This is a genomic window from Enterobacter sp. H2G27 (assembly GCF_054403075.1).
Genome location: NZ_JBSVSI010000001.1, coordinates 455,800 through 571,142 on the forward strand (window position 1 = coordinate 455,800; position 115,343 = coordinate 571,142).

Sequence of the window (115,343 nt, forward strand, 5' to 3'; positions counted from 1 at the left end):
ACGCATAAAGCCTCAAGCCGAATGACGTTCGCCAACGGCGCCGTACGTTCCGCTTTGTGGCTTAAAAGTAAGAAAAGCGGTCTTTTTGATATGCGAGATGTGCTCGATCTCAACAATTTGTAAGTATTATTACCCATCGTGATGTGGTTATTGCAGTCGTAATTGTTTGATTGCATAGGGCAATATTTTATTGCCCTTTTATTTTATCTGTTTCATGTGTTATTTTTAATTAAGCCTCTAAATTTATATATCTTGTAGCGTTTTAACGTTACTGAAATGTAAATTTTGACCATCCGGTCCACTTTTTCATGCTCCAACACGACATTTTTTATTAAACCAGGCGCGCAAGCGTTTTCCGCGGTGATTTACCTGATCTTTTTGTCACTTAAGCCGCATTACTCTCACCAGGGCTGCAAAACACTAAACAAAATATCCGTTTTAAGTTGACTTTTACCCACCAAATCTCCAGAATGCCGCCGTTTGCCAAAAATCCGCTGGCAACACATTTGCATTGATTCATGATACGGTTATGAATTAATATGCAAATAAAGTGAGTGAATATTCTCTGGAGGGTGTTTTGATTAAGTCAGCGCTATTGGTTCTGGAAGACGGAACCCAGTTTATCGGTCGGGCCATAGGGGCAACAGGTTCGGCGGTTGGGGAAGTCGTTTTCAATACTTCAATGACCGGTTATCAAGAAATCCTCACTGATCCTTCCTATTCTCGCCAAATCGTTACTCTTACTTATCCTCATATCGGCAATGTCGGCACCAATGCGGCTGACGAAGAATCCTCTCAGGTACATGCGCAAGGCCTGGTCATCCGCGACCTGCCGCTGATAGCCAGCAACTTCCGCAATACCGAAGATCTTTCTTCTTACCTGAAGCGCCATAACATCGTGGCGATTGCCGATATCGATACTCGTAAGCTAACGCGTTTGCTGCGCGAGAAGGGTGCACAGAACGGCTGCATCATCGCGGGTGATAACCTCGATGCGACGCTGGCGCTGGAAAAAGCGAAAGCCTTCCCTGGCCTGAACGGCATGGACCTGGCGAAAGAAGTGACTACTGCTGAAGCCTACAGCTGGACTCAGGGTAGCTGGACGCTGGAAGGCGACCTGCCGGAAGCGAAAAAAGAGAGCGAGCTGCCGTTCCACGTGGTGGCCTACGATTTCGGCGCCAAGCGCAACATCCTGCGCATGCTGGTTGACCGCGGCTGCCGCCTGACGGTGGTTCCGGCACAAACGTCTGCCGAAGACGTGCTGAAGATGAATCCGGACGGTATTTTCCTGTCCAACGGTCCTGGCGACCCGGCGCCGTGTGATTACGCCATCGCCGCCATCAAGTCCTTCCTGGAAACCGACATCCCGGTATTCGGCATCTGCCTCGGCCATCAGCTGCTGGCGCTGGCTAGCGGTGCGAACACCGTTAAGATGAAGTTCGGCCACCACGGTGGTAACCACCCGGTGAAAGACATCGATAACAACACGGTGATGATCACCGCGCAGAACCACGGCTTTGCCGTCGATGAAGCCTTAATGCCGGCTAACCTGCGCGTGACCCATAAGTCGCTGTTCGATGGCACCCTGCAGGGTATCCACCGTACCGATAAGCCAGCATTCAGCTTCCAGGGCCACCCTGAAGCCAGCCCGGGGCCACACGACGCCGCGCCGCTGTTCGATCACTTCATCGAACTTATCGAGCAATACCGTAAGACAGCTAAATAATCAGGAGCCGAGAAGACAATGCCAAAACGTACAGACATAAAAAGCATCCTGATCCTTGGCGCTGGCCCGATCGTGATCGGCCAGGCCTGCGAATTCGACTACTCCGGCGCGCAGGCGTGTAAAGCCCTGCGCGAAGAGGGTTACCGCGTTATCCTGGTGAACTCCAACCCGGCAACCATCATGACCGACCCCGAAATGGCAGATGCAACCTACATCGAGCCGATTCACTGGGAAGTGGTGCGTAAAATCATCGAGAAAGAGCGTCCGGACGCGGTGCTGCCAACCATGGGCGGCCAGACGGCGCTGAACTGTGCGCTGGAGCTGGAGCGTCAGGGCGTGCTGGAAGAGTTCGGCGTGACCATGATCGGTGCGACCGCCGACGCCATTGATAAAGCAGAAGACCGTCGCCGCTTCGACGTGGCAATGAAGAAAATCGGCCTCGACACCGCGCGCTCCGGTATCGCACACAATATGGAAGAAGCGCTGGCCGTTGCCGCTGAAGTGGGTTATCCGTGCATCATCCGTCCATCGTTCACCATGGGCGGCACCGGCGGCGGTATCGCCTACAACCGTGAAGAGTTCGAAGAGATTTGTGAGCGCGGTCTGGATCTCTCCCCAACCAAAGAGCTGCTGATTGACGAGTCGCTGATTGGCTGGAAAGAGTACGAGATGGAAGTGGTGCGTGATAAAAACGACAACTGTATCATCGTCTGCTCCATCGAAAACTTCGATGCGATGGGTATCCACACCGGTGACTCCATCACCGTTGCGCCAGCCCAGACCCTGACCGACAAAGAGTATCAAATCATGCGTAACGCCTCGATGGCGGTACTGCGTGAAATCGGCGTGGAAACCGGCGGTTCTAACGTGCAATTCTCGGTTAACCCGAAAACAGGCCGCCTGATTGTTATCGAAATGAACCCGCGCGTGTCCCGTTCCTCCGCGCTGGCCTCTAAAGCGACCGGCTTCCCGATTGCGAAAGTGGCGGCGAAGCTGGCGGTGGGTTACACCCTCGACGAGCTGATGAACGACATCACCGGTGGCCGCACGCCTGCGTCCTTCGAGCCGTCCATCGACTACGTTGTGACCAAAATTCCTCGCTTCAACTTCGAGAAATTCGCGGGCGCGAACGACCGTCTGACCACCCAGATGAAATCTGTCGGTGAAGTGATGGCGATTGGCCGCACCCAGCAGGAATCCCTGCAAAAAGCGCTGCGCGGCCTGGAAGTGGGCGCGACCGGCTTTGACCCGAAAGTGAGCCTGGACGACCCGGAAGCGCTGACTAAAATCCGCCGCGAGCTGAAAGACGCGGGCGCAGAGCGTATCTGGTACATCGCCGATGCCTTCCGTGCGGGCCTGTCCGTGGACGGCGTGTTCAACCTGACCAACATCGACCGCTGGTTCCTGGTGCAGATTGAAGAGCTGGTCCGTCTGGAAGAACAGGTTGCCGAGCTGGGCATCACCGGCCTGGACGCTGACTTCCTGCGCGTGCTGAAGCGTAAAGGCTTCGCAGACGCGCGTCTGGCTAAGCTGGCGGGCGTGCGTGAAGCAGAAATCCGCAAGCTGCGCGACCAGTACAACCTGCACCCGGTCTACAAGCGCGTGGACACCTGTGCGGCTGAATTCTCGACCGACACCGCGTACATGTACTCCACCTATGAAGACGAGTGCGAAGCGAACCCGTCAGTCGACCGCGACAAGATTATGGTGCTGGGCGGCGGTCCAAACCGTATCGGCCAGGGCATCGAGTTCGACTACTGCTGCGTACACGCCTCGCTGGCGCTGCGCGAAGACGGTTACGAGACCATCATGGTCAACTGTAACCCTGAAACGGTTTCTACCGACTACGACACCTCTGACCGCCTCTACTTCGAGCCGGTTACCCTGGAAGACGTGCTGGAAATCGTGCGCATCGAGAAGCCAAAAGGCGTTATCGTGCAGTACGGTGGCCAGACCCCGCTGAAGCTGGCGCGCGCGCTGGAAGCGGCAGGCGTACCGGTTATCGGTACCAGCCCGGATGCGATTGACCGTGCGGAAGACCGCGAGCGTTTCCAGCAGGCGGTTGACCGTCTGAAGCTGAAACAGCCGGCGAACGCCACCGTGACCGCTATCGAACAGGCCGTTGAGAAGGCGAAAGAGATTGGCTACCCGCTGGTGGTGCGTCCTTCCTACGTGCTGGGCGGCCGCGCGATGGAAATCGTTTATGACGAAGCCGACCTGCGTCGCTACTTCCAGACCGCAGTGAGCGTTTCCAACGATGCGCCAGTGCTGCTTGACCGCTTCCTCGACGACGCGGTGGAAGTAGACGTTGACGCCATCTGCGATGGCGAAATGGTGCTGATTGGCGGCATCATGGAGCATATCGAGCAGGCAGGCGTGCACTCCGGCGACTCCGCCTGTTCTCTGCCAGCGTACACCCTGAGCCAGGAGATTCAGGACGTGATGCGCCAGCAGGTGCAGAAGCTGGCCTTCGAGCTGCAGGTTCGCGGCCTGATGAACGTCCAGTTCGCGGTGAAAGACAACGAAGTCTACCTGATTGAAGTCAACCCGCGTGCGGCACGTACCGTACCGTTCGTCTCCAAAGCCACCGGCGTACCGCTGGCGAAAGTGGCGGCGCGCGTGATGGCGGGCCAGACGCTGGCGCAGCAGGGTGTGACCAAAGAGATCATTCCACCGTACTACTCGGTGAAAGAAGTGGTGCTGCCGTTCAACAAATTCCCGGGCGTTGACCCGCTGTTAGGGCCAGAAATGCGCTCTACCGGTGAAGTGATGGGCGTGGGCCGCACCTTTGCCGAAGCGTTCGCGAAGGCGCAGCTGGGCAGTAGCTCTACCATGAGAAAATCAGGCCGTGCGCTGCTCTCCGTTCGCGAAGGCGACAAAGAGCGCGTGGTTGACCTGGCCGCCAAGCTGCTGAAACAGGGCTTCGAGCTGGACGCAACCCACGGTACGGCGATTGTGCTGGGTGAAGCCGGCATCAATCCGCGTCTGGTGAACAAGGTGCATGAAGGTCGCCCGCACATTCAGGACCGTATCAAGAATGGCGAATACACCTACATCATCAACACTACCGCAGGCCGCCAGGCGATTGAAGACTCCAAGCTGATTCGCCGCAGCGCGCTGCAGTACAAGGTGCACTACGACACCACCCTGAACGGCGGTTTCGCAACGGCTATGGCGCTGAACGCGGATGCCACCGAGAAGGTGATTTCAGTGCAGGAAATGCACGCGCAGATTAGCAAGTAAGTAAAAATGCCCGGTGCCGTTCGGCTGCCGGGCATTCTCCCCATCTTCAGAACCTTCTGGTTTTTCATCCGCTTTCAGTCAGTTAGCCTAAAATGGTTAGGTCGATAACGAAATTCAACTGAGAGCAGGGGAAAACACCATGCAAAATAAATTACTGATCGCTTCCGTTCTGGCTGCTACGGCAATGTTTACCGTTGCGGGCTGTTCGTCTAATCAGGCCGTAAAAACCACCGATGGCAAAACCATCGTCACCGACGGCAAACCGCAGGTGGATGACGATACCGGTCTGGTGTCGTACAAAAACGCCGAAACCGGCCAAACCGAGCAGATTAACCGTGACCAGGTGAAATCCATGGGCGAGCTGGATAACTAATTCAGAATTCTGACGTAAGCCCGTCAATAATATTCACTATTAGCCTGTTGAATTACTGACTACACTCTTTTGTTAAAAGAAAGCAGTAACAACAGGCTAATCAATGATTCTGATAATTTATGCCCATCCTTATCCGCAGCACTCGCATGCGAATAAGCGGATGCTTGAGCAGGTAAGGACGCTTGATAACGTAGAGATACGTTCCCTCTATCAACTTTATCCCGATTTTAATATCGATATCGCCGCCGAGCAGGAGGCGCTTTCTCGTGCCGATCTGATTATCTGGCAGCACCCCATGCAGTGGTACAGCACGCCCCCGCTGCTGAAACTGTGGATTGATAAAGTCTTCTCCCACGGCTGGGCGTATGGACACAACGGCCATGCGCTAAAAGGGAAAAGCCTGATGTGGGCGGTCACCACCGGCGGTGGGGAAAGCCATTTTGATATCGGTTCCTTCCCGGGTTTTGACGTCCTGGCGCAGCCGCTGCAGGCGACAGCGCTTTATTGCGGTCTGAACTGGCTCCCGCCTTTTGCGATGCACTGCACGTTTGTTTGCGACGATGAAACGCTGCAGGCGCAGGCTCGCCATTATAAACAACGCTTACTTGAGTGGCAGGAGACGCACCATGGATAGCCATACGCTGATACAGGCGCTGATTTACCTCGGCGCGGCGGCGCTGATTGTGCCCGTGGCGGTACGCCTGGGGCTGGGCTCTGTTCTCGGCTATCTGATTGCGGGCTGCGTCATTGGGCCGTGGGGCTTTCGACTGGTCACGGATGCCGAGGCGATTCTTCATTTTGCTGAAATCGGCGTTGTGCTGATGCTGTTTGTGATTGGCCTGGAGCTCGATCCCCAGAGGTTGTGGAAGCTTCGCGCCTCGGTATTTGGCGGAGGGGCACTGCAGATGGTGGCCTGCGGCCTGCTGCTGGGTGGGTTCTGCATCCTGCTGGGCATGGACTGGAAAGTGGCAGAGCTCATCGGCATGACGCTGGCGCTCTCCTCAACGGCTATTGCCATGCAGGCGATGAACGAGCGAAATCTGACGGTATCCCAGATGGGACGTAGCGCGTTCTCGGTGCTGCTGTTCCAGGACATTGCCGCTATTCCGCTGGTGGCGATGATCCCGCTGCTGGCAGCCAGCGGTTCCTCTACAACGCTGGGCGCTTTCGCGCTGTCCGCACTGAAGGTGGCGGGCGCGCTGGCGCTGGTGGTGCTGCTTGGCCGTTACGTGACCCGCCCGCTGCTGCGGTTTGTTGCCCGTTCAGGCCTGCGCGAAGTGTTCAGCGCCGTGGCGCTGTTCCTGGTGTTTGGCTTTGGTCTGCTGCTGGAAGAAGCCGGGCTGTCGATGGCGATGGGGGCGTTCCTCGCAGGCGTCCTGCTGGCGAGCTCGGAATACCGTCACGCGCTGGAAAGCGATATCGAGCCGTTCAAAGGGTTGCTGCTGGGGCTGTTTTTCATCGGCGTGGGGATGTCCGTCGACTTCGGCACGCTGGTGACGCACCCGCTGCGGATCGTCATCCTGCTCGTCGGCTTCCTGATCATTAAAATGGTAATGCTGTGGCTGATTGCGCGTCCGCTGAAGGTTCCAAATAAGCAGCGCAGCTGGTTTGCGGTTCTGCTGGGGCAGGGGAGCGAATTTGCGTTTGTGGTTTTTGGCGCTGCGCAGATGGCAAACGTGCTCGATCCCGAGTGGGCGAAAGCGCTGACGCTGGCGGTCGCGCTCTCGATGGCCGCAACGCCCGTTCTGCTGGTGGTGCTGACGCGTCTGGAAAAATCGGGTAGCGAGCAGGAGCGCGAAGCCGATGAAATTGACGAAGAACAGCCGCGCGTCATTATTGCCGGATTTGGCCGCTACGGGCAGATCGTTGGCCGTCTGCTGCTGTCCAGCGGGGTGAAGATGGTTATCCTCGATCACGACCCCGACCATGTCGATACTCTGCGTAAATTTGATATGAAGGTATTTTACGGCGATGCGACCCGCGTCGATCTATTGGAATCCGCCGGTGCGGCCAAAGCGGAGGTATTGATTAACGCGATTGACGATCCGGAGACCAGCATGCAGATGGTGGAAATGGCGAAAGAACATTTCCCGGATCTGACCATTATTTCCCGTGCCCGCGATGTGGATCATTATATCCGTCTCAGGCAAGCGGGCGTAGAAGCCCCTGAGCGTGAAACCTTCGAAGGCGCGCTGAAATCTGGCCGTATGGCGCTGGAAAATCTGGGGCTCGGCGCGTATGAAGCGCGCGAGCGGGCGGACCTGTTCCGCCGCTTTAACACCGAGATGGTCGAAGAGATGGCGGCGATGGCCGGGAGTACGGCCACCGAGCGCGCGGCGGTGTTTAAACGCACCAGCGCCATGCTGACGGAAATCATTAACGAGGACCGTAATCACCTGTCGCTGATCCAGCGTCACGGCTGGCAGGGCACGGAAGAGGGCAAGCATACCGGCGATCCGTCTGACGAACCGGAGAGTAAACCTTCCGCGTGAAGTGGAGTTGCCAGCAATATTAAAAAATTTCTTTATCTTTACTCTGCCGCCAGTCGACGAAAGATTAAGCTTTCCGTATAGTGGCGGCAATTTTTTGCATCCGGGAAATTTTCAATGATCAGTCTGATTGCAGCGCTGGCGGTGGACCGCGTTATCGGTATGGAAAATGCCATGCCGTGGAACCTGCCTGCCGATCTCGCATGGTTTAAACGTACTACGTTAAACAAGCCGGTAGTGATGGGCCGCCTGACCTGGGAGTCGATTGGTCGTCCATTGCCGGGCCGTAAGAATATCGTTATCAGCAGCCAGCCGGGCACTGACGATCGCGTCGAATGGGTAAAATCAGTCGACGAGGCAATTGCTGCATGCGGCAATGCCGAAGAGATCATGGTGATCGGCGGTGGGCGCGTGTACGAGCAGTTCCTGCCAAAAGCGCAGAAGCTGTATCTGACCCACATTGATGCAGAAGTGGAAGGGGATACTCATTTCCCGGACTACGATCCGGACGAGTGGGAATCGGTATTTAGTGAATTCCACGACGCGGATGCACAGAACTCCCACAGCTACTGCTTCGAGATTCTGGAACGTCGTTAAGTGATTTTCCCTCTCCCGGCCGGGAGAGGGAATAGCGTATCAGGAGGCGACTGCCTCGCCTTTTCCTAAGTCCAGCTGTCGGTTGGACGGCTGCACAAAGTAAGCTTTATCTTCCCAGCGTAAACAGGTTAACTCTCCGCCCCAGCAGCATCCGGTATCCAGACCGTAAATCCCTTCCGGCGTTCCTTTTCCTTCCAGTGCCGCCCAGTGACCAAATACCACGCTGTACTCGCTTGTCACCGGCCCCGGAATGGCAAACCACGGTTTCAGCGGAGCGGGCGCACTTTCCGGCGTCTCTTTGGAATACATGTCCAGCTGTCCGTTCGGGAAGCAGAAGCGCATGCGGGTAAAGGCGTTGGTGATAAAGCGTAGACGGGCCAGACCGCTGAGATCCTCGCTCCAGTGGTTCGGCATATCGCCGTACATGGCATCGAGGAAGAAAGGATACGAGTCGCTTGCCAGCACCGCCTCAACGTCGCGCGCGCAGGTTTTCGCCGTCTCAAGATCCCATTGCGGGGTGATCCCGGCATGCGCCATGACCAGCTTTTTCTCCTCGTCGACCTGCAGCAGCGGCTGACGGCGAAGCCAGTTAATCAGATCGTCCGCGTCCGGCGCATCCAGCAGCGGAGTGAGGCGATCTTTAGGTTTGTTGCGGCTGATCCCGGCGAACACCGCCAGCAGATGCAGATCGTGATTGCCCAGCACCATGCGGACGCTGTCGCCCAGCGATTTGACGAAACGTAATACTTCAAGGGAGCCGGGGCCACGCGCGACTAAATCGCCCGTCAGCCAGAGCGTGTCCTGTCCTGGCGTAAAGTCGACCTGTTTTAATAATGCGATCAGTTCATCGTAGCAACCGTGAACGTCGCCAATCAGATATGTAGACATTAGATTAATGAATAAGTGTGGTTACGGCGAGACGGAACACGGGAATGGCAACGCGGAAATCATTGCCATCGACATCGACCATTTCATAATGGCCCTGCATCGTACCCATCGGCGTTTCAATCACCGCGCCGCTGGTGTACTGGTACTCTTCGCCAGGGGCGATGTGGGGCTGTTCACCGACCACACCTTCACCCTGAACTTCGATTTCGCGGCCATTGCCGTTGGTGATAAGCCAGTAGCGTCCGCGCAGCTGCACGGGCGTCCGCCCCAGATTGCGAATGGTCACGGTGTAAGCAAAGACAAAACGTTCTTCGTCCGGTGATGACTGTGATTCAACATAGACGCTTTGTACATGGACACATACGCGGGGCGAATCAATCATGGCTTAACTCTCCTTCGGCGGCGCATTATCGCTGATGTAATTAGCCAGCTTGCAGTATTGCTCTACGGAAATGTTCTCCGCACGCATTGCCGGGTCGATTCCCAGTTCGGCTAACACCTCAACGGTAAAGGAATTGCTGAGGCTGTTACGGATCGTTTTACGACGCTGGTTAAAGGCTTCAGTGGTAATGCGGCTCAGTACACGCAGATCTTTAACCGGATACGGTTTCGTTTTGTGCGGTACAAGGCGCACAACCGCTGAATCCACTTTCGGTGGTGGTGTGAACGCTGACGGCGGTACTTCGAGTACCGGGATCACGTTGCAGTAATATTGTGCCATCACGCTTAAACGACCATACGCTTTACTGTTCGGGCCTGCAACCAGACGGTTAACAACCTCTTTTTGCAACATGAAGTGCATGTCGGCAATGGCATCAGTATAGCTAAAGAGGTGGAACATGAGCGGCGTGGAGATGTTGTACGGCAGGTTGCCGAAGACGCGCAGCGGCTGGCCCATTTTTTCCGACAGTTCGCCAAAGTTCATGGTCATGGCGTCCTGCTGATAGATGGTCAGCTTCGGCCCAAGGAACGGGTGCGTTTGCAGGCGAGCGGCCAGATCGCGGTCCAGTTCAATGACGGTCAGCTCGTCAAGGCGTTCGCCTACCGGCTCGGTCAGCGCGGCAAGGCCCGGGCCGATTTCGACCATCGCCTGACCTTTTTGCGGATTAATAGCCGAGACAATGCTTTCGATCACGAACTGATCGTTAAGGAAGTTTTGCCCGAAACGTTTACGGGCTAAGTGGCCCTGATGGACTCGATTAGTCATTGAGTATTAACAATCATTTTGATGGCGAGATTAAGCGCCGTAATAAAACTGCCGACATCCGCTTTCCCCTGGCCTGCCAGATCCAGCGCAGTACCGTGGTCAACGGACGTTCGAATAAAGGGTAAACCGAGGGTGATATTCACCCCGCGGCCAAAGCCCTGGTATTTTAGCACGGGCAGGCCCTGATCGTGGTACATCGCGAGCACGGCGTCGGCATTATCCAGGTATTTCGGCTGGAAAAGAGTATCTGCAGGCAGCGGCCCGCTGAGGTTCATCCCCTTCGCCCGCATTTCGTTGAGCACCGGAATAATGGTGTCGATCTCTTCGGTGCCCATGTGCCCGCCTTCGCCGGCGTGCGGATTCAGGCCACAGACCAGCACATGCGGCTGCGGTATCCCAAACTTTGTCTGCAGATCGTGGTGCAAAATCCCGATGATCTCGCGCAGGAGTTCAGGGGTGATCGCATCAGGAATGGCTTTGATCGGCAGATGGGTGGTCACCAGCGCAACGCGCATTTCCTCCGTCGCCAGCATCATCACCACTTTCGGGCTACGTGAGCGCTCTTCGAAGAACTCCGTATGCCCGGTAAACGGTATACCCGCTTCGTTGATGACGCCTTTATGGACGGGACCGGTAATAAGGGCGGCAAATTCGCCCTTCAGGCAACCGTCGCAGGCGCGCGCCAGGGTTTCCACGACATAGTGGCCGTTTTCCGTGCTGAGTTGTCCCGGAATAACCGGTGTACGAAGCGGAACAGAAAGAAGGGTGAGTGTACCGGCTTGCTGCGGTGCAGGCTGTTGGCCTTCAACGTAAGGGATAAGCGTTAAAGGCAGACCGAGCAGCGTTGCCCGGTCTTGTAACAGTGTTGCATCGGCGCAGACAACCAGTTCTACAGGCCAGCTGCGCTGGGCGAGCTGGACAACGAGGTCAGGCCCAATCCCGGCGGGTTCGCCGGGCGTGATAACAACACGATGCTGTTTCATTAGTTGCTCAGAATTTTCACGTATGCGCTGGCGCGTTGTTCCTGCATCCAGGTGGCTGCTTCTTCAGAGAACTTACGGTTAAACAGCATACGGTAGGCTCTGTCTTTCTGTGCCGCATCCGTTTTATCAACGTTACGGGTGTCCATCAGCTCGATCAGATGCCAGCCAAACGAAGAGTGGACAGGCGCGCTGATCTGGCCTTTGTTCAGCTTCATCAACGCATCGCGGAAGGCAGGATCGTAAATATCCGCAGCCGCCCAGCCCAGATCGCCGCCCTGGTTAGCAGAGCCTGGATCCTGAGAGAACTCTTTTGCTGCCTTCGCAAAAGAGGTTTTACCGCTCTTAATGTCTGCTGCAATCTGTTCCAGCTTCGCACGCGCCTGATCGTCAGTCATGATCGGTGACGGTTTCAGAAGAATGTGGCGAGCGTGAACTTCGGTGACGGAGATATTTTGGCTCTGGCCACGCAGATCGTTCACCTTCAGAATGTGGAAGCCCACGCCTGAACGGATTGGACCCACGATATCCCCTTTCTTCGCCGTGCTCAGCGCCTGGGCAAAGATGGATGGCAGCTCCTGAATACGTCCCCAGCCCATCTGGCCGCCTTTCAGCGCCTGTTGGTCAGCGGAGTAGGTGATAGCCAGCTTGCCAAAGTCTCCGCCGTTACGCGCCTGTTCGACAATAGAACGCGCCTGGCTTTCAGCTTCCGCAGCCTGATCGGAAGTTGGGTTCTCTGGCAGTGGGATCAGGATGTGGCTCAGGTTCAGCTCTGTGCTCGCATCGTTCTGGTTACCCACCTGTTTTGCCAGCGCGTCCACTTCCTGAGGCAGGATAGTCACGCGGCGACGCACTTCGTTGTTACGCACTTCCGAAATCAGCATCTCTTTACGGATCTGATTACGGTAGGTGGCGTAGCTGATGCCGTCATAGGCCAGACGGCTGCGCATCTGGTCTAAAGACATATTGTTCTGCTTCGCGATGTTAGCGATCGCCTGATCGAGCTGCTCGTCAGTGATCTTCACACCCATTTTCTGCCCCATCTGCAGAACGATCTGATCCATGATCAGACGCTCCAGGATCTGGTGGCGCAGCGTGGCGTCATCCGGAAGCTGTTGACCGGCTTCACCCGAATTGAGCTTCACCGATTTCATCAGACCGTCAACGTCACTTTCAAGCACGACGCCGTTGTTAACCACAGCAGCGACTTTATCAACAACCTGGGGGGCGGCGAAGCTGGTATTCGCAACCATAGCGACACCGAGCAGCAGCGTTTTCCAGTTCTTCATACTTTTTCCATTTCAATTAACCGCAAAGCGGATTACGTTGCAAATCAAGCACATTACAAGGCGCTACTGTACGGCAGAATATTCGAGCGCAGCATTTTCTGCGTACCCAGGCCGTAGTTGGAACTCAGGCCGCGTAACTCGAAGTTAAAGCCAATCACGTTATCGTATTTGCTCTGATTGTTTTCACTGTTCCAGCCGTTAAGCTTACGTTCGTAGCCGAGACGCAGCGCGTAACAGCAGGAGTTATACTGCAGGCCCACCATCTGGTCAGCAGCTTTATTGGCGTTAGTGTCGAAGTAGTACGCGCCTACGATTGACCAGCGGTCGGCGATTGGCCAACTCGCTGCGCCACCCACCTGCGAAATACCGTCTTTATACTGCTCGGCAGTACCATAGTTCGGTAGCGTCGCCTGAATATATTCCGGGCTGGCATAACGATAGGTCAACTGCACCATACGATCTTCATCCCGGCGATACTCAATCGCCGCCGTACTGTTGGCGATATTGTCGAGACGGGTGTCATATTGGACGCCGCCGCGCAGACCCCAACGATCGGTCATACGCCAGTAGGTGTCACCAGCCCAAATCAGCGAACCTGTCTTGTTATCTTTCTCCCACTTAATATTGTCATCGCCCGTGCGAGACTCGGTGAAATAGTAGATTTGACCAACAGAAACGTTAAAACGTTCAACGGCAGCGTCATCATAAACGCGCGATGTGACCCCGGTCGTTAACTGGTTCGCTGAGGCGATGCGGTCAAGACCGCCGTAGGTACGATCGCGGAACAGGCCGCTATAGTCAGATTGCAGTAAAGAGGAGTCGTAGTTATTGATGTTGCTCTGGTCGCGATAAGGCACGTACAGGTACTGCATACGTGGCTCCAGCGTCTGGGTATAGCCATCCGCCAGAAGTGCCATATTGCGTTCGAAGATCAGCTTACCGTCCATTTTGAACTGCGGAAGCGTACGGTTTACGGATTCCTCAAGATGGGCGTTGTTGCTGGTATTGTAATCATCAATATTTTTTTGCTGATAATGGGTCGCCATCAGCTTGGCTTCCGTGTTCAGGCTTGCCCAGTCATTCGACCATGGCAAGTTGATAACGGGCTCCAGGTGAACACGGGTGGCTTCCGGCATATTGGAATTGGTGTTCACAAAATGCACGGCCTGGCCATAAATACGAGTGTCGAACGGACCCACGTCATTCTGGTACCAGTTAACGTCCAGCTGAGGCTCGGCGCCATAGGTACTTGCCGTCTGGCTGGAGAATACCTGGAACTGTTTGTTGGTTACCGTCGCATCGAAGTTCTGAACCGCGTAGCCAACGCTGAAAATCTGTGTGGCATAACCATCGGTACTCGAACCGTATTTGGATGAGAAATCATTGAAGTAGTTCGGGTCACTGACTTTGGTGTAGTTGACGTTGAAACGCCAGACCTTGTCCATCACCCCGGAATGCTGCCAGAAATACATCCAGCGGTGCTTATCGCCTTCGGTTGGATGCTCGTCCTGGAAAACTTTATCCGACGGCAGATAATCCAGCTCCATCAGACCCGCACCGGCCTGGGTCAGATAGCGGAACTCGTTCTCCCACATGATGTTGCCGCGCTTGTGGATATAGTGCGGCGTGATCGTCGCATCCATGTTTGGCGCGATGTTCCAGTAATACGGCAGGTAGAACTCAAAGTAGTTCGTGGTGCTGTATTTGGCATTCGGGATCAGGAAACCGGAGCGACGTTTGTCACCCACGGGAAGCTGCAGATAAGGGCTATAGAATATGGGCACCGGACCCAGCTTGAAGCGGGCGTTCCAGATCTCTGCGACCTGTTCTTCGCGGTCATGGATAACCTCGCTCCCGACCACGCTCCAGGTATTTGAACCCGGCAGACATGACGTGAACGTACCGTTTTCCAGGATCGTATAGCGGTTTTCACCGCGCTGTTTCATCAGGTCTGCGTCACCGCGCCCCTGGCGACCCACCATCTGGTAATCACCTTTCCAGACGTTAGTATCTTTCGTATTCAGGTTTGACCAGGCTTTCGGACCTTTCAGGATGACCTGATTGTCGTCATAGTGCACATTACCCAGCGCATCCACCGTTCGTACCGGCTCGGCCGCACCTTCCGGTTGTTTCTGGTGCAGCTGCACTTCATCTGCCTGCAGGCGGCTATTGCCCTGGTTAATATCGACATTGCCCGTAAACGTGGCATTGTCAGGGTAAGTCCCTTTTGAACTGTCGGCAGTAATGGTTACCGGCAAGCTATTTGTATCGCCACTCACCAGTGGGCGATTATAACTTGGGACGCCAAGCATACACTGCGAGGCGAGATCGGCCGCCAGACCCTGTTGACTGTACAGGGCGGAGCCAATCATTGTGGCCAGGAGGGTGGGGATACGTTTTTTCATACGTTGTATTTTATTGTTCCGTCATCAGTGGCTACGGCTTATAAACGCTCAGAGACTATCTTACTCATCTGCGCAGTACCAGCGTTAATCCTGCCCGTTTGCGTGCCAGAGTGTTAGGCTCGCTATCGAATGACGAGTATGATAAAGCAAATTATAGGCGATGTCCTTCAATTGACCGTGACTTGAACACAGTGATGATGACGTTGCGTCGGCAAGGAATATGACTATCCGGGGAGTATATGCAGTATTGGGGTAAAATAATCGGTGTTGCGTTCGCCATCATCATGGGTGCCGGGTTCTGGGGAATTGTGCTGGGGCTTATTATTGGCCATATGTTTGATAAGGCGCGCAGCCGCAAAATGGCCTGGTTTGCCAATCAGCGCGAGCGTCAGTCACTCTTTTTCTCCACCACCTTTGAGGTCATGGGGCACTTAACCAAATCCAAAGGGCGTGTCACAGAAGCCGATATTCAGATTGCCAGCGTTTTTATGGATCGCATGAACCTGCACGGCGACTCCCGTCTGGAAGCGCAAAATGCGTTTCGCATCGGGAAATCCGATAACTATCCGCTTCGCGAAAAAATGCGTCAGTTCCGCAGCATCTGTTTTGGACGTTTTGATTTAATTCGGATGTTTCTGGAAATTCAAATCCAGGCGGCCTTCGCGGACGGTTCACTACACCCTAATGAACGTGACGTGCTGTACGTCATTGCGGAAGAGCTGGGCATCTCCCGCATGCAGTTCGACCAGTTCCTGCGCATGATGCAGGGCGGGGCACAGTTTGGCGGTGGCTATCACCAGCAGTCGTCCGGCGGTGCCTGGCAGCAGGCGCAGCGTGGTCCAACGCTGGAAGATGCCTGCAATGTGCTTGGCGTTAAGCCCTCTGACGATCAGACCACGATCAAACGTGCCTATCGTAAGCTTATGAGCGAGCACCATCCGGACAAGCTGGTCGCGAAAGGCTTACCGCCAGAAATGATGGAGATGGCAAAGCAAAAAGCGCAGGAAATTCAGAAAGCGTACGAACTGATTAAAGAGAAGAAAGGTTTCAAATAGAAAAAGCCCGACGATGTCGGGCTTTTTTTTAGAAGTCCACCGGGGCTTTAAACGTCATCGCGTTACCGAAGGCCGGATGGGTGATGGTGAGCGTCTGCGCGTGCAGCTGCAGACGTGGCGCTAAGGCCAGCGCTTCAGGCGGCGCGTAAAACCTGTCGCCCAGAATCGGATGACCCAGCGCAAGCATATGCACGCGCAGCTGGTGCGAGCGTCCGGTAATCGGCTTTAGCAGGACGCGCGCGGTATTATCCGGCGCGTACTCAAGCACTTCGTACTCGGTCTGCGCGGCCTTGCCGGTTTCATAACACACCTTCTGCTTTGGCCGGTTCGGCCAGTCGCAGATCAGCGGTAAATCCACCAGCCCTTCGGCCTGCGCCGGGTGACCCCAGACGCGGGCGACATACTGCTTCTTCGGCTCGCGCTCGCGGAACTGGCGCTTCAGCTCGCGTTCCGCCGCTTTGTTCAGCGCCACCACAATCACGCCGCTGGTCGCCATGTCCAGGCGATGGACAGACTCCGCCTGAGGATAATCGCGCTGAATGCGCGTCATCACGCTGTCTTTGTGCTCGTCCAGACGACCCGGCACGGACAACAGCCCGCTGGGCTTGTTGACCACCATAATGTGTTCATCCTGATACAGAATGACCAGCCAGGGATCCTGCGGCGGATTGTACGGCTCCATCACCATCTTGCGCTCCGGTTACTGATGCGTCACAACGATAAGACGCAGGGCATCCAGGCGCCAGCTAGCCTGATTGAGGCTTTCCAGCACCTGCTGACGGTTGCTTTCAATCGCTGCCAGTTCGTCGTCACGGATGTTAGGGTTCACGGCCTTCAACGCTTCCAGACGCGACAGCTCAGCAGAAAGTTTCTCGTCGGCTTCCGCGCGCGCGGCATCAATCAGCGCTCTGGCCGCTTTCTCAATCTGGGTTTCGCCCTGTTGCAGAATAGCGTGCACGTCCTGCTGGACCGCGTTAACCAGCTTGCTGCCGGTATGGCGGTTCACCGCGCTCAGCTGTCGGTTGAAGCTCTCGAATTCAACCTGTCCCGCCAGGTTCGTACCGTTTTTGTCCAGCAGCAGGCGGACAGGCGTTGGCGGCAGGAAGCGGTTGAGCTGCAGCTGTTTCGGCGCCTGCGCTTCCACAACGTAGATCAGCTCCAGCAGCAGGGTACCCACCGGCAGCGCCTTGTTCTTCAACAGGGAGATGGTGCTGCTGCCGGTATCGCCGGAGAGGATCAGGTCCAGACCGTTGCGGATCAGCGGGTGTTCCCAGGTGATAAACTGGGCATCTTCGCGGGACAGCGCCACATCGCGCTCGAAGGTGATGGTACAGCCATCTTCCGGCAGGCCCGGGAAATCCGGAACCAGCATGTGATCGGACGGGGTCAGGACAATCAGGTTCTCGCCGCGGTCGTCCTGGTTAATGCCGACGATGTCGAACAGGTTCATGGAGAAGCTGATCAGACTGGTGTCATCATCTTGTTCTTCAATGCTTTCGGCAAGCGCCTGCGCTTTTTCACCGCCGTTGGAGTGGATCTCAAGCAGGCGGTCGCGGCCCTGTTCCAGCTGCGCTTTTAGCGCGTCGTGCTTCTCACGACAGGACTTAATCAGATCGTCAAAGCCGTCGGTGTTTTCCGGCGCGGCCAGGTAGCCGATCAGATCGCCATGCACCTGATCGTAAATGGTGCGGCCCGTCGGGCAGGTATGTTCAAACGCGTCCAGACCTTCGTGGAACCAGCGCACCAGCACGGACTGGGCCGTTTTTTCCAGATACGGCACGTGGATCTGAATATCATGGGCCTGACCGATACGGTCCAGACGGCCGATACGCTGCTCCAGCAGATCGGGGTTAAACGGCAGATCGAACATCACCAGGTTGCTGGCGAACTGGAAGTTACGGCCTTCAGAACCGATTTCAGAGCAAAGCATAACCTGAGCGCCGCTGTCCTCTTCGGCAAACCACGCCGAGGCGCGGTCGCGTTCAACGATGGACATGCCTTCGTGGAACACGGCGGCGCGAATGCCTTCGCGCTCGCGCAGGACCTGCTCCAGCTGCAGCGCGGTGGCCGCCTTGGCGCAGATCACCAGCACCTTCTGGGAACGGTGCGCGGTCAGGTAGCCCATCAGCCACTCTACGCGCGGATCGAAGTTCCACCAGGTGCCGGTATCGCCTTCAAATTCCTGGTAGATTTGTTCCGGGTAGAGCATGTCGCGAGCGCGCTCTTCCTGCGTTTTGCGCGCGCCCATAATGCCGGAGACTTTAATCGCCGTCTGATATTGCGTCGGCAGCGGCAGCTTGATGGTGTGCAGCTCGCGTTTCGGGAAGCCTTTGACGCCGTTACGGGTGTTACGGAACAGGACGCGGCTGGTGCCGTGGCGATCCATCAGCATGTCGATCAGTTCTTTGCGCGCGGATTCCGCGTTCTCGCTGTCGCTGTTAGCGGCCTGCAAAAGCGGCTCGATATCCTGCTCGCCAATCAGATCGCTCAGGGTGTTGAGTTCGTCATCAGAAAGACGCTTGCCCGCCAGCAGCAGCGCGACGGCATCCGCCACCGGACGGTAATTATTCTGTTCTTCCACAAATTGCCCGAAGTCGTGGAAACGGTTTGGATCGAGCAGGCGCAGACGGGCGAAGTGGCTTTCCAGACCCAGCTGTTCCGGCGTTGCGGTCAGCAGCAGGACGCCAGGCACGCGCTCGGCAAGCTGCTCGATAGCCATATATTCGCGGCTCGGCGCGTCTTCGCTCCAGACCAGGTGGTGCGCTTCGTCGACCACCATCAGATCCCACTCGGCATCGCACAGGTGCTCAAGACGCTGCTTGCTGCGGCGCACGAAGTCCAGGGAACAGATCACCAGCTGTTCGGTTTCAAACGGGTTGTCCGCATCATGCTGCGCCTCGGCATAGCGTTCGTCGTCGAACAGGGAGAAACGCAGGTTAAAGCGGCGCAGCATTTCAACCAGCCACTGGTGCTGCAGGGTTTCTGGCACCACAATCAGCACGCGTTCGGCAGCGCCGGAAAGCAGCTGTTGATGCAGTATCATGCCCGCTTCAATGGTTTTACCCAGCCCCACCTCATCTGCCAGCAGCACGCGCGGCGCGTGACGACGGCCCACGTCATGGGCGATGTTCAGCTGGTGGGGGATCAGGCTGGTGCGCTGGCCGCGCAGACCGCTCCACGGCATGCGGTACTGTTCACTCTGGAACTTACGCGCGCGATAGCGCAGGGAGAAGCGATCCATACGGTCGATTTGCCCGGCAAACAGGCGGTCCTGCGGCTTGCTGAACACCAGCTTGCTGTCGAGCAACACTTCACGCAGGATGACATTTGACTCGTCGGTGTCCAGGCGAGTCCCGATGTAGGCGAGCAGTCCATTCTCTTCTTTTACGTCTTCAATCTTGAGCTGCCAGCCGTCATGGCTGGTCACGGTGTCACCCGGATTAAACATCACGCGGGTTACAGGGGAGTCATTGCGAGCGTACAGACGGTTTTCACCGGTGGCAGGGAAGAGGAGGGTAACCATACGCGTATCGATTGCTACGACGGTTCCTAATCCAAGTTCGCTTTCTGTATCGCTGATCCAGCGTTGACCAAGTGTAAAAGGCATAGTTGTTCGGCTCTAATCTTTAATTGCAGGCAATAGTTCGACTACCGTCAGAAAAAACGGTCATCGAAAAATGGGTCCGGGAATGGAAAGGGCGCTATGGTACTGGATGGCAGCCATTTCGTCACGCGTCAAAATAGGCCAAGTTGCCCTGTAACCAGTGTAGCAAAATCATCGTCGATGAAGGGCAAAATTCCGTCGGCAACCGGCTGAAGCTGACGCGTCAGATAGTGTTCATAATCCAGAGGCGAGTGCTGATAATCCACAGGTTCCGGGCCGTTAATCGTCCAGACGTATTTGATGGTCCCCCGGTTCTGATACTGCGGCGCGCGGCCGCGGCGGACGTTTTCTTCATCCGCCAGGCGCGCGGCGCGGACGTGCGGAGGAACGTTACGCTGGTACTCCGCCAGCGGACGGCGCAGACGCTTGCGGTACACCAGCTGCGCGTCAAGTTCGCCCGCCATCAGGCTGGCTATCGTCTCGCGCACGTAGTCCTGATACGGCTCATTGCGGAACACCCGCAGATAAAGCGTCTGCTGGAACTGCTGCGCCAGCGGCGTCCAGTCGGTACGTACCGTCTCCAGCCCTTTGAAGACCATCCGCTGCGCGTCGCCTTCCTGAATCAGCCCGGCGTAGCGCTTCTTGCTGCCCTGATCGGTACCGCGAATGGTGGGCATTAAAAAGCGGGCAAAATGGGTTTCAAATTCCAGCTCCAGCGCGCTGGTTAAGCGCGCTTTCTGCAGATGTTCCTGCCACCAGTTGTTCACGAAGGCAACCAGCGCTTTGCCGATTTGCGCGGCGTCTTCTTCTGAATGAGTGCCCTTAAGCCATACAAAGGTGGAGTCCGTGTCGCCGTAGATGACGTCATAGCCCCGGGACTCAATCAGCGCTTTAGTCTGGCGCATGATCTCGTGTCCGCGCATGGTGATCGACGACGCCAGCCGCGGGTCAAAGAAGCGGCAGGCGCTGGTGCCCAGCACGCCGTAAAAGGCGTTCATGATGATTTTCAGCGCCTGCGATAGCGGCTTGTTGCCGTGGCGCTTGGCCTCATCTCGGCCGTGCCAGATGTTTCCCACTATCTCAGGCAGACAGTGTTTTTCCCGCGAGAAGCGTGCGCCGAGGAAGCCTTCGGTGCTGTGTTCATCATCCGGCTGGGCCAGGCCTTCCACCAGCCCGACGGGGTCGATCAGGAAGGTGCGAATTATCGACGGGTAGAGGCTTTTGTAGTCCAGCACCAGAACGGAGTCATACAATCCTGGCCGGGAGTCCATGACATATCCGCCGGGGCTGGCCTGCGGCGGCACGTCCCCAAGGTTGGGGGCGACGTATCCTGCCCGGTGCATCCGCGGAAAATAGAGGTGGCTGAAAGCCGCCACGGAGCCGCCGTGTCTGTCAGCTGCCAGGCCGTTCACCGTCGCGCGCTCCAGCAGGAACGGCATAATCTCGGTTTTATGGAATATCTGCGTGACCAGCTCGCAGTCTTTCAGGTTATAGGTGGCGAGCGCCGGTTTGTCTTCGTTAAAGCGCCGGTCGATCTCGTCCATTCTGTCCCAGGGGTTGTCGATGGATTTACCTTCACCAAGCAGCTCCTGCGCCACCGCTTCGAGGGAGAATGAAGAGAAGTTCCAGAAGGCGGATTTCAGCGCCTCAATGCCGTCGATAATCAGGCGACCGTTCGCCTGTGCGAAGAAGACGCCGTTCTTAAAACCGTGCTCGCGCCATTCCAGCTCGCTGTTGCCGCGACCGAGCATCAGCGGAATGCGGTAACGCTCGGCGTGCTTTTGCAGCACGCGCAGATCGAACTGCACCACGTTCCAGCCGATCAGGACGTCGGGATCGTAGTCGGCAAACCACTGGTTAAGCTTTTCCAGCAGCTGCGGGCGGCTGCTGACGTACTCAAGCCGGAAATCCAGCGCGGAGGCATTACCATTCGGCGGCCCGAGCATATAGACAACCCGATCGCCGCAGCCTTCCAGACCGATGCAGTACAGTTCGCCGTGGCGGGTGGTTTCGATATCCAGTGATACCCACTTCAGCGGCGGGCGGTAGTGCGGGTTCGGCTTCAGCCGCGCATTAACGAGGCTGCCGTTATGCGCGGTGCCGTCCACCCAGACGGGCGCGGTAATAAACCGCTCCATCAGAAAGCGTTCCGGTGGGCGGATATCCGCTTCGTAGAGCGTCACGTCTGCTTCGCGCAGCAGTTTTTCATAGCGCATCAGCTGACGATGGGCGCGACAGTAGAGGCCGTAAACCGGCTGACGGTGGAAATCTTTCAGCTCAAGCGGAGTGATGCGCCAGCCGTTTTCGCCGCGCAGCAGCTCTTTCACTTTTTCGACGTGAGCTTCCGGAATAAAAGCCACGGATTCCTGCGGGGGGAGCGTCACGTGCAGCGGACCGTTGTCCGTCGCCAGCCAGAACGCGACCTCGGTGCCCTGAGGGGTATCCCGCCAGTGTCGGGTCAGTAAAAAGCCTTCTTGCACCTGCGCCACGCCGTTATCCCAGAAAACAAAACCAGGCCTGATTATAGCCTGGTTAAGATTTTAATGCTGGGTTTATATACAGTTTACTGCCCGTAGTAGGCCTTCGCGCCGTGTTTGCGCAGGTAATGCTTATCCAGCAGGGTTTGCTGCATATCCGGCAGCTGCGGCGCCAGCTGGCGACAGAAGATCCCCATATAGGCGATCTCTTCGAGTACGATGGCGTTATGCACCGCGTCTTCTGCGTTTTTCCCCCAGGCAAACGGGCCGTGGGAGTGCACCAGCACGCCGGGCATTTGCGCCGCGTCGATTCCCCGTTTTTCGAAGGTTTCAACGATCACGTTGCCGGTTTCCCACTCATACTCGCCGTTGATTTCTGCATCGGTCATCAGACGCGTGCAGGGAATAGTGCCGTAAAAGTAATCCGCGTGGGTGGTGCCGGTCGCCGGGATGGACTGGCCCGCCTGCGCCCAGATGGTGGCATGGCGTGAATGGGTATGCACGATACCGCCGATGGTCGGGAATGAGCGGTACAGCAGGCGGTGGGTCGGCGTATCGGAGGACGGTTTTTTGTTTCCTTCCACCACTTCACCTGTTTCGATGCTGACAACGACCATATCGTCTGCGGTCATTACCGAGTAATCGACGCCGGAAGGCTTGATCACGAACACGCCTTTTTCGCGGTCAACGGCGCTGACGTTGCCCCAGGTCAGGGTCACCAGATTATGTTTCGGCAGCGCCAGGTTGGCTTCGAGCACCTGGCGTTTGAGCTCTTCTAACATTGTTGTCTCCAGTGCCGGATGGCGCTTCGCTTATCCGGCCTACAGGATCGTAGGCCCGGTAAACGCGGCGCCACCGGGCATTCCGTGCTTTAGCGTTTTGAACCGTAATAGACTTCGTTCCAGCGCAGCGCGTCCTTGAAGGCGGGCAGGCGGGTATCGTTATCAATGACGGTCAGCTCGATATCATGCAGCTCGGCGAACTGACGCATGTCGTTCAGATCCAGCGCGTGGCTGAAGACGGTATGGTGCGCGCCGCCGGCCAGGATCCAGGCTTCTGACGCGGTCGGCAGATCTGGCTGTGCTTTCCACAGGGCGTTGGCGACCGGCAGTTTCGGCAGGGAGTGTGGCGTTTCAACCGCATCGACGCAGTTCACCAGCAGGCGGAAACGATCGCCGAGATCGATCAGGCTGGCGTTGATGGCCGGGCCCGTGCGGGTGTTGAAGATCAGACGCGCCGGATCGGCTTTACCGCCAATACCGAGGTACTGCACGTCCAGGATCGGTTTTTCCTCTACCGCGATGGAAGGGCAGACTTCCAGCATGTGTGAGCCGAGCACCAGATCGTTGCCGTTTTCGAAGTGGTAGGTGTAGTCCTCCATAAAGGAGGTGCCGCCCTGCAGACCGGTCGACATCACCTTCATGATGCGAAGCAGAGCGGCAGTTTTCCAGTCGCCTTCGCCCGCAAAGCCGTAGCCCTGCTGCATCAGGCGTTGTACTGCCAGACCCGGCAGTTGTTTCAGACCGTGGAGATCTTCAAAGGTGGTGGTAAAGGCGTGGAAACCGCCCTGTTCCAGGAAGCGCTTCATGCCCAGCTCGATGCGCGCCGCGTCCAGCACGTTCTGGCGCTTGTCGCCGTTGATTTGTGCCGCAGGCGTCAGGCGGTAGCTGCTTTCGTATTCGTCCACCAGCGCGCTCACGTCGCCATCGCTGATTTCATTCACCACCTGCACCAGGTCGCCCACGGCCCAGGTATTCACGGAGAAGCCGAACTTGATCTGCGCGGCCACTTTGTCGCCGTCGGTGACCGCTACTTCACGCATGTTGTCGCCGAAACGCACCACTTTCAGGTGGCGGGTATCCTGCTTAGAGACTGCCTGGCGCATCCAGGAGCCGATACGTTGTTGCGCTTTGCCATCCTGCCAGTGGCCAGTCACGACCGCATGCTGCTGACGCATACGCGCGCCGATGAAGCCGAACTCGCGGCCGCCGTGCGCGGTCTGGTTCAGGTTCATAAAGTCCATGTCGATGCTGTCCCACGGCAGGGAGGCGTTGAACTGGGTGTGGAACTGCAGCAGCGGTTTGTTCAGGATAGACAGGCCGTTGATCCACATTTTTGCGGGGGAGAAGGTGTGCAGCCACACCACCAGACCGGCGCATTTATCGTCGTAGTTGGCGTCGCGGCAGATGTGAGTGATTTCGTCCGGCGTTGTGCCCAGGGGTTTCAGCACCAGTTTGCACGGCAGCTTGGCTTCCGCATTCAGCGCGTTAACGACGTGCTCCGCGTGTTTTGTCACCTGCTGCAGCGCTTCCGGTCCGTACAGATGCTGGCTGCCAATCACAAACCACACTTCATAGTTATTAAAAATGGTCATCATCGTGTCCTTAATGGGTCAGGGTTGCCGTAGTGTCCGCGGCGCTTTTGGTCGGGGCGGCGACAGGGAGATAGTGAAGTTCGGCGCTTTTTGCCCATTGCTGGTAGCGCTGATAAAGCTGTTCAAAGCGTTGTGCCTGCTGGGCACGCGGCTGGAGCGTATTTTCGACAGCGCTCGCCATATGCTGCTGCGCGGTCGGGATATCCGCATGGACCCCTGCGGCCACGGCGGCGAAAATCGCCGCGCCCAGCGCGCAGCACTGATCGGAGGCCACAATCTGCAGCGGACGGTTCAGCACGTCGCAGCAGGCCTGCATGATCACCGGGTTTTTACGGGCAATACCGCCCAGCGCCATCACGTTATTCACGTCGATGCCCTGCCCGGTGAAGCACTCCATAATCGCGCGGGCGCCGAAGGCCGTTGCGGCAATCAGGCCGCCGAACAGCGCAGGCGCGTCGGTTGCCAGGTTGAGATCCGCGATCACCCCTTTCAGACGCTGGTTGGCGAACGGCGTACGACGGCCGTTAAACCAGTCCAGCACCACCGGGAGGTGATCGAGAGACGGATTTTTTGCCCAGGCTTCGGTGAGCTGCGGCAGGAGCTGCTTTTTGCTCTCGGCTATCTGTGTTTTCAGTTCAGGATGCGCCGCCGCCAGCTGGTCTAGCGGCCAGCCCAGCACGCGGCCAAACCAGGCGTAGATATCACCAAACGCGGACTGACCGGCTTCCAGGCCGATGAAGTCCGGCACCACGCTGCCGTCAACCTGCCCGCAGATGCCTTTTACCGCGCGGTCGCCGACGGTGGCTTTATCCGCCGTCAGGATGTCGCAGGTGGAAGTCCCGATGACTTTGACCAGCGTGTTTGGCTGTGCGCCCGCGCCCACGGCGCCCATATGGCAGTCAAAGGCGCCGCCGGAGATCGCCACGTTTCGCGGCAGGCCGAGGCGCGTCGCCCACTCTTCGCAGAGGGTGCCGACGGGAATATCGGCGGTGAAGGTGTCGGTAAACAGCGGGTATGACAGGCTCTTGTTGACGATCGGGTCGAGCTCATCAAAGAACGCGGCCGGAGGCAGGCCGCCCCAGCTTTCATGCCACAGGGATTTATGCCCGGCGCTGCAGCGGCCGCGGCGGATATCCTGCGGGCGCGTGGTGCCGGAGAGCAGGGCAGGCACCCAGTCGCATAGCTCAATCCATGACGCCGCTGCCTGTGCGACAGACGCGTCCGCGCGGGTGACGTGCAGGATCTTGGCCCAGAACCACTCGCTGGAGTAAATCCCGCCGATATAACGTGAGTAGTCCGTTTTGCCCGGCTGATGGCATAAGCGGGTGATGGCTTCGGCCTCTTCCACGGCGGTATGGTCTTTCCACAGCACGAACATGGCGTTCGGGTTGTCGGCAAACTCCGGGCGCAGCGCCAGCACGCGGCCTTCGGCATCGACAGGGGCAGGCGTAGAGCCGGTGCTGTCGACGCCAATCCCCACAACATCGGCCCGCTGGGCGTCGGTCAGGTCCGCCAGAACGGTTTTGAGCGCCGCTTCCATCGACTCGATGTAGTCCCGCGGGTGGTGACGGAACTGGTTGTTTGGCGCATCGCAGTAGCGCCCCTCTTGCCAGCGCGGATACCACTCAACGCTGGTTGCTATCTCCTGGCCGGACGTACAGTCCACTGCCAGCGCGCGAACTGAATCGCTGCCAAAATCGAGGCCAATCGCAATTGCCATGGTGTTGCTCCATCGAAAAAACAGGTATGGAAGAACATTAGAGACTGGGGACAAAAGTCGTCAGGCAGGATCCGCTAATCTTATGGACTAAATTGCTGTTACGACGGAAAGTGTGACGCCGTGCAAATATTCAATGTGGACATTTCTGCCGCACTTATAGACACTTTTGTTACTGGTTATCTGTCTGCTCTGGCGGAGAAATCAGGGGGAAAGGCTGAAACATGGCGGACGTAAAAGCGGCGTGATGCTTTTTGGATCTTTTCGCGGGCCATTTTTAACCTGCATTTAGTGATATGGACAATTGGTTTCCTTCAGGACCCTTGGGAGAACTGAATCTATGGCCGAAACGCAGAACGATCCCCTGCTGCCGGGATACTCGTTTAACGCGCACCTTGTGGCGGGGCTGACCCCTATCGAGGCTGAGGGATATCTCGACTTTTACGTCGACCGACCGCTCGGAATGAAAGGGTATATCCTCAACCTGACCGTGCGGGGGGAAGGGATCATCAAGAACGGTGACCAGCAGTTCGTCTGCCGCCCGGGGGATATCCTGCTGTTCCCGCCGGGGGAGATCCACCACTATGGCCGTCATCCGGATGCCAAAGAGTGGTATCACCAGTGGGTCTACTTCCGTCCGCGCGCCTACTGGCAGGAGTGGCTTTCCTGGCCGGCTATTTTTGCACACACCGGGTTTTATCGCCCGGATGAGGTGCATCTGGCGCAGTTTCGCGAGCTTTTTGCGCAGATTATCGAGGCGGGGCAGGCTGGTGGACGCTATGCCGAACTGCTGGCGATAAACCTCCTTGAACAGCTGCTGCTGCGGCGGATGGAGGCGATTAACGCGTCGCTTAACCCACCGCTGGATAACCGCGTGCGCGACGCCTGCCAGTACATCAGCGACCACCTGGCCGATAGCCAGTTTGATATTGCCAGCGTCGCCCAGCACGTCTGCCTGTCGCCGTCGCGGCTGTCGCACCTGTTCCGCCAGCAGCTTGGCGTCAGCGTGTTGAGCTGGCGCGAGGATCAGCGCATCAGCCAGGCGAAGCTGCTGCTCAGCACCACCCGGATGCCCATCGCCACCGTGGGGCGCAACGTGGGCTTTGAGGATCAGCTCTATTTCTCCCGCGTATTTAAAAAATGCACCGGTGCCAGCCCCAGTGAATTCCGCGCGGGATGTGAATAAACGGTAAAAAAAGATAAACAAACAGGTGAATGCGGGAAGCAACCTGTAAACTATTCAGACAATTGTTGCCTTGACGCGGTGCGGGGCGCTAAGCAGAATCGCTGATTCGTTTTCTGACCGGAATAGTTATGCAGGCATTGCTGGAACACTTTATTACCCAGTCCGTTATGTACTCGCTCATCGCCGTGGCGCTGGTGGCGTTTCTGGAATCGCTGGCCCTTGTCGGGTTAATTCTGCCCGGCACCGTGATGATGGCGGGGCTTGGGGCGCTGATCGGCAGCGGTGAGGTCAATTTCTGGCAGGCATGGCTGGCCGGGATTATCGGCTGTCTGCTGGGGGACTGGATCTCCTTCTGGCTGGGCTGGCGCTTTAAGAAGCCGCTGCACCGCTGGTCGTTCATGAAAAAGAACAAAGCGTTGCTGGATAAAACCGAGCATGCGCTGCACCAGCACAGCATGTTTACCATCCTCGTGGGCCGCTTTGTTGGGCCAACGCGTCCGCTGGTGCCGATGGTGGCCGGGATGCTGGATCTCCCCGTCGCGAAGTTTGTGGTGCCGAACATCATCGGCTGCGTCTTTTGGCCGCCGTTCTATTTCCTGCCGGGGATCCTGGCGGGCGCGGCCATCGATATTCCTGACGGTATGCAAAGCGGTGAGTTCAAGTGGCTGCTGCTGGGCACGGCGGTGCTGCTGTGGCTGGCGGTCTGGCTCTGCTGGCGGCTGTGGCGCAGCGCGAAAGCGAGCGTCGATCGCCTGACGCGCTATCTTCCGCGCTCTCGTCTTTTGTGGCTGGCCCCGCTGACGCTGGGTGTAGCTGCGGTAGCCCTTGTCGCGCTGATTCGTCACCCGCTGATGCCGGTGTACGGTGAGATTTTATTAAAAGTGGTCAGTCGTTAAGGACTATTGCCCTCTCCCAGTGGGAGAGGGCCAGGGTGATGGCATCAGACCGCACGAATGCCCAACAGTGAAGACGCCCCCGCTTGACCACTGAGCAGCTCTTCCGTCTTCCCATCCCACGCAATTCGCCCTTCTGCAACGACCACCGATCTCGGCGCAATCCGTGCTGCATCCTCAATACTGTGCGAAACCATCAGCATCGTAAGCTGCTGACGCTGGCAGACCTCCTGCACCAGGGCGAGCATCTCCTGACGCAGCGCGGGATCGAGCGCCGAGAAGGGCTCATCCAGCAGCAGCAGCGGCTGCTCGCGCACCAGACAACGCGCCAGCGCCACGCGCTGACGCTGGCCGCCGGAGAGCTCGCCCGGCAGCCTGTCGATGAATTCGGTGATCCCCATCTGTCCGGCAATCACTTCAAGTTTTTCGCGTTGGGCATCGTTCAGCCTGAGCCCCGGATGCATTCCCAGCGCGATGTTTTGCCGCACCGTCAGATGGGTGAAGAGGTTGTTTTCCTGAAACAGCATCGACACAGGACGTTTAGCCGGAGGGGCGTTGGTGAAATCACGATTATCGATGGCTATCGACCCGCTGGCAGGTTGCAGAAAACCGGCGATCAAATTGAGCAAGGTGCTTTTCCCGGCACCGCTTGGGCCAAGCACCGCAATCCGCTCGCCCTGCTGAACGGAGAGCGTGAAGCGCATCGGCAGATGCTGATAGAGCCAGGTTACATCAGTCAGTTTTAACATCTCGCCCCGGGAGTTTTTCGATAACGGTAAATAAGGCAAAGCACAGCAGCAGCAGTAACAGCGCGGTGACCGCGCCGTCCTGACTGCGGTAAGAGCCGATTTGCTGATAAAGCCAGTACGGCAGCGTGCGGAAATCGTCATTGCCGAACAGCGCCACGACGCCAAAGTCTCCAATAGAGAGCACGCAGGCAAACGCCAGCGCCTGCGCCAGCGGGCGTTTTAGCGCGCGCAGTTCGACTACCTTCAGCCGCTGCCAGCCTTGCATGCCCAGCGACTGACACAGCAAATCGTAGCGGCTGTTGACGTCGCGCATCGGGTTTTCCAGCACCTTAAGCGCGTAGGGGATGGCCATTAAGGCGTTGGTGAAAATCACAATGCCATCGGCCCTTTCCGGCATGCCGAAGGTGCTGTTAAACAGTAAAAAGAAGCCCGTTGCCAGCACGATGCCCGGCATCGCCAGGATCAGCATGCCCGTCAGCTCCAGCATTTGTCCGGCTTTTTGCGCCTGGCGGGCGTAGAGCTCACGGCTGCTCCACAGCAGCATCATGGTCAGGAGGACGCACAGTAATCCGGCAGCCAGCGCGATACGCAGCGAGGTCCAGGTGGCCTGCCAGAGAACGGGCTGTTGCAGGACTGCCATGAGATTGAGGTTCAGTCCGTCAACGATAACGGCCATCAGCGGCGGCAGCAGAAGCAGGAGCGCCAGCGCGATCAGGATAAAATCGGTAACGCGGCTGTGCAGGCTGTCCTGCGGATCGCGCCAGCCGGTTATTTGATTACTGCCCGCGGGAATGGCTTTACTCAGCCGCTGGCTCAAAAGGACCAGCACAAGGCAGCACGCCATCTGCACCATCGCCAGCAGCGCGGCGCGACCGGGATCGTAGTCGTAACTCAGCGCCTGGTAAATCGCCAGCTCAATAGTGGTGGCCTGCGGCCCGCCGCCGAGCGACAGCACGGTGGCAAAGCTGGCAAAGCAGAGCATAAAGATTAACGCCGCGACGGGCGGGATCTGGCGGCGCAGCCACGGCCATTCGACAAAGCGGAAGAACGACACGCCGCGCATGCCGAGCTGGGCAGCAACCTGGCGCTGCTCGCCGGGAATGTTCTCCAGCGCCTGCAAGAAGAGGCGCGTTGCCATCGGCATATTGAAAAACACGTGCGCGAGCAGAATGCCCTGCAGTCCGTAAGGAGAGAATGACCATTCCAGACCAAGCTGGCCGAACAGCGAAGCCAGCCAGCCCTGGCGACCGTAAACGCTGAGGATACCAAATACCGCCACCAGCACGGGCAGGATCAGCGTCATGGCGCACAGGCGCAGCAGTGCCAGCCTGCCGGGAAAACGCCGCCGATACAGGGCGCGCGCCAGAAAAATGGCCGGGATCGCCGACAGCAGGGCTGAAAGGGACGCCTGCCAGAAGGAGAACCGGATAACGTGCCAGAGGTAGCTGTCGTGCCAGAGGGCGAGCAGGTCGCTCTCTGGCGCGTTAAACCACAGTGCAAGAAAAGCCCCCAGGCTGACCGCCACCATCACTGTGGCGGCGAGCAGCCCGGGAAGTAACCAGCCGGGAATCAACGGCTGACGGCGCGTTGCCATTCACTTACCCATGCTGCACGCTGCGCGGCGACCTGCTGCGGCGTAAACTCCAGCGAGGTGTTTGGTTTGGTCAGCTGCTCGAAACCTGCGGGCAGCGCAACGTTCGTAACCGGATACATCCAGTTGCCTGCGGGAATCGCATTCTGGAACGCCGGTGAAACCATAAACTTCAGGAACTTCTCGGCCAGCTCCGGCTGTTTGCTGGCAGCGGTACGCGCGGCCACTTCCACCTGCAGATAGTGCCCTTCAGCAAAATTAGCGGCAGCGTAGTTATCTTTCTTCTCGGCGATAATGTGGTAGGCCGGAGAGGTGGTGTAGCTCAGCACCAGGTCGCTTTCGCCTTTGAGGAACAGGCCGTAGGCTTCGCTCCAGCCTTTGGTGACGGTGACGGTTTTAGCGGCCAGTTTCTGCCACGCCTCCGGCGCTTTATCCCCATAAACCTTTTGCATCCACAGCAGCAGGCCCAGGCCTGGCGTACTGGTGCGCGGATCTTCATAAATCACGCGCCATTTCTGGTCACTTTCCACCAGCTCTTTCAGGCTCTTCGGCGGGTTTTTCAGCTTATTTTTGTCGTAAACAAAAGCAAAGTAGCCATAGTCGAACGGCACAAAGGTGTCGTTTTTCCAGCCGCCCGGCACGTTAACGGCATTTGCCGCTACGCCGCTTTTGGCAAACAGTTTGGTTTGCGAGGCGGCTTCCAGCAGGTTGTTATCCAGCCCGAGCACCACGTCGGCCTTGCTGTTTTTCCCTTCCATACGCAGACGGTTGAGCAGCGACACGCCATCTTCCAGAGCCACGAACTTCAGCTCGCAGTTACAGTCCGCTTCAAAGGCTTTTTTAACCACCGGGCCAGGGCCCCAGTCGGCAGAGAAGGAGTCATAGGTGTAGACCGTCAGGACGGGCTTCGCAAAAGCAGGCAGCGCAAACAGCGCCAGCAGGGGAAGAACTTTTTTTAACACTTTGCACCTCAAGGTTGAGTGGCAAAGGATTTTGAGCGACAGCCTCAAATCCCTTCGCCGGCGTTATCCGGATCAGGTTCGACGGGTATTATCTCAGCGCACATCTGTGATGCAGCACCCCGTTGAGAACGGCGCTATTGTAATGATTTGGTGAATATTACGAAAGCGTTATGGCTCCGGGGGCGCAAACCAGGCGGATTTAAAATCAAACCAGCCCAGGGTGTTCATCCGCAGGCCGCGCATGCTGCGCTGGCCCTGGATCATCAGCCAGTGGTGGATCAGCGGGACGATCGCCTGCTCGGCCAGCAGCTGCTGGCACCAAACGGCAAGGTTCATCTCGCCCGATCGCCACAGGGCGGCGTCCTGCTGCCAGTCCCGATCGATGCAGTGCTGGATCAGCGGTACTTCATACAGATGTGAAAATAATGAAAAATCGAGCGGCAGGGTAAAATTAGCGCTGTTGAGCCAGATATCGCTGGCGATCTCTCCCTGATGCCATTCGTCATAGTCCACTTCTCTTACCTCTAACTTGACCCCCTCGGCTGCCAGCAAGCGGGTCATGATCCTCGCGATAAAACGATGCTCCACGTGCTCGCGGTAGTAGGTCAGGGTGATGGACTCCAGCCCTGCGGGTTTGTCGCAGTGCGACGGCCGGGCGTGGTGCCAGCGCGGAAGCAGACCGTAGGCCGGAAACCAGTATGTCTGGTACTGCTCTTCCGCATGGTAGATCAGATTGGAAGGGGACAGCACGTGGCTGATCCACTTGCGGACGCCCTGGTTTGCCCCGCGGTGGGTGCGGCGGTCAAACAGGAGATAGTAGCATCCTTCCTCCAGGCGGCTCTCCACGGCCTTTTCTCCGGTGGTGGGGCCTTCAAGCGTCAGACCGCAGCTCAGGTCTTCATTGAGATCAGGCAATACCCACACGTTCACTTCGTCGATCAGCGCCCGATAGCCAAAGTAGTCATCGAACGCGCGGATTTTCAGCTGGTTGCTGTTATTGCGGGACACGGCGTAGGGCCCGGTGCCAATTGGCAGGCTGGCAAAATTGTTCATCGATTCCCACTCGCCGGGCAAAATCATCGACGGTACATAGCCCAGCAGCCAGGGAAGCCACTTGTCCTGCTGCGACAGCTCAATGTCCAGCGTCCAGGCCGTGGGGGAATGGATGCGCGAAATATGCGAGTAGAGCGGCAGCCTGCGGGCGCGTTCCAGAGAGGCGATGACGTCGTGCATTTCCAGCTCGCGGCCGTGGTGAAAGTGGATGCCGGGGCGTAAGAAGAAGCGCCAGTGGCGCGGGGAAAGCTGCTGCCAGTGATGGGCAATATCCGCCTCCAGTTCCCCGTTTTCCTCATTTATGCGCGTCAGGCCGCTGAAGATTTGTCGGGCCATGTGGGTTTCCGAGCGGCGTAACGCCGTGCCGGGCAAAAGATTTTTCATCGGACGGTAGTAGAGCACCCGCAGAATGTGTCGGCCCTGACGAAAGCTGCGTCCGAGATGGGAGACCAGCATCTGGCGCACGGCGGCCTTGTCGCCCACCAGCTGGACCAGCTGATCGATGCGGTCCTGTTCGAGCAGATCTTCTGCGCGCTGCTGCTGCAACGCCAGTCCGGTATACAGGAAGGTCAGTCGCGAGCGTTTGCCGCGTCCCGCTTCCGCTTCCCAGCTTAACCACCCCTGCTGCTGCATGGTGTTGAGCAGCGTGCGCATATGGCGGCGGGAACAGCTAAGCAGGTCCGCCAGCTCGTTGAGCGTGGTCTCCTGCGATTGCCCCTCGCAGCACTGCCAGAGGCGGATAAACTGTTGTTGCAGACGACCGGAAGGCATAAAAGGGGAACTCCTGACAAAAAACCAGCAATTTATTTATCCCTATATTAGGCCAATAATTCTCCTCGATGAAGCGAGGAGGTAAATTATGAAGAGGTCTACCGCACGTCAGTTTTATCAGCAGTACTTTTCAGCGACAAAAGGATCGTCCTGGCTGGCCCGCCGGTGTGCAGAGCAACGGCTGAAAACGTTAGAAGAATTGATGCAGTGGGACGTTACGACACCGACCTCTTCCCGCTAACTCGCCTCGATCATGTGTGACTGAGTATTGGTGCTTATCACCCGCCAGCAAAATGTTTTTGCTGGCTTTTTTCGTTTACTATTCACCCAATTTCGATTCGCTTTCACAAGGACTTGCGCATGCTGTGGTTGATGACGATGGGGCGACGCCTGAACGGCGTGTATGCCGCTTTTATGCTGGTGGCCTTTATGATGGGCGTGGCGGGGGCGCTTCAGGCGCCGACGCTGAGCCTGTTTCTCAGCCGCGAGGTAGGGGCGCAGCCGTTTTGGGTCGGCCTGTTTTATACCGTCAACGCCATTGCCGGGATCCTGGTCAGCCTCGCGCTGGCGAAACGATCGGACAGTCAGGGCGATCGCCGCAGGCTAATCCTCTTTTGCTGCGCCATGGCCGTGGGCAACGCGCTGCTCTTTGCCTTCAATCGTCATTATCTGACGCTCATTACCTGCGGCGTGCTGCTGGCGTCGCTGGCGAACACCGCTATGCCGCAGCTGTTCGCCCTGGCCCGTGAATATGCGGATAACTCCGCGCGGGAAGTGGTGATGTTCAGCTCGGTGATGCGTGCCCAGCTCTCGCTGGCGTGGGTCATTGGTCCGCCGCTGGCCTTTATGCTGGCGTTGAACTATGGCTTTACCACCATGTTCTCCATTGCGGCAGGGATTTTTGTCATCAGCCTGGCGCTGATAGCCTTCGCACTGCCGTCCGTGGCCCGCGTCGAACAGGCGACGGATAAACCTGTTACCCAGGTGAGCGGCTGGCAGGACAAGAACGTCCGCATGTTGTTTATTGCCTCGACGCTGATGTGGACCTGCAACACCATGTACATTATTGATATGCCGCTGTGGATCAGCAGCGATCTGGGCTTACCGGACAAGCTCGCGGGGATCTTGATGGGAACCGCTGCCGGGCTGGAAATTCCGGCGATGATTCTGGCGGGCTATTACGTTAAGCGCTTTGGAAAGCGTCGGATGATGATCGTCGCCGTGGCGGCCGGGGTACTGTTCTACGCGGGGTTGATCCTTTTCCATTCGCGTGAAGCGTTGCTGGCGCTGCAGCTGTTTAACGCCGTGTTTATAGGAATTGTTGCCGGGATCGGCATGCTCTGGTTCCAGGATCTGATGCCCGGCCGTGCAGGCTCGGCAACGACGCTTTTTACCAACAGTATTTCAACCGGCGTGATCCTGGCGGGCGTGATTCAGGGGGCGCTAGCGCAAAGCTATGGCCATGCGTCGGTCTACTGGATGATTGCGGCGCTATCCGTCGTGACGCTCCTGCTGACCTGCCGCGTAAAAGACGTGTGATCGGATGAATGAAACGGAGCCCGGGAGCGCCGGGCTCTGCGAAGCGTTTTATTCGGAATACTGATATTTACGCTGCGCGCGTAGCGTCAGGTACATATGAACGAGTCCCATGAAGCCGTGTGCCCAGAAATATGTCTCAATAAAAACTGTCAGGAATTTATGCAAATCTAAGACGGATTCCGTGACGGACGAAACCGGCCCAAGCGTGGCGTTCAGCACGAACCAGGCCGCGCCGCAAAGTGCAACGCCCAGCAGCGCCAGCACACCCAGACCTTGCACCGTTGCCGCCATACCGCCAGCATGCGCGTCAGGTAACTGACGCTGCGCGAGGGTGCGAATATCTTCAACGATTCCACGAAAATCCAGCGCCAGCCAGGCGTAGTAATACTTAAATCCGCGTTGGGTTAACATCCATGCCATCATGGCAATACCACAAAAAATTAAACCAAACCCTGAGATAACATGGATCCAGGTGACAATTCCGTTCAGTCCGGATTCGTGGAGGGCCTCGCTTTCGGTGAAATTAGAATTGATAATTTGGGCCAGCACCAGTATGGCTACAAGAATGTGCAGTACGCGAAGAAAAGGTGTTTCTTTATGGGGAAGCGTATTACGTAGCGTTGGGTTCATCGCTTTTTACCTCAATAATGAGAGAGCTGATGCGATGCAGTGTGACGCAGATTAATTAACGAAACCTTAACGATGAGTAGCGTCACACTGTATTTATGCGTTCCGATTAGCGAGCAGGATCAATATGCGTCATCACGTTCAGCACATTGAATTTTTGCATCACGTTGTTTCTGGCATTGACGGCAATCTGATGCCCTTCTTTTACGCTTAATTCGCCGTTCACTTCCAGATGGACATCGACAAGGGCTAAATCGCCCATCTTGCGGGTTTTTAAATCATGGAGTCCGGTGACGCCTTCGGTTGAGAGAAGACACGTTTTGATATCGTGCTCCAGTTCGGGTTCAAGCGAACGGTCCATCAGATCGTGCAGGGCATCGGCAGAGAATTTGTAACCCATATGGGCGATGAACACTCCGACAATCAGGGCCGCAATCAGGTCCATAGCGTGAAAGCCCACTAAATTCCCGGCAATACCGATGGCGACAACCACTGACGACGCTGCGTCAGAACGGGCATGCCAGGCATTGGCTATCAGCAGCGAGGACTGAATACGTTTTCCCGTGGCAAACATGTATCTGAACAGACTCTCCTTCACCACCAGCGCCAGTATCGCCACCCACAAAGCGGCCCCTTTCACCACCTGATGCGTCTCGGGATTAAGCAGTTTATTGCCAGCGGACCAGAGCATCCCGACCCCCACGAGCAGCAGAATAGCGCCAATAATAAGCTTTGCACCGTTTTCGAAACGCAGATGACCGTAATGATGATCGATATCAGAGGCTTTCTGACTCTTTTTATTCGCAATCAGAACGACAAAGTCAGAAGATAAATCGGAAAGAGAATGAATCCCATCAGCAATTAATCCCTGTGAACCGGAGAATATTCCTGCAACTATCTGAAAGCAAGTGAGTAAAATATTTATTATCACGCTTACTAATGTGCATTTGTGTATTTCCCGAGAACGGATGTGAGACTCATTGCCATTTTTCTTTTCCATGATGATTTCCGCTACCAACTGATTGAGCGATTATTCTGCGCAGGAAACATTAAATTGACGTTAAATATAATGTCATTATTGGCTGGGTTTGGGAATATTTACAGAAGGAGGGCGGGTATTGGGATAAAACGCGGCCTGCAGAGTGCACTGCAGGCCGGAGGATTACTTCATAAATGCAGGTTGTTTGTTTTCGTAAGTGGCAATCGCCGCTTCGTGCTGGAGAGTTAAACCTATGCTGTCCAGACCGTTCAGCATGCAGTGACGGCGGAACGCATCAATGCTGAAGCTGTAGGTTTTATCCCCGGCTTTCACCACTTCCGCTTCCAGATCCACTTCAAACGAAATACCCGGATTCGCCTTAACCAGCGCGAACAACTCATCGACCTGTTCATCGCTCAGCGTCACCGGCAGCAGCTGGTTGTTGAAGCTGTTACCGTAAAAAATATCCGCGAAGCTTGGGGCGATGACCACTTTGAAGCCGTAATCGGTGAGCGCCCACGGGGCGTGTTCGCGGGATGAGCCGCAGCCAAAGTTTTCTCGGGCCAGTAAAATGGAGGCGCCTTTGTACTCAGGGAAGTTCAGAACGAATTCCGGATTAGGCACTTCGCCTTTGTCGTCCAGGAAACGCCAGTCGTTGAACAGGTGCGCGCCAAAGCCGGTACGCGTCACCTTCTGCAGAAATTGTTTCGGAATAATAGCGTCAGTATCGACGTTAGCGGCGTCCAGCGGGACAACCCGGCCCGTATGTTGGGTAAATTTCTCTGCCATGATTGTCTCCTTATTTCAGGCTGCGAATATCGGCGAAATGGCCGGTGACTGCCGCAGCGGCGGCCATTGCCGGGCTGACCAGATGGGTACGCCCACCGCGGCCCTGACGGCCTTCAAAGTTACGGTTGCTGGTGGAGGCGCAGCGCTCACCCGGATTCAGGCGATCGTTATTCATGGCCAGACACATGGAGCAGCCAGGCAGGCGCCACTCGAAGCCCGCTTCGATAAAGATCTTATCCAGACCTTCGGCTTCCGCCTGGGCTTTCACCGGACCAGAGCCTGGAACCACCAGCGCCTGCACGCCCGGCGCGACTTTACGGCCTTTGGCAATCTCTGCCGCCGCGCGCAAATCTTCGATGCGGGAGTTAGTGCAAGAACCGATAAAGACTTTATCAATGGTCACGTCGGTCAACGGCACGCCGGGCTTCAGCCCCATATAGGCCAGCGCTTTTTCCGCACTGGCGCGCTCGACCGGATCGGCAAAGGAAGCAGGATCTGGAATAGAGTCGTTGACGGAAATCACCTGACCCGGGTTGGTCCCCCAGGTCACCTGCGGCGCAATCTCTTCTGCCTGCAGCGTGACAACGGTATCAAACGTTGCCCCATCGTCGGTTTTCAGGGTTTTCCAGTATGCTACCGCGTCGTCAAAATCCTGACCTTTTGGCGCGTGCAGACGGCCCTTCACATAGTTGAAGGTCGTTTCATCTGGCGCGACCAGACCGGCTTTGGCGCCCATCTCAATGGCCATGTTGCACAGGGTCATGCGCCCCTCCATGCTCAGCGCCTGGATAGCGTCTCCGCAGAACTCAACGACGTGGCCTGTACCGCCTGCGCTGCCGGTTTTACCGATAATCGCCAGCACGATATCTTTCGCGGTAATGCCAGGTGCCGCTTTGCCCTTCACTTCAATCTTCATCGTTTTGGCACGGCCCTGCTTCAGGGTCTGCGTCGCCAGAACGTGTTCAACCTCTGAGGTGCCAATCCCGAACGCCAGAGCGCCAAACGCGCCGTGTGTCGCGGTATGGGAATCACCGCAGACGATGGTCATGCCAGGCAAGGTGATCCCTTGCTCAGGCCCCATCACGTGGACGATGCCCTGATAAGGATGGTTCAGGTCGTACAGCTCAACGCCAAAATCGTTACAGTTCTTAATCAGCTCCTGCATCTGGATACGCGCCATCTCACCCGAGGCATTAATGTCTTTGGTCTGGGTGGAAACGTTGTGATCCATCGTTGCGAAGGTTTTACCCGGCTGACGTACCGGACGCTTGTGCGCGCGCAGGCCGTCAAATGCCTGAGGAGAGGTCACTTCGTGTACCAGATGACGGTCAATGTACAGCAGCGGGGTTTCGTTTGGTGCCTCGTAAACAACGTGCGCATCAAACAACTTTTCATATAACGTCTTAGCCATGATTACACCCCTTCAGCGACATAGCGGGCAATGATGTCGCCCATTTCATCGGTACTGACTGCCGCCGTGCCGCGTGCTAAATCGCCGGTACGGACGCCTTCTTCTAACGCCCGGTTAATGGCGTGTTCAATTGCGGTTGCTGCATCGTCTGCATCCAGGCTGTAGCGCAGCAGCAGGGCCAGGGAGAGGATCTGCGCAATCGGGTTAGCGATGTTTTTACCCGCGATATCCGGCGCGGAGCCGCCCGCAGGCTCGTACAGACCAAAGCCTTCTTCATTCAGGCTTGCGGATGGCAGCATCCCCATGGAGCCGGTGATCATTGCGCACTCGTCAGAGAGAATATCGCCGAACAGGTTGGAGCACAGCAGCACGTCAAACTGGGACGGATCTTTAATCAGCTGCATGGTCGCGTTGTCGATGTACATGTGCGACAGCGCTACATCCGGATACTGTTTAGCGACTTCACTGACGATCTCGCGCCACAGAATGGAAGACTGCAGCACGTTCGCTTTGTCAATTGAGGTCACTTTATGGCGGCGCTTACGCGCAGACTCAAAGGCGATATGGGCGATACGTTCAATTTCGAAACGGTGATACACCTCGGTGTCGAAAGCTTTTTCATGCTGACCGCTGCCTTCGCGCCCTTTTGGCTGACCAAAATAGATCCCGCCGGTCAGTTCACGCACGCACAGAATGTCGAAACCGTTGGCGGCGATATCCGCGCGCAGCGGGCAGAACTCTTCCAGACCCTGATACAGCTTAGCCGGACGCAGGTTGCTGAACAGCTTGAAGTGTTTACGCAGCGGCAGCAGCGCGCCGCGCTCTGGCTGCTCTGCTGGCGGCAGGTGTTCCCATTTCGGGCCACCGACGGAACCAAACAGCACGGCATCGGCATTTTCACAGCCTTCCACGGTCGCTTTCGGCAGCGGTGTACCGTGGTTATCAATCGCAATACCACCCACGTCGTAGTGGCTGGTGGTGATTTTCATCGCAAAACGCGCGCGAACGGCTTCCAGTACTTTCAGCGCCTGTGCCATCACTTCCGGGCCAATACCGTCACCCGGCAACACAGCAATATGGTAATTCTTCGACATTACACGGTTTCCTTGTTGTTCTCTTTATTCTGAGCTTTGCGTTGCAACTCTTTTTCGACTTCGGCGGCGCGCCAGATGTTGTTCAGAACATGCACCATCGCCTTCGCGGAGGATTCAACGATATCTGTCGCCAGGCCCACGCCATGGAAGCGGCGGCCGTTGTAATTAACCACGATATCTACCTGACCCAGCGCATCTTTGCCGTGGCCCTTGGCCGTCAGGTCATATTTGACCAGCTCAACGTCGTACTCGGTGACGCGATTAATCGCCTGGTAAATCGCATCGACAGGGCCGTTACCGTTAGCTGCCTCTGCTTTAATTTCATCTCCGCAGGCCAGCTTGACCGAGGCGGTAGCGATGTCGCTGGACCCGGACTGCACGTTGAAGTAATCCAGACGGAAGTGCTCCGGCTCTTCCTGCTGTTTGTTGATAAAGGCCAGTGCTTCCAGGTCGTAGTCGAAGACCTGGCCTTTTTTGTCGGCCAGCTTCAGGAACGCGTCATACAGCTGATCCATGTTGTAATCGCTGTCCTTATAACCCATCTCTTCCATACGGTGCTTAACCGCCGCACGGCCGGAACGGGAGGTCAGGTTCAACTGGACCTGGTTCAGGCCAATGGATTCCGGGGTCATGATTTCGTAGTTTTCACGGTTCTTCAGCACGCCATCCTGGTGAATACCGGAGGAGTGTGCGAAGGCGCCAGTGCCGACAATCGCTTTGTTGGCCGGAATGGGCATGTTGCAAATCTGGCTGACGGTCTGGCTGGTGCGCCAGATTTCGTTGTGATTGATGCGGGTGTGCACGTTCATGATGTCTTTGCGTACTTTGATCGCCATGATCACTTCTTCCAGCGAACAGTTGCCCGCACGTTCGCCGATGCCGTTCATCGCGCCTTCAACCTGACGCGCCCCGGCGTGGACGGCGGCGATGGCATTACCCACGGCCAGACCCAAATCATCGTGGGTGTGGACGGAGATAATTGCCTTATCAATATTTGGTACGCGGTCATACAGGCCGGTGATGATGTTGGAGAACTCAAACGGCATGGTGTAGCCGACGGTGTCCGGAATGTTGATGGTTTTGGCACCAGCATTGATGGCGGCTTCGACGACGCGCGCCAGGTCTTCGATTGGCGTACGGCCCGCATCTTCACAGGAGAATTCAACGTCATCGGTATAGTTGCGTGCGCGCTTAACCATGTAAACCGCGCGCTCAATCACCTCATCCAGCGTGCTGCGCAGCTTGGTTGCGATGTGCATGGGCGAGGTCGCAATAAAGGTGTGGATACGGAACGCTTCGGCCACCTTCAATGACTCGGCGGCAACGTCGATATCTTTCTCTACGCAGCGCGCCAGGGCACATACGCGGCTGTTTTTAATGGTGCGGGCGATAGTCTGGACGGATTCGAAATCACCCGGAGACGAGACAGGGAAACCGACCTCCATCACGTCGACACCCATACGTTCGAGAGCCAGCGCGATCTGCAGTTTCTCTTTAACACTCAGGCTTGCCTGTAATGCCTGTTCACCGTCACGTAAAGTAGTATCGAAAATAATGACTTGCTGGCTCATGGGTTAGGTCCTTGTCAGTCTTAGGGCGCCTTGCTACGAGCATAAAAAAACCCGCGCAGTGGCGCGGGTTTTTAGTCTTACTGGTGACGATTCAACGCTGAATTTCGCCCGCCAGTCTACCGCGCACAGTGGATGCGTTTAGTAGTAGTAGACCGGTGAAACGAATGGTGCGTGTCATGAATCGTGCTCCGTTAAATTCAATATGCTTTTAGTGGTACTGGATACGGCTGTTCATGTCAACCCCTGAAGATGAAAACGGGCCCGAGAGACGGAATCAACAGGTTATTAACTTTAGCTAATTGTGCTGGTTTTAGCTTTCGTAGCCCGACTAATTGTCTAATTTTGGACTTAATAAAAGAGTTGCAGAAACAAATAAATATAATTGTTTAAAATGAGTGAAATGTGTTGAAGAGAATGCTTTGTGCTTAAAGAGTTTGGATATCATTAAGTTATAAATACAGCGAATCTATTCCAGGACGTTGAAAAACGAAAAGAGATAACAGGATGTTAAGTAACTGTAGATCGATAGCATTAACAGTTTAATAATACTTAAGTCATCGTTAACCTGATGGCAATTGTATATTTGTTTAGTTTATGGTTTCATTCAGTTCCTAAAGTCAAACATATCATTTGCGCTCATTAATTTTCATTTATATAGAGTCTTTATATATTCCGAATTTTAAATAATTCTCTTTCGCTGATCGTATTTGCATGATAAATCATATTTTTCGAGATTATTACCGTGCGATGGCAAAGGGAGTGTAGCGTGACAGTGGAGTCAGAAGTGCCAGAAAATAATATTAAACAACCTCAAGCTACTGATGGGATTAAACCGCAGTTACGCACGGTGGATCTGAATCTTCTGACGGTGTTTGATGCTGTCATGCAGGAACAGAATATCACCCGCGCTGCTCAAACCTTGGGGATGTCACAACCTGCCGTAAGTAATGCCGTTGCCAGGCTTAAGCTTATGTTTAACGACGAATTATTTGTTCGCTACGGGAGAGGGATTCAGCCTACGGCGCGCGCATACCAGCTGTTTGGCTCTATTCGCCAGGCGTTGCAACTGGTTCAAAATGAGCTGCCGGGGTCGGGCTTTGAACCCTTAAGCAGCGAGCGCGTATTCCATCTTTGTGTCTGTAGTCCATTAGATAATTATTTAACGTCGATTATCTATAATAAAGTTGAAGAGATCGCACCAAATATCAATCTTGTTTTTAAATCATCCCTGAATCAAAACACGGAACATCAGTTACGCTATCAGGAGATTGAGTTCGTTCTCGGGTATGAAGAGTTCCGTCGTCCGGAATTCTCCTGCGTGCCGCTGTTTAAAGATGAAATGGTTCTGGTCGCCAGTAAAAAACACCCACGCCTGAATTCTCCGCTGCGCGAAAACGATGTTTATAACGAGCAGCATGCCGTTGTTGCACTCGACAGATATGCTTCCTTTAGCCTGCCGTGGTATGACACTGCGGATAAACAGGCAAGCGTGGCTTATCAGGGCATGGCTATGGTCAGCGTATTAAACGTGGTCTCACAGACACAGCTGGTGGCGATTGCGCCGCGCTGGCTGGCAGAAGAGTTTTCTGACTCTCTAAATCTGCAAATTTTACCTCTGCCACTCAAACTAAATAGCCGTACCTGTTATCTTTCCTGGCATGAAGCAGCGGGGCGGGATAAAGGACATCAGTGGATGGAAGAGCTGCTGGTGGGCATTTGCCGTCGGTAAACGCATCAGGATAAATTGCATCGGATTATGTGATTTATCCTGGTTTTTTTTAGATAATTGATATTTTGTTCTGTTGTTCTTTTTTTTGGGCTGCTCTCTGGCTCGCAAAAATAGATGATTTCCTGCGTTGTCGCGCTTTTCAGTGATGATTTATCACCCCATCCTCTATTCCCAGAGGAATTAACCATATCTTCAGTTAACGGCTGCTTTTTCTGCTTTACGCACCGTTTATCTCTCCAGGTTTGCTAATTGCCTGCCTCATAACGAGCGGTTAAGGTAAAGAACACTCTGCAAAATATAAGATTGGTTTCTCCCAATCGTAAGACGGTGCGGAAATGAATTCGGCATTCCGTCTATAACAAAATGCCTGGAGGCAAACCATGGAGATGTTGTCTGGCGCGGAAATGGTCGTTCGGTCGCTGATCGATCAGGGCGTAAAGCAAGTGTTCGGCTACCCTGGCGGCGCGGTTCTCGATATTTATGATGCGCTGCACACGGTAGGGGGCATTGACCATGTTCTGGTACGTCACGAGCAGGCGGCGGTACACATGGCTGACGGCCTGGCGCGGGCGACGGGTGAAGTGGGTGTGGTATTAGTCACGTCCGGTCCCGGCGCGACAAACGCCATTACCGGCATTGCGACAGCGTATATGGACTCTATCCCGCTGGTGATCCTCTCCGGGCAGGTGGCAACCTCACTGATCGGTTACGATGCGTTTCAGGAGTGCGACATGGTAGGGATTTCGCGTCCCGTTGTGAAGCACAGCTTCCTGGTCAAGCAAACGGAAGACATTCCCGGCGTACTGAAGAAAGCTTTCTGGCTGGCGGCGAGCGGACGCCCTGGACCGGTGGTGGTCGATCTGCCTAAAGATATCCTCAACCCGGCAAACAAGCTGCCATATGTCTGGCCGGAAGCGGTCAGCATGCGCTCTTATAACCCAACAACGCAGGGGCACAAAGGGCAGATCAAGCGAGCGTTGCAAACGCTTCTGGCAGCCAAAAAACCGGTGGTCTATGTCGGAGGCGGGGCGATCAACGCTGCCTGTGAAGCCCAGCTTCGCGAGTTGGTTGAAAAACTCAACCTTCCTGTGGCGTCGTCGCTGATGGGACTGGGGGCGTTCCCCGCAACCCATCGTCAGGCGCTGGGTATGCTGGGTATGCACGGTACCTATGAAGCCAACATGACGATGCATCATTCCGATGTGATTTTTGCCGTCGGCGTGCGTTTTGACGATCGCACCACAAACAACCTGGCGAAGTATTGCCCTAACGCTACCGTGCTGCATATTGATATCGATCCAACGTCAATTTCAAAAACGGTATCGGCTGATGTGCCTATCGTCGGTGATGCCCGGCAGGTTCTGGAGCAAATGCTGGATCTGCTGGCCCAGGAGAGTGCGACCCAGCCGCTGGATGAGATCCGCGACTGGTGGCAGCAGATTGAACAGTGGCGCGCGCGTCAGTGCCTGAAATATGACACACAAAGTGAAAATATTAAGCCGCAGGCGGTCATTGAAGCGGTGTGGCGACTGACGAAAGGTGAGGCGTACGTAACCTCAGATGTTGGGCAGCATCAGATGTTTGCCGCCCTGTATTATCCGTTTGATAAACCGCGACACTGGATCAACTCCGGTGGTTTAGGAACAATGGGCTTTGGTCTGCCTGCCGCGTTGGGCGTGAAGCTGGCGCTGCCGAATGAAACCGTCGTCTGCGTAACGGGGGACGGCAGTATTCAGATGAACATTCAGGAGCTGTCTACTGCGCTGCAATATGAACTGCCGGTACTGGTGCTGAACCTGAATAACGGGTATCTCGGTATGGTGAAGCAGTGGCAGGATATGATCTACTCTGGCCGTCACTCTCAATCCTACATGAAATCGCTGCCAGATTTTGTTCGCCTTGCTGAAGCTTACGGCCATGTTGGCATGCGGGTGACCGATCCGGCAGAGCTGGAAACAAAGCTCGCGCAAGCGCTTGAGCACGTTAAAAACAACCGCCTCGTCTTTATGGATGTGATTGTTGATGGGACCGAGCACGTTTATCCGATGCATATTCGTGGAGGCGGTATGGATGAAATGTGGTTAAGCAAAACGGAGAGAACCTGATATGCGCCGGATATTATCGGTTTTACTGGAAAATGAGTCTGGCGCACTGTCGCGCGTCATTGGCCTTTTTGCGCAGCGCGGCTATAACATTGAAAGCCTGACCGTTGCCCCAACGGAAGACCCAACGCTGTCACGCATGACGATCCAAACTGTCGGCGATGCCAAAGTGCTAGAACAGATTGAAAAACAGCTGCATAAGCTGGTTGATGTGCTGCGCGTGAGCGAGCTGGGGCAGGGGGCCTATGTTGAACGTGAGGTCATGCTGGTGAAAATCCAGGCCAGCGGCTACGGGCGCGAAGAAGTTAAACGTAATGCGGATATTTTCCGCGGACAAATTATCGACGTTACGCCTTCTCTTTATACGGTTCAGCTGGTCGGGACAAGTGACAAGCTGGATGCTTTCCTGACGTCCGTGCGGGATGTGGCAAAAATTGTCGAGGTCGCGAGATCGGGTGTAGTGGGTCTGTCACGCGGCGAGAAAATCATGCGTTAGTTGTCAAAAAGGTTCGCCTCTTTCTGCCCGGTCACCAAAGCCGGGCTTTTTTTTGCGTAATCAGCCGACAACGCAGATAAAAGCGGTTGCCGCGAAGGCTTTTCTGCGTTTAGATGTTAAAAGATTTAACCATAACCTTGACAGGGCCATGGACTCTTTTCTTTTTTTAAGGGGCAATTGTGAAACTGGATGAAATCGCCCGGCTAGCCGGCGTGTCACGAACAACGGCCAGCTATGTGATTAACGGTAAAGCAAAGCAGTACCGTGTCAGCGACAAGACCGTTGAAAAAGTTATGGCGGTGGTTCGTGAGCATAACTACCATCCGAATGCTGTCGCAGCCGGTCTGCGCGCCGGGCGCACCCGCTCTATTGGTCTGGTGATCCCTGACCTGGAAAACACCAGCTATACCCGTATCGCCAACTATCTCGAACGTCAGGCGCGCCAGCGCGGTTATCAATTGCTGATTGCCTGCTCTGAAGATCAGCCCGACAACGAGATGCGCTGCATTGAACATCTTCTCCAGCGCCAGGTGGATGCCATTATTGTTTCGACCTCCCTACCGCCAGAACATCCGTTCTACCAGCGCTGGGCGAACGACCCGTTCCCAATCGTTGCGCTGGATCGCGCGCTCGATCGCGAGCATTTCACCAGCGTCGTGGGTGCGGATCAGGATGATGCAGAAATGCTGGCCGCAGAGCTGCGAACTTTCCCCGCAGAAACTGTGCTGTATCTTGGCGCGCTGCCCGAGCTTTCCGTTAGCTTCCTGCGTGAGCAGGGGTTCAGAACCGCGTGGAAAGACGATCCGCGCGAGGTTAACTATCTCTATGCCAACAGTTACGAACGTGAAGCCGCAGCGCAGCTGTTCGAAAAATGGCTGGAGACACACCCGATGCCGCAGGCGCTATTCACCACGTCGTTTGCGCTGTTGCAGGGTGTCATGGATGTAACCTTACGCCGTGAAGGTAAACTTCCCTCTGACCTGGCGATTGCCACGTTTGGGGATAACGAGCTGCTCGACTTCCTTCAGTGTCCGGTGCTGGCGGTAGCACAGCGTCACCGTGATGTGGCTGAACGCGTGCTGGAGATTGTGCTGGCAAGCCTGGATGAGCCGCGCAAACCGAAGCCGGGCCTGACGCGTATCAAACGTAATCTCTATCATCGCGGAATTTTAAGCCGCCAAAAATGAAATGACCGGGGCGGGAAAGTCTGCCCCATTTTGCTGCGATAAATCGTCCGGATAATTCCCGGAGAGAAATTAGGATAATTCTTGTGAGATGATAATCGCCAATTTTTCTTAATTCATTTTGGCTTTTAAATTGTCCTTTAAAGAACATCTCAGCGATTTTAAACAGCTATCTTTGTATTATTTTGTTACAAACCCTATTCGGCCGATGAATATTCAGACGTTTTTCCTCCTCCTGTAGCTGCTTACGTGGCAACTGCCGCGCTTACCCGGTGCCAGAGTGAATCTGGCGCTGTTATCCCCTGAGAATCTGTCATAAAATGCTGCCCGCGTCGCAAACTGACACTTTATATTTATCTGCGATGATATTGAGTGAGCTTTAACGCTAGTGTGCATATTCGGTTTTTTTCTTACAAATATTCATAACGTTAATTTTGCCTCGCCAGTTGTGCAGTTATTAACCAGGACTGTTTATCTCTGTAAATAGAGGGCGTTCGAGTCCTTACAGGGAGAGTCCTGGCTTGACAAGCTTTTCCCTCGCTCCGTAAACTCCTTTAGGTGGGAATTTGTGGGTTAAAGTGGTGAGGAGGGGTGAGACTGGCATGTTCCGTGGAGCAACGTTAGTCAATCTCGACAGCAAAGGGCGTTTATCGGTACCAACCCGATATCGCGACCAGCTGATCGAGAACGCTGCGGGTCAAATGGTTTGCACCATTGACATTAACTCCCCCTGCCTGCTGCTTTACCCCTTGCCTGAATGGGAAATTATTGAGCAAAAGCTGTCGCGACTGTCGAGCATGAACCCGCAGGAACGCCGCGTGCAGCGGCTGTTATTGGGACATGCCAGTGAATGTCAGATGGATAACGCAGGGCGGTTACTGATTGCCCCTGTGTTACGGCAACATGCCGGTCTGACCAAAGAAGTGATGCTGGTCGGGCAGTTCAACAAATTTGAACTGTGGGATGAAACGACCTGGTATCAACAGGTCAAGGAAGATATCGACGCTGAGCAGTCTGATTCCGCGACATTATCGGAACGGCTGCAGGACTTGTCTCTATAAATATGATGGAAAATTATAAACACAAAACGGTGTTACTGGACGAGGCCGTAAACGGTCTGAATATTCGTCCGGATGGCATCTACATTGATGGCACGTTTGGTCGCGGTGGTCACTCGCGTTTGATTCTCTCCCAGCTTGGAGAGGAAGGACGTCTGCTGGCAATCGATCGCGATCCGCAGGCAATTGCGGTTGCACAGACCATCAATGACCCACGCTTTTCCATCGTGCATGGACCTTTCTCTGCGCTCGCAGATTATGTTGCTGAGCGCGGCCTGACGGGCAAGATCGACGGGATTCTCCTCGATCTTGGCGTCTCTTCACCCCAACTTGATGATGCCGAACGTGGTTTCTCCTTTATGCGTGATGGTCCGCTAGATATGCGGATGGATCCGACGCGCGGTCAGTCTGCCGCTGAGTGGTTACAGACCGCTGACGAAGCCGATATTGCATGGGTCATCAAAACGTTTGGCGAAGAGCGCTTTGGCAAACGAATCGCGCGCGCCATCGTTGAGCGTAATCGCATTGAACCAATGACCCGCACCAAAGAGTTGGCCGAAGTGATCGCGGCGGCGACACCGGTGAAGGATAAGCACAAACATCCCGCGACCCGTACCTTCCAGGCGGTTCGCATCTGGGTAAACAGTGAACTGGAGGAAATAGAGCTGGCGCTAAAAAGCTCGCTCGACGTGCTGGCTCCGGGGGGGCGGTTATCCATCATCAGCTTCCATTCGCTGGAAGACCGTATTGTGAAACGCTTTATGCGTGAACAAAGCCGCGGTCCACAGGTGCCAGCGGGGCTGCCGATGACGGAAGAACAACTCAGGAAGCTGGGTGGCCGTCAGTTGCGAGCATTAGGCAAGTTGATGCCGGGCGAAGAAGAAGTGGCAGAGAATCCACGCGCCCGTAGTTCAGTGCTGCGTGTTGCAGAGAGGACGAACGCATGATCGGCAGAGTGACAGAGACCCTAAGCAAAGTTAAGGATTCGTTAGGAAGCAACGAGCGCCATGCCTTGCCTGGCGTGATCGGCGACGATCTTTTGCGGTTTGGGAAACTGCCACTCTGTCTGTTCATTTGCATCATTGTCACGGCAGTTACGGTGGTGACCACCGCCCATCATACACGTTTATTGACTGCGCAACGCGAGCAGATGGTACTGGAACGCGATGCGCTGGATATTGAATGGCGAAATCTGATCCTTGAAGAAAACGCGCTCGGCGATCACAGCCGGGTTGAACGGATCGCAACGGAAAAGCTGCAACTGCAGCATGTTGATCCTTCGCAGGAAAATATCGTAGTACAAAAATAAGGGAAAACGCGACGCATGAAAGCAGCGGCAAAAACGCTAAAACCAAAACGTCAGGAAGAACAGGCCAACTTTATCAGTTGGCGTTTTGCGTTGCTTTGCGGCTGCATTTTACTCGCTCTGGGTTTTCTGCTTGGACGCGTGGCCTGGCTACAAATCATCGCTCCTGACATGCTGGTACGCCAGGGTGACATGCGTTCCCTGCGCGTTCAGGAAGTGTCGACATCCCGTGGGATGATTACCGATCGCTCGGGGCGTCCGCTAGCGGTGAGCGTGCCGGTGAAGGCGATTTGGGCCGATCCTAAAGAACTGCATGATGCTGGCGGTATCACACTTGATAACCGCTGGAAGGCCCTTGCGGATGCGCTGAAGATGCCGTTGGACCAGTTAGCTTCACGCGTGAATACGAACCCGAGAGGGCGCTTTATCTATCTGGCACGTCAGGTGAACCCTGACATGGCGGACTACATCAAAAAATTGAAGCTGCCGGGGATCCATCTGCGTGAAGAATCCCGTCGTTACTATCCATCCGGCGAAGTGACTGCTCACCTCATTGGCTTTACTAACGTTGATAGCCAGGGGATTGAAGGCGTTGAAAAAAGCTTTGATAAATGGCTTACCGGCCAGCCCGGCGAGCGCATTGTGCGTAAAGACCGCTATGGTCGCGTGATCGAGGATATTTCCTCAACGGACAGCCAGGCCGCACACAACCTTGCGCTGAGTATCGATGAGCGATTACAGGCGCTGGTTTACCGCGAACTGAACAATGCCGTGGCCTTCAACAAAGCGGAATCGGGCAGTGCTGTGTTAGTTGATGTCAGCACGGGTGAAGTGCTGGCGATGGCCAATAGCCCGTCCTACAACCCTAATAATCTTACCGGCACGCAGAAGGATGTTATGCGTAACCGTACCATCACCGACGTGTTCGAACCGGGTTCGACGGTTAAGCCGATGGTGGTCATGACTGCACTTCAGCGCGGTATCGTCAACGAAAACACCGTACTGAATACCATTCCATACCGAATTAACGGTCACGAAATCAAAGACGTGGCGCGCTACAGCGAATTGACCCTGACCGGGGTATTACAGAAGTCGAGTAACGTCGGCGTTTCAAAGCTGGCGTTAGCGATGCCGTCCTCAGCGTTAGTAGAGACTTACTCACGTTTTGGACTTGGAAAGGCGACCAATTTGGGGTTGGTCGGAGAACGCAGTGGCTTATATCCTCAAAAACAACGGTGGTCTGACATAGAGAGGGCCACCTTCTCTTTCGGCTACGGGCTAATGGTAACTCCGTTACAGCTAGCGCGAGTCTATGCAACGATTGGCAGCTATGGCGTCTATCGTCCGCTGTCGATTACTAAAGTTGATCCACCGGTTCCGGGCGAGCGTATCTTCCCGGAATCTGTCGTTCGTACCGTGGTGCACATGATGGAAAGCGTGGCGCTGCCTGGCGGCGGCGGCGTGAAGGCGGCGATCAAAGGCTATCGCATTGCCATCAAGACCGGTACAGCGAAAAAGGTGGGGCCAGACGGCCGCTACATCAACAAATATATTGCCTATACCGCAGGCGTTGCGCCTGCAAGCAATCCGCGTTTTGCGCTGGTGGTCGTAATAAACGATCCACAGGCGGGTAAATACTACGGCGGCGCCGTCTCCGCGCCTGTGTTCGGGGCTATCATGGGCGGCGTGTTACGCACCATGAACATTGAACCGGATGCGCTGGCGACGGGCGAAAAAAGTGAATTTGTAATTAATCAAGGCGAGGGTACAGGTGGCAGATCGTAATTTGCGCGACCTTCTCGCTCCGTGGGTGCCAAATGCACCGGAGCGAGCACTGCGAGAGATGGTACTGGACAGCCGCGTGGCTGCTTCTGGCGATCTTTTTGTGGCGGTGGTCGGTCATCAGGCGGACGGGCGTCGTTATATCCCGCAGGCGATTGCGCAAGGTGTGGCTGCCATTATTGCTGAGGCCAAAGATGAGGCAACCGACGGTGAGATCCGTGAAATGCACGGGGTGCCGGTTATCTATCTCAGCCAGTTAAACGAGCGTCTCTCCGCGCTGGCGGGACGTTTTTATCACGAACCTTCCGACCAGCTGCGTCTGGTCGGCGTGACGGGCACGAACGGTAAAACCACCACCACGCAGCTGATGGCGCAGTGGGCCCAGCTGTTGGGTGAAACCGGTGCAGTGATGGGTACCGTAGGTAACGGCCTGCTGGGCAAAGTGAGCCCGACGGAAAACACCACCGGCTCGGCGGTAGACGTACAGCATGTGCTTGCAGGTCTGGCTGGGCAGGGGGCAACCTTTGCTGCGATGGAGGTCTCTTCGCACGGTCTGGTACAGCATCGGGTTGCGGCGCTGAAATTTGCCGCTTCAGTGTTTACTAACCTGAGTCGCGATCATCTTGATTATCATGGTGATATGGAGCATTACGAAGCCGCGAAATGGCTGCTGTTCTCCACTCACCATTACGGACAAGCCATCATCAACGCCGACGACGAAGTGGGCCGCCGCTGGCTGGCGAAGCTGCCGGATGCGGTTGCGGTGTCGATGGAAGACCATATCAATCCGAACTGCCACGGCCGCTGGCTGAAGGCGGTTGAGGTGAATTACCACGACAGCGGGGCGACAATCCGCTTTGCTTCTTCCTGGGGTGAAGGCGAAATTGAAAGCCGCCTGATGGGCGCGTTCAACGTCAGCAACCTGCTGCTGGCGCTGGCGACGCTGCTGGCGCTGGGTTATCCGATGGCTGAACTGCTGAAAACCTCAGCGCGTCTGCAGCCGGTTTGCGGCCGTATGGAAGTGTTCAGCGCGCCGGGCAAACCGACCGTTGTGGTTGATTACGCCCACACGCCGGATGCGCTGGAAAAAGCGCTCGAAGCGGCGCGCCTGCACTGCGCCGGGAAGCTCTGGTGCGTGTTTGGCTGCGGTGGCGATCGTGATAAAGGCAAACGCCCGCTGATGGGGGCTATTGCCGAGCAGTTCGCAGATATTCCGGTAGTAACCGATGACAACCCGCGTACGGAAGAGCCGCGCGCCATCATCAATGACATTCTGGCGGGCATGCTGGACGCGGGCCGCGCTCGCGTGGTGGAAGGCCGTGCGGAAGCCGTGACCAATACCATTATGCAGGCGCAGGAGAATGATGTTGTCCTGTTAGCGGGCAAAGGGCATGAAGATTATCAGATCGTTGGCAATCGCCGTCTGGACTACTCGGACCGCGTAACGGCAGCTCGTCTGCTGGGAGTCGTGGCATGATTAGCATCACGTTACGTCAGGCCGCTGCAATCCTGAAGGGCGACCTGCACGGGCAAGACCTGACCATTGATGCCGTAACGACGGACACCCGCAAAATCACTGCAGGCTGTCTGTTTGTGGCGCTGAAAGGCGAACGTTTTGACGCGCATGATTTTGCTGAACAGGCCAAAGAGAACGGCGCCGGTGCGCTGCTGGTCAGCCGCAAGCTCGATATCGATCTGCCGCAAATTGTGGTGAAAGATACGCGCCTCGCGTTCGGTGAGCTGGCTGCCTGGGTGCGTCAGCAGGTGCCTGCTCGCGTCGTCGCGCTGACCGGATCCTCAGGCAAAACGTCAGTGAAAGAGATGACGGCGGCGATCCTCGGCCAGTGCGGTAATACGCTTTATACCGCGGGCAACCTCAATAATGATATCGGCGTGCCGATGACATTGCTTCGCCTGACCAAAGAGCATGACTATGCGGTGATCGAGTTAGGAGCAAACCACCAGGGCGAAATCGCCTGGACCGTGAGCCTGACTCGCCCGGAAGCTGCGCTGGTGAATAACCTCGCGGCTGCGCACCTGGAAGGTTTTGGCTCGCTGGAAGGCGTGGCAAAAGCGAAAGGCGAGATTTACACCGGCCTGCCGGATAACGGTATCGCTATTCTGAACGCCGATAACAACGACTGGCTGAACTGGCAGAGCATTATTGGCTCGCGTAAAACCTGGCGCTTCTCGCCAAATGCGGCCAACAGTGATTTTACGGCGACCAATATCCATGTGACGTCCCACGGCACCGAGTTCACCCTCACGACCCCAACGGGGGGCGTGGAGGTTCTGCTGCCGCTGCCGGGTCGCCATAACATCGCCAATGCCCTTGCGGCGGCGGCGCTGTCAACGGCGGTGGGCGCTACACATGAGGCGATCAAAGCCGGGCTGGCGAACCTGAAAGCCGTGCCGGGTCGTCTGTTCCCGATTCAGCTTTCGGAAAACAAACTGCTGCTGGATGACTCCTACAACGCGAACGTTGGTTCAATGACGGCGGCGGTGCAGGTGTTATCAGAAATGCCGGGCTACCGCATCATGGTGGTTGGCGACATGGCAGAGCTGGGCGACGAAAGCGAAGCCTGTCATACCCAGGTTGGCGAAGCGGCGAAAGCTGCGGGGCTGGACTGTGTACTGAGCGCAGGAAAACTGAGCCAGGCGATTAGCCAGGCCAGCGGCGTTGGCGAGCATTTTGCCGATAAAACCGCGTTGATTGAGCGCCTTAAGGCATTAATTACAGAAAAACAAATTGTGACAGTGTTAGTGAAAGGTTCACGTAGTGCCGCCATGGAACAGGTTGTGCACGCATTACAGGAGAACGGGACATGTTAGTTTGGCTGGCCGAACATTTGGTCAAATATTATTCAGGCTTTAACGTCTTTTCGTATCTGACGTTTCGCGCCATCGTCAGCCTGCTGACTGCGCTGTTCATCTCGTTGTGGATGGGCCCGCGCATGATTGCCCGTCTGCAAAAACTCTCTTTCGGCCAGGTTGTGCGTAACGACGGTCCGGAATCGCACTTCAGCAAACGCGGTACCCCGACCATGGGCGGGATCATGATCCTGACCGCCATCGTCGTTTCCGTGCTGCTGTGGGCGTATCCCTCCAACCCGTACGTCTGGTGCGTTCTGACGGTACTGGTGGGTTATGGGATCATCGGTTTTGTTGATGATTACCGCAAAGTCGTTCGTAAAGATACTAAGGGCCTGATCGCGCGCTGGAAATATTTCTGGATGTCGGTGATCGCGCTTGGCGTAGCCTTCGCGCTGTATCTGGCAGGCAAAGACACACCGGCCACCGAGCTGGTTGTGCCGTTCTTCAAAGACGTGATGCCGCAGTTGGGGCTGTTCTACATTCTGCTGGCCTACTTTGTGATTGTCGGCACCGGTAATGCCGTTAACCTGACCGACGGTCTGGATGGCCTGGCCATTATGCCAACCGTCTTTGTGGCGGCCGGTTTCGCGCTGGTGGCGTGGGCGACCGGTAACATGAACTTTGCGAACTACCTGCACATTCCTTATCTGCGCCATGCGGGTGAGCTGGTGATCGTCTGTACGGCGATTGTTGGCGCGGGGCTGGGCTTCCTGTGGTTCAACACCTATCCGGCTCAGGTCTTTATGGGTGACGTCGGTTCACTGGCGTTAGGCGGCGCGCTGGGCATTATCGCCGTACTGCTGCGTCAGGAGTTCCTGCTGGTGATCATGGGCGGCGTGTTTGTGGTTGAAACCCTGTCGGTGATTTTGCAGGTCGGTTCCTTCAAGCTGCGCGGTCAGCGCATCTTCCGTATGGCGCCGATTCACCACCACTATGAACTGAAAGGCTGGCCGGAGCCGCGCGTTATTGTGCGCTTCTGGATTATTTCGCTGATGCTGGTGCTGATTGGCCTGGCAACGCTGAAGGTACGTTAATCATGGCAGATTACCAGGGCAAAAAAGTCGTTATCATCGGGTTGGGCCTTACGGGACTCTCCTGCGTGGACTTTTTCCTCGCACGCGGCGTGACGCCGCGCGTGATGGATACGCGTGTCTCTCCGCCGGGTCTGGACAAACTGCCGGAACAGGTTGAACGCCACCTTGGTGGTCTGAATGATGACTGGCTGCTGGCAGCCGATCTGATTGTCGCCAGCCCGGGTATGGCGCTGGCGCACCCTTCACTGAGCGCTGCCGCGGATGCGGGCGTTGAGATTGTCGGCGATATCGAGCTGTTCTGCCGTGAAGTGCAGGCGCCCGTTATCGCGATTACCGGTTCTAACGGTAAAAGCACCGTCACCACTCTGGTGGGTGAAATGGCGAAAGCGGCAGGCATGAACGTCGGCGTTGGCGGTAACATTGGTTTACCTGCTCTGATGCTGCTGGACAAAGGCTGCGAGCTGTTCGTGCTGGAACTCTCCAGCTTCCAGCTGGAAACGACTTCCAGCCTGCATGCTGCGGCTGCGACGATCCTCAACGTGACTGAAGATCATATGGACAGGTATCCATTTGGCCTGCAGCAGTACCGTGCCGCTAAGCTCCGCGTTTATGAAAATGCCAAAGTCTGCGTTGTTAATGCCGATGACGCGCTGACCATGCCGGTGCGTGGCGCAGACGATCGCTGTATCAGCTTCGGTATCACGATGGGGGATTATCATCTGAACCGCCAACTGGGTGAAACCTGGCTGCGCGTGAAGGGTGAGAAAGTGCTGAACGTGAAAGAGATGAAGCTCACAGGTCAGCACAACTACACCAATGCCCTGGCGGCGCTGGCGCTGGCGGATGCTGTAGGGCTGCCGCGCTCCTCCAGCCTGAAAGCGTTAACCACGTTTTCAGGTCTGGCGCACCGTTTCCAGCTGGCGCTGGAGCACAACGGCGTGCGCTGGATCAACGACTCCAAAGCCACCAACGTGGGCAGCACGGAGGCCGCGCTCAACGGGCTGCACGTTGACGGCACCCTGCATCTGCTGCTGGGCGGCGACGGTAAATCAGCTGATTTTTCCTCGCTGAAGCCGTATCTCTCCGGCGATAACGTCCGCCTGTACTGCTTCGGCCGTGACGGCAGCGAGCTGGCTGAACTGCGCCCTGAGGTTGCCGTACAAACCGAAACCATGGAACAGGCGATGCGGCTGATTGCCCCTCGCGTGAAGCCAGGCGATATGGTGCTGCTCTCTCCGGCCTGTGCCAGCCTCGATCAATTCAAGAATTTCGAACAGCGTGGTGATGTCTTTACCCGCCTGGCGAAGGAGTTAGGCTGATGCGTTTATCTCTCCCTCGCCTGAAAATGCCGCGCCTGCCAGGATTTGGGATCCTGGCATGGCTGTTTGCGGCGCTCAAAGGCTGGGTGATGGGCTCTCGTCAAAAAGATAACGACAGCCTGATCATGTACGACCGCACGCTGTTCTGGCTCACGATGGGGCTGGCGGCGGTAGGCTTTATTATGGTGACGTCGGCATCAATGCCCGTCGGGCAGCGTCTGGCGAACGATCCTTTCCTGTTTGCCAAACGTGATGGTCTTTACATCATCCTGGCGTTCTGTCTGGCGCTGGTGACCTTGCGTCTGCCGATGGAGTTCTGGCAGCGGCACAGCACGGCGATGCTGATCGCGTCGATTATTATGCTGCTGATCGTACTGGTGGTGGGCAGCTCCGTTAACGGGGCATCCCGCTGGATCGCCTTCGGCCCGCTGCGTATTCAGCCTGCGGAATTTACCAAACTCTCCCTGTTCTGCTACCTGGCTAACTACCTGGTGCGTAAGGTAGATGAGGTGCGTAACAACCTGCGCGGCTTCTTAAAACCGATGGGCGTGATTCTGGTGCTGGCGGTATTACTGCTGGCGCAGCCTGACCTCGGTACCGTTGTCGTGCTGTTCGTTACCACCCTGGCCATGCTGTTCCTGGCGGGCGCGAAGCTGTGGCAGTTCATCGCTATTATCGGGATGGGGATTTCGGCGGTTGTGCTGCTGATCCTCGCCGAGCCTTACCGTATTCGCCGTGTGACCTCGTTCTGGAACCCCTGGGAAGATCCGTTCGGCAGCGGTTATCAGCTGACGCAGTCGCTGATGGCCTTTGGTCGCGGTGAAGTCTGGGGACAGGGGCTGGGGAACTCGGTACAGAAACTTGAGTATTTACCGGAAGCGCATACTGACTTCATCTTCTCCATTATTGCGGAAGAACTGGGTTATATCGGTGTGGTATTAGCGCTATTAATGGTATTCTTCGTCGCTTTCCGCGCCATGTCCATCGGCCGGAAAGCGCTGGAGATCGATCACCGCTTCTCAGGCTTCCTGGCCTGCTCAATTGGTATCTGGTTTAGCTTCCAGGCATTGGTTAACGTGGGGGCCGCAGCGGGTATGCTGCCGACCAAAGGTCTGACGTTGCCGTTGATCAGTTATGGTGGTTCCAGTCTGTTGATTATGTCGACGGCCATCATGCTGTTGTTGCGCATAGATTATGAAACGCGTCTGGAAAAAGCCCAGGCGTTTACACGAGGTTCACGATGAATCAACCGAAGCGGTTAATGGTGATGGCTGGCGGTACCGGCGGACACGTGTTCCCGGGGCTTGCGGTTGCGCACCATTTAATGGATCAGGGCTGGCAGGTACGCTGGCTGGGAACCGCAGACCGCATGGAGGCCGACCTGGTACCGAAGCACGGTATCGAGATCGACTTTATTCGTATTTCCGGCCTTCGGGGCAAAGGCCTCAAGGCAATGCTGCTGGCACCAGTGCGTATTTTTAACGCCTGGCGTCAGGCGCGCACCATTATGAAGCGCTTTAAGCCCGATGTGGTGCTGGGCATGGGCGGCTATGTCTCGGGGCCCGGCGGGCTGGCGGCGTGGTCGTTAGGTATTCCCGTCGTTCTGCATGAGCAGAACGGTATTGCCGGTCTGACTAACAAGTGGCTGGCGAAGATCGCCACTAAAGTGATGCAGGCGTTTCCCGGCGCGTTCCCAAAAGCGGACGTAGTGGGTAATCCCGTGCGTGTCGACGTGCTGGCGCTGCCGCTGCCGGACGCTCGCCTGACGGGCCGTGAAGGGCCGGTTCGTGTGCTGGTCGTCGGCGGCTCTCAGGGCGCACGTATTTTAAACCAGACGATGCCGCAGGTAGCTGCAAAGCTGGGCGATACCGTGACCATCTGGCACCAGAGCGGGAAAGGCGCTCAGCAGACCGTTGAGCAGGCTTACGCAGACGAAGGTCAGCCGCAGCATAAAGTCACAGAGTTTATCGACGACATGGCGGCAGCGTATGCCTGGGCCGATGTCGTGGTCTGTCGCTCAGGCGCGCTGACGGTGAGTGAGATCGCCGCCGCGGGTCTGCCGGCCCTGTTTGTGCCGTTCCAGCACAAAGACAGACAGCAGTACTGGAATGCGCTGCCGCTTGAGAAAGCCGGTGCCGCGAAAATTTTTGAGCAGCCACAATTTACCGCCGACGCGGTCGCCACCACCCTGGCGGGCTGGAACAGAGACGCACTGCTGGAGATGGCACAACGCGCGCGCGCGGCCGCTATCCCTGATGCGACGGAACGGGTGGCAAAAGAAGTGAGCCTGGCAGCCCAGGCTTAACCCTCGCAGCGCGTGTTGCGCTGCACGAATTTTAAGTAGTCGATGGCGTTTAGAGAATGAATACACAACAACTGGCAAAACTGCGTTCAATCGTGCCCGAGATGCGTCGCGTCCGGCACATTCACTTTGTTGGCATCGGTGGTGCTGGCATGGGCGGTATTGCCGAAGTGTTAGCTAACGAAGGCTATCAGATCAGCGGGTCTGACCTGGCGCCAAACCCTGTTACGCAGCAGCTGGCGTCGCTTGGGGCGACTATCTATTTCAACCATCGTCCGGAAAACGTGCGCGATGCGAGCGTGGTGGTGGTCTCAAGCGCCATCTCCTCTGACAACCCTGAAATCGTTGCTGCGCACGAAGCGCGCATTCCGGTGATCCGCCGTGCAGAAATGCTGGCGGAACTGATGCGTTTTCGTCACGGCATCGCCATTGCCGGGACCCACGGTAAAACCACGACCACGGCGATGGTTTCCAGTATTTATGCGGAAGCGGGGCTCGATCCGACGTTCGTCAACGGCGGTCTGGTAAAAGCCGCGGGTGTGCATGCACGTCTGGGCCACAGTCGTTATCTGATTGCTGAAGCGGATGAGAGCGACGCGTCGTTCCTGCACCTGCAGCCGATGGTGGCGATTGTCACTAACATCGAAGCTGACCATATGGATACCTACCAGGGCGACTTCGAGAACTTAAAGCAGACCTTCATCAACTTCCTGCACAACCTGCCGTTCTATGGACGTGCGGTAATGTGCGTAGACGATCCGGTGATCCGCGAACTGCTGCCGCGCGTGGGTCGTCAAATCACCACCTACGGCTTCAGCGAAGACGCTGACGTTCGCGTGGAGGAGTACAAACAGATTGGTGCGCAGGGACACTTCACGCTGGCGCGTCAGGACAAAGAGCTGCTGCACGTCACGCTGAATGCACCAGGGCGCCATAACGCCCTCAATGCCGCAGCGGCAGTGGCCGTCGCGACGGAAGAAGGCATTGATGATAATGCGATTCTGCGCGCGCTGGAAAGCTTCCAGGGCACCGGTCGCCGTTTCGACTTCCTCGGTGAATTCCCGCTGGATGCCGTGAACGGTAAAGCCGGCTCAGCGATGCTGGTGGACGACTACGGCCACCATCCGACCGAAGTGGACGCCACCATTAAAGCCGCACGCGCGGGCTGGCCTGACAAAAATCTGGTGATGATCTTCCAGCCGCACCGCTTCACGCGTACGCGCGATCTGTATGACGATTTCGCCAGCGTCCTGTCACAGGTAGACACCCTGTTAATGCTGGACGTATACGCCGCAGGCGAGACGCCGATTCCAGGGGCTGACAGCCGCTCCCTGTGCCGTACAATCCGTGGACGCGGTAAGGTTGACCCTATTCTGGTTTCTGACCCTGCGCAGGTGGCGGAAATTCTGGCACCGGTCCTGACGGGTAACGATTTGATTCTGATTCAGGGCGCGGGAAATATCGGCAAAATCGCCCGTACCTTAGCTGAAATCAAACTGAAGCCGCAAACCCAGGAGGATGAGCATCATGGCTGATAAGATTGCTGTCCTGTCTGGCGGCACCTCTGCTGAACGCGAGGTTTCCCTGAATTCCGGCGCGGCTGTGCTGGCGGGCCTGCGGGAGGGGGGCGTCAACGCGCACCTGGTCGACCCAAAAGAGGTCGACGTGACGCAATTAAAAGCCATGGGCTTCGATAAAGTCTTTATCGCTTTGCATGGTCGTGGTGGTGAAGACGGAACCCTGCAGGGGCTTCTTGATCTGATCGGCCTGCCGTACACCGGCAGCGGCGTGATGGCTTCCGCTATCTCAATGGACAAACTGCGCAGCAAGCTGCTGTGGCAGGGCGCGGGATTTCCTGTTGCGCCATGGGTAGCGCTGACGCGTCGCGAATTTGAATTGGGCCTTTCGGATAGCGTTAATGCACGCATTGCTGAACTGGGCTTACCGGTTATTGTAAAGCCCAGCCGGGAAGGCTCCAGCGTGGGAATGTCCAAAGTCGACAAAGCTGAAGATCTTTCGTCCGCTTTAGCACTGGCATTTCAACATGATGAAGAAGTTCTGATTGAAAAATGGCTTAGTGGGCCGGAATTTACCGTCGCGATGCTTGGCGAAGAAATTTTACCGTCAATCCGTATCCAACCCGCCGGAGTCTTCTATGATTATGAGGCGAAGTATCTCTCTGATGAGACGCAATATTTCTGCCCAAGTGGTCTTGAAGCTGAGCGTGAAGCCGATTTACAGTCCCTGGTGCTTAAAGCCTGGCATGTTCTGGGTTGCCAGGGCTGGGGACGCATCGATGTGATGCAAGACAAAGATGGACAATTTTATCTGCTGGAAGCCAACACCTCTCCGGGTATGACGAGCCACAGCCTTGTGCCGATGGCCGCGCGTCAGGCGGGGATGAGTTTCTCGCAGTTAGTCGTACGCATTCTGGACCAGGCGGGCTGATATGTCTCAGGCTGCATTGAACACGCGCAACCGCGATGACGAGGACGAATACACCTCTTCACGCCGCAGTAATGGAACGCGTCTTGCAGGCATCATTTTCCTGCTCGGGGTGCTGTGCACCGTGTTTATCAGCGGCTGGATGGTCCTGGGCTGGATGGAAGATGCGCAGCGGTTGCCGCTCTCTAAGCTGGTGGTCACCGGTGAGCGTCACTACACGCGTAACGACGATATTCGCCAGTCAATACTGGCGCTGGGTTCGCCTGGCACTTTCATGACTCAGGACGTCAATATTATTCAGAGTCAGATAGAACGTCTGCCATGGATAAAACAGGCGAGCGTAAGAAAGCAATGGCCTGATGAATTGAAGATTCATCTGGTTGAATATGTGCCCATTGCGCGTTGGAATGATCAGCACATGGTTGACGCAGACGGAAATTCCTTCAGCGTCCCGGCCGATCGTGTCAACAAGCAAAATTTACCGATGTTGTATGGCCCTGAAGGCAGCGAAAACGAAGTGTTACAGGGTTTTCGCGAAATGGGTCAGGTGCTGGCGAAGGACAGGTTTACGTTAAAAGATGCTGCCATGACGGCGCGCCGTTCCTGGCAGCTGACGTTAACGAACGGCATTAAGCTCAACCTGGGACGCGGGGACACCATGAAGCGTCTGGCGCGTTTTGTCGAACTTTACCCGGTTTTACAGCAGCAGGCACAGACTGACGGCAAACGGATAAGCTACGTTGATTTGCGCTATGACTCAGGCGCAGCAGTCGGTTGGGTACCGGCTCCGGTCGAGGAACCTAATCAGCAACAGAATCAGGCACAGGTACAGGCAGAACAACAATGATCAAGGCGACGGACAGAAAACTGGTAGTTGGACTGGAGATTGGCACCGCGAAGGTTGCCGCTTTAGTAGGGGAAGTTCTGCCCGACGGTATGGTCAATATCATTGGCGTAGGCAGTTGCCCTTCCCGTGGTATGGATAAAGGTGGGGTAAACGATCTTGAATCGGTGGTGAAATGCGTTCAGCGCGCCATCGATCAGGCTGAACTGATGGCAGATTGCCAGATTTCTTCTGTCTATCTGGCCCTTTCTGGTAAGCATATTAGCTGCCAGAACGAAATTGGTATGGTGCCGATTTCCGAAGAAGAAGTGACGCAGGAAGATGTTGAAAACGTAGTGCACACGGCGAAATCCGTGCGTGTCCGCGATGAGCATCGCGTATTGCACGTGATCCCGCAGGAATATGCGATTGACTACCAGGAAGGGATCAAGAACCCGGTCGGTCTTTCTGGCGTACGTATGCAGGCAAAAGTGCACCTGATCACATGTCACAACGATATGGCGAAGAACATTGTAAAAGCCGTTGAACGTTGTGGCCTGAAAGTTGACCAACTTATTTTCGCGGGTCTGGCGGCAAGTTATTCCGTGCTGACAGAAGATGAACGTGAACTGGGTGTCTGTGTGGTCGATATTGGTGGTGGTACAATGGATATCGCCGTCTATACCGGCGGTGCGTTGCGCCACACTAAAGTGATCCCTTATGCCGGCAACGTTGTGACCAGCGATATTGCTTACGCTTTTGGTACGCCGCCGAGCGATGCAGAAGCGATTAAAGTGCGCCACGGCTGTGCGCTGGGGTCTATCGTTGGCAAAGATGAGAGCGTTGAAGTGCCGAGCGTCGGTGGTCGTCCACCGCGTAGCCTGCAGCGCCAGACGTTGGCAGAGGTGATTGAGCCGCGCTATACCGAGCTGCTCAACCTGGTCAACGAAGAGATTTTACAGTTACAGGAACAGCTTCGTCAGCAGGGTGTTAAGCATCATCTTGCGGCGGGGATTGTATTAACCGGCGGTGCAGCGCAAATTGAAGGTCTTGCGGCCTGTGCTCAGCGCGTGTTCCATACGCAGGTGCGTATTGGTGCGCCGCTGAATATCACCGGTTTAACGGATTATGCTCAGGAGCCGTATTATTCAACGGCTGTGGGCCTGCTTCACTACGGGAAGGAATCTCATCTCAGTGGTGAAGCAGAAGTGGAAAAACGCGTCTCAGTGGGGTCGTGGGTCAAACGACTGAACAACTGGTTGCGAAAAGAGTTTTAATTTTTTTAAGAGACCGGAGAGAATTAGCGGTCTCGGGCGACAGGCACAACGGAGAGAGAAATTATGTTTGAACCTATGGAACTGACCAACGACGCGGTGATTAAAGTCATCGGCGTCGGTGGCGGCGGCGGTAACGCCGTAGAGCATATGGTGCGTGAACGCATTGAAGGTGTTGAATTCTTCGCAGTTAACACCGATGCGCAGGCACTGCGTAAGACGGCTGTAGGCCAGACTATCCAGATCGGCGGTGGTATCACCAAAGGGCTGGGAGCAGGGGCTAACCCGGAAGTTGGTCGCAATGCGGCTGAAGAAGATCGTGAAGCGCTGCGCGCTGCACTGGAAGGTGCGGACATGGTCTTCATCGCAGCAGGTATGGGTGGCGGTACGGGTACCGGCGCAGCACCTGTTGTAGCTGAAGTAGCTAAAGATTTAGGTATCCTGACCGTTGCTGTCGTGACCAAGCCTTTCAACTTTGAAGGCAAGAAGCGTATGGCATTCGCGGAGCAGGGTATCACCGAGCTGTCCAAGCATGTGGACTCGCTGATCACCATCCCTAACGACAAGCTGTTGAAGGTTCTGGGGCGCGGTATCTCCCTGCTGGACGCCTTCGGCGCAGCAAATGACGTGCTGAAAGGCGCGGTCCAGGGTATCGCTGAACTGATTACCCGTCCTGGCCTGATGAACGTTGACTTTGCAGACGTTCGCACCGTGATGTCCGAAATGGGCTACGCGATGATGGGCTCTGGCGTGGCGAGCGGTGAAGATCGTGCAGAAGAAGCGGCTGAAATGGCCATCTCTTCTCCACTGCTGGAAGATATCGATCTGTCTGGTGCGCGCGGCGTGCTGGTCAACATTACCGCTGGCTTTGACCTGCGTCTGGATGAGTTCGAAACCGTGGGTAACACTATCCGTGCGTTCGCCTCTGACAACGCTACCGTGGTAATCGGTACTTCTCTTGACCCTGAAATGAACGACGAGCTGCGTGTTACCGTTGTTGCTACCGGTATCGGCATGGACAAACGTCCTGAGATCACCTTAGTGACTAACAAGCAGACTCAGCAACCGGTAATGGATCGTTACCAGCAGCACGGTATGTCTCCTCTTACTCAGGAGCAGAAACCGGCCGCGAAAGTGGTGAACGACCCAACACCGCAAACGGCGAAAGAGCCAGATTATCTGGATATCCCGGCGTTCCTGCGTAAGCAAGCTGACTAAGAATTGGCTGGAATTTGGGGATTTGCGCTCTTTGTGCTAAACTGGCCCACCGTTAGTGATATACACTCTCGGTTGGATAGTTAATTTGGCGAGATTATACGATGATCAAACAAAGGACACTTAAACGTATCGTTCAGGCGACGGGTGTCGGTTTACATACCGGCAAGAAAGTCACGCTGACGTTACGCCCTGCGCCGGCCAATACCGGGGTCATCTATCGTCGCACCGACTTGAATCCACCGGTAGATTTTCCGGCCGATGCCAAATCTGTGCGTGATACTATGCTCTGTACTTGTCTGGTGAACGAGCATGACGTGCGGATTTCTACCGTTGAGCACCTGAACGCCGCCCTGGCGGGGCTGGGTATCGACAACATTATTGTTGAAGTCGATGCGCCAGAAATCCCGATTATGGATGGCAGTGCTGCACCGTTCGTCTATCTGTTGCTGGATGCTGGCATCGAAGAACTGAACTGCGCGAAGAAATTTGTTCGCATCAAAGAGACCGTTCGCGTCGAAGATGGCGACAAATGGGCTGAATTCAAACCGTACAATGGTTTCTCGTTGGACTTTACCATCGACTTTAACCATCCGGCGATTGACTCCAGCACCCAACGCTATGCGATGAACTTCTCTGCCGATGCGTTTATGCGCCAGATCAGCCGAGCCCGTACGTTTGGCTTCATGCGTGATATCGAATATCTGCAGTCCCGCGGCCTGTGCCTGGGCGGCAGCTTCGATTGTGCCATCGTTGTTGACGATTATCGCGTACTGAACGAAGACGGCCTGCGTTTCGAAGATGAATTCGTTCGTCACAAAATGCTGGATGCTATCGGCGACCTGTTCATGTGTGGTCACAACATCATTGGTGCATTTACCGCGTTCAAATCCGGTCATGCGCTGAACAACAAACTGTTGCAGGCCGTCCTGGCAAAACAGGAAGCCTGGGAATATGTGACCTTCGAAGACGAAGCTGAGCTGCCGCTGGCTTTCAAAGCACCGAGCATGGTTCTGGCGTAACGGTTCACGCCGTTTCGTAAAAAAATCGACTGGTTAACCTGGTACTCTCTCCGACCAGGAAGACCAGTCGTTTTTATTTTTACCCTTCTTAGTTTGCCCCAGCGTTATCTCTTGTTTGTCTTTCGCAGAAAATGTGTGCGTTAGCTGCATTCTTGACCGTTTTTCCCCGCGGCGGCACCTCATTCCTGCTGATGTGCATTGGCTTTAGTGATACTATCTGGGCGCTAAAAGAATAACTGAACTCAGCCTCTGCAAGGCTGGCTTATTGGGTGGAGCAGGTGAGCGGAATACTGACGCGCTGGCGACAATTTGGCAGACGTTACTTCTGGCCGCATCTCTTATTAGGGATGGTCGCGGCGAGCTTTGGCTTGCCTGCGCTCAGCAACAGTGCCGAAGCGGCGACGCCCGCAAAAACCTCCACGACTAAACACGATTTCAACACGCGGGTTAACTTCACTAATCTTGCGTGGCTTGAAGCCAGCCGCCGTCCAAACTTCACCGTCGATTACTGGCACCAGCACGCTATCCGCACGGTTATCCGCCATCTGTCGTTTGCGATGGCACCGCAGGCCATGCCTGTTGCGGAAGAGGCGCTGCCGGTGCAGGCTCAGCATCTTGCCCTGCTGGACACGCTCAACGCGCTGCTCACGCAGGACAGCCAGCCGCCGGTCATAGTTCGTCAGTCGACGCAACGTGAATTTGTTTCACCTGTTTCATTCTCTGTTTCAACCTGGATTAGCCAGGCTCACGGCATTCGCGCCGGGCCGCAACGCCTCAGCTAAATTAACTTTTTCAATACCTTAATTTATCTGCCCACAATGGGGCGTTTGAGAATTTATTATGCTAATCAAATTGTTAACTAAAGTTTTTGGTAGTCGTAACGATCGTACCCTGCGCCGTATGCGCAAAGCAGTTGCCGTCATCAACGGTATGGAACCGGCGATGGAGAAGCTCTCTGATGACGAGCTTAAAGCGAAAACGGCGGAATTTCGTGCGCGTCTGGAAAAAGGTGAAACCTTAGAAAGCCTGATCCCGGAAGCGTTTGCTGTCGTGCGCGAAGCGAGTAAGCGCGTGTTCGGCATGCGTCACTTCGACGTTCAGCTGCTGGGTGGTATGGTGCTCAACGAGCGCTGCATCGCGGAAATGCGTACCGGTGAAGGTAAAACCCTGACCGCAACGCTGCCGGCTTACCTGAACGCGCTGACCGGTAAAGGCGTTCACGTCGTTACCGTCAACGACTATCTGGCGCAGCGTGACGCCGAAAACAACCGTCCACTTTTCGAATTCCTCGGTATGACTGTTGGCATCAACATGTCCGGCCTGCCTGCGCCAGCCAAGCGTGAAGCGTATAACGCGGATATTACCTACGGTACCAACAACGAATACGGCTTCGACTACCTGCGTGACAACATGGCGTTCAGCCCTGAAGAGCGCGTCCAGCGTAAGCTGCACTACGCGCTGGTGGATGAGGTGGACTCCATCCTGATCGATGAAGCGCGTACTCCGCTTATCATCTCCGGCCCGGCTGAAGACAGCTCCGAGATGTACCGTAAAGTCGACAAAATCATTCCACACCTGCTGCGTCAGGAGAAAGAAGACTCGGATACCTTCCAGGGTGAAGGCCACTTCTCCGTTGATGAAAAAGCGCGCCAGGTTAACCTGACCGAACGCGGTCTGGTGAAAATTGAAGAGCTGCTGGTCGCTGAAGGCATCATGGAAGAGGGTGAGTCCCTGTACTCCCCGAGCAACATCATGCTGATGCACCACGTGACCGCCGCGCTGCGTGCCCACGCGCTGTTCACCCGCGACGTCGATTACATCGTTAAAGACGGCGAGGTGATCATCGTCGATGAACACACCGGCCGTACCATGCAGGGACGTCGCTGGTCTGACGGTCTTCACCAAGCTGTGGAAGCCAAAGAAGGCGTGGATATTCAGAATGAAAACCAGACGCTGGCGTCTATCACCTTCCAGAACTACTTCCGTCTGTACGAGAAGCTGGCAGGGATGACCGGTACCGCCGATACCGAAGCGTTTGAATTCAGCTCCATCTACAAGCTGGATACCGTGGTTGTTCCAACCAACCGTCCGATGATCCGTAAGGATATGCCGGATTTGGTGTACATGACCGAAGCGGAAAAAATCCAGGCAATCATTGAAGACATTCGCGAACGTACCGCAAAAGGCCAGCCGGTTCTGGTGGGGACCATCTCCATCGAGAAATCCGAAGTGGTTTCCAACGAGCTGACCAAAGCAGGCATCAAGCACAACGTTCTGAACGCCAAGTTCCACGCTAAAGAGGCAGACATTGTTGCGCAGGCGGGTTATCCGGCTGCCGTCACCATCGCCACCAACATGGCGGGTCGTGGTACCGATATTATGCTGGGCGGTAGCTGGCAGGCTGAAGTGGCTGAGCTGGAAAACCCAACGCCAGAACAGATTGCGCAGATCAAAGCCGACTGGCAGGTTCGTCATGACGCCGTTCTGGCTTCCGGCGGTCTGCACATCATCGGTACGGAGCGTCACGAATCGCGTCGTATTGATAACCAGCTGCGTGGTCGTGCGGGTCGTCAGGGTGATGCCGGTTCATCCCGCTTCTACCTGTCTATGGAAGATGCGCTGATGCGTATTTTTGCCTCCGACCGCGTGTCCGGCATGATGCGTAAGCTGGGGATGAAACCTGGCGAAGCCATTGAGCACCCGTGGGTGACCAAAGCGATCGCGAACGCACAGCGTAAAGTGGAAAGCCGCAACTTTGATATTCGTAAGCAACTGCTGGAATATGATGACGTGGCTAACGATCAGCGTCGTGCGATCTACACCCAGCGTAACGAACTGCTGGACGTCTCCGACGTGAGCGAAACCATCAATAGCATTCGTGAAGATGTGTTTAAAGCCACCATCGACGCGCATATTCCACCGCAGTCTCTGGAAGAAATGTGGGATATCGAAGGCCTGCAGGAACGCCTGAAAAACGACTTTGACCTCGATCTGCCAATCAAAGAGTGGCTGGATAAAGAGCCTGAGCTGCACGAAGAGACCCTGCGTGAACGTATCTTTGAAACCGCGCTGGACGTATACAAGCGTAAGGAAGAGGTCGTTGGCGCTGAGATGATGCGTCACTTCGAAAAAGGCGTGATGCTGCAGACCCTGGATTCCCTGTGGAAAGAGCACCTGGCGGCTATGGACTACCTGCGTCAGGGTATCCACCTGCGTGGCTATGCGCAGAAAGATCCGAAGCAGGAATACAAGCGTGAATCCTTCTCCATGTTTGCGTCTATGCTGGAGTCGCTGAAGTATGAAGTGATCAGCACCCTGAGCAAGGTTCAGGTGCGTATGCCGGAAGAGGTAGAAGCGATGGAGCAGCAGCGTCGTGAAGAAGCCGAGCGTCTGGCACAAATGCAACAGCTGAGCCACCAGGCCGACGACAGCGAAGCTGCAGCGGCGATCGCCGCGCAGACCGGCGATCGTAAAGTGGGTCGTAACGATCCGTGCCCGTGTGGTTCCGGTAAAAAGTACAAGGCGTGCCACGGCCGTCTGAGCTAAGTTCATAAAAAAACAAAAAGGCGCAGATTTCTGCGCCTTTTTTATGGAAGCGACACTATGAAAATACTGCAAATTGCCGTCGGGATTATCCGCAACCCGCAAAACCAAATCTTCATCACCCAGCGCGCTGCCGACGCCCACATGGCAAACAAGTGGGAGTTTCCGGGCGGTAAAATCGAGTCAGGTGAAACGCCGGAAGAGGCGCTGGTTCGCGAGCTTCAGGAAGAGGTGGGGATCACCCCGCATGGCGCAACGCTGTTTGATAAGCTTGAATACCAGTTTCCGGACAGGCACATCACGCTGTGGTTTTGGCTGGTGGAAAACTGGGAGGGTGAACCCTGGGGAAAAGAGGGACAGCCGGGTAACTGGGTGGAACTTCAGGCAAGTGATGCCGAAAAATTCCCGCCAGCCAATGAGCCTGTGATCCTCCGGTTAGCCGCACAATCGTAGGCCTGCTAAGCGAAGCGCCAGCAGGCTTTACAGATTACTGCTGGGTTTCACTCCAGTCGTCGCTGTCCGAGAGACCGCCTTCACTTGGAATGCGTTTCTCTTCCGCCGCCCATTCGCCCAGATCAATGAGCTGGCAGCGCTTGCTACAGAATGGGCGGAACGGACTCACTTCGCCCCATACAACGGTTTTGCCGCAGGTCGGGCAGCTTACGGTGGTGACATCAGACATCGGCACTCCTTAACAACAGGCCAGTTCAAAATCGAGACGTTCCGGCACGGTGCCATTTTCACTGTCCAGCGGCATAAAGCGAATCGCAAAACGGCTCTTATGCCCGGAAATCTGCGGGTAAAGCTGTTCGCCAAGCGATAAATTCAGGCGCAGAAGATCGGCATCATCACCGTTATCCTGGTAGAAACCATTCAGGCTGGTTTGCTTGCGGAACGGCGCAGAGTTACGTATCAGGTCGAGGATCAGCGACAGCGTCTGGTGCATTGGCTCCAGGCTTGCCAGCCAGCTGTTCACCTGCGCGTCACGCTGAGCCTGTGGCATATGTAGCCACATATGCAGCGTCGGCAGGTCGAAGCTACAGCAGCCGCCAGGGATGCTCAGACGCTGGCGCACCAGACCAATCAGGCGGTCTTCGCGCAAAAACTGCCCGACGCGTGGCGCGGCCATCAGGACGGCGCTACTGCTTTTCAACTGCTGGCGGAGCGCGTCGATACGGCTCTGATCTACGCCGGGGACTTCTGTCCATGCCTGCAATTTACGCTGCTGGCGCTCCAGCTCTTTGAGTAATTCTGTGCGGACATCACCGCGTTCAATCACATCCAGCAGATCGCCTACGTTGCGGAAGAAGTGCAATGCGGTGGCATGATCGTTAACCGGCAGATGTTGTGAAAGTTGTTGAATAAGAAATTCGATACGCAGCCAGGTGCGCATTTTTTCATTGAGCGGATGCTCAAAAAGGACGTGTGTCGACATTATAGTTTTTCCTGTGCAACGGCCTGCGCGGCGAACGTCAGATACTGCGCGTGCAGACGGGCAACATCCGATGCAATGGCATCTGGTGCGCCGTTATTATCAATAACATCATCCGCCACGGCAAGACGCTGAGCGCGCGTAGCCTGAGCGGCAAGAATTTGTTCAGCATGCTCCCGCGAAACGCGATCGCGCGTCATGGTTCGCTGGATTTGCGTTTCGGGTGCGACATCAATCACCAGCACCCGATCGGCTTTCTGATGCAGCTGATTTTCCACCAGCAGCGGGACCACCCACAGGACATAGGGCGAGCGGGCTGCGGCTATCTGACGCTGAGTTTCCTGGTGGATGATGGGGTGGAGCAGGGCATTAAGCCAGGCTTTTTCCGCAGAATCAGAAAAAATCCATTCGCGAAGCTGACGGCGATTCAGTGTGCCGTCGGCATTGATGATTGCCTGACCAAAATGTTCTGCGATGGCCTTTAGCGCGGGTGTATTGGGCTCTACCACCTGGCGGGCAATGATATCGGCATCAATAATCGTGATACCCAAACGAGAAAACGCGTCCGCAACGGTACTTTTGCCACTACCGATGCCGCCGGTTAATGCGACGATATACCCCATTAAATCAAATCCTGGGAATTATTCATTATAAAAATCAGTTGATTAAAAATCACAGATGCGCCAGTCACTGTTTAGCCCTGTTTACCGGCTTTTTACCAGGTAAATTTATAGGATTGTAGCGTAAAAAAAGAGAATTTCGCAGTCTTGCGGAGCAGGTATTAGTGCGTATGATAGCGTCACTGGAGTTGTGCTTTTAACATATTTGCCTCTAACCCCAGGAATCCGCACATGCGTATCGAAGAAGATCTGAAGTTAGGTTTCAAAGACGTTCTTATCCGCCCTAAACGCTCTACACTGAAAAGTCGCTCAGACGTTGAACTCGAACGTCAATTCACCTTTAAGCATTCCGGTCAGACCTGGTCTGGCGTGCCGATCATCGCTGCCAATATGGATACTGTGGGAACCTTTGAGATGGCAACCGCCCTGGCACAGTTCGATATTCTCACCGCCGTTCACAAACATTACAGCCCTGAAGAGTGGGATGCGTTTGTTGCGTCCGCCTCTGCTGATGTGGTGAAGCACGTGATGGTCTCTACCGGCACCTCCGATGCGGATTTCGAGAAGACCAAACAGATCCTGAAGGCTAACCCGGCGCTGAACTTCGTTTGTATTGATGTGGCGAACGGTTACTCCGAGCACTTCGTGCAGTTCGTCAGCAAGGCGCGTGAGGCCTGGCCGACGAAAACCATCATCGCGGGCAATGTGGTGACCGGTGAAATGTGTGAAGAGCTGATCCTCTCCGGTGCCGATATCGTGAAGGTGGGCATTGGTCCGGGCTCTGTATGCACGACACGCGTCAAAACCGGCGTCGGTTATCCGCAGCTCTCCGCCGTCATTGAATGTGCCGATGCGGCGCACGGGCTGGGCGGACAGATCATCAGCGACGGCGGTTGCACCATGCCGGGTGATGTCGCAAAGGCTTTCGGCGGCGGCGCGGACTTCGTGATGCTCGGCGGTATGCTGGCAGGTCACGAAGAGAGCGGTGGTACCGTAGTTGAAGAGAACGGCGAGAAATTCATGCTGTTCTACGGCATGAGCTCTGAGTCTGCGATGACCCGTCACGTCGGTGGCGTGGCAAAATACCGTGCGGCAGAAGGCAAAACCGTGAAGCTGCCTCTGCGCGGCCCGGTTGAAAACACCGCACGCGATATCCTCGGCGGCCTGCGCTCTGCCTGCACCTACGTTGGAGCATCCCGTCTGAAAGAGCTGACAAAGCGTACGACGTTTATTCGCGTTCAGGAACAAGAAAACCGCGTATTCAATAGCCTGTAATGGCTTTCGCTGGCGCATGCCCGTGCGCCAGCCCTGCTGTACTATCCCGCACTCAACGCATCCCCCAGATGGAAAATCGGCAGGTACATTGCCACCACCAGCGTGCCGATGATGACCCCTGTCACAATCAGAAGCACCGGTTCCAGAATGGCCGCCAGGCTATCTGCTCGTTGAAAGGTCTGTTCCGTGTGATGCCGGGCGAGGTTTGCCAGCATGATATCCAGCGCACCTGATATTTCGCCGGTTCGTAAAAGCTGAATACACAGCGGGGTACAGATGCCCGCTTTATTAAAGGATGACCAGACGGGGAGACCTTTTTCAATGTCCTCCCGAACGCCACGGAGTATTCCCTGCCAGTACCGACTTTCAACGGTCTCCTCTGCACTCTCCAGGCCCTGTAGAAAGGGGATTCCGGACTGCTGCGTGAGTGACAGCACGGTAAAGATGTGCCCCAGTTTTTGTCCTTTTGCCAGCGCGCCCATCACGGGCGTATACATCAGCATGCGCTGCCACCGAGGGTTCTGCCGCAGAGCCCAGGCAGTGGCCAAGGGCGCTAATAACGCGGCGAACAACGCGAGGGCATAGGACTGGATAAAGGCGGCCATCCCCATGACCATCTGTGTCAGCAGGGGAAGCGGAGCGTTAAACGTTTTATAGATCGCGGCAAACTCGGGCAAGACCAGGCCAACCATCGCCAGCACCACGAGCACGGCCAGCGTCAGGACAATCGCCGGATAGCGCAGGGCTTTTTTTACCTTTGCTCTGAGCTCCTGCTGCGCTTTTTGCTGCTGCGCGAGCTGGCGACAACACTCCTCCAGTTTCCCTGTGAGCTCACCGGTTTTCACCATCGAGACATGCAGTGGGCTAAAAACGGCTGGCCACTTTTTTAGCGACTCAGAAAAGGGGGCTCCCTCACCGAGCTCATCGGCAATACTTTGCAGCAGTGCCTGCCACGGTTTTAACGGATGTTGCTCTGCCAGCATCTGCAGGCTGTGGGACAACGTGAGCCCGGCCTGCAGAAGCGTTGCAAGCTGGCGAAACATCTCGTAGCAGTGATGTGGCCGCCAGCGGTGTTGCTGAGCGCATCGGGTCAGCGTCAAAGGATGGAGATCGCTCCGCACTAGCCTGGTGAAGGCGGCATTGCGGTCTGTGGCCCAGAGTGTCCCGCTTCGGAGTTCACCTTCTTTGGTGAGCGCTCGCCAGCGCCAGAGTTGATTAGCCGCCATTTGGCATTCCCAGCACGCGCACCAGTTCTTCGAGCGTGGTCAGCCCTTGTTCGACGGCCATGCAACCGTGCTCGAAAAGAGAAATCATTCCCGCCTGCCGGGCGCTCGCTTCTATCACTTCTGTTCCCGTTCCGCTGGCAATGGCCTGCCGCAGCGCATTGTCGACCGCGAGTACTTCAAAAATAGCCACGCGGCCATAAAAACCGTGATAACAGCGATCGCAGCCGGTGGACTGCCAGCGAGGAAGTGGTCTGGACCATACGGCGCGCGGTAATTCAGCATGCTCGCTGGCTTCCCGACGACAATGTGGGCACAGGCGCCGGACCAGTCGCTGGGCAATCACCATCGACAGCGCGGAAGATATCATCCAGCGCGCGACGCCCATCTGCTCCAGTCGAATCAGGGTTTCTGCCGTCGAGTTGGTGTGCAGCGTTGACAGTACCAGATGACCGGTCTGGGCGGCATTAATGGCAATTTCTGCCGTTTCACCGTCACGGATTTCGCCGACCATAATGATGTCGGGATCCTGACGTAGCAGCGCCCTTAACACGCTCTGGAATGTTAAACCCGCCCGGGGATTAATCTGCGTCTGGTTTAAACCCGCAAGGGGGATCTCAATGGGATCCTCCACGCTGCATATGTTGACGTCAGGGGTGTTACGCGCCTGCAGCGCGCTGTACAGCGTCACGGTTTTGCCGCTGCCGGTAGGGCCGGTGACCAGAATCAGCCCCTGCGGCTGGTGGAGCACCTCGTTGAAACGGGCCAGTTGTTCAGCACTCATACCAAGCGCTTCAGGCTCAAGGGCCTGCTGAACCTGATGCAAGAGACGCAGCACAATTTTCTCACCACCGCTGCAGGGAAGCGTCGCGATCCGAAATGAGACCGGCTCGTTTGCCAGCTCAATCGTAAACTGACCGTCCTGGGGCAAACGACGTTCTGCAATATCCAGGTTACCTAGCACCTTTAAACGTGCGCTGAACAGGCTTGCCAGTTCAGCGGCAAGGGGAGGCTGAGGGCAAAGTACGCCGTCGATACGCAAACGAATCTGGCACGCGTGCTCCATCGGTTCGATATGAATATCAGAGGCGCGTCGGTTGATTGCCTGCTGCAGCGTGTGGTTGAGGACATCAACTGTTGAGTATGTTTGCGTAATGCCGGGCAGATGTGATTGGGACGTTAGCTGCCGGTGTTTTTCCATGCGCTCAGCGCTCCAGCACTCAATATCAATTCGTTTCTGGGTCGCGAAGCGCAGCGCCTCCATGAGTTCAGCCGCGGGGCTTCCCACGACGGCAATGCTGACCATGTCACTGTCGCTGGTGAGCAGCAGCGCGCGGTGGCGCAGACAAAGCGCCACGAGTTGCTCGGTATTCATTATCCGCTCCTCAGTTGTTGTCGAAGCGGAAAACGTCTTCGCAGGCCTGTTTCAGGGCGCTATCAGCACCGATCTTACAGTCGCGCGTCCAGCCCGTCATACCGTTGCCGTCGTTCCACCGTGGCGTCATGGTTACCGTCAGCCCGTTAAGACTCTCCTGTCCTGTTAAGGTCACGGTCCCTTTTGCCACGCTCATTCCTGAAACGTAGCGTGTCGTGGTGGGGGAAGGAATACCGTTACTGCCGGCATCGCAGCTCTCCACGCCTCCGTGATCCAGTGCGCAAAGCTCAATGGCCGTGCGGTAAGGAACGAAGGTTTGCAGCATATCGGTCAGCGCCGCTTTGCGCAGGTAGTTCTGATAGGCTGGTACGCCGATGGCGCTCAGAATCGCGATAATGCCGATGACCACCATCAGCTCAATGAGAGTGAATCCGTGTTGTCTGTTCATATCTGCTCCTTACGTTTAGTGGCGCTACTCTGTCAGCGCGAAAGGGCAGATACGAGGGGCAAAAAAGTGAACGGGAAAGCACATTCAGAGAATTTATGCCGCGTTGCAGGGAAGAACAGCGGATATGCGAGCGGGGCTGAAATTCCCCTCTCCGGGCGGAGAGGGGAGAATGCATTATTTGAAGCGCATTGAGAGGTCGAGGGCGCGAACGTGTTTGGTCAGCGCGCCGACGGAGATGTAATCCACGCCGGTTTCGGCGAATTCACGGATCGTTTCGAAGGTGACGTTCCCGGACACTTCAAGCTGGGCCCGGCCGTTAGTCAATTTTACCGCCTCGCGCATCTGCTCGGTTTCGAAGTTATCGAGCATGATGATATCGGCCCCGGCCTTAATCGCCTGCTCCAGCTCGTCCAGGTTTTCCACTTCCACTTCAACCGGCACGTCCGGATGCAGCCAGAAGGCCTTCTCCACTGCCTGACGCACGGAGCCAGAGGCAATAATATGGTTTTCTTTAATAAGGAAGGCGTCGGACAGGCCCAGACGATGGTTTGCGCCACCGCCGCACAGCACCGCATACTTCAGCGCCGTGCGCAGGCCCGGCAGCGTTTTGCGGGTATCCAGCAGCTGGGTGCGGGTGCCTGCCAGCAGGTCAACGTAGCGACGTACTTCACTGGCGACACCAGAGAGCGTTTGTACAAAGTTGAGCGCGGTACGTTCGCCAGTCAGCAAGACGCGGGAAGCTCCGTCCAGTTCAAACAGCGGCTGGTTTGCCGTAATCGCATCGCCGTCTTCAACGTGCCAGATAATCTGCACATCATCACCCGCCAGTTGAGTAAAGACCTCTTCAACCCAGCGCTTGCCGCAAAAAACACCCTCTTCGCGGGTGATAATGACCGCGTGGGAGCGCGTCTCTTTCGGCAACAATTGTGCGGTAATATCCTTTTCGGCATTAACATCACCGCCCAGATCTTCTTTCAAAGCATGGGAGACGCTTGCCGGAATATCCATATTAATACGTTCCAGAAGCGCTTCACGTCGGTGGTCGGGGTTGTAGCGGCGAGGCGGCATGATAAAACTCCAAATTGGTAACGAATCATAATATTGAAACATGCTACTCTGAACCGAGTCATTGCACCATACAGAAGGAGTTCCAGCATGTTGTTAGAAAACGGATGGCTGGTGGATGCGCGGCGTGTGCCCTCGCCGCACCACGATTGCCGCCCGGAGGATGAAAAGCCCACACTGCTGGTGGTTCATAATATTAGTCTCCCGCCGGGTGAATTTGGCGGCCCGTGGATTGATGCGTTATTCACGGGAACGATTGATCCCGATGCTCATCCCTTCTTTGCTGAAATTGCACATCTGCGCGTATCGGCTCACTGCCTGATTCGTCGCGATGGTGAAGTGGTTCAGTATGTTCCTTTTGATAAGCGCGCCTGGCATGCCGGGGTGTCGGTGTATCACGGGCGCGAGCGGTGCAATGATTTTTCTATCGGGATCGAACTGGAAGGCACGGATACCACGCCCTACACCGATTCACAGTATCAACAGCTAGCGGCTGTGACCCGCACGCTTATCGGACTTTACCCGGCAATCGCCGACAATATTACCGGGCACAGCGATATCGCTCCGGCGAGAAAAACCGATCCCGGCCCGGCATTCGACTGGCCCCGCTTTCGCGCCATGCTCACCGCGTCGTCAGAATAAGGAGATACCATGACGTTGTTTACCATGCTGCTGGTCATCATCGCTGAACGCCTGTTCAAGCTCGGCGAGCACTGGCATCTGGATCACCGGCTGGAGGTGCTTTTCCGCCGGATTAAGCATTTTTCCATGTTGCGCACGCTGCTGATGATGGCAGGGGTGATGGTCATTACGTTCTTGCTCCTGCGCTCGCTGTACGGGCTGTTTTTCAACGTGCCGCTGCTGGTGGTGTGGATCCTGCTCGGCGTGCTGTGCATTGGTGCGGGCAAGGTGCGTTTGCACTATCACGCCTACCTGAAAGCCGCCTCCCGTGATGATGCCCATGCGCGCAGTGCCATGGCGAGCGAACTGACCATGATCCACGGCGTGCCGCCTGACTGCGACGAGCGCGAGTTTCTGCGCGAGCTGCAAAACGCGCTGCTGTGGATTAACTTCCGTTACTACCTGGCGCCGCTATTCTGGTTCGTAGTGGGCGGCTCGTGGGGGCCGGTACTGCTGATGGGGTATGCGTTCCTGCGCGCCTGGCAGACCTGGCTTGCCCGCTATCTGACGCCGCATGAACGTCTGCTGTCCGGCATCGATGCCATCCTGCACGTGCTAGACTGGCTCCCGGTGCGTCTGGTGGGCGTGGTTTACGCGTTAATTGGCCACGGTGAAAAAGCGTTGCCCGCGTGGTTTGCTTCTCTTGCCGATCGCCATACGTCGCAGTATCAGGTGCTAACGCGTCTGGCGCAGTTCTCGCTGGCACGTGAGCCGCATACCGACAAGATTGAAACGCCGAAAGCCGCTGTCTCCATGGCGAAGAAAACGTCGTTTGTGGTGGTGGTTATCGTGGCGCTGCTGACTATCTACGGCACGCTGGTGTAAGCCAGCGCGCCGCAAAGTCTAAAGCGTATCCGCGGGCGGGATGCCGAAATCAGGCATCCCGTTTTCATTCCAGCGGACAAGCTTCAGGCGGGTATGGCGATTCGGATCGTACAGCGGATCGCCCTCAATTTCGGTGTAATTCCGCGCGTGATACACCAGCACATCGTCCCCTTCCGGCGTTTGCGTAAAGCTGTTATGGCCCGGGCCGAACTGGCGGTTTTCGTAGCTGGTCACGAATACGGGATGCGGAGATTTTTGCCAGTTCAGTGGGTTTTGCGGATCCGCGTTCAGGTCTATCCACAGCAGCCCCATGCAGTAGTTCTCGTCGGTAGCGCTGGCGGAATAGCTGATAAACAGCTTATCGCCGTGAACCAGTACCGCCGGGCCTTCGTTGACCCAAAACCCGCGACACTCCCAGTCGTATTCCGGCTTGCTGAGCATCACCGGCTCGCCTTTTAGCGTCCACGGGTTCGCCATTTCACACAGATAAAGGTTGGAGTTCCCGGTGATATCCGGCGCTTTTTGCGCCCACAGATACCAGCGTTTCCCCTGATGCAAAAAGGTGGTGGCGTCCAGTGCGAAGGTATCGAAAGGCGTTTTGATCTGCCCTTTTTCCACCCACGTGCCGGTAAGCGGATCGCTGTCGGCACATTCAATGGCAAACATGCGGTGCTGGAACATCCCGAGCGCGTCGAGCGCCTGGGTGTGCGCCGCAGCTAAATAGATGTACCACTTCCCGTCAATGTGGTGCAGTTCCGGCGCCCAAATCAGCTGGCTCATTGGTCCGGTCTCGGGTTTACGCCAGACCACCACTTCTTCGGCATGACGTAAGCCTTCCAGCGACGCTGCGCGGCGGATCGCCAGCCTGTCGTACTCCGGCACGGAGGCGATAAAATAGTACTGCCCCTCGTGATGTAAAATGTACGGATCGGCGCGTTGTTCGATAAACGGGTTTGGCCAGGTTTGCATTCGGCTTTCCTTATTTAGTCTCAGCAGCTTTCAGTTCCTGATAATCGTTCAGCTCTTGATAGTTGTTGCGGCGTTTTTCCAGATCGGACTGGATCTGCTTCATGGTTTCACGATCCACCTTCAGCAGTCGTACTACACCCGCGGTAATTAAGTATCCAATGCCGGGAATGACGGTAAAGAGCAGCACGATCCCGTTAATGGCGTCCGCGCTCTGCGCTTTTGCTCCCGCATCATAACCGTACCAGGAGAGCAGGAAGCCGACCATCGCCCCGGCAATCGCTAGCCCCAGCTTCAGGAAGAAGATGTTGCCGGAGAAGCTGATCCCGGTGATGCGCTTACCGGTCTTCCACTCGCCGTAGTCGTCCACGTCGGCCATCAGCGACCAGTGTAGCGGAGACGGGATCTGGTGCAGGATGTTCAGCAGGAAGTAGAGCACCACGATGGTGACGGTGGCTTTCGGGTCGAAGAAATAAAAGGCGCAGGAGAAAATCGCCAGCACAATATTGGTCCAGAAGAAGACCTTTAGTTTGCACCAGCGGTCGGTCAGCACTTTTGCCAGCACGCTGCCGAGCATCATGCCGACAACGCCCAGACTGATAAACAGCGTGGCGAAATGAGTGCTCTGACCCATCACCCAGGTCACGTAATACATGGTGGCCGCCATGCGGATAAAGCCCGGGCAGACGTTGCAGAGCGTCAGCAGCAGAATGCGCACCCACTGGTCGTTTTTCCACACGTCTTTCAGGTCATTTTTCAGCTGGTCATTGGTCTGCACCGCCGGACGCACGCGCTCGCGCACGGTGGCGAAGCAGAACAGGAACATGCATGTGCCAATCAGCGCCAGAACGGTCATCGCCATCTGGTAGCCTTTGGCTTTGTTGTCCCCGCCAAACCAGTCGGCCATCGGCAGCAGCGTTAATGAGAGCAGCAGCGTGGCGATGCCGACCAGCACGAAGCGATAGGACTGGCAGGCCACACGTTCTTTTGGATCGTTGGTGATCACCCCGCCCAGCGAGCAATAGGGGATATTGATGGCGGTATAGGTAAGCGACAGCAGGAAATAGGTGACAAACGCATAGATAACTTTGCTGTTATAGCTCCACTCAGGCGTGGTGAACATCAGGATGCTGAACAGCGCGTAGGGGAAGGCGATCCACAGCAGCCATGGACGAAACCGGCCATATTTGCTGCGGGTACGGTCAGCAATCGCGCCCATGATCGGGTCCGTTACGGCGTCAATCACGCGCACGGAAAGCAGCAGCACGCCGACCAGCGCAGGGGCGAGGCCAAAAATATCCGTATAAAAATAGTTAACAAACAGCATGATGGCGCCAAAGATGATGTTGCATCCCGCGTCGCCCATCCCATAGCCGATCTTTTCTTTTACTGACAGTTTGTTGTTATCCATCGACAGCTCTCCGGTTTACGGTATGGAGAGAATTATTTGCTGGCAAAGGAATATATGCGTTGCAGTATCAGGGCGGTGATATGGATAAATGCGCTGTGGACGTGAAAGTGTGAAGGAGGTAACAACGCGCGGCACCCGTAAAAGCAGGTGCCGCGAAGAGAGGTTTAGTGTGCCTTCATGGCTTTACGGCTTTTCTGACTGAACAGATAGCCCACGCCCAGGATCGCAATCCAGACCGGGATCAGGTAGACGGAAATCGCCATACCCGGGGTGATCAGCATAATCACCAGCACGGCTGCCATAAACAGCAGGCAGATCCAGTTACCCAGCGGATAGAGCAGGGCAGGGAAGCGCGTGGTGACGCCCTGCTGTTGTTTCGCGCGGCGGAACTTGATGTGCGCCAGGCTGATCATCGCCCAGTTGATGACCAGGGCAGAGACCACCAGCGCCATCAGCAGGCCAAACGCCGATTCCGGTGCCATGTAGTTAATGAGCACGCACAGCGCGGTCACGACCGCCGAAACAAGAATCGTGTTTACCGGCACGCCGCGCTTATCGACGTTGAGCAGCGCTTTTGGCGCGTTACCCTGCTGGGCCAGGCCGAACAGCATGCGGCTGTTGCAGTATACGCAGCTGTTGTATACGGAGAGCGCGGCGGTGAGTACAACGATGTTCAGGGCGTTGGCGACAAAGGTGTCGCCCAGCTCGTGGAAGATCAGCACAAACGGGCTAGTGTCGGCGGTGACGCGCGTCCACGGCAGCAGGGAGAGCAGCACGGCCAATGAGCCCACATAGAAGATCAGAATGCGGTAGATAACCTGATTTGTGGCTTTCGGGATGCTCTGCTCAGGGTTGTCGGCTTCAGCAGCGGTGATGCCCACCAGTTCCAGGCCGCCAAAGGAGAACATAATGATCGCCATCATCATCACCAGGCCGGTCATGCCGTGAGGCAGGAATCCGCCCTGTTCCCAGAGGTTGCGCACGGAGGCCTGCGGGCCGCCGTTGCCGCTGAACAGCAGCCAGCCGCCGAAGATAATCATCGCCACCACGGCAATGACCTTGATGATGGCAAACCAGAACTCCATCTCCCCGAACACTTTAACGTTGGTCAGGTTAATGGCGTTGATAATGACGAAGAAGGCTGCAGCAGAAGCCCAGGTTGGGATTTCGGGATACCAGAACTGAATGTATTTCCCGACGGCGGTCAGTTCGGCCATGGCAACCAGAACGTACAGCACCCAGTAGTTCCAGCCCGAGGCGAAACCGGCAAAGCTGCCCCAGTACTTATAGGCAAAGTGGCTGAAGGAGCCTGCGACCGGCTCTTCCACGACCATTTCGCCCAGCTGGCGCATGATCAGAAAAGCAATGAAACCCGCAATCGCGTAACCCAAAATAATGCCCGGACCGGCAGACTGGATAACGGATGCGCTGCCCAGAAACAGGCCGGTACCAATCGCACCGCCCAGTGCGATGAGCTGAATATGGCGGTTTTTAAGCCCGCGCTTTAGCTGATCGCCGTGCTGTTGAGCTTCCATTTGAAACCTCGTGTGTGGTTGTTATGTTCACGCTGAGCGTGTGTAATTATGAAAATCCATATTCTGTATTTATTTCTTTACGGTTAACGAGACCGAAAAAAGCGGAGATGACTTCCGTAAGCGCCAGAATAGTGGTAAGTGCCTGCGAATGCACCTGCTTTATGAAGGGGTGATGACGACTTGAATAAAAAGAAAGCATTTGTAAATCGGCCCGCTCGTTGTTCCTCACCCAACCTATAGAATAGAAATGCGCCTTAAGTGGGCGAATTTTCATTATTTGCTTTGTTGAATCGCTTCAGATTGCAAAAACCCTCGTTTCATTATGGTTAAAACTCCCTCTTTGGGGGTAATCAACTCATTTGTGCAAAGTTACATTTCTGAAACGTTATTTCTGTAAGGTTGTTAAAATGTGCAGGGTTTACTGATTTCAATCAAAACCAATATGGACAGAAGGTGAATACTTTGTTACTTTAGCGATACGAAATAGAAATTGGTAAGACCAATTGACTCCGGGCAAAAAGGCGTAAGACAGGGAATATGGCCTACAGCAAAATTCGCCAACCAAAACTATCTGATGTGATTGAGCAGCAGCTGGAGTTTTTAATCCTCGAAGGGACTCTGCGCCCGGGTGAGAAACTTCCGCCAGAACGCGAGCTGGCAAAACAGTTCGACGTTTCACGTCCTTCTCTGCGTGAGGCGATTCAACGTCTCGAAGCAAAGGGCTTGCTGCTTCGTCGCCAGGGCGGCGGAACCTTTGTGCAAAACAGCCTGTGGCAGAGCTTCAGCGATCCGCTGGTAGAACTTCTCTCTGACCACCCAGAATCCCAGTTTGATCTGCTTGAGACCCGTCACGCGCTGGAAGGTATTGCGGCCTATTACGCCGCCCTTCGCAGCACTGATGAAGATCGCGTGCGTATCCGTGAACTGCATCAGGCCATTGAACGGGCACAGCAGTCCGGCGATTTAGACGCCGAGTCCAGCGCCGTCGTCCAGTATCAAATCGCCGTCACCGAAGCGGCCCACAACGTGGTGCTCCTCCATCTGCTACGCTGCATGGAGCCGATGCTGGCCCAGAACGTTCGTCAAAATTTTGAATTGTTGTATGCCCGTCGGGACATGCTCCCACTGGTAAGCAACCATCGCACCCGAGTATTCGAGGCGATAATGGCCGGGGAACCGGAGCAGGCGCGCGAAGCGTCGCACCGCCATCTGGCTTTCATTGAGGAAATCTTGCTGGACCGCAGCCGTGAACAATCGCGTCGCGAACGTTCATTACGCCGCATACAGCAACGAAAGGATTAAGCGCCAGGTACTTTTAGAGCGCGGCAACTAAACGCAGAACCTGTCTTATTGTGTTCTTGCCCAAGAGCACAATGGGACAGGTTCCAGACAAATCAACGTATTAGATAGATAAGGAATACCCCCATGTCAGAACGTCTCCAAAATGACGTGGATCCGATCGAAACTCGCGACTGGCTACAGGCGATCGAATCGGTCATCCGTGAAGAAGGTGTTGAGCGCGCTCAGTATCTGATTGATCAGCTGCTTTCTGAAGCCCGCAAAGGCGGCGTGAAGGTTGCTTCAGGTGCAGGGGCTAGCAACTACGTAAACACGATTGCCGTCGAAGACGAACCGGAATACCCGGGCAATCTGGATCTGGAACGTCGTATCCGTTCTGCAATTCGCTGGAACGCCATTATGACCGTTCTGCGCGCATCCAAGAAAGACCTGGAACTGGGTGGCCACATGGCGTCCTTCCAGTCTTCTGCGACCGTTTACGAAGTGTGCTTCAACCACTTCTTCCGTGCAGCGAACGAGAAAGACGGCGGCGATCTGGTGTACTTCCAGGGCCACATCTCTCCGGGCATCTATGCACGTGCATTCCTGGAAGGTCGTCTGACTGAAGAGCAGATGAACAACTTCCGTCAGGAAGTTCACGGTAAAGGTCTGTCTTCTTACCCGCACCCTAAACTGATGCCTGAATTCTGGCAGTTCCCAACCGTATCTATGGGTCTGGGCCCAATCGGTGCGATCTACCAGGCTAAATTCCTGAAGTATCTGGAACACCGTGGTCTGAAGGACACCTCTGAGCAGACCGTATACGCCTTCCTGGGCGACGGCGAAATGGATGAGCCAGAATCCAAAGGTGCGATCACCATCGCAACCCGTGAGAAGCTGGACAACCTGTGCTTCATCATCAACTGTAACCTGCAGCGTCTGGATGGTCCGGTAACCGGTAACGGCAAGATCATCAACGAACTGGAAGGCATCTTCGCAGGTGCTGGCTGGAACGTGATCAAAGTGATGTGGGGTTCCCGTTGGGACGAACTGCTGCGTAAAGACACCAGCGGTAAACTGATCCAGCTGATGAACGAAACCGTTGACGGTGACTACCAGACCTTCAAATCCAAAGACGGTGCCTACGTTCGTGAGCACTTCTTCGGCAAATATCCAGAAACCGCAGCCCTGGTTGCAGACTGGACTGATGAGCAGATCTGGGCCCTGAACCGCGGTGGTCACGATCCGAAGAAAATCTACGCTGCACTGAAAAAAGCGCGTGAAACCAAAGGTAAAGCGACTGTAATCCTGGCCCACACCATCAAAGGTTACGGCATGGGTGATACCGCAGAAGGTAAAAACATCGCTCACCAGGTTAAGAAAATGAACATGGACGGCGTGCGTTATATCCGCGACCGTTTCAACGTTCCAGTGACCGATGAGCAGGTTGAAAACCTGTCTTACATCACCTTCCCGGAAGGTTCTGAAGAGCACAAGTACCTGCACGAACGTCGTCAGGCGCTGAAAGGCTACCTGCCAGCTCGTCAGCCTAACTTCACCGAGAAGCTGGAACTGCCAGCGCTGGAAGACTTCTCTCAGCTGCTGGAAGAGCAGAACAAAGAGATCTCTACCACTATCGCTTTCGTTCGTGCTCTGAACGTGATGCTGAAGAACAAGTCGATCAAAGATCGCCTGGTGCCAATCATCGCCGACGAAGCGCGTACTTTCGGTATGGAAGGTCTGTTCCGTCAGATCGGTATCTACAGCCCGAACGGCCAGCAGTACACCCCGCAGGACCGTGAGCAGGTTGCATACTACAAAGAAGACGAGAAAGGTCAGATCCTGCAGGAAGGTATCAACGAGCTGGGCGCAGGCGCATCCTGGCTGGCTGCTGCGACCTCTTACAGCACCAACAACCTGCCGATGATCCCGTTCTACATTTACTACTCCATGTTCGGGTTCCAGCGTATCGGTGACCTGTGCTGGCAGGCAGGCGACCAGCAGGCTCGCGGCTTCCTGATCGGTGGTACTTCCGGTCGTACGACCCTGAACGGTGAAGGTCTGCAGCACGAAGATGGTCACAGCCATATTCAGTCTCTGACTATCCCTAACTGTATCTCTTACGACCCGTCTTACGCGTACGAAGTGGCGGTCATCATGCATGACGGTCTGCAGCGCATGTACGGTGAAGCGCAGGAGAACATTTACTACTACATCACCACCCTGAACGAAAACTACCACATGCCGGCAATGCCAGCAGGTGCCGAGGAAGGTATCCGTAAAGGTATCTACAAACTCGAAACCATCGAAGGTAGCAAAGGTAAAGTTCAGCTGCTGGGCTCCGGTTCTATCCTGCGTCACGTTCGTGAAGCAGCGCAGATCCTGGCGAAAGACTACGGTGTCGGTTCCGATGTGTACTCTGTTACCTCCTTCACTGAACTGGCGCGTGATGGCCAAGATTGTGAGCGCTGGAACATGCTGCACCCAATGGAAACCCCACGCGTTCCTTACATCGCTCAGGTGATGAACGACGCGCCAGCGGTGGCGTCTACTGACTATATGAAACTGTTCGCTGAGCAGGTTCGTACTTACGTTCCAGCTGATGATTATCGCGTACTGGGTACTGACGGCTTCGGTCGTTCTGACAGCCGCGAAAACCTGCGTCACCACTTCGAAGTTGATGCTTCTTACGTGGTTGTAGCAGCACTGGGCGAACTGGCTAAACGTGGCGAAATCGATAAGAAAGTGGTTGCAGACGCAATCACCAAATTCAACATCGATGCAGAAAAAGTTAACCCGCGTCTGGCGTAAGAGGTAAAAGAATAATGGCTATCGAAATCAATGTACCGGACATCGGGGCTGATGAAGTTGAAATCACCGAGATCCTGGTCAAAGTAGGCGACAAAGTTGAAGCTGAACAGTCGCTGATCACCGTAGAAGGCGACAAAGCCTCTATGGAAGTCCCGTCTCCTCAGGCTGGCATCGTTAAAGAGATCAAAGTCTCTGTTGGCGATAAAACCGAGACTGGCAAACTGATCATGATTTTCGATTCCGCCGACGGTGCAGCAGCTGCTGCACCTGCGCAGGAAGAGAAGAAAGCCGCGCCGGCCGCCGCTGCTCCAGCAGCTGCCGCGAGCGCGAAAGAAGTGAACGTGCCTGACATCGGCGGTGACGAAGTTGAAGTGACTGAGATCCTGGTGAAAGTGGGCGATACCGTTGCGGCCGAGCAGTCACTGATCACCGTAGAAGGCGACAAAGCCTCTATGGAAGTGCCAGCACCGTTTGCGGGTACCGTTAAAGAGATCAAGATCAACACCGGCGACAAAGTGTCTACTGGCTCCCTGATCATGATCTTCGAAGTGGCAGGTGCTGCACCTGCTGCCGCGCCTGCACAGGCCGCTGCTCCGGCTCCGGCCGCAGCACCAGCCGCTGCTGGCGGCGCGAAAGACGTTAACGTACCGGACATCGGCGGTGACGAAGTTGAAGTCACAGAAGTGATGGTGAAAGTGGGCGACAAAGTTGCCGCTGAACAGTCACTGATCACCGTTGAAGGCGACAAGGCTTCTATGGAAGTCCCTGCGCCATTCGCGGGTACCGTTAAAGAGATCAAAATCAGCACCGGCGACAAAGTGTCTACCGGCTCTCTGATCATGGTCTTCGAAGTGGAAGGCGCTGCGCCTGCCGCAGCTCCGGCTGCCGCGGCTGCTCCAGCACCGGCTGCTGCACCGGCTCAGGCTGCTAAACCAGTCGCTGCCCCTGCTGCAAAAGCAGAAAAATCAGAGTTCGCTGAAAACGACGCTTACGTCCACGCGACGCCGCTGATTCGTCGCCTGGCGCGCGAATTCGGTGTTAACCTGGCGAAAGTGAAAGGGACCGGCCGTAAGGGTCGTATCCTGCGCGAAGACGTTCAGACCTACGTGAAAGACGCGGTGAAACGCGCCGAAGCTGCACCAGCTGCAGCCGCTGGCGGCGGTATCCCGGGCATGCTGCCATGGCCGAAAGTGGACTTCAGCAAGTTCGGCGAAATCGAAGAAGTGGAACTGGGCCGTATCCAGAAAATCTCTGGTGCGAACCTGAGCCGTAACTGGGTGATGATCCCGCACGTTACGCACTTCGACAAAACCGATATCACCGATCTGGAAGCGTTCCGTAAACAGCAGAACGCCGAAGCTGAGAAGCGTAAACTGGACGTGAAATTCACCCCAGTGGTCTTCATCATGAAAGCGGTTGCTGCGGCTCTGGAACAGATGCCACGCTTCAACAGCTCCCTGTCCGAAGACGGCCAGAAGCTGACGCTGAAGAAATACATCAACATCGGTGTTGCGGTTGATACGCCAAATGGTCTGGTTGTTCCGGTCTTCAAAGACGTGAACAAGAAGAGCATCACTGAGCTGTCCCGTGAACTGACCGTGATCTCCAAGAAAGCGCGCGATGGTAAGCTGACTGCCGGCGAAATGCAGGGCGGCTGCTTCACTATCTCCAGCATCGGCGGCCTGGGTACCACCCACTTCGCGCCGATTGTGAACGCGCCGGAAGTGGCTATCCTCGGTGTGTCTAAGTCCGCGATGGAGCCGGTGTGGAATGGCAAAGAGTTCGTACCGCGTCTGATGATGCCAATCTCTCTGTCCTTCGACCACCGCGTGATCGACGGTGCTGATGGTGCGCGCTTCATCACCATCATCAACAACATGCTGAGCGACATTCGCCGCCTGGTGATGTAATCGAAAAGCCGGCCAGTCGGCCGGCTTTTTTCTGATAATCTCATGGTGTTTGTGAGGTTATTGGCGAAAGCGACAATTCGTGAGCCGTTTGTTGTTTCAAAATTGTTAACAATTTTGTAAACTGCGGGCGGATAGAACGACCCGGTGGACGACGGGTATAAATTAAGAGGTCATGATGAGCACAGAAATCAAAACTCAGGTCGTAGTACTTGGGGCAGGCCCGGCAGGTTACTCCGCAGCATTCCGCGCCGCGGATTTAGGTCTGGAAACCGTCATCGTAGAACGTTACAGCACCCTCGGCGGTGTTTGTCTGAACGTCGGCTGTATCCCTTCTAAAGCGCTGCTGCACGTAGCGAAAGTTATCGAAGAAGCCAAAGCGCTGGCTGAACACGGTATCGTCTTCGGCGAGCCGAAAACCGATATCGACAAAATTCGTACCTGGAAAGAGAAAGTTATCACTCAGCTGACCGGCGGTCTGGCGGGTATGGCCAAAGGCCGTAAAGTGAAAGTGGTAAACGGTCTGGGTAAATTCACCGGTGCGAACACCCTGGAAGTGGAAGGCGAAAACGGCAAAACCGTGATCAACTTCGACAACGCGATCATCGCGGCAGGCTCTCGCCCAATCGAACTGCCATTCATTCCGCATGAAGATCCACGCGTGTGGGATTCCACCGATGCGCTGGAGCTGAAAACCGTTCCTAAGCGTCTGCTGGTTATGGGCGGCGGTATCATCGGTCTGGAAATGGGTACCGTGTACCATGCGCTGGGTTCAGAGATCGACGTGGTTGAAATGTTCGACCAGGTTATCCCGGCTGCCGACAAAGACATCGTTAAAGTCTTCACCAAACGCATCAGCAAGAAATTCAACCTGATGCTGGAAACTAAAGTGACTGCCGTTGAAGCGAAAGAAGACGGTATTTACGTTTCCATGGAAGGCAAAAAAGCCCCATCCGAACCACAGCGTTACGACGCTGTGCTGGTGGCTATCGGTCGTGTACCGAACGGTAAAAACCTCGACGCGGGCAAAGCTGGCGTTGAAGTGGACGACCGTGGCTTCATCCGCGTTGACAAGCAGCTGCGCACTAACGTGCCGCACATCTTTGCTATCGGCGATATCGTCGGTCAGCCAATGCTGGCGCACAAAGGTGTTCACGAAGGTCACGTTGCCGCTGAAGTTATCGCCGGCATGAAGCACTACTTCGATCCGAAAGTGATCCCATCTATCGCGTACACCGAGCCAGAAGTGGCATGGGTTGGTCTGACTGAGAAAGAAGCGAAAGAGAAAGGCATCAGCTACGAAACCGCCACCTTCCCGTGGGCTGCTTCTGGCCGTGCTATCGCATCCGACTGCGCAGACGGTATGACCAAACTGATCTTCGACAAAGAGACTCACCGTGTGATCGGTGGTGCGATTGTCGGTACCAACGGCGGCGAGCTGCTGGGTGAAATCGGTCTGGCTATCGAAATGGGCTGTGACGCTGAAGACATCGCGCTGACCATCCACGCCCACCCGACTCTGCACGAGTCCGTGGGCCTGGCGGCAGAAGTGTTTGAAGGCAGCATCACCGACCTGCCAAACGCGAAAGCGAAGAAGAAATAAGTTTCTTCAGATGAAAAAAGCGGCCAATGGCCGCTTTTTTTATGCGCTGCGTTCAGGGCGCTACAGGCTGCCAGGTTTTATCAGGGCTATAGGCGGCTAGCGCACGGGCTTTCTGCTCTGAATTGCTGCCGAGATCGGACTGGTACACCTTGTCGTCCTGGTTTATCAAAAAGCTCATGACGCCCGTCTGGCCGTAGCTGACTGGCCAGGCCACCATCGCGAAACCGTTATTATCCGGCAGGATGCGGAAGCGATAGCCGTGATAGCCGGTACCTGGCTCTTTTGGGCTAAATGCCGGTCCGAGCGGACTGGGCGCTTCGCCGGGGGAGGCGGGCCAGTACAAACCGTCTTTTTTCCCCTTCGAGCTGACAATCTTCTGCGCGTATTTCTGGTTCATTGCAAAGTAGCTTTGCTGCGCATCAACATAGGCATGTAAGGCTTCAATGGCGGCGAGTTCGTTACGCCCAATTTCGCGGGTCAGGATTTCTTCAGCCCCTTCTTTAATATCGAACTGCCAGCCTGCAGTGGTTTTGATCACCGGGATGGGAAGCTGCCAGCCGCTGTCTCCGACAACCAGATGCGCCGTATCCCCTTCGATAACGGTCTTATGACGGACTTTCCAGTCGCGCAGGAAGCGATCGACGGCATCAGGATCAACGCCTTCAGGGGGCAGAAAATCGCGCCAGTTCTCTCCAAGCAGATTGCTCATCGCGCTCTCATTTTGCTCACTGATGGCGTTGGCCAGCGCATCGGTCGCCCGATCGGGCGTGCTGAAGGACTGCTGCGCCATCACCGGGGCCGAAAGCATGAACAACACCATTCCGCTGAGTAGTTTACTTTTCATGTCGGTTCCCTTAGCGATGTCGAATTTCACGGCGTTCAGCGCGTCCACCAGACGCCTGACGCTGCTGCTGGCGCGCAGCGAACTGTCTGCTTTGCGCACCGCGCTGCTGCTGCGCCTGCCAGTTCGCGGAGCGGCTGTCGTTGCCGCTCAGCGCATTGGCCCGGGGCTGGCTGTTTCGCTGCTGCAGAGTTCGTTGCTGTGCGGGCTGCGAAACCCGTTTCTCTTGCCTCTGAGCGGTGGTCTGGCGATTTTCTCGCTGCTGCGTGGTGGCGCGCTTCGTCGTCGGCGGTTTGGTGTCGTAGCCACGGTAGTTATTGCGCTGGGAAATCTGCTTCAGCTGTTCACTTGAGGCCTGACGCTGCACATCTTTCGTGCCGGTGCGCGCCGTTTGGGGGAAGGTTTTACCCGTGGATTTCTCCATCTGGCTCAGTGCCGCCTGACGCTGGCTATCGCGGTTAACCGGCTTTTGCTGCGTTGAACTGAGCCCTGTCGCCGTGCTGGTGGAGTGGAAGCGGCTGTTGAGCTGGTTAGTCGGATAGGGCACGCCTTCCCGATAGGCCGGGTTGTGCTGCCAGGTACGGTTGGCGTCCGTCAGACGCTGACCGCTGATTTTATTGAAGTTCTCAACGTTGATATTGATGTTGTTATCACCGTTGCGGTTATAGCCGCCGTGATTATCCCAGTCACCGTCATGATGGTGGTCCCAGTCATCGTCGTCGTCCCAGTCGATGTTGCTGAAGATGGCATAGGTTGTGGCAACGCCCAGGCTGAAACCTAAGCCGTTAACGAAGCTGTTGCCAAACTGCTCTCCGGGCGTGGGCGGGAGATAGGTGGGCGGATACGCGGTGTTGGGCCAGGTCCCGTAAACCGTATTGGGGTTATAGGTGGGGACGTAAACGACCTGCGGATCGGCAGATTCAATTTTGATAACCGTAGGGGCGGGCGCAGACGTGGTTGTTGTTGTTGCCTCGGTGGCGCTGGTTTTCGCTGGTGCCGGTTTAGTCACGGTGGTAACCGTCTGCTGAGGCGTGGATTGTAAAGCGCCGGTCTTTTGTGCCAGCGCGCGCAGGCGCTGAACGGAATCCATTACGTCTTTCGGCTGCGCGAGAAACGCATCGCCCAGATTTTGTACCCACGGCGGGTTTTCACCCATCAGGGACATAAGCTGAGGAAACGCGACCAGCGATTTCACGCTCGGATCCCAGGGCTGGCTGGCAACGGCCTGAATCGCGGCGTCTCCTTCCATTTTAGGGTTGTCTTTGGACCACTGCGCCGCCTGAATCACGTTGGCCGGATAGGTCGACGCCATCAAAATTTGCGACAGCAGGGCGTCAGGGTAGAGCGCAATGGGGGCAACCCACTGATCGATTTGTGCGGCTGTGTAGGCTGGCGCGACAGCAGGGGCGGGCTGCGCTGCGGCAGGCACCGCCGGTGCAGCCGGCTGTTGTGCGACGGGGGCTGTCGCAACGGGTTCCGTTGCGCGGCTTTTGACAAACATGACGCCCGAGGCGGCAAACAGCCCGGCACTGCACAGTAGGACGAGCAGATGTGGCTTAAAGGGCAACTTCATAAAATGACTCCAACGAGACAAGCGCTGTGCCGTGAGGCGTTACGGTTGGCGTGAGTATTATTCACCCGCCTTTTACCGTTTTGACTTTTATTGGGAAGCGTCCGGTACGTCCGGATAAAGAGTGTGAGTATTTATTACACAATTATATCTGATGAAGGAAAAACTGAAGCGTCACGATGCAGAAGAAACCGCAAATGATGGCCTAAATCCCCGTCACACCATGCTTAACGATTCAGCAAATTTTTTAATGTTGCTTTTTTGTAAACGGATTAACACTGTGCAGAAATCCTGCTATGCTGCCCGACGCGGTATCGGGCATTTACCCTACAAACTGCTGTCTCACAGGAGCGTGAAGAGAACGCCCGCCGCATATGACAATGAGAGCGAGGAGAACCGTCGTGCTAGAAGAATACCGTAAGCACGTAGCAGAACGTGCCGCCGAGGGAATTGTACCCAAACCTTTAGATGCAACCCAAATGGCCGCGCTCGTCGAGCTGCTGAAGAACCCGCCTAAGGGCGAAGAAGAATTCCTGTTAGATCTGTTGATCAACCGCGTACCGCCTGGCGTAGATGAAGCTGCCTACGTAAAAGCCGGATTCCTTGCTGCTATCGCCAAAGGCGAAGCCACCTCCCCACTGGTTACTCCTGAAAAAGCCATTGAACTGCTCGGCACCATGCAGGGTGGTTACAACATTCATCCGCTGATTGACGCGCTGGATAACGACAAGCTGGCACCGATTGCCGCTAAAGCGCTCTCGTCTACGCTGCTGATGTTCGATAACTTCTACGATGTGGAAGAAAAAGCCAAAGCTGGCAACGTCTATGCGAAACAGGTGATGCAGTCCTGGGCTGATGCCGAATGGTTCCTGAACCGTCCAGCGCTGGCTGAAAAAATCACCGTTACCGTCTTCAAAGTGACCGGTGAAACCAACACCGATGACCTCTCTCCGGCACCGGACGCGTGGTCTCGCCCGGATATCCCTCTGCACGCCCTGGCGATGCTGAAAAACGCCCGTGAAGGCATTGAGCCGGATCAGCCTGGCAGCGTTGGCCCGATCAAACAGATCGAAGCCCTGCAGAAAAAAGGGTTCCCGCTGGCCTACGTGGGTGACGTTGTGGGTACCGGTTCTTCCCGTAAGTCCGCGACCAACTCCGTGCTGTGGTTCATGGGCGACGATATTCCGCACGTGCCAAACAAGCGCGGCGGCGGTCTGTGCCTCGGCGGCAAAATTGCACCGATCTTCTTCAACACCATGGAAGATGCGGGCGCACTGCCGATCGAAGTGGACGTCTCTAACCTGAACATGGGCGACGTGATTGACGTTTACCCGTACAAAGGTGAAGTGCGTAACCACGAAACCAACGAACTGCTGGCAAGCTTTGAGCTGAAAACCGACGTGCTGATCGACGAAGTGCGTGCCGGTGGTCGTATTCCGCTGATCATCGGCCGTGGCCTGACCACCAAAGCGCGTGAAGCGCTGGGTCTGCCGCACAGTGATGTATTCCGTCACGCGAAAGACGTGGCGGAGAGCAACCGCGGTTACTCACTGGCGCAGAAGATGGTCGGTCGCGCATGCGGCGTCGCCGGCGTTCGTCCTGGCGCATACTGCGAGCCGAAGATGACCTCAGTAGGTTCTCAGGACACCACTGGCCCAATGACTCGCGACGAACTGAAGGACCTGGCGTGCCTGGGTTTCTCTTCCGATCTGGTGATGCAGTCCTTCTGCCACACTGCGGCGTATCCGAAGCCGGTTGACGTGACCACGCACCACACGCTGCCAGACTTCATCATGAACCGCGGCGGTGTTTCCCTGCGTCCGGGTGACGGCGTCATCCACTCCTGGCTGAACCGCATGCTGCTGCCGGATACCGTCGGTACCGGCGGTGACTCCCATACCCGTTTCCCAATCGGTATCTCCTTCCCGGCGGGCTCCGGTCTGGTGGCGTTTGCTGCTGCGACGGGCGTGATGCCGCTGGATATGCCGGAATCGGTGCTGGTGCGCTTCAAAGGTAAAATGCAGCCGGGTATCACCCTGCGCGACCTGGTTCACGCGATCCCGCTGTATGCGATTAAACAGGGCCTGCTGACCGTTGAGAAGAAAGGGAAGAAAAACATCTTCTCTGGCCGCATTCTGGAAATTGAAGGTCTGCCGGATCTGAAAGTGGAGCAGGCGTTCGAGCTGACCGATGCTTCCGCCGAGCGTTCTGCGGCGGGCTGTACCATCAAGCTGAACAAAGAGCCGATTATTGAGTATCTGAACTCTAACATCGTGCTGCTGAAGTGGATGATTGCAGAAGGCTACGGCGACCGTCGTACGCTGGAGCGTCGTATCCAGGGCATGGAGAAATGGCTGGCCGATCCGCAGCTGCTGGAAGCCGATGCTGACGCAGAGTACGCGGCGGTGATCGACATCGATCTGGCGGATATCAAAGAGCCAATCCTGTGTGCACCGAACGATCCTGACGACGCGCGTCCGCTGTCTGAGGTTCAGGGCGAGAAGATCGACGAAGTGTTCATCGGATCCTGTATGACCAACATCGGTCACTTCCGTGCTGCCGGTAAGCTGCTGGATACCCACAAAGGCCAGCTGCCAACCCGTCTGTGGGTGGCGCCGCCAACCCGTATGGACGCGGCTCAGCTGACCGAAGAGGGCTACTACAGCGTGTTTGGTAAGAGCGGTGCGCGTATCGAAATCCCTGGCTGTTCCCTGTGTATGGGCAACCAGGCGCGCGTAGCCGACGGTGCGACGGTGGTTTCCACCTCTACCCGTAACTTCCCTAACCGTTTAGGTACCGGAGCTAACGTCTTCCTGGCCTCTGCGGAGCTGGCGGCGGTTGCGGCGCTGATTGGCAAACTGCCAACGCCGGAAGAGTACCAGACCTTTGTGGCTCAGGTGGATAAGACGGCGGTGGATACCTATCGCTATCTGAACTTCGACCAGCTTTCTCAGTACACCGAGAAGGCCGACGGGGTTATCTTCCAGACGGCGGTATAAACAGCAAAACCGTCTCTACGAGACGGTTTTTAGTGTTTGCACCCTCTCCCGTGGGAGAGGGACGGGGTGAGGGCATCAGGCCGCAGGGTCTTGCTCTCACCTTTTTATTTTCATTCCTCCCACCTCTCCCGCTTTTTTTCTTCCTCGCTGCTGCGATAATTACCGTAATGGCTTTGCAGAGGAAAACACTATGGATTACGAATTTCTGCGCGACATCACCGGAGTGGTGAAAGTGCGTATGTCGATGGGCCACGAAGCCGTTGGACACTGGTTTAACGAAGAGGTGAAAGAAAATCTCGCACTTCTTGATGAGGTTGAAGAGGCGGCAAATACGGTAAAAGGCAGTGAACGATCCTGGCAGCGCGCCGGGCATGAATATACGCTGTGGATGGATGGTGAAGAGGTCATGGTGCGTGCCAACCAGCTCGAGTTTTCAGGCGACGAGATGGAAGAGGGGATGAGCTACTATGACGAAGAGAGCCTGTCGATGTGCGGCGTAGAAGACTTCCTTCAGGTGGTGAATGCATACCGTGATTTCATGAAACAGAAATAACAGCCCGGAGCATCCCTGCTCCGGCTTGTTCTTAAACGGCCGGAATATTGCGGCCGTAGTAAATCTCGCGCATCTCTTTCCAGAGCAGGTCAGTAATCGCCTTACGCTCTTCTTCGCTCAAATCTTCCGGCTTCGTGTGGAACATATAGTGCTTAAGGTCGAACTCCTTAAGTAACATCTTGGTATGGAAGATGTTTTCCTGATACACGTTCACGTCCATCATGTCGTACAGCGATTTCATGTCCTCGGACATAAAGTTCTGTATGGAGTTGATCTCGTGGTCGATGAAGTGCTTCATGCCGTTGACGTCACGAGTAAAACCGCGCACGCGGTAATCAATCGTGACGATATCTGATTCCAGCTGATGGATGAGATAGTTCAGCGCGTTCAGCGGGGAAATCACGCCGCAGGTCGACACTTCAATATCGGCGCGGAACGTACACAGCCCACCTTCCGGATGGCTCTCCGGGTAGGTATGGACGCAGATATGGCTTTTATCCAGGTGGGCAACCACCACTTCCGGCAGCGGGCCCGGATGTTCCGTTTTGTCGATAAGCTTCGGGTCAACCGGCTCTTCGCTGACCAGAATGGTCACGCTCGCGCCCTGGGGTTCATAATCCTGTCGGGCGATATTCAGGATATTTGCGCCGATAATGGAACAGGTTTCTGACAGGATCTCGGTCAGACGGTTGGCGTTGTAGAGTTCGTCGATATAGGCGATGTAACCATCGCGTTCTTCCGCTGTTTTGGCATAGCAGATATCGTAAATACAAAAACTCAGGCTTTTGGTCAGATTGTTAAAGCCATGCAGTTTAAGCTTTTTCAATTAGCTCACCCCCTTAGTGGATAATGCGTCTTGCAGGTACTGCGGCAGAGCAAACGCTGCGGTATGAATAGCCGGATTGTAGTATCGGCACTGAAGACCTGCCTGATGGAAGCGGGCCTGAATAATTTCGGTGGAGAGATGGCGTAATACGTCGTTATCCGTTGCCCAGGCAAAGGTCATGATCCCGCCGTAGTACGTCGGAATGGCCGCCTGATAGAAGCTGACATCCTCGAAATAGGTGCTGAGCTTGCGATGGCTGTCCAGCGCTTCATCCTGCTGCAGGAAGCAGACGCCGTTTTGTGCGACGAAGATCCCGCCCGGGTTCAGGCAGCGCTTGCAGCCTTCGTAGAACGAGGAAGTGAACAGCGACGCGCCTGGGCCAATAGGGTCGGTGCAGTCGGAGATAATCACGTCAAAGGTCTGCGAGGTCTGGTTAACAAAGTTAACGCCGTCGTCAATCACCAGGCTAAAGCGCGGATCGTCATAGCTGCCGGCATTGTGGTTGGGCAGGTACTGGCGGCAGAAAGAGACGACGCCCGCATCGATTTCCACCATGGTGATGGTTTCAATGGAACGATGGCGGGACACTTCACGCAGCATTGCGCCGTCGCCGCCGCCGATAATCAGAACATGCTTCGCGTGACCGTGCGCCAGGAGCGGGACGTGGGTCATCATTTCATGATAAATAAACTCGTCGCGCTCGGTGGTTTGCACAACGCCGTCCAGCGCCATCACGCGGCCAAAGGCAGCATTCTCGAAGATGATCAGATCCTGGTGATCGGTTTTCTCATGATAGAGCACGTTATCAACGGCAAAGTACTGACCAAACTGGTCATGCAATGTTTCATGCCACAACGTGTGGTCGGCCATAGCGAACTCCTCCTGTGTAAACATCCGTTACGCTCGCAAAAAATGAGCGAAACATGATAGCTAACTCTAACCGTGGTTGCACGGCCAGAGGTTCAACAGGAGGCGTCGGGAAGGTTATTTAACGTAGGCGAGCAGGCTGAGTGAGTCGCGAGCCAGCGCTTTGCATTTTTTAGCAGTGGGAATGCCAATACCGCTTAAGTCACGGTAGCTGTCTTCGCCGAGCGCCTTCATGTCGAAGCTGTCGTAGTTGCTGAGATCCCACTGGTTCTGCTGGGCAAAAAAGACCAGCGCGCGGCGAATCTGCCCGTTGGGTAAATTCTGGTAGCCACAATCATTTTTCAGGAATACAAAAACCGCCGTTAAATCGGCCATATCTTCCGCTTCATTTTCACTTAGCGCATAGCTGTTCGCACACATTGCCATCAGGCTACCGAACAAAATTGTCCTGAAAAACGTCTTCATTGCTTCTACCACTTCTTCACGGAAAATTAACGTTAGCATACTTGATGCCAGTGCGACGATCTTTATTATTGCCGCTTTACTTGACCTTCCGGTAAGGGGAGGGTTTATGCTCAAAAGATCGCCTGCTGGAAATAAGGAAATGAACATGCAACGTCGTGATTTTTTAAAATATTCCGCTGTGCTGGGGGCTGCCAGCGCATTACCCCTCTGGAGCCGCGCGGTTTTCGCGGCTGACAGGCCTGCCTTACCCATCCCTGACCTGGTGACCGCTGACGCCCGCAGCCGTATCCAGCTTGTGGTTCAGGCAGGCAAAACAACATTCGGTGCGCACAACGCCACGACGTGGGGCTATAACGGCAATTTGCTCGGTCCGGCGCTTCAGCTGCGTAAAGGGAAAGCGGTGACGGTGGATATCCACAACACGCTCGCCGAAGAGACGACGCTGCACTGGCACGGGCTGGAAGTGCCGGGAGAGGTAGACGGCGGGCCGCAGGGCATCATCAAAGCGGGCGGCTCGCGCAGCGTCACCTTTACGCCCGACCAGCGCGCGGCGACCTGCTGGTTCCATCCGCATCAGCATGGTCAGACGGGCCATCAGGTGGCGATGGGGCTGGCGGGGCTGGTGCTGATTGAAGACGACGAAAGCCGCCTGCTGCGCCTGCCGAAGCAGTGGGGCATCGACGATGTGCCGGTGATTGTGCAGGACAAGAAATTCACCGCTGACGGGCAAATTGACTACCAGCTGGATGTGATGAGCGCGGCGGTAGGCTGGTTTGGCGACACGCTGCTGACCAACGGCGCCATTTATCCTCAGCACGCCGCACCGAAGGGCTGGCTGCGCCTGCGTCTGCTTAACGGCTGTAACGCGCGTTCCCTCAATTTTGCTACCAGCGATAAGCGTCCGCTGTACGTGGTCGCCAGCGACGGCGGGCTGCTGCCTGAGCCGGTGAAGGTCAACGAACTGCCGATGCTGATGGGGGAGCGTTTTGAGGTGCTGGTGGATATCAGCGACGGCAAGGCGTTTGACCTCGTGACCCTGCCGGTTAGTCAGATGGGGATGGCGGTCGCGCCGTTTGACAAGCCGCATCCGGTGCTGCGTATTCAGCCGTTACAGGTGACCGCTTCCGGCACGCTGCCTGATACGTTAACCACTCTGCCGGCACTTCCGTCGCTTGATGGGCTTACGCAACGCAAACTGCAGCTCTCCATGAACCCGATGCTCGATATGATGGGCATGCAGGCGCTGATGGCGAAATATGGTGATAAGGCGATGGCGGGGATGAATCACGGGCAGATGATGGGCCACATGAATATGGACCACGGCAAAATGGGCGGCATGGGTAACATGAATCACGGCGAACATGGCTTTGATTTCCATAACGCCAATATGATCAACGGTAAAGCGTTCGACATGAACACGCCGATGTTTGCAGCGACAAAAGGGCAGTTTGAGCGCTGGGTGATTTCAGGTGAAGGGGACATGATGCTGCATCCGTTCCATATTCACGGCACGCAGTTCCGCATTCTTTCTGAGAACGGCAAAGCGCCGGACGCGCATCGCGCGGGCTGGAAGGATACGGTGAAGGTGGAGGGCGGCGTCAGCGAGGTGCTGGTGAAGTTTGACCACGATGCGCCGAAGGAGTTTGCCTATATGGCGCACTGCCATCTGCTGGAGCATGAAGATACGGGGATGATGCTGGGCTTTACCGTATAAAAAAGCCGGGTGGCGGCTTCGCCTTACCCGGCCTGCATAGCGTACCCGACGGCCCGGTAAGCGTAAGCGCCACCGGGCTTTTCAGTTACTTGTTTTCGTCAGGCAGTGCATAAGCGACGATATAGTCGCCCATCTTCGTGCCAAACGAACCGTGACCGCCCGCAGAGATGACAACGTACTGCTTGCCATTCACTTCATAGGTCATCGGCGTGGCTTGTCCACCAGCTGGCAGACGGCCTTGCCACAGTTTCTCACCGTTGGTCATGTTGTACGCGCGCAGGTAGTTATCTGCGGTTGCCGCGATGAACAGCACGTTACCGGCGGTGGAGATTGGGCCACCCAGCATTGGCATACCCATATTAAACGGCACTGGAACCGGCATCGGGAAAGGCATGCTGTCCTGCGGGGTACCAATACGTTTTTTCCACACGATCTGGTTAGTTTTCAGATCCAGACCGGAGATGTAACCCCAGGCAGGCTGTTTACACGGCAGACCAAACGGCGACAGGAACGGGTTCAGCGTTACGCCGAACGGTACGCCATACTGCGGCTGAATACCGGCTTCGGTACCGCTGCCTTTCGCGTCTTTCGGCTGCTCCATTGGGTTGCCCGGACCACGTGGGATCAGACGGGAAACGAACGGTAGCGCCATTGGGTTAGCAATAGCGACCTGACGGTTAGGGTCAACGGAGATCCCGCCCCACTCGAACATCCCCAGGTTACCCGGGAAGACCAGCGTGCCCTGCTCAGAAGGCGGCGTGAAGATGCCTTCATAGCGCAGCTGATGGAACATCACGCGGCACACCAGCTGGTCAAACATCGTGGCGCCCCACATGTCTGCCCCGCTGAGGTCTTTCTTCGGACGGAAGCTCAGATCGGAGAACGGCTGGGTTTTGCTGACGTAATCACCTTTCGCCGCACCCTGCGGAACCGGTTTTTCCGGTGCCGGCACAACCAGCTTGCCGTTGCTGCGATCCAGTACGAAGATGTTGCCGGTTTTCGCCGGAGCGTAAATCACCGGTACGGTTTTGCCGTTAACGGTAATGTCCGCCAGCGTCGGCTGGGACGGCATATCCATATCCCACAGATCGTGGTGTACGGTCTGATAGCTCCAGGCCAGCTTACCGGTGGTCGCGTTCAACGCCACGATAGCGCTGGCATAACGTTCCTGCTCCGGCGTGCGGTTACCGCCCCAGATATCTGGCGTAGTAACGCCCATTGGCAGGTAGACCAGGTCCAGCTTCGCGTCATACGCCGCTGGCGCCCAGGAATTTGGCGAGTTAAAGGTAAAGGTGTGCTCGTCAGACGGGATCGCGTTTGGATCTTTCGCGCCCGGGTCGAAGGCCCACAGCAGTTTACCGGTGTTCACGTCGAAACCACGGATAACGCCGGAGGTTTCACGCGTGGAGAAGTTATCCGTTACCGAACCGGCAATCACGATGGTTTTATCGGTGATGATTGGCGGTGAAGTTGGCTCATACAGACCCGGCGTGGTGTCAGGCATGTTGGTCTGCAGATTCAGGATACCTTTGTTGGCAAAGGTTTCGCACAGCTTGCCCGTTTCGGCATTGATGGCGAACAGGCGACCATCGTTGACCGGCAGCATGATGCGGCGAGGACAGTCGGCAATGACTTCCGGGCTCGCATTATCCGGGCGCGCTTCGTGGTAAGAGACGCCACGGCAGGTCACGTGCTGGAAGGACGGGTTGGAGTTCAGCTGCGGATCGAAGTGCCATTTCTCTTTACCGGTGGCCGCGTCGAGCGCGAACAGACGCTGGTGCGCCGTACACAGATAAAGCATATCGCCGACTTTAATTGGCGTCACTTCGTTGGTCAGTTCACCCGGATCGTTCGGCATCTTAAGGTCGCCGGTACGGAATACCCAGGCTTCTTTCAGGTTTTTAACGTTGTCCGCGTTGATCTGCTTCAGCGGGGAGTAACGCTGGCCTTCCTGGTTACGACCATAGGCAGGCCAGTCGCCGTCAGCGACCTGAGAGATCGCCGCCGCAGGCGTCGATTCTGCGTTCAGCGTACCGTTGATCTCCTGCGGGTCGTTAAAGCCGGCCCAGGTCAGGATACCGCCGCTGATCAGCAGGGCTACTACCAGCGCCGCAACGGCACCGCTGGACGGCACGATCAGGCGACGCCAGACAAACGGCAGGATCAGCCATATACCGAAGAAGACCAGAATATCGCTGCGCGGCGTCAGCGCCCAGAAGTCAAAGCCGACTTCCCAGACGCCCCAGATCATGGTGGCAAGAAGGAATGCGGCATACAGCCACAGTGCGGATTGTTTTCTACGCAACAGCAGGACGGTTACGGCAACCATCACCAGGCCCGCAATCGGGTAGTACCAGGAGCCGCCTAAAGCGACCAGCCAGACGCCACCGATTAACAGATACAGCGCGCAGAAGGCTGCGAACGCTGCTGTTAATGTCACCAGTAGACGCGGCTGTTTAGAGTTTGTTTCAGCCATAGAAAGTGTACTCGTCAGTTTTTGTTAATAATTTGCTAGCAACTAATTATAGGTATTAACAAGTGTGATCGGAATCACAATATTTGCTTTTTATAACTCATACGCCAGGCTTATCCATTTGCTGATATAATGAGGGGCTTGCGTATCAGTGCTGGATATTAACTCATCCGTATTGAGAGATTTTCATTAAAATCATTTGGTTAGTAATATGAAACATACTGTTGAAGTGATGATCCCGGAAGCCGAGATCAAAGCGCGTATCGCCGAACTGGGTCGTCAAATCACCGAACATTACAAGGACAGCGGCAGCGAAATGGTGCTGGTCGGTCTGTTGCGTGGCTCTTTCATGTTCATGGCAGACCTGTGCCGTGAAGTGCATGTGCCCCACGAAGTCGATTTTATGACCGCCTCCAGCTACGGCAGCGGCATGTCCACGACCCGTGATGTGAAAATCCTGAAAGACCTGGATGAAGATATTCGTGGCAAAGATGTGCTGATCGTTGAGGATATCATCGACTCCGGCAACACGCTGTCAAAAGTGCGCGAGATCCTGAGCCTGCGTGAGCCAAAATCGCTGGCGATTTGCACCCTGCTGGATAAGCCTGACCGCCGTGAAGTGCAGGTGCCGGTAGAGTTTGTGGGTTTCTCAATTCCTGACGAGTTCGTCGTCGGTTACGGCATTGACTACGCACAGCGTTATCGTCATCTGCCGTATGTAGGAAAAGTGGTGTTGCTGGACGAGTAATTGCGCTTTGTTGCCCGGTGGCGCTGCGCTTACCGGGCCTACGAATGGGCACATGTAGGCCGGGTAAGGCGCAGCCGCCACCCGGCTTTGTTTATTTATGGTTTACATGCTTAAGCTGAAGGTTGGCAATCCCCGAACGGTAACGCTGCTCCAGCGTTTCGCGGTTGGTGGCGGTCACTTCCAGATTGCGCAGCAGACCATCGTGAATTCCGTACGCCCAGCCGTGGATAGAGACCTTCTGCCCGCGTTTCCAGGCTGATTGCATGATCGTTGAGTGGCCCAGGTTATACACCTGCTCCATCACGTTGAGTTCGCAAAGGGTATCCATGCGACGCTCCTGCGGCATTTCACCCAGCAGTGAGCTATGTTTGAACCAGATATCGCGGATGTGCAGTAGCCAGTTATCAATGAGCCCCAGCTCCGTGTTTTCAACCGCCGCCTGCACGCCGCCGCAGCCGTAATGGCCGCAAATGATGATGTGCTCGACTTGCAGAACGTCAACGGCATACTGAACAACAGAAAGACAGTTGAGATCGGTGTGAATCACCAGATTGGCAACGTTGCGGTGAACGAACAGTTCGCCGGGCTCAAGGCCGGTCAGGCGCTCCGCCGGTACGCGGCTGTCGGAGCATCCAATCCAGAGAAAGCGTGGGTTTTGCGCCTGCGCGAGTTTTCCAAAAAATCCGGGGTCTTCCTCCACCAGCATTTTTGACCATAGTGCATTGTTGCTGATGAGTGTATCTATGTTGTTCATGGAGGTTAGCGACCTGTAACCGAGTAATTGCGTTGCGCTACTATAGGGTAACCCGACTTTTAATGAAACCACACAACGTGTGTCAGAACTGAAGGTAAGTTAATTTCATGGCAATTGCACTGGAGCTTGAGCAGCTTAAAAAAACCTATCCGGGCGGCGTTCAGGCGCTACGCGGAATAGATCTAAAAGTAGAGGCCGGTGATTTTTACGCGCTTCTGGGGCCGAACGGCGCGGGGAAATCGACCACCATTGGGATTATCAGTTCGCTGGTCAATAAAACGTCCGGCCGGGTGAGCGTCTTTGGTTATGACCTGCAAAAAGATGTGGTCAACGCCAAGCGCCAGCTGGGGCTGGTACCACAGGAGTTCAACTTCAACCCGTTCGAGACGGTGCAGCAAATCGTCGTTAACCAGGCGGGCTATTACGGCGTCGAGCGTAAAGAGGCCCTGGAGCGGAGCGAAAAATACCTCAAGCAGCTCGACCTGTGGGAAAAGCGTAACGAACGCGCCCGGATGCTATCCGGCGGGATGAAGCGCCGCCTGATGATTGCCCGCGCGCTGATGCACGAGCCAAAACTGCTGATTCTTGATGAGCCGACGGCGGGTGTCGATATTGAACTGCGCCGCTCCATGTGGGGCTTCCTGAAGGATCTCAACGACAAAGGCACCACCATTATTCTGACCACCCACTACCTTGAAGAGGCGGAAATGCTCTGCCGCAACATCGGCATCATCCAGCACGGTGAGCTGGTGGAGAACACCTCGATGAAGAATCTGCTCTCCAAGCTGAAATCAGAAACCTTCATCCTCGATCTGGCGGCTAAAAGCCCGCTGCCGAAGCTTGAAGGGTATCAGTATCGCCTCGTCGATACCTCGACGCTGGAGGTGGAAGTGCTGCGCGAGCAGGGGATTAACAGTGTGTTCTCGCAGCTGAGCGCGCAGGGGATTCAGGTCTTAAGTATGCGTAACAAAGCGAACCGACTGGAAGAGCTGTTTGTCTCTCTGGTACAGGACAAACAAGGAGACAAGGCATGACGCATCTTTACTGGGTCGCGCTGAAAAGCATCTGGGCGAAAGAGATTAACCGCTTTATGCGTATCTGGGTGCAAACCCTGGTGCCACCGGTCATCACGATGACGCTCTATTTCATCATCTTCGGTAACCTGATTGGTTCCCGGATTGGTGAAATGCACGGCTTTACCTATATGCAGTTTATCGTGCCGGGACTGATTATGATGGCGGTGATTACTAACGCCTACGCCAACGTGGCGTCGTCATTCTTCAGTGCTAAGTTCCAGCGCAATATTGAAGAGCTGCTGGTTGCGCCTGTGCCGACGCACGTCATTATCGCGGGCTATGTTGGCGGCGGCGTAGCGCGCGGGCTGTGCGTGGGGATCCTGGTCACGGCGATTTCGCTGTTCTTCGTGCCGTTCCAGGTCCACTCGTGGCTGTTCGTCGCGCTGACGCTGCTCCTGACGGCAATCCTCTTCTCGCTGGCCGGATTACTGAACGCTGTGTTCGCTAAGACGTTTGACGATATCAGCCTGATTCCGACCTTCGTGCTGACGCCGCTGACCTATCTCGGCGGGGTGTTCTACTCCCTGACGCTGCTGCCACCGTTCTGGCAGGCGCTGTCGCACCTGAACCCGATTGTCTACATGATCAGCGGTTTTCGCTTTGGCTTCCTCGGCATTACCGATGTGCCGCTGTTTACCACGGTAGCGGTGCTGGTGGTGTTCATCATCGCCTTCTACCTGCTCTGCTGGTATCTGATCCAGCGCGGACGCGGTCTGCGCAGCTAATCTTTTGCCCGGCGACGTTTAGTTTGCCGGGCACTTTCTTTGACAGTTATCACCGAAAGCTAACCTTCACTTCGCTAAACTACTTGCCTGCTAAGGAGAGAGTTATGCTGGGATGGGTTATCACCTGCCACGATGAACAGGCGCAGGAAATACTGGATAAGCTTGAAGCCAGATTTGGCCCGCTGGTGCAATGCCGGGCGGTAAACTACTGGCGCGGGTTGAGCACCAACATGCTTAGCCGCATGATGTGCGATGCCCTGCATGAAACCGACACCGGTGATGGCGTGATCTTTCTTACCGATAAATCGGGCGCGGCGCCTTACCGCGCAGCCGCTTTGCTCAGCCATAAGCACGCGTGCTGTGAAGTGATCTCGGGTATTAACCTCTCCCTGCTGGCGTTAATGTATCCGCAGCGTGGATCCTTAAGCAGCGCTGAGTTTCGCCAGGCCATCGTGGCGCAGGGCGTTCCGGGCGTCAGCAGCTTGTGGCATCAGCAGCAAAAAAATCCTCCTTTCGTCCTGCTCCACGATTTGTATAAGAATTAAACGTTGGTATTGATGTCTCATTTGTTACAATAGCGGCAGTTTTCCGCACCGATTAAGACACCATGCTACCGCGCATTCTTTTCCTGCTATTGATGCTCATTTCCGGCGTCAGCTCAGCCAGTTTACTCAGCCAGCAAACGCTGCCTGCCCAGTACATGCAAACCACCGAAGACGCGGCGATCTGGGCGCAGGTGGGAAACAGCGTGATCAACGTCGGTAACGTGCGCGCCGGGCAGATCCTGGCCGTCGTGCCCGCGGCGGCGGACTACTATGAATTTCGCTTCGGTTTTGGCACGGGTTTTATCGATAAAGGGCACCTGGAGCCGGTTCAGGGGAAACAGCGCGTTGAGGACAGCCTCGGCGATCTCAATAAACCCCTGAGCAATCAGAATCTCATTACCTGGAAAGACACGCCGGTCTATAACGCGCCGTCGAGCGGTAGCGCGCCGTTCGGCACATTAAGCGCCAATCTTCGCTATCCCATATTAAACAAACTGAAAGACCGCCTGAATCAGACCTGGTTTCAGATCCGCATCGGCAATCGTCTGGCGTGGATCAGCAGCCTGGATGCGCAGGAAGATAATGGACTTCCGGTTCTGACCTACCATCATATTTTGCGTGATGAAGAAAACACGCGCTTTCGACATACGTCCACGACCACCAGCGTACGTGCGTTTAACAACCAGATGGCCTGGTTACGCGATCAGGGCTATACCACCCTGACGATGTACCAGCTGGAAGGGTACGTGCGTAACAAAATGAACCTGCCTGCAAAATCGGTGGTAATAACCTTTGACGACGGCCTGAAATCTGTCAGCCGCTATGCCTATCCTGTGCTGAAAGAGTACGGCTTCAACGCTACCGCATTTATTATCTCTTCCCGCATTAAAGGCCACCCGCAGAAATGGGATCCTAAATCGCTGCAGTTTATGAGCGTGCAGGAGATTAAGGGCATTCAGGATGTGTTTGATATTCAGTCTCATACCCACTTCCTGCACCGCGTGGATGGGTATAAGCACCCGATTTTACTGAGCCGCAGCTATCACGTGATTTTGTTTGATTTTGAACGCTCGCGTCGCGCGCTGGCGCAGTTTAACCCGCGCGTACTCTATCTTTCCTATCCGTTTGGCGGCTACGACAATAAAGCGATAAAGGCGGCAAATGATGCCGGTTTCCATCTGGCAGTGACGACGGTGAAAGGTAAGGTGAAGCCGGGTGATAATCCGTTCTTACTGAAACGCCTGTACATCTTAAGAACGGATTCGCTGGAAACAATGTCGCGGCTGATCAGCAATCAGCCGCAGGGATAATGCTTAAGCAACCTGAACCGGAATCGCCTTCGCGGTACGTTTCATGTCGTTGTCGCCTTCAAAATAGGCGACTTTCGGCTGCCAGCGGCGTGCCTCTTCATCAGACATCATCACGAAGCTGGCGATAATCACAATATCGCCCACGTCAGCGCAGTGCGCTGCCGCGCCGTTAACGGAGATGATTTTAGACCCGCGCTCGGCGGCGATGGCATAGGTTGAGAAACGTTTGCCGTTGTTAACGTTCCAGATATCAATCGCTTCGTTTTCAAGGATGCCCGCGGCATCAAGGAAATCCTGGTCGATGGCGCAGGAGCCTTCATAGTGCAGGTCGGCCTGGGTGACTTTCACACGGTGAAGCTTACCTTGCAGCATTTTGCGAATCATTACGTTTACCTTTCATCTTCCGGGTAGAGAAACCTACGCCAGTTCAACCACTTTGTTGTCGATTAGGCGGGCCTGACCAAGCCATGCCGCCACCAGAATGACCGCACGTTTGCTGGTCTGTGTAAGCTCCAGAAGCGTGTCGGCATCGCGAATTTGAATATCATCAGCGCGGAAGCCTTTATCGTTCAGCGCCTGTTCAGCCAGAGCAATAATCTCTTCGGCAGTTAACTCTTTCGCCAGAAGCTGTTCTGCCATGGTATTCATGACCTTGCTTAAGCCCGGCGCGATTTTACGCTGGTCGGCGGTCAGGTAGCCATTTCGCGAGCTGAGCGCCAGACCGTCTTTGGCGCGTACAATCGGTACGCCGACAATCTCGATATCGTAACCCATATCCGCAACCATCTTGCGGATCAGCGCCAGCTGTTGGAAATCTTTCTCACCGAAGCAGGCAACGTCCGGCTGCACCAGGTTGAACAGCTTGCTGACGATGGTCGATACGCCGCGGAAATGACCCGGGCGGCTCGCGCCTTCGAGCATTGTGGAAATCCCCGGGACGTCAACGTAGGTTGTCTCTTCAGTACCCTGCGGGTAAACATCCGCCGGTGCAGGTGAGAAGACGATATCCGCATGGCGTTTTTTTAGCTTCTCGCAATCTTCCTGCAGGGTACGCGGATAGCGTGCCAGATCGTCGGCGCGGTCAAACTGCATTGGGTTAACGAAGATACTGACCACCACGATATCTGCACGGGCTCTTGCTTCGTCAACCAGCTTCATATGACCGTCATGCAGGTTGCCCATGGTCGGGACCAGTGCGATACGTTTACCTTCCTGACGCGCACGACGGATATGCTGGCGAAGCAGCGGCAGGGTTTCAATGATTAGCACAACGAGACTCCTTAATGGAAACTGTGTTCTTCACCCGGGTAAACACCGGATTCAACGTCGGCAATATACTGCCTGACCGCAGCGCGCATGTCGCCCGCTTCGGTGAGGAAATTTTTGGCAAATTTTGGAATATGTCCGCCAGTGATGCCAAAGGCGTCGTGCATCACCAGAATCTGACCGTCAGTCACGTTGCCCGCACCAATACCAATCACCGGAATCGACAGAGCTTCAGTAATGCGCTTCGCCAGCTCAACCGGCACGCACTCCAGCACCAGCAGTTGGGCACCTGCGGCTTCCAGCGCCAGGGCATCATCCAGCAGCGTCTGGGCTGCATCACCACGGCCCTGCACTTTATATCCACCAAAGATGTTGACGGATTGCGGCGTCAAACCCAAATGGCCGCACACCGGCACGGCACGCTCGGTGAGCATCTTCACCGTATCCACCAGCCAGGTGCCGCCTTCAACTTTGACCATATTAGCGCCCGCACGCATCACCGCTGCCGCGTTTTCAAATGCCTGCTCCGGCGTGGCGTAGGCCATAAACGGCAGATCGGAAAGCAGCAGGCAGGCTGGGGCGCCACGGCGCACGGCGCGGGTATGGTAAGCGATATCCTCAACCGTCACCGGCAGGGTGGAATCATGTCCTTGTACCGTCATCCCTAACGAATCTCCGACCAGCATGACGTTGATCCCCTCTTCGGCAAACAGTTTGGCGAAGCTGTAGTCATACGCGGTGATGGTGGCGAAGCGTTTTTTTTCCTGTTTGCATTTCTGCAGTAAGGAGATGGTGGTTGGTTTCATACTGTTTCCTGATAGCCCAAAGCGAATCTTTGCGCATTCTAACAGTAACATTCGAGGGAACAATGATTTTAGGTAACCGATTAGCCACAATTATTTTGAGGCTAATCAGCAGGGGAACCCGATCACCAGCGAGCGGGTCTTTCCGCGTTGAGGCTGTCCAGAATGGACTTAAGTGGGGGGCCATCCGGGAAGATAAGATCGGGGGCGACTTCAAACAGCGGCCAGAGCATAAACCCGCGATTTTTCATGTCGTAATGCGGAACGGTGAGACGTTCAGTGTTAATGGTCTCGTGACCAAACAGCATAATGTCGAGGTCCAGCGTGCGCGGTCCCCAGCGCTCGGCTTTGCGAACGCGGCCCTGCTGCAGTTCGATGCGCTGGGTATTGTCCAGCAGCTCTTCTGGGCCCAGTTCAGTCTCAAGGATCACGGCGGCGTTCAGATAATCAGGCTGATCCTGCGGACCCAACGGCGGAGTGCGGTAGAACGAGGAGACAGCCACAATCTTGCTTTGCGGGATCTCACCCAGCGCCTGTACGGCAGCATTCACCTGCTCCAGCGGAGAGGCTAAATTGCTGCCGATGGCGATATACGCGAGGGTCATGCTGTTCCTTCACGACGCGGCGCGCGTTTGCGCGGGCGACGATGACGGCGACGCGGTTCCGGCTCTTCATCCAGCCCGGTCAACATATCTTTCTGCTCTGGCGGGGCGGAAACCTGGAATTCGGCCCACCACTGCGCCAGACGCTGCAGCTCCTGGTTGCGTTCAATTTCCGCGCGCAGCGACAGGAGATCGAAGGCTGCGCGGAATTTAGGATGCTCCATCAGCTTCCAGGCGCGTTTGCCCTGACGACGGGACATGCGCAGCTGAAGCTGCCAGATATCGCGCACCAGAGTGGTAATACGTTTCGGAATGGCGAGCGTGCGGCAGCCTTCGTCGAGCACGTCGTTGGCGGCCAGCGCGAACGCATCGTAATAGGCGAGTCCGCTCTCCTGGGTGATGCGCTGGGCCGTTTCCAGCAGCGGATACCAGAACATCGCGGCAAACAGGAACGCCGGGTTCACGCGCATGTCGTTGCGAATGCGGGTATCGGTATTTTTCAGCACCTGCACAATCATCCGCTCCATTGGGCTGTCACCGTTTTCGGTGAAGTAGCGGGTAATGGTCGGGAACAGCGGCTGGAACAGGTTGTATTCACGCAGCAGATTGTAGGTTTCAAAGCCGTGGCCGGCCTGCAGCAGCTTCAGGGCCTCTTCGAACAGGCGGGCAGGGGGCACGTCGTTAATCAGAGTCGCCAGACGCGGAATAGGCTCTGCCGTTTCCGGGCTGATGCGCATGTTCAGCTTGGCGGCGAAACGCACGGCGCGCAGCATACGCACGGGATCTTCACGATAGCGCGTTTCCGGCGTGCCGATCAGACGGATCAGACCTTCTTTCAGGTCCTGCATGCCGCCGACGTAATCGCGCACTGTGAAATCCGCCACGCTGTAATAAAGGCTATTGATGGTGAAGTCGCGACGCTGGGCATCTTCTTCGATGGATCCGAAGATATTGTCACGCAGCAGCATACCGTTCTGGCCGCGCTGTGACGTCGTGCGATCGGACGCGCCCGCTTCGTGGTGTCCGCGGAAGGTCGCCACTTCGATAATTTCTGGCCCAAACATCACGTGAGCCAGACGGAAACGGCGGCCAACGAGACGGCAGTTACGGAATAGTTTGCGCACCTGCTCAGGCGTGGCGCTGGTCGTCACGTCGAAATCTTTCGGTTTTTTGCCCAGCAGTAAATCACGCACTCCACCGCCTACGAGATAGGCCTCGTAGCCCGCTTTATTCAGACGATAGAGCACCTTGAGGGCATTTTCACTGATATCTTTGCGGGAAATTGTGTGCTGCTCACGCGGGATAACCGACATGTGTGGCTGTGCAATAGCATCGTTCGCCATGCTCTCTTCGCGGCTTAGCACTTTACGGCAAAAATTAGCGACTCGGGTAAAAATGGTACACCTCGTAGTGTGTTTTGTTATGAAAAAAGCGGCTAATCATAGCTCAGCGCAACGCATTTGAGAATGCTGGATTTTTGGCACTGCCGCGAGCGTCCAGTTGGCAACGGCCATTTTCAGCAGTTCGTCAATACGCAGATCCTGCCATTCGTTGGTTACATTCTGGTTGAGAAACCGCAGCGCGTCGATCAAAACAGGACGCGGATCGCCCTCTGGCAGGGCCGGGGCGTGGTTCTGCTTTGACAATTTTAAGCCCTGCGCATTAACCGCCAGCGGCAGATGAATGTAATCCGGGGCCGTCCAGCCAAACTGGTGATATAGCGATATTTGTCGCACGGTGGGCTCGACCAGATCCGCCCCGCGCACAATCTCCGTCACGCCCTGAAAACGATCGTCGACGACCACGGCCAGGTTGTAGGCGAAAAGGCCGTCACGACGGTGAATAATAAAATCCTCACGCGCCAGACGTTCATCGGCATGAATCTCACCGGAGAGGAGATCGTTAAAGCGCGTCACCGGGGAGCGCTGCTTGATGCGCACGGCGGCATTTTCCGGGGGAAGGTTGAGCGTACGACAGTGACCATCATAAACCCCTCCTACGCTCTGGATACGGGCGCGGGTGCAGGTGCAGTTATAGGAAAGCCCCCGATCGCGAAGCCAGGCCAGACGTTCCCGATAAGCATCGTGACGTTTTGACTGCCAGAGCACCTCGTCATCCCAGTGAAGACCGTAATGTTCCAGCTGACGCAGAATAGTCTCTGCTGCACCGGGAACTTCACGCGGAGGGTCAATATCTTCAATGCGGACAAGCCATTTTCCCCGGCGGGCGCGAGCCTGCAGGTAGCTGCCGAGCGCGGCAATTAATGAGCCGAAGTGTAATTCACCGGAAGGAGATGGCGCGAAGCGCCCAATATAGTGTGATTCAGACATATCAACAGTAACAAGGCGGGAGAGACTCCCGCCTTTGGAGTGTGTAAACAGCGCTGGTGTTAACCGGCCATCTGTTTTTCGCGGATTTCGGCCAGCGTTTTACAGTCGATGCACAGATCGGCGGTTGGACGCGCTTCCAGGCGACGAATACCGATTTCAACACCGCAGGATTCGCAGTAGCCAAAATCTTCGTCTTCGACTTTTTTCAGCGTTTTCTCGATCTTTTTGATCAGTTTGCGTTCGCGGTCACGGTTACGCAGTTCGAGGCTGAACTCTTCTTCCTGAGCGGCACGGTCTACCGGATCCGGGAAGTTGGCAGCTTCATCCTGCATATGAGTAACGGTGCGATCGACTTCATCCCTGAGTTGATTACGCCATGCTTCAAGAATACGCTTGAAGTGCGACAGCTGGGCTTCGTTCATATACTCTTCGCCCGGCTTCTCTTGATACGGCTCCACCCCAGCGATGGCGAGAATACTCAGGGACGATGTTTTACGGTTTTGCCCTTCTTGCATGTTGCTTCTCCTTAACACGCACTATCGATCCCCGTGTTGGGGGAAAAATCAGGTCGCTATAAATAGCAGATGCTTTTCCGTATGGCAATTATCTAAACGTAACACTTGACAAGCCTGTGAGGAAAAGCGTATTTGCGCACGCGGCCAGAACACTTATTCGTCAATCGTCTAATCCCTTATAAGACAATGGGAAGAGAGGATCTCAGAGTCATATTATCGGCAGAAAGTTCCGCTTTATAAGCGAAAACCTCTACCCCCTGCTTTTGTGCCTCATTCAACAATTGCGCGTATTTAGGGTCAATATGGCGGGCAGGGGAGAAACGTTCAATGGCTGAATGCAATACTGCAAACAGCAATACGGCGCGTTTGCCCGCCGCCGCAACACTCATTAGCTCTCGCAGATGCTTCTGGCCACGTAGCGTTACCGCATCCGGGAAGTAGCCATTTTCCTGTTCCGCTAACGTCACTGATTTCACTTCAATATAGCACTCGGGCCTGTCTTCCGCCTGTAACATGAAGTCAATTCTGCTGCCTTCATCGCCATATTTCACTTCACTTTTATGCGTGCCATATCCCACCAGTTCGGGAATGGTGCCAAGGGTCAGCGCTTCCTTAACCAGCTGATTTGCGCGCTGGGTATTGACGCAAATAAATGCCCCGTTTTGCGTTTCGGTCATTTCCCAGGTATGGGCATATTTGCGTTTACTATTTTCTGATGTGGAATACCAGACTCTGTCACCCGGCGTCGCACATCCCGTCATGGCACCGGTATTGGGGCAGTGCAGGGTGAGCTGAACCCCTTCGGGGGTAATCACGTCGGCGAGGAAGCGTTTGTAGCGTTGGATTAACGTGGCGTGCTGCAGAGGAGGACTAAACTTCATCAGAATTCCTTTCGGTGTTGCCCAGCGTCCAGCGCTGTAGTGGCGTATAGCGGGTGCGTCCCTGTGCAAAGACGGATTCATAAAGCGCGAATGTGTTGACCGGAAACGCCCAGTGAAAACCCGGCGGCGGGATGGCAACGGCCTGACCGGCATCGCGCAGCAGCGTGATATGCGGATGAAACGGCTGTGGGCTCTGATAACAGCCGCTGCGCGCCGCCTGCGCGCGCAGCATGTTCGCCAGCTGCAATAATCCGCGCGGCGGCTGGCGCGTTCCCAGCCAGACCACGCGCGAACGCAGCCACTGACCCGCGTCGTCAAGTTGCAGCGTAAATTCCGGCTGGGCAATACGCCCGGCCATTGCGGCTAATGCCCGCTGTTTTTCGGCGCTGACGTCGCCCAAAAAGGCCAGCGTCAGGTGCAGGTTAGCCGCCGCAACAGGACGGCCTGCTTCCGGCGCGAAGTTGTCGGCACGCCAGCGAACAATTTGACGCTGTATCGTGGTGGGCAATTCAATGGCAAAAAACAGCCGTTTCGACTCAGGCATACGGAGGACTCGGTAATGATATGCGCCGATGCTACAATGTACGCCGACTAATGTTAACCCTCTGGAGCTGTTAGTGTCCTCATTGCCGGTCGCCGTCGTTCTTCCTGACCTTCTCGCTGCCTTACGCCATTCCCCGCAGGTTTTGCTCAGTGCCCCGACGGGGGCGGGTAAGTCCACCTGGCTGCCGCTGCAGATTCTGAAAGACGGGAACATCAGCGGGAAAATTATCCTGCTGGAGCCGCGCAGGCTGGCCGCGCGCAACGTGGCGCAGCGTCTGGCGGAGCTGCTGAATGAAAAACCGGGCGAAACGGTAGGTTACAGGATGCGTGCCGAAACCTGCGTTGGCCCGACCACGCGTCTTGAAGTGGTCACCGAGGGCATTCTTACCCGCATGCTGCAAAACGATCCGGAGCTGAACGGCGTTGGGCTGGTGATCCTGGATGAATTCCACGAGCGCAGCCTGCAGGCGGATCTGGCCCTCGCGCTGTTGCTGGACGTTCAGCAGGGGCTGCGCGACGATCTCCGGCTTTTGATAATGTCGGCCACGCTGGACAATGAGCGGCTACGGCAGGCGCTACCCGATGCGCCTGTTATCAGCTCTGAAGGGCGGGCGTATCCAGTTGAACGCCGCTATCAACCGCTTTTGACCCATCAGCGTTTTGACGAAGCGGTCGCCATCGCAACCGCAGAACTGCTGCGTCAGGAACCCGGCTCGCTGCTTCTGTTTTTGCCGGGTGTCGGTGAGATCCAGCGCGTGCAGGAGCACCTTTCTACCCGCGTAGGCGGCGATGTGCTGCTTTGCCCGCTTTACGGCGCGCTGTCACTGCAGGATCAGCGTAAAGCTATCCTTCCTGCCCCGGTGGGGCAGCGCAAGGTGGTGCTGGCAACCAACATTGCTGAAACCAGTTTGACCATTGAAGGTATTCGCCTGGTGGTGGATAGCGCGCAGGAGCGGGTGGCAAGCTTTGACCCGCGTACCGGGCTGACTAAACTCCTGACGCAGCGCATCAGCCAGGCGTCGATGGTGCAGCGCGCTGGCCGAGCGGGGCGTCTTGAGCCGGGTATCTGCCTGCATTTGACCAGCGCGGAACAGGCTGAACGTGCTGCACAGCAAAGCTCGCCGGAAATTTTACAAAGTGATTTGTCTGGTCTGGTGATGGATCTACTCCAGTGGGGCTGCCCGAACCCTGAGCAGCTCACCTGGCTCAATCCTCCCCCTGTCGTAAACCTCACCGCTGCGCGCACGTTGCTGACGCAGCTTGGCGCGCTGGAAGGCGAGCGTCTGACGGCGCGCGGCCAGAAAATGGCGGCGCTGGGCAACGATCCGCGTCTGG

The 115,343-nt window shown here is 55.7% G+C and carries 101 protein-coding genes and 1 riboswitch (2 of these 102 only partly in view); of the genes, 51 read left to right on the plus strand and 50 right to left on the minus strand.

Annotation, left to right across the window (positions count from 1 at the left end; all coding sequences use genetic code 11):
- The 7 genes from dapB to folA form a co-directional block, all read left to right on the plus strand.
- On the plus strand, positions 1–123 hold the final stretch of the coding sequence (dapB, locus tag ACW9E7_RS02150; RefSeq protein ID WP_127729578.1) for a 4-hydroxy-tetrahydrodipicolinate reductase. Its footprint begins 699 nt before the window's first position; only the last 123 of its 822 coding nucleotides appear in the window; its start codon lies beyond the left edge, outside the window; it ends in the stop codon at positions 121–123.
- A 454-nt stretch (positions 124–577) separates the two neighbouring features.
- Entirely contained in the window at positions 578–1,726 is a 1,149-nt protein-coding gene (carA, locus tag ACW9E7_RS02155) for a glutamine-hydrolyzing carbamoyl-phosphate synthase small subunit (RefSeq protein ID WP_325814089.1), read from the plus strand.
- 18 nt (positions 1,727–1,744) lie between these two features.
- Positions 1,745–4,969: a carbamoyl-phosphate synthase large subunit gene (carB, locus tag ACW9E7_RS02160; protein ID WP_111964067.1), complete on the plus strand. Its 3,225-nt coding sequence runs from the start codon at positions 1,745–1,747 to the stop codon at positions 4,967–4,969.
- A gap of 139 nt (positions 4,970–5,108) precedes the next feature.
- The gene (locus tag ACW9E7_RS02165; RefSeq protein ID WP_003856439.1) at positions 5,109–5,342 is read left to right on the plus strand and encodes a YgdI/YgdR family lipoprotein; all 234 of its coding nucleotides are present in this window, start codon (positions 5,109–5,111) and stop codon (positions 5,340–5,342) included.
- A 103-nt stretch (positions 5,343–5,445) separates the two neighbouring features.
- Complete coding sequence (gene kefF / locus ACW9E7_RS02170) at positions 5,446–5,976, plus strand: glutathione-regulated potassium-efflux system oxidoreductase KefF (protein ID WP_047173708.1); 531 nt, start codon at positions 5,446–5,448, stop codon at positions 5,974–5,976.
- Entirely contained in the window at positions 5,969–7,834 is a 1,866-nt protein-coding gene (kefC, locus tag ACW9E7_RS02175; protein WP_115876461.1) for a glutathione-regulated potassium-efflux system protein KefC, read from the plus strand. The genes kefF and kefC overlap by 8 nt, the downstream gene beginning before the upstream one ends.
- Positions 7,835–7,948: 114 nt before the next feature.
- Complete coding sequence (gene folA / locus ACW9E7_RS02180; protein WP_008502023.1) at positions 7,949–8,428, plus strand: type 3 dihydrofolate reductase; 480 nt, start codon at positions 7,949–7,951, stop codon at positions 8,426–8,428.
- Between the two features lie 39 nt (positions 8,429–8,467).
- Here the strand turns inward: folA and apaH are convergent, their stop codons facing one another.
- From apaH to lptD, 6 genes are read right to left on the minus strand one after another with little or no spacing between them, the layout of a single operon-like run.
- Complete coding sequence (gene apaH / locus ACW9E7_RS02185) at positions 8,468–9,316, minus strand: bis(5'-nucleosyl)-tetraphosphatase (symmetrical) ApaH (protein WP_458727189.1); 849 nt, start codon at positions 9,314–9,316, stop codon at positions 8,468–8,470.
- 4 nt (positions 9,317–9,320) lie between these two features.
- Positions 9,321–9,698, minus strand: a complete 378-nt coding sequence (gene apaG / locus ACW9E7_RS02190) for a Co2+/Mg2+ efflux protein ApaG (RefSeq protein WP_008502021.1) — start codon at positions 9,696–9,698, stop codon at positions 9,321–9,323.
- A gap of 3 nt (positions 9,699–9,701) precedes the next feature.
- Positions 9,702–10,523 carry a 16S rRNA (adenine(1518)-N(6)/adenine(1519)-N(6))-dimethyltransferase RsmA gene (gene rsmA, locus ACW9E7_RS02195; RefSeq protein WP_023310362.1) on the minus strand — a complete coding sequence of 274 codons (822 nt, stop codon included), beginning with the start codon at positions 10,521–10,523 and terminating at the stop codon, positions 9,702–9,704.
- Positions 10,520–11,506 (minus strand): 4-hydroxythreonine-4-phosphate dehydrogenase PdxA, encoded by a 987-nt coding sequence (gene pdxA, locus ACW9E7_RS02200; protein ID WP_032660737.1) that lies wholly within the window; start codon positions 11,504–11,506, stop codon positions 10,520–10,522. Before pdxA ends, rsmA begins: the two co-directional genes overlap by 4 nt.
- Positions 11,506–12,792, minus strand: a complete 1,287-nt coding sequence (gene surA, locus ACW9E7_RS02205) for a peptidylprolyl isomerase SurA (RefSeq protein ID WP_223581215.1) — start codon at positions 12,790–12,792, stop codon at positions 11,506–11,508. Before surA ends, pdxA begins: the two co-directional genes overlap by 1 nt.
- A gap of 53 nt (positions 12,793–12,845) precedes the next feature.
- Positions 12,846–15,197: an LPS assembly protein LptD gene (gene lptD / locus ACW9E7_RS02210; protein ID WP_111964063.1), complete on the minus strand. Its 2,352-nt coding sequence runs from the start codon at positions 15,195–15,197 to the stop codon at positions 12,846–12,848.
- A 239-nt stretch (positions 15,198–15,436) separates the two neighbouring features.
- On the opposite strand from lptD, the gene djlA reads away from it, so the two are divergent.
- Entirely contained in the window at positions 15,437–16,252 is an 816-nt protein-coding gene (gene djlA, locus ACW9E7_RS02215) for a co-chaperone DjlA (protein WP_008502016.1), read from the plus strand.
- 28 nt (positions 16,253–16,280) lie between these two features.
- Here djlA and rluA read toward each other — a convergent pair whose 3' ends face one another.
- The 6 genes from rluA to araB form a co-directional block, all read right to left on the minus strand.
- Complete coding sequence (gene rluA, locus ACW9E7_RS02220; RefSeq protein WP_008502014.1) at positions 16,281–16,940, minus strand: bifunctional tRNA pseudouridine(32) synthase/23S rRNA pseudouridine(746) synthase RluA; 660 nt, start codon at positions 16,938–16,940, stop codon at positions 16,281–16,283.
- Between the two features lie 12 nt (positions 16,941–16,952).
- A complete protein-coding gene (gene rapA, locus ACW9E7_RS02225) occupies positions 16,953–19,859 on the minus strand; it encodes an RNA polymerase-associated protein RapA (protein ID WP_458727190.1) in 2,907 nt (968 codons plus the stop codon).
- A 128-nt stretch (positions 19,860–19,987) separates the two neighbouring features.
- Entirely contained in the window at positions 19,988–22,345 is a 2,358-nt protein-coding gene (polB, locus tag ACW9E7_RS02230; protein WP_127729586.1) for a DNA polymerase II, read from the minus strand.
- A gap of 74 nt (positions 22,346–22,419) precedes the next feature.
- Positions 22,420–23,115, minus strand: a complete 696-nt coding sequence (araD, locus tag ACW9E7_RS02235) for an L-ribulose-5-phosphate 4-epimerase (protein ID WP_133293763.1) — start codon at positions 23,113–23,115, stop codon at positions 22,420–22,422.
- A gap of 89 nt (positions 23,116–23,204) precedes the next feature.
- Positions 23,205–24,707 (minus strand): L-arabinose isomerase, encoded by a 1,503-nt coding sequence (gene araA, locus ACW9E7_RS02240; RefSeq protein WP_032649842.1) that lies wholly within the window; start codon positions 24,705–24,707, stop codon positions 23,205–23,207.
- Between the two features lie 10 nt (positions 24,708–24,717).
- Positions 24,718–26,427, minus strand: a complete 1,710-nt coding sequence (gene araB / locus ACW9E7_RS02245; RefSeq protein ID WP_458727191.1) for a ribulokinase — start codon at positions 26,425–26,427, stop codon at positions 24,718–24,720.
- Between the two features lie 337 nt (positions 26,428–26,764).
- On the opposite strand from araB, the gene araC reads away from it, so the two are divergent.
- Positions 26,765–27,610, plus strand: a complete 846-nt coding sequence (gene araC / locus ACW9E7_RS02250) for an arabinose operon transcriptional regulator AraC (protein WP_023293301.1) — start codon at positions 26,765–26,767, stop codon at positions 27,608–27,610.
- 128 nt (positions 27,611–27,738) lie between these two features.
- Entirely contained in the window at positions 27,739–28,506 is a 768-nt protein-coding gene (locus tag ACW9E7_RS02255) for a DedA family protein (RefSeq protein ID WP_458727192.1), read from the plus strand.
- 44 nt (positions 28,507–28,550) lie between these two features.
- Here the strand turns inward: ACW9E7_RS02255 and thiQ are convergent, their stop codons facing one another.
- The 4 genes from thiQ to sgrR all read right to left on the minus strand — a co-directional run bounded on the left by thiQ (position 28,551) and on the right by sgrR (position 33,629).
- Complete coding sequence (gene thiQ, locus ACW9E7_RS02260; RefSeq protein WP_111964055.1) at positions 28,551–29,252, minus strand: thiamine ABC transporter ATP-binding protein ThiQ; 702 nt, start codon at positions 29,250–29,252, stop codon at positions 28,551–28,553.
- Positions 29,236–30,846, minus strand: a complete 1,611-nt coding sequence (gene thiP / locus ACW9E7_RS02265; protein ID WP_458727193.1) for a thiamine/thiamine pyrophosphate ABC transporter permease ThiP — start codon at positions 30,844–30,846, stop codon at positions 29,236–29,238. Before thiP ends, thiQ begins: the two co-directional genes overlap by 17 nt.
- The gene (gene thiB / locus ACW9E7_RS02270; protein WP_458727194.1) at positions 30,822–31,805 is read right to left on the minus strand and encodes a thiamine ABC transporter substrate binding subunit; all 984 of its coding nucleotides are present in this window, start codon (positions 31,803–31,805) and stop codon (positions 30,822–30,824) included. The genes thiP and thiB overlap by 25 nt, the downstream gene beginning before the upstream one ends.
- A 31-nt stretch (positions 31,806–31,836) precedes the next feature.
- Positions 31,837–31,937: riboswitch (TPP riboswitch) on the minus strand.
- Positions 31,938–31,973: 36 nt separating this feature from the next.
- Positions 31,974–33,629 carry an HTH-type transcriptional regulator SgrR gene (sgrR, locus tag ACW9E7_RS02275; protein WP_458727195.1) on the minus strand — a complete coding sequence of 552 codons (1,656 nt, stop codon included), beginning with the start codon at positions 33,627–33,629 and terminating at the stop codon, positions 31,974–31,976.
- A gap of 88 nt (positions 33,630–33,717) precedes the next feature.
- On the opposite strand from sgrR, the gene sgrT reads away from it, so the two are divergent.
- Positions 33,718–33,870 (plus strand): glucose uptake inhibitor SgrT, encoded by a 153-nt coding sequence (gene sgrT / locus ACW9E7_RS02280; protein ID WP_023334488.1) that lies wholly within the window; start codon positions 33,718–33,720, stop codon positions 33,868–33,870.
- 119 nt (positions 33,871–33,989) lie between these two features.
- Positions 33,990–35,168, plus strand: coding sequence for a sugar efflux transporter (locus tag ACW9E7_RS02285; protein ID WP_133293771.1), 1,179 nt, complete (start codon positions 33,990–33,992; stop codon positions 35,166–35,168).
- Positions 35,169–35,216: 48 nt separating this feature from the next.
- On the opposite strand, the gene ACW9E7_RS02290 is transcribed toward ACW9E7_RS02285, so the two are convergent.
- The 7 genes from ACW9E7_RS02290 to leuL form a co-directional block, all read right to left on the minus strand.
- A complete protein-coding gene (locus tag ACW9E7_RS02290; RefSeq protein WP_111964050.1) occupies positions 35,217–35,798 on the minus strand; it encodes a cytochrome b/b6 domain-containing protein in 582 nt (193 codons plus the stop codon).
- A gap of 106 nt (positions 35,799–35,904) precedes the next feature.
- Positions 35,905–36,795: a cation diffusion facilitator family transporter gene (locus ACW9E7_RS02295; protein WP_458727196.1), complete on the minus strand. Its 891-nt coding sequence runs from the start codon at positions 36,793–36,795 to the stop codon at positions 35,905–35,907.
- 162 nt (positions 36,796–36,957) lie between these two features.
- A complete protein-coding gene (leuD, locus tag ACW9E7_RS02300) occupies positions 36,958–37,563 on the minus strand; it encodes a 3-isopropylmalate dehydratase small subunit (protein WP_029741219.1) in 606 nt (201 codons plus the stop codon).
- A 10-nt stretch (positions 37,564–37,573) separates the two neighbouring features.
- Positions 37,574–38,974, minus strand: coding sequence for a 3-isopropylmalate dehydratase large subunit (gene leuC / locus ACW9E7_RS02305; RefSeq protein ID WP_458727197.1), 1,401 nt, complete (start codon positions 38,972–38,974; stop codon positions 37,574–37,576).
- 2 nt (positions 38,975–38,976) lie between these two features.
- On the minus strand, positions 38,977–40,068 hold the full coding sequence (gene leuB / locus ACW9E7_RS02310) for a 3-isopropylmalate dehydrogenase (protein ID WP_111964047.1): 1,092 nt from the start codon (positions 40,066–40,068) through the stop codon (positions 38,977–38,979).
- The gene (gene leuA / locus ACW9E7_RS02315) at positions 40,068–41,639 is read right to left on the minus strand and encodes a 2-isopropylmalate synthase (RefSeq protein ID WP_133293776.1); all 1,572 of its coding nucleotides are present in this window, start codon (positions 41,637–41,639) and stop codon (positions 40,068–40,070) included. Before leuA ends, leuB begins: the two co-directional genes overlap by 1 nt.
- Positions 41,640–41,730: 91 nt before the next feature.
- Positions 41,731–41,817 (minus strand): leu operon leader peptide, encoded by an 87-nt coding sequence (gene leuL / locus ACW9E7_RS02320; RefSeq protein ID WP_071786497.1) that lies wholly within the window; start codon positions 41,815–41,817, stop codon positions 41,731–41,733.
- A gap of 588 nt (positions 41,818–42,405) precedes the next feature.
- Here leuL and leuO point away from each other — a divergent pair.
- The 23 genes from leuO (at position 42,406) to mutT (ending at position 69,600) form a co-directional block, all read left to right on the plus strand.
- Entirely contained in the window at positions 42,406–43,368 is a 963-nt protein-coding gene (leuO, locus tag ACW9E7_RS02325; RefSeq protein WP_458727198.1) for a transcriptional regulator LeuO, read from the plus strand.
- A 380-nt stretch (positions 43,369–43,748) separates the two neighbouring features.
- A complete protein-coding gene (gene ilvI / locus ACW9E7_RS02330) occupies positions 43,749–45,473 on the plus strand; it encodes an acetolactate synthase 3 large subunit (protein ID WP_115876442.1) in 1,725 nt (574 codons plus the stop codon).
- A gap of 1 nt (position 45,474) precedes the next feature.
- Entirely contained in the window at positions 45,475–45,966 is a 492-nt protein-coding gene (gene ilvN / locus ACW9E7_RS02335; protein ID WP_045907792.1) for an acetolactate synthase small subunit, read from the plus strand.
- Between the two features lie 179 nt (positions 45,967–46,145).
- Positions 46,146–47,153 (plus strand): catabolite repressor/activator, encoded by a 1,008-nt coding sequence (gene cra / locus ACW9E7_RS02340; protein ID WP_111964044.1) that lies wholly within the window; start codon positions 46,146–46,148, stop codon positions 47,151–47,153.
- A gap of 599 nt (positions 47,154–47,752) precedes the next feature.
- Positions 47,753–48,211, plus strand: a complete 459-nt coding sequence (mraZ, locus tag ACW9E7_RS02345; RefSeq protein ID WP_021240528.1) for a division/cell wall cluster transcriptional repressor MraZ — start codon at positions 47,753–47,755, stop codon at positions 48,209–48,211.
- Positions 48,212–48,213: 2 nt separating this feature from the next.
- Positions 48,214–49,155: a 16S rRNA (cytosine(1402)-N(4))-methyltransferase RsmH gene (gene rsmH / locus ACW9E7_RS02350; RefSeq protein WP_021240527.1), complete on the plus strand. Its 942-nt coding sequence runs from the start codon at positions 48,214–48,216 to the stop codon at positions 49,153–49,155.
- On the plus strand, positions 49,152–49,517 hold the full coding sequence (ftsL, locus tag ACW9E7_RS02355; protein WP_008501989.1) for a cell division protein FtsL: 366 nt from the start codon (positions 49,152–49,154) through the stop codon (positions 49,515–49,517). Before rsmH ends, ftsL begins: the two co-directional genes overlap by 4 nt.
- A 15-nt stretch (positions 49,518–49,532) precedes the next feature.
- Positions 49,533–51,299, plus strand: coding sequence for a peptidoglycan glycosyltransferase FtsI (locus ACW9E7_RS02360; protein ID WP_111964042.1), 1,767 nt, complete (start codon positions 49,533–49,535; stop codon positions 51,297–51,299).
- The gene (murE, locus tag ACW9E7_RS02365) at positions 51,286–52,773 is read left to right on the plus strand and encodes a UDP-N-acetylmuramoyl-L-alanyl-D-glutamate--2,6-diaminopimelate ligase (RefSeq protein ID WP_048979011.1); all 1,488 of its coding nucleotides are present in this window, start codon (positions 51,286–51,288) and stop codon (positions 52,771–52,773) included. Before ACW9E7_RS02360 ends, murE begins: the two co-directional genes overlap by 14 nt.
- Positions 52,770–54,128, plus strand: a complete 1,359-nt coding sequence (gene murF / locus ACW9E7_RS02370; RefSeq protein WP_136195613.1) for a UDP-N-acetylmuramoyl-tripeptide--D-alanyl-D-alanine ligase — start codon at positions 52,770–52,772, stop codon at positions 54,126–54,128. The genes murE and murF overlap by 4 nt, the downstream gene beginning before the upstream one ends.
- Complete coding sequence (mraY, locus tag ACW9E7_RS02375; protein ID WP_008501985.1) at positions 54,122–55,204, plus strand: phospho-N-acetylmuramoyl-pentapeptide-transferase; 1,083 nt, start codon at positions 54,122–54,124, stop codon at positions 55,202–55,204. The genes murF and mraY overlap by 7 nt, the downstream gene beginning before the upstream one ends.
- 2 nt (positions 55,205–55,206) lie before the next feature.
- Complete coding sequence (gene murD / locus ACW9E7_RS02380) at positions 55,207–56,523, plus strand: UDP-N-acetylmuramoyl-L-alanine--D-glutamate ligase (RefSeq protein WP_458727199.1); 1,317 nt, start codon at positions 55,207–55,209, stop codon at positions 56,521–56,523.
- Entirely contained in the window at positions 56,523–57,767 is a 1,245-nt protein-coding gene (ftsW, locus tag ACW9E7_RS02385) for a cell division protein FtsW (protein ID WP_115876438.1), read from the plus strand. Before murD ends, ftsW begins: the two co-directional genes overlap by 1 nt.
- A complete protein-coding gene (gene murG, locus ACW9E7_RS02390) occupies positions 57,764–58,828 on the plus strand; it encodes an undecaprenyldiphospho-muramoylpentapeptide beta-N-acetylglucosaminyltransferase (RefSeq protein ID WP_039260813.1) in 1,065 nt (354 codons plus the stop codon). The genes ftsW and murG overlap by 4 nt, the downstream gene beginning before the upstream one ends.
- A gap of 56 nt (positions 58,829–58,884) precedes the next feature.
- Positions 58,885–60,360 (plus strand): UDP-N-acetylmuramate--L-alanine ligase, encoded by a 1,476-nt coding sequence (gene murC / locus ACW9E7_RS02395; RefSeq protein ID WP_274242039.1) that lies wholly within the window; start codon positions 58,885–58,887, stop codon positions 60,358–60,360.
- Positions 60,353–61,273: a D-alanine--D-alanine ligase gene (locus ACW9E7_RS02400; RefSeq protein ID WP_458727200.1), complete on the plus strand. Its 921-nt coding sequence runs from the start codon at positions 60,353–60,355 to the stop codon at positions 61,271–61,273. The genes murC and ACW9E7_RS02400 overlap by 8 nt, the downstream gene beginning before the upstream one ends.
- 1 nt (position 61,274) lies before the next feature.
- Positions 61,275–62,117 (plus strand): cell division protein FtsQ, encoded by an 843-nt coding sequence (gene ftsQ / locus ACW9E7_RS02405; protein ID WP_111964036.1) that lies wholly within the window; start codon positions 61,275–61,277, stop codon positions 62,115–62,117.
- The gene (gene ftsA, locus ACW9E7_RS02410) at positions 62,114–63,370 is read left to right on the plus strand and encodes a cell division protein FtsA (protein ID WP_023334508.1); all 1,257 of its coding nucleotides are present in this window, start codon (positions 62,114–62,116) and stop codon (positions 63,368–63,370) included. The genes ftsQ and ftsA overlap by 4 nt, the downstream gene beginning before the upstream one ends.
- Positions 63,371–63,433: 63 nt before the next feature.
- Positions 63,434–64,585, plus strand: coding sequence for a cell division protein FtsZ (gene ftsZ / locus ACW9E7_RS02415; RefSeq protein WP_008501978.1), 1,152 nt, complete (start codon positions 63,434–63,436; stop codon positions 64,583–64,585).
- A gap of 101 nt (positions 64,586–64,686) precedes the next feature.
- The gene (gene lpxC, locus ACW9E7_RS02420; RefSeq protein WP_008501977.1) at positions 64,687–65,604 is read left to right on the plus strand and encodes a UDP-3-O-acyl-N-acetylglucosamine deacetylase; all 918 of its coding nucleotides are present in this window, start codon (positions 64,687–64,689) and stop codon (positions 65,602–65,604) included.
- Between the two features lie 278 nt (positions 65,605–65,882).
- Positions 65,883–66,386 carry a secA translation cis-regulator SecM gene (gene secM / locus ACW9E7_RS02425; protein ID WP_164850615.1) on the plus strand — a complete coding sequence of 168 codons (504 nt, stop codon included), beginning with the start codon at positions 65,883–65,885 and terminating at the stop codon, positions 66,384–66,386.
- Between the two features lie 58 nt (positions 66,387–66,444).
- Entirely contained in the window at positions 66,445–69,150 is a 2,706-nt protein-coding gene (gene secA, locus ACW9E7_RS02430; protein ID WP_302235797.1) for a preprotein translocase subunit SecA, read from the plus strand.
- Positions 69,151–69,207: 57 nt separating this feature from the next.
- On the plus strand, positions 69,208–69,600 hold the full coding sequence (gene mutT / locus ACW9E7_RS02435) for an 8-oxo-dGTP diphosphatase MutT (protein ID WP_111964033.1): 393 nt from the start codon (positions 69,208–69,210) through the stop codon (positions 69,598–69,600).
- A 34-nt stretch (positions 69,601–69,634) separates the two neighbouring features.
- On the opposite strand, the gene yacG is transcribed toward mutT, so the two are convergent.
- The 3 genes from yacG to coaE are packed head-to-tail and all read right to left on the minus strand — an operon-like array spanning position 69,635 to position 71,202.
- Positions 69,635–69,829 carry a DNA gyrase inhibitor YacG gene (gene yacG, locus ACW9E7_RS02440; RefSeq protein ID WP_111964032.1) on the minus strand — a complete coding sequence of 65 codons (195 nt, stop codon included), beginning with the start codon at positions 69,827–69,829 and terminating at the stop codon, positions 69,635–69,637.
- 9 nt (positions 69,830–69,838) lie between these two features.
- Positions 69,839–70,582: a cell division protein ZapD gene (gene zapD / locus ACW9E7_RS02445; protein ID WP_325849468.1), complete on the minus strand. Its 744-nt coding sequence runs from the start codon at positions 70,580–70,582 to the stop codon at positions 69,839–69,841.
- Complete coding sequence (coaE, locus tag ACW9E7_RS02450; protein WP_458727201.1) at positions 70,582–71,202, minus strand: dephospho-CoA kinase; 621 nt, start codon at positions 71,200–71,202, stop codon at positions 70,582–70,584. The genes zapD and coaE overlap by 1 nt, the downstream gene beginning before the upstream one ends.
- Positions 71,203–71,430: 228 nt before the next feature.
- Between coaE and ACW9E7_RS02455 the strand changes: the two genes are divergently transcribed.
- A complete protein-coding gene (locus tag ACW9E7_RS02455; protein ID WP_023293282.1) occupies positions 71,431–72,474 on the plus strand; it encodes a GMP reductase in 1,044 nt (347 codons plus the stop codon).
- Between the two features lie 41 nt (positions 72,475–72,515).
- On the opposite strand, the gene hofC is transcribed toward ACW9E7_RS02455, so the two are convergent.
- The 4 genes from hofC to nadC form a co-directional block, all read right to left on the minus strand.
- Positions 72,516–73,700 (minus strand): protein transport protein HofC, encoded by a 1,185-nt coding sequence (gene hofC / locus ACW9E7_RS02460; protein WP_458727202.1) that lies wholly within the window; start codon positions 73,698–73,700, stop codon positions 72,516–72,518.
- Entirely contained in the window at positions 73,690–75,072 is a 1,383-nt protein-coding gene (gspE, locus tag ACW9E7_RS02465; RefSeq protein WP_458727203.1) for a type II secretion system protein GspE, read from the minus strand. Before gspE ends, hofC begins: the two co-directional genes overlap by 11 nt.
- Before the next feature lie 10 nt (positions 75,073–75,082).
- The gene (gene ppdD, locus ACW9E7_RS02470; protein ID WP_111964028.1) at positions 75,083–75,520 is read right to left on the minus strand and encodes a prepilin peptidase-dependent pilin; all 438 of its coding nucleotides are present in this window, start codon (positions 75,518–75,520) and stop codon (positions 75,083–75,085) included.
- 174 nt (positions 75,521–75,694) lie between these two features.
- Positions 75,695–76,588 carry a carboxylating nicotinate-nucleotide diphosphorylase gene (nadC, locus tag ACW9E7_RS02475; protein ID WP_458727204.1) on the minus strand — a complete coding sequence of 298 codons (894 nt, stop codon included), beginning with the start codon at positions 76,586–76,588 and terminating at the stop codon, positions 75,695–75,697.
- 87 nt (positions 76,589–76,675) lie between these two features.
- Here nadC and ampD point away from each other — a divergent pair, with 87 nt between their 5' ends.
- Together ampD and ampE are read left to right on the plus strand one after the other, a co-directional pair.
- Positions 76,676–77,227, plus strand: coding sequence for a 1,6-anhydro-N-acetylmuramyl-L-alanine amidase AmpD (ampD, locus tag ACW9E7_RS02480; RefSeq protein ID WP_458727205.1), 552 nt, complete (start codon positions 76,676–76,678; stop codon positions 77,225–77,227).
- 9 nt (positions 77,228–77,236) lie between these two features.
- Entirely contained in the window at positions 77,237–78,091 is an 855-nt protein-coding gene (ampE, locus tag ACW9E7_RS02485) for a beta-lactamase regulator AmpE (RefSeq protein WP_133293788.1), read from the plus strand.
- A gap of 18 nt (positions 78,092–78,109) precedes the next feature.
- Here ampE and ACW9E7_RS02490 read toward each other — a convergent pair whose 3' ends face one another.
- The 4 genes from ACW9E7_RS02490 to ACW9E7_RS02505 form a co-directional block, all read right to left on the minus strand.
- Positions 78,110–79,060 carry a glycoside hydrolase family 43 protein gene (locus ACW9E7_RS02490; RefSeq protein WP_458727206.1) on the minus strand — a complete coding sequence of 317 codons (951 nt, stop codon included), beginning with the start codon at positions 79,058–79,060 and terminating at the stop codon, positions 78,110–78,112.
- 10 nt (positions 79,061–79,070) lie between these two features.
- Complete coding sequence (locus ACW9E7_RS02495; protein WP_115876428.1) at positions 79,071–80,468, minus strand: glycoside-pentoside-hexuronide (GPH):cation symporter; 1,398 nt, start codon at positions 80,466–80,468, stop codon at positions 79,071–79,073.
- Between the two features lie 164 nt (positions 80,469–80,632).
- The gene (gene aroP, locus ACW9E7_RS02500; RefSeq protein ID WP_458727207.1) at positions 80,633–82,003 is read right to left on the minus strand and encodes an aromatic amino acid transporter AroP; all 1,371 of its coding nucleotides are present in this window, start codon (positions 82,001–82,003) and stop codon (positions 80,633–80,635) included.
- Between the two features lie 46 nt (positions 82,004–82,049).
- On the minus strand, positions 82,050–82,277 hold the full coding sequence (locus tag ACW9E7_RS02505) for a hypothetical protein (protein WP_021240510.1): 228 nt from the start codon (positions 82,275–82,277) through the stop codon (positions 82,050–82,052).
- 263 nt (positions 82,278–82,540) lie between these two features.
- Here ACW9E7_RS02505 and pdhR point away from each other — a divergent pair, with 263 nt between their 5' ends.
- The 4 genes from pdhR to lpdA all read left to right on the plus strand — a co-directional run bounded on the left by pdhR (position 82,541) and on the right by lpdA (position 89,602).
- Positions 82,541–83,305 (plus strand): pyruvate dehydrogenase complex transcriptional repressor PdhR, encoded by a 765-nt coding sequence (pdhR, locus tag ACW9E7_RS02510; RefSeq protein WP_008501960.1) that lies wholly within the window; start codon positions 82,541–82,543, stop codon positions 83,303–83,305.
- Between the two features lie 123 nt (positions 83,306–83,428).
- The gene (gene aceE, locus ACW9E7_RS02515; RefSeq protein WP_028015529.1) at positions 83,429–86,092 is read left to right on the plus strand and encodes a pyruvate dehydrogenase (acetyl-transferring), homodimeric type; all 2,664 of its coding nucleotides are present in this window, start codon (positions 83,429–83,431) and stop codon (positions 86,090–86,092) included.
- Positions 86,093–86,106: 14 nt separating this feature from the next.
- A complete protein-coding gene (gene aceF / locus ACW9E7_RS02520; protein WP_458727208.1) occupies positions 86,107–88,002 on the plus strand; it encodes a pyruvate dehydrogenase complex dihydrolipoyllysine-residue acetyltransferase in 1,896 nt (631 codons plus the stop codon).
- A gap of 175 nt (positions 88,003–88,177) precedes the next feature.
- Entirely contained in the window at positions 88,178–89,602 is a 1,425-nt protein-coding gene (lpdA, locus tag ACW9E7_RS02525) for a dihydrolipoyl dehydrogenase (RefSeq protein WP_003856313.1), read from the plus strand.
- Between the two features lie 52 nt (positions 89,603–89,654).
- Here the strand turns inward: lpdA and ACW9E7_RS02530 are convergent, their stop codons facing one another.
- On the minus strand, positions 89,655–90,446 hold the full coding sequence (locus ACW9E7_RS02530) for a DUF2950 family protein (RefSeq protein WP_458727209.1): 792 nt from the start codon (positions 90,444–90,446) through the stop codon (positions 89,655–89,657).
- A gap of 10 nt (positions 90,447–90,456) precedes the next feature.
- A complete protein-coding gene (locus tag ACW9E7_RS02535) occupies positions 90,457–92,016 on the minus strand; it encodes a DUF3300 domain-containing protein (protein WP_458727210.1) in 1,560 nt (519 codons plus the stop codon).
- Between the two features lie 398 nt (positions 92,017–92,414).
- Here ACW9E7_RS02535 and acnB point away from each other — a divergent pair, with 398 nt between their 5' ends.
- Positions 92,415–95,012, plus strand: a complete 2,598-nt coding sequence (acnB, locus tag ACW9E7_RS02540; RefSeq protein ID WP_032645211.1) for a bifunctional aconitate hydratase 2/2-methylisocitrate dehydratase — start codon at positions 92,415–92,417, stop codon at positions 95,010–95,012.
- A gap of 190 nt (positions 95,013–95,202) precedes the next feature.
- Positions 95,203–95,565, plus strand: coding sequence for a protein YacL (gene yacL / locus ACW9E7_RS02545; protein ID WP_115876426.1), 363 nt, complete (start codon positions 95,203–95,205; stop codon positions 95,563–95,565).
- Between the two features lie 31 nt (positions 95,566–95,596).
- On the opposite strand, the gene speD is transcribed toward yacL, so the two are convergent.
- The 3 genes from speD to ACW9E7_RS02560 all read right to left on the minus strand — a co-directional run bounded on the left by speD (position 95,597) and on the right by ACW9E7_RS02560 (position 97,723).
- On the minus strand, positions 95,597–96,391 hold the full coding sequence (gene speD / locus ACW9E7_RS02550; RefSeq protein WP_008501953.1) for an adenosylmethionine decarboxylase: 795 nt from the start codon (positions 96,389–96,391) through the stop codon (positions 95,597–95,599).
- A complete protein-coding gene (gene speE, locus ACW9E7_RS02555; RefSeq protein WP_039265690.1) occupies positions 96,392–97,261 on the minus strand; it encodes a polyamine aminopropyltransferase in 870 nt (289 codons plus the stop codon).
- A 114-nt stretch (positions 97,262–97,375) separates the two neighbouring features.
- Positions 97,376–97,723, minus strand: a complete 348-nt coding sequence (locus tag ACW9E7_RS02560; protein WP_014882582.1) for a YacC family pilotin-like protein — start codon at positions 97,721–97,723, stop codon at positions 97,376–97,378.
- 145 nt (positions 97,724–97,868) lie between these two features.
- Here ACW9E7_RS02560 and cueO point away from each other — a divergent pair, with 145 nt between their 5' ends.
- Positions 97,869–99,437, plus strand: a complete 1,569-nt coding sequence (cueO, locus tag ACW9E7_RS02565; RefSeq protein WP_458727211.1) for a multicopper oxidase CueO — start codon at positions 97,869–97,871, stop codon at positions 99,435–99,437.
- Between the two features lie 85 nt (positions 99,438–99,522).
- Here cueO and ACW9E7_RS02570 read toward each other — a convergent pair whose 3' ends face one another.
- Positions 99,523–101,913 (minus strand): glucose/quinate/shikimate family membrane-bound PQQ-dependent dehydrogenase, encoded by a 2,391-nt coding sequence (locus ACW9E7_RS02570; RefSeq protein WP_115876424.1) that lies wholly within the window; start codon positions 101,911–101,913, stop codon positions 99,523–99,525.
- A gap of 208 nt (positions 101,914–102,121) precedes the next feature.
- Between ACW9E7_RS02570 and hpt the strand changes: the two genes are divergently transcribed.
- Complete coding sequence (gene hpt / locus ACW9E7_RS02575) at positions 102,122–102,658, plus strand: hypoxanthine phosphoribosyltransferase (protein WP_008501948.1); 537 nt, start codon at positions 102,122–102,124, stop codon at positions 102,656–102,658.
- Positions 102,659–102,749: 91 nt separating this feature from the next.
- Here hpt and can read toward each other — a convergent pair whose 3' ends face one another.
- Positions 102,750–103,412 (minus strand): carbonate dehydratase, encoded by a 663-nt coding sequence (gene can / locus ACW9E7_RS02580; protein WP_008501947.1) that lies wholly within the window; start codon positions 103,410–103,412, stop codon positions 102,750–102,752.
- Between the two features lie 107 nt (positions 103,413–103,519).
- On the opposite strand from can, the gene ACW9E7_RS02585 reads away from it, so the two are divergent.
- The 4 genes from ACW9E7_RS02585 (at position 103,520) to ACW9E7_RS02600 (ending at position 107,068) form a co-directional block, all read left to right on the plus strand.
- The gene (locus ACW9E7_RS02585) at positions 103,520–104,446 is read left to right on the plus strand and encodes an ABC transporter ATP-binding protein (RefSeq protein ID WP_008501946.1); all 927 of its coding nucleotides are present in this window, start codon (positions 103,520–103,522) and stop codon (positions 104,444–104,446) included.
- Positions 104,443–105,213: an ABC transporter permease gene (locus tag ACW9E7_RS02590; protein ID WP_023334536.1), complete on the plus strand. Its 771-nt coding sequence runs from the start codon at positions 104,443–104,445 to the stop codon at positions 105,211–105,213. Before ACW9E7_RS02585 ends, ACW9E7_RS02590 begins: the two co-directional genes overlap by 4 nt.
- 104 nt (positions 105,214–105,317) lie before the next feature.
- Positions 105,318–105,758: a PTS sugar transporter subunit IIA gene (locus tag ACW9E7_RS02595; protein WP_133293795.1), complete on the plus strand. Its 441-nt coding sequence runs from the start codon at positions 105,318–105,320 to the stop codon at positions 105,756–105,758.
- A 62-nt stretch (positions 105,759–105,820) separates the two neighbouring features.
- A complete protein-coding gene (locus ACW9E7_RS02600) occupies positions 105,821–107,068 on the plus strand; it encodes a polysaccharide deacetylase family protein (protein ID WP_133293796.1) in 1,248 nt (415 codons plus the stop codon).
- A gap of 3 nt (positions 107,069–107,071) precedes the next feature.
- Here ACW9E7_RS02600 and panD read toward each other — a convergent pair whose 3' ends face one another.
- The 9 genes from panD to thpR form a co-directional block, all read right to left on the minus strand.
- Positions 107,072–107,452 (minus strand): aspartate 1-decarboxylase, encoded by a 381-nt coding sequence (gene panD / locus ACW9E7_RS02605; RefSeq protein WP_006810068.1) that lies wholly within the window; start codon positions 107,450–107,452, stop codon positions 107,072–107,074.
- A 33-nt stretch (positions 107,453–107,485) separates the two neighbouring features.
- Entirely contained in the window at positions 107,486–108,337 is an 852-nt protein-coding gene (gene panC, locus ACW9E7_RS02610; RefSeq protein ID WP_115876422.1) for a pantoate--beta-alanine ligase, read from the minus strand.
- 11 nt (positions 108,338–108,348) lie between these two features.
- Positions 108,349–109,140, minus strand: coding sequence for a 3-methyl-2-oxobutanoate hydroxymethyltransferase (panB, locus tag ACW9E7_RS02615; RefSeq protein ID WP_458727212.1), 792 nt, complete (start codon positions 109,138–109,140; stop codon positions 108,349–108,351).
- A 122-nt stretch (positions 109,141–109,262) separates the two neighbouring features.
- Positions 109,263–109,742, minus strand: coding sequence for a 2-amino-4-hydroxy-6-hydroxymethyldihydropteridine diphosphokinase (gene folK / locus ACW9E7_RS02620; protein ID WP_458727213.1), 480 nt, complete (start codon positions 109,740–109,742; stop codon positions 109,263–109,265).
- Entirely contained in the window at positions 109,739–111,136 is a 1,398-nt protein-coding gene (gene pcnB, locus ACW9E7_RS02625) for a polynucleotide adenylyltransferase PcnB (RefSeq protein WP_202977124.1), read from the minus strand. The genes folK and pcnB overlap by 4 nt, the downstream gene beginning before the upstream one ends.
- Before the next feature lie 42 nt (positions 111,137–111,178).
- Entirely contained in the window at positions 111,179–112,069 is an 891-nt protein-coding gene (gluQRS, locus tag ACW9E7_RS02630; RefSeq protein ID WP_143344656.1) for a tRNA glutamyl-Q(34) synthetase GluQRS, read from the minus strand.
- Between the two features lie 59 nt (positions 112,070–112,128).
- Positions 112,129–112,584, minus strand: a complete 456-nt coding sequence (dksA, locus tag ACW9E7_RS02635; RefSeq protein ID WP_001155232.1) for an RNA polymerase-binding protein DksA — start codon at positions 112,582–112,584, stop codon at positions 112,129–112,131.
- 176 nt (positions 112,585–112,760) lie between these two features.
- Positions 112,761–113,465 (minus strand): DNA/RNA nuclease SfsA, encoded by a 705-nt coding sequence (gene sfsA, locus ACW9E7_RS02640; RefSeq protein ID WP_023310436.1) that lies wholly within the window; start codon positions 113,463–113,465, stop codon positions 112,761–112,763.
- Complete coding sequence (gene thpR / locus ACW9E7_RS02645; protein ID WP_115876418.1) at positions 113,455–114,009, minus strand: RNA 2',3'-cyclic phosphodiesterase; 555 nt, start codon at positions 114,007–114,009, stop codon at positions 113,455–113,457. The genes sfsA and thpR overlap by 11 nt, the downstream gene beginning before the upstream one ends.
- A gap of 73 nt (positions 114,010–114,082) precedes the next feature.
- On the opposite strand from thpR, the gene hrpB reads away from it, so the two are divergent.
- A protein-coding gene (gene hrpB, locus ACW9E7_RS02650; protein WP_458727214.1) for an ATP-dependent helicase HrpB crosses the window boundary here: on the plus strand, positions 114,083–115,343 show its 5' portion. Its footprint extends 1,169 nt past the window's final position; the window shows 1,261 of its 2,430 coding nt (coding positions 1–1,261); it begins with the start codon at positions 114,083–114,085; its stop codon lies beyond the right edge, outside the window.

Coding starts and splice junctions, on each gene's coding strand:
- thiP (WP_458727193.1), bottom strand. CDS start 30,846: ATGGCAACGCGCCGTCAGCCGTTGATTCCCGGCTGGTTACTTCCCGGG.
- ilvI (WP_115876442.1), top strand. CDS start 43,749: ATGGAGATGTTGTCTGGCGCGGAAATGGTCGTTCGGTCGCTGATCGAT.
- dksA (WP_001155232.1), bottom strand. CDS start 112,584: ATGCAAGAAGGGCAAAACCGTAAAACATCGTCCCTGAGTATTCTCGCC.
- folK (WP_458727213.1), bottom strand. CDS start 109,742: ATGACCCTCGCGTATATCGCCATCGGCAGCAATTTAGCCTCTCCGCTG.
- gluQRS (WP_143344656.1), bottom strand. CDS start 112,069: ATGTCTGAATCACACTATATTGGGCGCTTCGCGCCATCTCCTTCCGGT.
- secA (WP_302235797.1), top strand. CDS start 66,445: ATGCTAATCAAATTGTTAACTAAAGTTTTTGGTAGTCGTAACGATCGT.
- ftsQ (WP_111964036.1), top strand. CDS start 61,275: ATGTCTCAGGCTGCATTGAACACGCGCAACCGCGATGACGAGGACGAA.
- ACW9E7_RS02570 (WP_115876424.1), bottom strand. CDS start 101,913: ATGGCTGAAACAAACTCTAAACAGCCGCGTCTACTGGTGACATTAACA.
- mutT (WP_111964033.1), top strand. CDS start 69,208: ATGAAAATACTGCAAATTGCCGTCGGGATTATCCGCAACCCGCAAAAC.
- panD (WP_006810068.1), bottom strand. CDS start 107,452: ATGATTCGCAAAATGCTGCAAGGTAAGCTTCACCGTGTGAAAGTCACC.
- araB (WP_458727191.1), bottom strand. CDS start 26,427: ATGGCAATTGCGATTGGCCTCGATTTTGGCAGCGATTCAGTTCGCGCG.
- leuL (WP_071786497.1), bottom strand. CDS start 41,817: ATGACACGCACCATTCGTTTCACCGGTCTACTACTACTAAACGCATCC.
- can (WP_008501947.1), bottom strand. CDS start 103,412: ATGAACAACATAGATACACTCATCAGCAACAATGCACTATGGTCAAAA.
- leuD (WP_029741219.1), bottom strand. CDS start 37,563: ATGGCAGAGAAATTTACCCAACATACGGGCCGGGTTGTCCCGCTGGAC.
- apaG (WP_008502021.1), bottom strand. CDS start 9,698: ATGATTGATTCGCCCCGCGTATGTGTCCATGTACAAAGCGTCTATGTT.
- ACW9E7_RS02590 (WP_023334536.1), top strand. CDS start 104,443: ATGACGCATCTTTACTGGGTCGCGCTGAAAAGCATCTGGGCGAAAGAG.
- djlA (WP_008502016.1), top strand. CDS start 15,437: ATGCAGTATTGGGGTAAAATAATCGGTGTTGCGTTCGCCATCATCATG.
- ampD (WP_458727205.1), top strand. CDS start 76,676: ATGTTGTTAGAAAACGGATGGCTGGTGGATGCGCGGCGTGTGCCCTCG.
- hofC (WP_458727202.1), bottom strand. CDS start 73,700: ATGGCGGCTAATCAACTCTGGCGCTGGCGAGCGCTCACCAAAGAAGGT.
- rsmH (WP_021240527.1), top strand. CDS start 48,214: ATGATGGAAAATTATAAACACAAAACGGTGTTACTGGACGAGGCCGTA.
- surA (WP_223581215.1), bottom strand. CDS start 12,792: ATGAAGAACTGGAAAACGCTGCTGCTCGGTGTCGCTATGGTTGCGAAT.
- lpxC (WP_008501977.1), top strand. CDS start 64,687: ATGATCAAACAAAGGACACTTAAACGTATCGTTCAGGCGACGGGTGTC.
- ftsZ (WP_008501978.1), top strand. CDS start 63,434: ATGTTTGAACCTATGGAACTGACCAACGACGCGGTGATTAAAGTCATC.
- carB (WP_111964067.1), top strand. CDS start 1,745: ATGCCAAAACGTACAGACATAAAAAGCATCCTGATCCTTGGCGCTGGC.
- lpdA (WP_003856313.1), top strand. CDS start 88,178: ATGAGCACAGAAATCAAAACTCAGGTCGTAGTACTTGGGGCAGGCCCG.
- yacG (WP_111964032.1), bottom strand. CDS start 69,829: ATGTCTGATGTCACCACCGTAAGCTGCCCGACCTGCGGCAAAACCGTT.
- leuC (WP_458727197.1), bottom strand. CDS start 38,974: ATGGCTAAGACGTTATATGAAAAGTTGTTTGATGCGCACGTTGTTTAC.
- kefF (WP_047173708.1), top strand. CDS start 5,446: ATGATTCTGATAATTTATGCCCATCCTTATCCGCAGCACTCGCATGCG.
- ppdD (WP_111964028.1), bottom strand. CDS start 75,520: ATGAACAGACAACACGGATTCACTCTCATTGAGCTGATGGTGGTCATC.
- aceF (WP_458727208.1), top strand. CDS start 86,107: ATGGCTATCGAAATCAATGTACCGGACATCGGGGCTGATGAAGTTGAA.
- yacL (WP_115876426.1), top strand. CDS start 95,203: ATGGATTACGAATTTCTGCGCGACATCACCGGAGTGGTGAAAGTGCGT.
- ampE (WP_133293788.1), top strand. CDS start 77,237: ATGACGTTGTTTACCATGCTGCTGGTCATCATCGCTGAACGCCTGTTC.
- ACW9E7_RS02285 (WP_133293771.1), top strand. CDS start 33,990: ATGCTGTGGTTGATGACGATGGGGCGACGCCTGAACGGCGTGTATGCC.
- ACW9E7_RS02165 (WP_003856439.1), top strand. CDS start 5,109: ATGCAAAATAAATTACTGATCGCTTCCGTTCTGGCTGCTACGGCAATG.
- sgrT (WP_023334488.1), top strand. CDS start 33,718: ATGAAGAGGTCTACCGCACGTCAGTTTTATCAGCAGTACTTTTCAGCG.
- ACW9E7_RS02495 (WP_115876428.1), bottom strand. CDS start 80,468: ATGGATAACAACAAACTGTCAGTAAAAGAAAAGATCGGCTATGGGATG.
- rluA (WP_008502014.1), bottom strand. CDS start 16,940: ATGGTGATGGAGCCGTACAATCCGCCGCAGGATCCCTGGCTGGTCATT.
- ACW9E7_RS02585 (WP_008501946.1), top strand. CDS start 103,520: ATGGCAATTGCACTGGAGCTTGAGCAGCTTAAAAAAACCTATCCGGGC.
- ftsA (WP_023334508.1), top strand. CDS start 62,114: ATGATCAAGGCGACGGACAGAAAACTGGTAGTTGGACTGGAGATTGGC.
- ACW9E7_RS02290 (WP_111964050.1), bottom strand. CDS start 35,798: ATGAACCCAACGCTACGTAATACGCTTCCCCATAAAGAAACACCTTTT.
- lptD (WP_111964063.1), bottom strand. CDS start 15,197: ATGAAAAAACGTATCCCCACCCTCCTGGCCACAATGATTGGCTCCGCC.
- murG (WP_039260813.1), top strand. CDS start 57,764: ATGAATCAACCGAAGCGGTTAATGGTGATGGCTGGCGGTACCGGCGGA.
- zapD (WP_325849468.1), bottom strand. CDS start 70,582: ATGTCGACACACGTCCTTTTTGAGCATCCGCTCAATGAAAAAATGCGC.
- coaE (WP_458727201.1), bottom strand. CDS start 71,202: ATGGGGTATATCGTCGCATTAACCGGCGGCATCGGTAGTGGCAAAAGT.
- ACW9E7_RS02490 (WP_458727206.1), bottom strand. CDS start 79,060: ATGCAAACCTGGCCAAACCCGTTTATCGAACAACGCGCCGATCCGTAC.
- aroP (WP_458727207.1), bottom strand. CDS start 82,003: ATGGAAGCTCAACAGCACGGCGATCAGCTAAAGCGCGGGCTTAAAAAC.
- panB (WP_458727212.1), bottom strand. CDS start 109,140: ATGAAACCAACCACCATCTCCTTACTGCAGAAATGCAAACAGGAAAAA.
- rapA (WP_458727190.1), bottom strand. CDS start 19,859: ATGCCTTTTACACTTGGTCAACGCTGGATCAGCGATACAGAAAGCGAA.
- pdxA (WP_032660737.1), bottom strand. CDS start 11,506: ATGAAACAGCATCGTGTTGTTATCACGCCCGGCGAACCCGCCGGGATT.
- murF (WP_136195613.1), top strand. CDS start 52,770: ATGATTAGCATCACGTTACGTCAGGCCGCTGCAATCCTGAAGGGCGAC.
- folA (WP_008502023.1), top strand. CDS start 7,949: ATGATCAGTCTGATTGCAGCGCTGGCGGTGGACCGCGTTATCGGTATG.
- gspE (WP_458727203.1), bottom strand. CDS start 75,072: ATGAATACCGAGCAACTCGTGGCGCTTTGTCTGCGCCACCGCGCGCTG.
- nadC (WP_458727204.1), bottom strand. CDS start 76,588: ATGCCGCCTCGCCGCTACAACCCCGACCACCGACGTGAAGCGCTTCTG.
- ACW9E7_RS02295 (WP_458727196.1), bottom strand. CDS start 36,795: ATGGAAAAGAAAAATGGCAATGAGTCTCACATCCGTTCTCGGGAAATA.
- ACW9E7_RS02455 (WP_023293282.1), top strand. CDS start 71,431: ATGCGTATCGAAGAAGATCTGAAGTTAGGTTTCAAAGACGTTCTTATC.
- ilvN (WP_045907792.1), top strand. CDS start 45,475: ATGCGCCGGATATTATCGGTTTTACTGGAAAATGAGTCTGGCGCACTG.
- araA (WP_032649842.1), bottom strand. CDS start 24,707: ATGACCATTTTTAATAACTATGAAGTGTGGTTTGTGATTGGCAGCCAG.
- leuB (WP_111964047.1), bottom strand. CDS start 40,068: ATGTCGAAGAATTACCATATTGCTGTGTTGCCGGGTGACGGTATTGGC.
- murC (WP_274242039.1), top strand. CDS start 58,885: ATGAATACACAACAACTGGCAAAACTGCGTTCAATCGTGCCCGAGATG.
- mraY (WP_008501985.1), top strand. CDS start 54,122: ATGTTAGTTTGGCTGGCCGAACATTTGGTCAAATATTATTCAGGCTTT.
- ACW9E7_RS02400 (WP_458727200.1), top strand. CDS start 60,353: ATGGCTGATAAGATTGCTGTCCTGTCTGGCGGCACCTCTGCTGAACGC.
- mraZ (WP_021240528.1), top strand. CDS start 47,753: ATGTTCCGTGGAGCAACGTTAGTCAATCTCGACAGCAAAGGGCGTTTA.
- hpt (WP_008501948.1), top strand. CDS start 102,122: ATGAAACATACTGTTGAAGTGATGATCCCGGAAGCCGAGATCAAAGCG.
- cueO (WP_458727211.1), top strand. CDS start 97,869: ATGCAACGTCGTGATTTTTTAAAATATTCCGCTGTGCTGGGGGCTGCC.
- thiQ (WP_111964055.1), bottom strand. CDS start 29,252: ATGTTAAAACTGACTGATGTAACCTGGCTCTATCAGCATCTGCCGATG.
- sgrR (WP_458727195.1), bottom strand. CDS start 33,629: ATGCCTTCCGGTCGTCTGCAACAACAGTTTATCCGCCTCTGGCAGTGC.
- ACW9E7_RS02535 (WP_458727210.1), bottom strand. CDS start 92,016: ATGAAGTTGCCCTTTAAGCCACATCTGCTCGTCCTACTGTGCAGTGCC.
- kefC (WP_115876461.1), top strand. CDS start 5,969: ATGGATAGCCATACGCTGATACAGGCGCTGATTTACCTCGGCGCGGCG.
- ACW9E7_RS02530 (WP_458727209.1), bottom strand. CDS start 90,446: ATGAAAAGTAAACTACTCAGCGGAATGGTGTTGTTCATGCTTTCGGCC.
- leuA (WP_133293776.1), bottom strand. CDS start 41,639: ATGAGCCAGCAAGTCATTATTTTCGATACTACTTTACGTGACGGTGAA.
- araD (WP_133293763.1), bottom strand. CDS start 23,115: ATGTTAGAAGAGCTCAAACGCCAGGTGCTCGAAGCCAACCTGGCGCTG.
- ftsL (WP_008501989.1), top strand. CDS start 49,152: ATGATCGGCAGAGTGACAGAGACCCTAAGCAAAGTTAAGGATTCGTTA.
- ACW9E7_RS02600 (WP_133293796.1), top strand. CDS start 105,821: ATGCTACCGCGCATTCTTTTCCTGCTATTGATGCTCATTTCCGGCGTC.
- ACW9E7_RS02505 (WP_021240510.1), bottom strand. CDS start 82,277: ATGAAAATTCGCCCACTTAAGGCGCATTTCTATTCTATAGGTTGGGTG.
- thpR (WP_115876418.1), bottom strand. CDS start 114,009: ATGCCTGAGTCGAAACGGCTGTTTTTTGCCATTGAATTGCCCACCACG.
- ACW9E7_RS02255 (WP_458727192.1), top strand. CDS start 27,739: ATGCAGGCATTGCTGGAACACTTTATTACCCAGTCCGTTATGTACTCG.
- aceE (WP_028015529.1), top strand. CDS start 83,429: ATGTCAGAACGTCTCCAAAATGACGTGGATCCGATCGAAACTCGCGAC.
- ftsW (WP_115876438.1), top strand. CDS start 56,523: ATGCGTTTATCTCTCCCTCGCCTGAAAATGCCGCGCCTGCCAGGATTT.
- ACW9E7_RS02360 (WP_111964042.1), top strand. CDS start 49,533: ATGAAAGCAGCGGCAAAAACGCTAAAACCAAAACGTCAGGAAGAACAG.
- ACW9E7_RS02560 (WP_014882582.1), bottom strand. CDS start 97,723: ATGAAGACGTTTTTCAGGACAATTTTGTTCGGTAGCCTGATGGCAATG.
- apaH (WP_458727189.1), bottom strand. CDS start 9,316: ATGTCTACATATCTGATTGGCGACGTTCACGGTTGCTACGATGAACTG.
- murD (WP_458727199.1), top strand. CDS start 55,207: ATGGCAGATTACCAGGGCAAAAAAGTCGTTATCATCGGGTTGGGCCTT.
- pdhR (WP_008501960.1), top strand. CDS start 82,541: ATGGCCTACAGCAAAATTCGCCAACCAAAACTATCTGATGTGATTGAG.
- speE (WP_039265690.1), bottom strand. CDS start 97,261: ATGGCCGACCACACGTTGTGGCATGAAACATTGCATGACCAGTTTGGT.
- sfsA (WP_023310436.1), bottom strand. CDS start 113,465: ATGAAGTTTAGTCCTCCTCTGCAGCACGCCACGTTAATCCAACGCTAC.
- ACW9E7_RS02595 (WP_133293795.1), top strand. CDS start 105,318: ATGCTGGGATGGGTTATCACCTGCCACGATGAACAGGCGCAGGAAATA.
- rsmA (WP_023310362.1), bottom strand. CDS start 10,523: ATGACTAATCGAGTCCATCAGGGCCACTTAGCCCGTAAACGTTTCGGG.
- araC (WP_023293301.1), top strand. CDS start 26,765: ATGGCCGAAACGCAGAACGATCCCCTGCTGCCGGGATACTCGTTTAAC.